The following is a 112967-nucleotide window of genomic DNA, read 5'->3' on the forward strand; positions in this document are numbered from 1 at the left end:
GCCCGGCGAGCCGGTTCGCGCTGGACGGCTGGCTTCGCGGCGGCGCGCCGCAGGCCGAGCTGGAAGAAGAGAGGATCTGAAGAACGTGGGTGGAGCGGAACGGTCCGCGCGCAAGCGCCGCCAGCAGCAGTCCGCGGCGGCCAGGGCGGTGACCCAGGCCCGCGGTGGTGGCGGCCCCAGCCGGAAGACGATCGTGTCGGTGGTCGCGGTGGTGGTGCTGGCCGCGGTGGTCATCGGCGGGGTGATCTGGACGAACGCGTCGAAGAACGAGACCGAGGGCACGACCATCACGCCCCAGACGGCGGCGGCCGCGCTGGACACCGCGGACGAGCGCCAGGGCGCCACGGTCGTCTCGGGCAAGGCCGACGCCAAGGTCAAGCTCGACATCTGGGCCGACTTCCTGTGCCCCTACTGCGCGCAGCTCCAGCAGAAGTACGGGACGCAGATCGAGGAGCAGATCCAGGCCGGGAACGTGCAGGTCACGTACCACATGATCCCGCTGCTGAACAACCAGTCGGACCCGGCGGGCTACTCGCTGGACTCGGCGAACGCCTCCCTGTGCGCGGCGGACCAGGGCAAGTTCACGCCCTTCCACGACAGCCTGTTCGCCTCCCAGCCGGAGGAGGGCAAGCGTGGCTACGACAAGGCCCAGCTGATCAAACTGGGGCAGGACCTGGGCATCACCGCGCCCGAGTTCGCGACGTGCGTGAACGGCGGCACCTACGACCAGCAGCTCAACGCTGCGCTGGCCGAGGTCTCGAAGGACCCGAACTTCCAGGGCACCCCCACGGTCCTGCACAACGGCCAGGTCATCAACTGGACGCAGGACGGCTGGCTGACGAACCTGGTCAACCAGGCGGGATGAACCGACGCGGGGGGTCGGTCTCGCACGACCGACCCCCCGCGAAACGGCCATCCCGGTGTCATGTAAAGTAGTCGCAGACGAGATGCGGAGTACAACTTCGCTCCGGGGCTATGGCGCAGCTGGTAGCGCACCACACTGGCAGTGTGGGGGTCAGGGGTTCGAGTCCCCTTAGCTCCACAGTCGTCAAGATCGCCCGATCTGCTCACGGTAGCAGGTCGGGCGATTTTCTTTTCGGTGTCCTGCATGGGGTTGGTGTAGGCATGCCACGGCGGGACCCGCGCGCGTGTGTGGGTGCCGTGCTGCTCAGCGCCTACCGCGGGCGGTTGAACCAGGCGCCGGCCTGGGCGGTGGCCATCAACGCCAGGATCATGCCGCTACAGGCGAACCCGATGACCGGGCCGCCCGTGAAGATGAGGCCGAAGCCGTCCCCCAGGCCCAGGCCGCCCACGCAGGCGACGATCATCAGCGATGCGTACACGATCGTGGTGACCCGGACACCGCCACCGCCGGTGGCGAACTTCGTTCCCAGGATGATCGACAGCGCACCCAGGCCCAGCAGCACACCGACGACGGCGACGGCATCGGCGATGCCCCCGCCGTCGTTGGCGACGATGCCGCCTAAGAGGCCGGCGACGAGCACGCCGACGGTGAGCTGCAGGCCACCCATGACGAACAGGAGTACCCGCGCCGCCCTCATCAGTCCGGGCATGTCCGTGCCCGTCGGATGGCCCGGGTAGCCGTAGGAGCTGTTCGGGGCACCGGATCTCATTGGTGGCGTCCTCCTTCGGACCGTCCCGAACGGCGCAGTGTACGACGGAGGCAGGGGGAGGGTGGTGCAGTCCTCAAACAGACCGTCCCTCCAGTACGGCCCGGGACGCACCGCCCGCCCACCTGGTCGGCATGACCCTTACGCCGTCAGGTTGTGGCGAGGAACAACTCGATCAAGGCAAGGAGCGCTTCCGGTGCGTCTTCGGGCGGGAAGTGGCCCACGTCGGCGAGTTCGATGACCGGGGCCTGTGGGTAGGCGGCGCGGAAGGCCGGGATGACGTACCGGGGCAGCAGCGCGGTGTCGCGCATTCCTTCGACCAGCATCGCGGGCTTGGCCCGCAGGGTGGCGACCGCACTCGGGTCCGGGGTGGGCGCCGGGTCGTCCGGGGCGGGGGCGACGAGCTGCTGCGGGAACCGGATCACCCCGCGGCATTCGGCGCGGCTGGTGAAGTGGCCGGAGTAGGCCCGGATCCACGTCGGCGTCACGTTCTCCGGACGGGTGATCGTCTGCAGCGCGAGCATCAGGTGGGTGACGGTGTGCCCGGCGTTGCCGAGCACCTCCTCGAGCCTGCCCTCGGCCTGCGCGGCGCCCGCCCACTGGAACCACGCGCTGTCGGCGAGGTTGCCCGCCATCAGCTCGTCGTAACCGGGCAGCCCGAGCGGCAGGACCGTGTTCGTGGCCACGATCCGCTCGATCCGCTCGGGGTGGCGCAACGCGAACCCGGTGCCGATGGGGCCGCCCCAGTAGTGCAGCACCAGCGTGATCCGGTCCAGGTCCAGCTCACCCACCAGCAGCGCCTCCAGGTTGGCGACGTGCTCGCCGGCGAGGTAGCCGCGGTCGGCGGGGGTGGCGCTCTTGCCGAAACCCATGTGGTCGGGCACCACGACGCGGTGCGTCCGCGACAACGGGTCGATCAGGTGCCGCCACAGGTAGCCCCACGTCGGTTCGCCGTGCAGCAGCACGATGGCCGGTCCCGTCCGGGGACCCTCGTCGACGAAGTGTTGGCGGAACCCGGCCGCCTCGGTGTAGCAGGCCCGGAAGGGCCAGGTGCCGTCGAAAGTCTCCTGCTCAGGGATCATCCGCCGTCCTCTCACTCGATCTCGGCGAGGAAGGTAGGCGCGCTCCACTGACACCCACTGTCAGTGGAGTTCAGTAGCCTGCATCACATGCGCGCGAGCCGGCTGGTTTCCACCATCCTGCTTCTGCAGAACCGGGGACGGATGACAGCGAAGGAGCTGGCGGAGGCGCTCGAGGTGTCGACGCGCACGGTGTACCGCGACATGGAATCGCTCAGCAACGCCGGCATCCCCTTCTACGCCGAGCCCGGCCACGACGGCGGATACGAACTGCTCGACGGCTACCGCACCCGGCTGACCGGGCTGACCGCGGGCGAGGCGGAGTCGCTGTGCCTGACCGGGATGCCCGGCGTCGCCGCCGACCTCGGGCTCGGCGCGGTGCTGACCGCCGCCCAGCTCAAACTCACCGCCGCGCTCCCGGCCGGGCTGCGCGACCGCGCCGGGCGGATTTCCGAACGGTTCCACCTCGACGCGCCGTCCTGGTACCAGGACGGTGACCACACTCCGCACCTGACGCTCGTCGCGGAGGCGGTGTGGAACCAGCGCGAGGTGCGCATGCGCTACGAACGCTGGGCCGCGCCGCACGAAGTGGCCAGAACCGTGCAACCGTACGGCTTGGTGCTCAAGGCGGGCCACTGGTACCTCGTCGCCCGCAGCGATGGCAGGCTGCGGACCTACCGGGTCTCGCGCATCCTCCACGCCGAGGTTCAGCCCGCGACCTTCGACCGCGAACCGGGTTTCGACCTCGCCGCTCACTGGCGGGACTACCTGAAGCAGTTCGACGCCCGCCGCTACCACGGCACCGCGACTCTCCGGCTGTCTCCCTATGCTGTCGCCCGCCTGCCGGACCTCCTGGAACCGGCGATCGTCGACGCCGCATGCCGGACCGCGACCGAGCCCGGCCCGGACGGGTGGATCGAAGTCACCGTTCCCGCCGAATCCGCCGAGCACACCCTGCCGCAACTCCTCAAACTCGGCGCCGGCGCGGAAATCGTCGCACCACGGGAACTTCGCGAGCGCATCGCGCGGATCGCCCGTGACATGGCACGGCTCTACCAGGACTAGGGAGTGTTCGCCTGGCGGTGCCGGGGGTTCCCCTCGCGTGAGGGAAACCCCCGGCACCGGGATCATGCTTCGTCGTCGTGGATGGTGGCGTAGGCGGTGTTCTTGCCGGTCACTGCGTTGGTGGGGTAGCCGAGCACGACTTCGTACCGGGTGTCGGCGCTGGCGTCCACCGTCGAGTTGTCCTTGATCGGGATGGTCACCGTGGCGGTGGTCTGCCCGGCGGGAATCGTGACCTGCTGCGCCGCCGCGGTGATCTGGGTACCCGGACCGGCCATGGCCTGCAGGTGCACGGTCACCGGCAGCCTGCTCGCCTTGGACAGCCGCACGGCGACCGTCGCGTTGCCGGCGTCCTCGTCGGCCGTCGTGTCGCTGACGGACAGCTGCGGCAGCTTGGTCGGCGCACCCGTGCCGACGGACGGCGTGGTGAACGCGAGGTCGGACAGGAGCACCCCGCCGGTGGCGGTCGCCGTCGTGATCCGGATCTGCCGGATGTCGGTCGTGTCCACCCCGGTCATCGCGGCGACCGGCCAGCGGACGGTGCGCAACCACGTCTTCGGCAGCAGGCCCTCGTTCCCCGCAGGCAGCGGCGAGAGCGCGCCGCTCAGGGCCGAGACGGTGGTGGACTGCGTCCGGCCGGCGCCGTCCACGACGGTGAGCCGCAGATCCGCGGCGGTGTTGCCCGCGTCCGGCGCCGCCCGAAGGGTCAGCGCGCCGTAGCCGCTGACGTCGTACCGGCCGGACGGCAGGGCGGCCGTCATCTGGCCACCGCCGGCCCAGGTCAGGTGCAGCATCGGAGTGGCCGGCACGTTCGCGGTGTGGGTCACCGGGGTGAACGACGGGAAGCGGCTGGTGGCGGTGGAGTCGGTGCACGAGGGCAGGCCGCTCTGCGGGGAGGCGCCGGCGATGCTCGCGCAGTACTGGCCGAGCACCTTGCCGGAGAACGCGACGTTGGCGGCCGGCGCCTGCAGCGGAGCGACGTCGAGCCGTTGCGCGGCGGGCGACTGCGTCGCCTGCAGCACCGTCGCCGCGCCGACCTGGACCGCGCTGCCGGAGTCGGACTGGAACATCGGCAGGAAAGCGCTTTCCCTGCCGAGAGTCATGCGGAAGAAGGCGGCGGTGTAGGCGACGCCTGCCGCCCGCTGCTCGTCCACGGTGAGCCGGGTGTTGCCCGCCGCGGTGCTGCCGCAGGCCGGGTCGGCCGGGTCGACGTAGAGGTCCCAGTCGTCGCCGTACAGCTTTGACCACACGTCGTTGAAGTAGTTGTGGTTCGCGCCCATCACGAGCAACGACGACTTCAGCGCGGAGTCCGTGCCGCTCGTGTACCGCGAGTCCTCGAAGAAGTGCTGGCCTTCCTGGTTCGAGACGTCGCCGTCGCAGTAGGGCAGCAGCACGGCCATCGGCACGTCGGTCAGTGCGGGGCGGGTCCGGTCGATCGGGGCGATCGGGAGCACGCCCCTGATCCCGTACGGGGTGGGGCGGGCGGCGTTGAGCAGTGCGGCGCGGACCACGCCGTCGCCGCCGCGGGAGTGGCCCATCAGGCCGACGTTGCCGAGATCGAGCTTGCCCTTGAGCACGGTGCTCATCCCGGCCGCGGTGCCTGCGTCGGCCTTGGCGAGCAGGTCGAGGTGTGCCATCACCAGCTGGCCGCGGGCCAGGCCACCGCGGTCGGGCGACGCCGTGCTCTGGTCGAAGGCGCCGATCGCGTTCGCGCTGATCGACACCACGACGTAACCCTGGCTGGCGAGGGTTTCCGCCGGCCGGGCGTAGCCGAGGTAGCTGGGCACCGGCTCGAGGCCGTTGACGCAGGGCCAGTTCGCGTTGTCGAACGCGCCGGAGTCCGGGTCGTAGCAGGCGTCCGCCCGGCCGTGCAGGAACACCACCACCGGCCGCTTGCCGGACGCGCCGACCGGCACCCACACCGCGGCCCGCTCCTCGACCGGCACGCCGGTCAACCCGGACAGCTGGAGTGCGGTGTCACCGAAGTCGTAGTCGGCGCGGGTGACTCCGTAGCGTCCCGTGGCCTCGGGCGCGGACGTGATCGGCGTCCCGGCGGGCACGTCGGTCGCGGTGGCGGCGCTGCGGGTGCTCGTGCCGGGCACCACGCCCTGCCACGCCACCCGCACCGACGACGGGTTCGCCGCGGCGGGATCGGTCGTCACCAGGGTGAGCGTCCGGCCGTCCCGGGACTCCTGCGCCTCACCGAGGGACCGGCCGTCGACCGCGAGTTCCGGCGACGCGTCCCGCGCCGGGAGCCGCTTGTCGAGCGTCAGAGTGATCCGGTAGCCGCCGTCCACCGGCGTCACCGACCAGGAACCGTCGGCCGAAGCCGCCGACGCCGACGGCGTCTGCAGCAAAGCCAGTCCCAGAGCCAGTACCGCGCCGGTGATCGCCGGTCTCCAATGCTTGCGCATCCACACCCTCCCGGGTTTTCGTTGCGACCAAAGGCAAACAGCGTTCAATCTAGGCCCGGGTGCTGGCGTGGTGGTGTCACGAAGATCGTCAGGGCGCGCAGGTCAAGGCGCCGGGTACGGGAGCGCAACCAGGAGAGGTACTGCCAGTCGAGGCGTCAGTTGCGCGCGGGTGGGGTGCCGCCTGCCGGCGGGGCGCCGGCACCCATGCCGCCGGCGGCTTCCTGCTGCGTGGCGCTGTTCGCGTAGTCGTTGGTGGGGTCGCGGTAGATGGTGTGGACGTGGCCCCAGCCGGAGGTGTTCACGCCGTCGACGTCGGCGCCCGCCGAACCCTGCTGACTGGCGAACTCGATGTAGGCGTTCGGCCCGGAGATCTGGAAGTAGATGCCGTCGCCCTGGGGCATGTCGTAGACGGTGGCGCCGGACCAGTTGATGTAGGTGGTGTCGAGGGTCGCTTCGATCTCGGCCAGCGCGGCGGCGGTGGTTTCCTCGTCGGCGAGGCCGACCCAGTTGGCGATCACGTTGAGGAGAAGCTGCTTCTGCTCGTCGGTGAGATCCGCGCCGGAGAGCCCGGTGCCGGTGGGGTAGTCGCAGGTGCTGCCGGGCGCGCAGACCATGGCCGCGACTTCCTCGCCCTGGTAGAGGGCGGCTTTCTGGCCGCGAAGGGCTGCACCTCTCCGCCGTCGGCGTTGGTGTAGACGGCGGGTCGCCCGCCCAGGTGGGTGGGGGCGAACGTGCTGGCGCCGGCCGTGCCGTCGAGGGTGGCGTTGATGCCGAGGTGGTGACCGCCGGAATTCGAGGACGGCCATGGCGGCGCTGCTCCGGCGGTGAGGTCGTGCAGGTTGAGACCGCCCGTTCGCGCCTTCGGGGAACTTCCCAGCGTGCACTGGGGAACTAGCCCACGTCGTCGGCCGGGGCGGTCCACGTGTCGCACTGGGCGGTGGCGTTGGTCCGGTGGCCGCGGTCCGCCCAGTCGGCTTGGTTCAATCGCGAGCCGTGCGTTTCGCTGCTGAGGGTGGTGTGGAAGGTGTCCATCATCTCTTCCGCGGCGGATTTCGTGATCGATCCGCCGCGTGCGGCGTCACCGAGGAACAGGCCGGCGAAGCACGTCGCCTGGAGTTCGACGCGGCGGGTCGTCTCCAGCGCGGCCGCGGAACCGTGGCCTGCGTCGTCCTGCGCCCGCTCGGCCGCCCGGAGCATGCCGCTGAGGTACTGGATGTGGTGCCCGTACTCGTGGGCGAGGATCGGCAGCACCACGGCCCGCTGGTACCGCGCGTCGCCGCCGGGGACCAGCACGCGGCTGCGCGGCATGTAGATCGTGGTGTTCGCGGAGCAGTACATCGCGGCCGCCTCGTCCGCGGACGGCCGCCCGCAGAGGTTGCGCGGGATGTCGTCCGCCCCGTTGATCGTGACGGGCCGGATCGGCACGCGGAGCGCGGCGAACACCGGCGCCCAGGCCGCTTCCATGCACCCGACCGCGGCCTCGTAGTAGGCCTGCAGCGGTTCGGGCGGGGTGTCGAACGGCGGGAGCTTGCAGGTGACGTCGGCGAGCTTGACGTCGTGGGCGAGCAGCGGGTGCCCGGCGAGCCGGGTCATCCGGGGCGGTGCGCCCACCTCCGGCTGCAGGAGCCGGCTGACCGATCGCGCCTTCGCCACCTCGCCCACGGGGTTCGCGCCGATGTTGATCCAGTCGAGGTCGGGCAGCCCCGCGGCGAGGACCGCGATGGCCGTCACGAGTGTCCACACGCGTCTTCTGGCGCGCGAGGGGAACCATGCGGACACGAGCACACCCCCTCGGTAGAGCGCCGGACACGATTCACCGCCTTCGTCGCCGACGGCCGCGTTCCGTTACGCCGGTATCGCCGAGATCACGTGCGAGACCGTGCTCTGCCCGCTCCCGCTCGCGCCGGTAGCCGACCCGCGTGGCGGTTTCCCGCGCCAGGCGGTAGCACTCGCGCGCGAGTGCTGTCTCGCCGAGCGCGTGGTGCGCGTCGCCCAGGCTGTTGGCCGCCATGGCGAGCAGGAGGGGGTGGTCGAGGTGCATCAGCAGGTCACGGGCGCGTCCGGCGTGCTCGCGGGCTTCGGCGGGCCGGTTCGCGGCGAGCAGCACGTCCGCGAGGTCCGTGCGCGCCCACGCTTCGCCGAACGGGTAGCCGAGCCGCACTGCCCTCGCGACGGCCTCGGACGCGGTTCCGACGGCGTCGCGCGTCCGTCCCAGCCGGGCGAGGACGTGGGCGTACTGCGCGTCGCTGAGCACCGAACCGTGCCGGTCGTCGGTGCGTTCGCGCAGGTCACGGGCCTGGGAGATCGAGGTGAGCGCATCGGCGAAGTCGCCGAGGATCTCCTGCGCGTGGCTGAGGTTGCCCAGCACCAGCGCGGTGAGGCGCTCGTCGGCCGGCACGTCGAGAGCCTGCCGGTAGTACGTGATCGCCGTCCGGTAGTCGCCCCGCATGCCGTGCAGCGTGCCGATCCGGGACAGCGCGCTCGCCTGGGCCGCCGGATCGTCGACGGCCAGCCGGAGACGTCGTCGCGTCGTGCTCATCGCCGCGTCGAGGTCACCGCTGTCCCACTGGGCGTTGGCGAGGTTGTCGAGACTGCGCAGCAACGCCTCGGTGTCCCCGAGACGTTCCGCGGCCGCGAACCCGGCGCGGGCCACGGCGGCGAAGTCGTCCCGGTGCCCCCGGACACGCAGGAACTGGGCGGCGTGGTCGGCGATCCGCCACGCGTGGACCTCACACCGCTGCGCGAGCGCGAACTCGGCCACCGCGCGCAGGTTCGGGCGTTCCCGGGCGTGCCACGCGGTGTCGCCGCCGTCGCGGTAGTAGCCGAGCAACCGGTCCCGCGCGGCCCTCGCTTCCCCGGGCCGGACGAGGTCGCGGGCGTACTCGGCCAGCAGGTCGTGGAACGTGTACCCGTCCGGGTGCGGGCGGCTCAGCAGGTGGGCGTCGCACAGGTCGTCCAGCAGGCGTTCGGTGTCCGGGAGCCCGGTCAGCGCCGCGGCGGCGTCCGGGGTGACGAGCGGGCCCGGGTGGATGCCGAGGACGCGGAACAGGTACCGCTGGGGTTCGCCGAGGTCGCGATAGGACAGTGCGAACGCCGCCGCGATGTCGCGGTCGGTGGTGCGCAGCTCGCGGAGCCTCGATCGCCGGCCGGCCAGGCGTTCGGCGGCCCGGCCGGGTTGGTGGCGCACGCGGGACGCGGCGATCCGGATCGCCAGGGGGAGCCCGCCGCACAGCCGGGCCACGCCGTGGTCGCGTCGTCCGGAGACCGCGGTGAACAGCGCGGCGGCGTCGGTTTCGGGCAGGACGTCGAGCGGCACCGGCACCGCGCCGTCGACCGCGGTGAGGCGGCGCCGGCTGGTGGCGAGGACCGCGACGGACGCCGACCCCGGGAGCAGCGGCAGGAGGTGGTGCGCCCCGGCGGCGTTGTCGAGCAGGACCAGCAGCGCCCGGCCGGAGGTGCGTGCCCGCCACAACGCGGCGCGGTCGTCGAGGCTGCCCGGGTGCTGCGGCGCCGGGACGCCGACCTGGAGCAGCAGGGACGACAACGCGGCCGCGGGATCCAGTGGGTCCCGGCCCGGCGAGTAGCCGTGGAGGTCGACGAACAACTGGCCGTCGGGGAAGCGGGAAGCGGCCCGGTGCGCGGCGTGCACCGAGAGAGCCGTTTTGCCCACGCCCGCCATCCCGTGGACGAGCACGACGTTCCCGCCGTGCAAGGCGCCGAGCACGAGGTCGAGCTCGCGCCTGCGGCCGGTGAAGTCGGGCGTCCGGTAGGGCAGGTAGCACGCGCTGCCGTCCCGCTGGATCCGCGCGTGCAGGGCGCGCAGGGCCGGTCCGGGTTCGACGCCGAGTTCGGCGGCCAGCCGGTCCCGGGTGCGCCGGTAGGTGAGCAGGGCGTCGGCGGTGCGTCCCTGCCGCCACAACGCCTGGATGAGCAACGCGGCGAGCCCTTCGCGCAGCGGGTGCTGGGCGACCGCGGCGGTCAGTTCCGCGATGTCGCCCGCACGGGCCAGGTGCGCTTCCAGGATCGTCAGCCGTTTTTCCTCCAGCCGGGCGACTTCGCCGGCGAGGGCGTGGCTGGTGACGCCCGCCAGTGCCGGGCCGCGCCAGCACGCCAGGGCCTCCCGGTACTCCTCGGCCGCGGCGTGCCGTTCGAAGCGCGCCAGGTCGCTGTCCGGCGGGTTCAGGACGAACCCCGGGCCGGTGGCGGTGAGGACGTCGTCGGGGAACCCGGCCGCGACGAGCGCGCGGCGCAGCGCCGAGGTGACGTTGCGGACCTGGCGCACCGCGGTCGCCGGGGGATCGCCGTCCCAGACCACCTCGACCAGCCGCGACACGGGGACGACGTGGCCGGCGTCGAGGACCAGCGCGGCGAGGACGCGTTCCTGCCGCGGCCCCGACACCCGCACCGGGCGGTCTCCGGCCAGCACCTGGACCGGCCCCAGTACCCGAAAATCCATGGCGCGGTCCAGACAACCACTCGCCGGCGGCGGCCGGGGCGCCCGTGATGCAGATGTGATGCACGGTGGCGGGACGCTGCGCGGGACAGTTACCTCGACTCGTCAGGGGGAAGGCATGCGCATCAAGGGCATCGTCACGGCGGTTCTGGCGGCGGCGGCTTTCGTCGCGGTCGCCGGGCACGACTGGAACGACTCCGTGGTGGCGGGGCACGACTGGAACAACTCGGTGGTCGCCGGGCACCCGTGGAGTAACTCGGTGGTCGCCGGGCACCCGTGGAGTGATTGACCTGGTCGCCGGGCTGGTGCTGCGCAGAGGGAGGCACCAGCCCGGCGCCCTACCCGGCTCGTCGCGGTCGTCGCGGCGAGCGGCGTCGTGCTCCGACGGACGCCTGAGCCGCTACGAGGAGCTCGTTGACGCAAGCTGCCGGGCTCGTCCGGGAAGCGCGAAGGCAACCGCGGCAGCCGCCGTCAGAATGGCCGCGATGAGCAGGAACGCGTGGCCGTACGCAGCGGCCAACTGCTCAGGCGTGGTGGCCGTCGTGCCGGTCGCCGCGACGAGCACGGCGAGACCGAGGGCGGCGCCGGCCTGTTTCGTGGTGTTCATCAATCCCGAGGCGGCACCCGCGTCGGCCGGGTCGATTCCGGCGGTGACGGTGGTGGTCAGCGGGGTGTTGAGCAGGCCGGAGCCGAGCGCGATCAGGATCGCCGGTCCGGCGATGCCGACGAGGTAGCCGCTGCCGGGAGTGAGCGCGCTCTGCCACCCGAAGCCGGCTGCGGCCAGGAGCGCGCCGCCGACGATGAGCAGCTGGTGCCGGACGAACCGCATGAGCCACGGCGTAAGCCACGTGCCGACGGCGATGCTCAGCAGCGTGTGCGGCAGGAAACCGAGTCCGGTCTGCACAGCGCTGTAGTGCAGCACGTTCTGCATGGACAGCGCGAGGAAGTACCACATCGGGTTCAGGCACGCCCCGGTTAGCAGCATCACGGCATTGCCGACCAGGATCGCGCGACTGGTGAACAGCCGCAGCGGAATCAACGGTGTCCCCGCGGCCCGCCACTCGATCAGGACGAACGCCGTCAATGCCGTGATACCGATTCCGACGGCGGCGATCGCGAGCCCGTGGCCGCCGCCGTCCGCGGACCGGCTGACGCCGTAGCTCAGCGCGCCCAGGCCGACGGTGACGGCGACGGCACCGGGAACGTCCAGGCGCGGCCGCGACGCCCGGCCGGTATCCGCGGGCAGCAGCTTCACCGCGGCGACCAGGGCCAGCGCCCCGACCGGGACGTTGATCAGCAACGTCGACCGCCACGTCAGGAACTCGGTCAGCGCGCCGCCGAGCAGATTGCCCGCCGTGCCGCCGGCTATCCCGACCGCCGTCCACACGGCCAGCGCCCGCGTCCGCCGGGCGCCCTCGGGGAACGCCGCCATCAGCACGGTCAGCGTCGCCGGGGCGAGCACCGCCGCGCCGAGTCCCTGCACCGCCCGCGCCGCCGTGAGCAGCCCCGCCGTGCCGGCGACGCCCCCGGCCAGGCTGGCCGCGGTGAACAGGGCGAGGCCGCCCAGGAAGGTCCGGCGCCGTCCCCAGACGTCGGCGAGTCGGCCGCCGAGCAGCAGAAACCCGGCGAAGACCACGGCATAGGCGTTGAACACCCACGGCAAGTCCGCAGCGTTGAACCCGAGTGCGGACTGGATGGACGGCAGCGCGACATTCACCACCGAGACGTCGAGCACCACCATGAACTGCGCCGCACACGACAACGCCAGCAGCGCTCTGCCCCGGGTTTTCGCCTCGTCGGACCCCACGTCGACCCCTTTACTGTACAAGCGTATTATATACATGCGTACTATAAAGACCGAGCGGAGGAAGTGGTGCCGAAGATCGTCGATCACGCCGAACGCCGCGCGCAGATCGCCGAGGCGCTGGTCCGGGTCGCGGCGCGCGAGGGGCTGCACGCGGTCACGATGCGCACGGTCGCCGCAGAAGCCGGGGTGTCGGTCAGCCTGGTGCAGTACTACTTCGACACCAAGGCCGAACTGTTGCACGGCACGCTTGAACACCTCGAACGGCGCAGCGTCGAACGCTGGCGAGAGAGGACGCGGGATGCCCAGTCGTCGACGCGGGCAATCGCAGAAGGCTTCCTCGCCGAGGCGCTGCCGACCGATGCCGAGAGCCGCGCGCACCACCTGGTATGGACCTCGTACGCGGTGCTGGCCATGACCGACCCGGACCTCGCCGCGCACCCGTTCGTCGACGGCCCCAACCGGCGCGAACGCGAACTCGCCGACATCCTGGCCGACGCCGCCACCCGGGGTGAACTACACCCCGGCAGGGACCACCGCGCGGAAGCCGCGAGACTGCTGGCGCTCAGCCACGGACTGGGGACCAGCGTGCTGGTCGGCCAGCGCAGCACCGACGACGCCCACGCGATCCTGGCCTACCACCTCGACCGCCTGTTCCTGCCCGCGACAGCAGGCGATCTGCACCCAGCAGCCCGGAAAGAGGACACCACCTGACCGCTTCCCCTGCGACCATGGGCACCGTGACCACTATGGACAGCAGGGCCCTCAACCGGGCGGCGTTGGCTCGCCAGTTGCTCCTCGAGCGGGCCGATCTGCCGGTCGTGGACGCGGTCTCCCACCTGTGCGGGTTGCAGGCCCAGGAGCCCCAGGAACCGTTCGTCGGGCTGTGGTCGCGGCTTCGGGGGTTCCAGCCGGCCGCCCTCGACGAGCTGCTGACCGGCAGGCGGGTCGTCCGCACGCACCTCATGCGCCGCACCATTCACCTCGTCACGGCGGACGACGTCGTGGCCTGGCGGAGCCGCCACGAGGCGATGCTGCGCCAGCGGGTGTTCGGCGTCTACCGGCGCGAGCTGGACGGCGTGGACCCCGGCGAAGTGGCCGCGGCGGCGCGGGCGGAGCTGGCCCGTGACGAGCCGTGCACCATGGCCGACATCGGGCGGGCGCTCGCCGGGCGCTGGCCGTCCGCGGGGCCACGCCCGCTGGGCGAACTCGCGATCGCCGCCCTCGTGCCGACGGTGCAGGTGCCACCCCGGGGGCTGTGGCGCGCCAAGGCGGGCGTCCAGAACGTCCGGCTGTCCTCGTGGCTGGGACGCGACGTCGAGCCGCTCCCCGAGGACGGCGCGGATCCCGCCGGGCAGGCGCTCGCGCGCCGCTACCTGGCCGCCTTCGGCCCGGCCACCGTGGCCGACCTGCGCGCCTGGAGCGGCCTCGCCGGGCTGCCCGCCGCGGTGGCCGCCATCCGCGACGAACTGGTCGCCTTCCGCGACGAACACGGCCGCGAACTCCTCGACCTGCCCGACGCACCGCGCCCCGACCCCGGCACATCCGCCCCGATCCGGTTCCTGCCCGCGTTCGACAACGCGATCCTCGGCTACCAGGACCGCGCCCGCATCATCGACGACGCCCACCGCAACCTCTCGGTGGCCGGTGAGCGCGTCGTGCTGGTCGACGGCCGCGTCGCCGCCACCTGGACCGTCGAAGCGGACACCGTGACCGTCACCCCGCTGCGCCGCTTCACCCGCGCCGAGCGGATCGCCGTCGACGACGAGGCCCGGCACCTCACCGCGTTCCTCGCCGGCGACGGCCGAACTCCCTGACCCACCGCGTCATGTCCGCGGCCCCTGCCCGGTCTGAGTGGTGCGGGGGGCCGCGAAGCTCGCCGGCGGACGCCGTCCGGCTCTGGGGTCGAAGGGGGTGGGACGGGCGGTGTTCCCGGCGAGCGTGTGCCACCCCGGCTCAGAGCAGGCCCAGCTCGTACGTGCGCATGATCGCCTCGTCCCGGTTCGAGGCGCCCAGCTTCCGGTAGACGCTCTGCAACTGGGAGCGGACCGTCGCCACGGAGACGACCAGGCTGCGGGCGATCTCCTGCGGCGAGTGGCCCTGCGCCAGCTCGGTCAGGACCCGGTGCTCGCGGTTGGTCAGCGCCACCAGGTCGATCCGCTCCGGAAAAACCGGGCGCGCGTGGTCCAGGCGCGCGGCGGCGGTCTCCGTCAGCTCGATCTCGCCGAGGAGTTCCGCGCGTTCGGCCGCGGGCAGCGTCGCCAGGGACGCCACCTCGTCCGGCTCGCGGACCGAGGACAGCATCCGGACGGCGCCGCGGGCGGCTTCCCGGTCACCCATCCGGAGCGCGGCCACGGCGTGCACGAGCAGCAGCTGCGCCTTGTCGCGGCGCGGCGTGCCCGCGTCCCACACGCTGCGCGCGGCGATCGCCCTGGCCTGCCGGTGGTCGCCCGCCAGCAGGTGCAGCCGGGCCGACGGGACCGCCAGCCAAGCCGGCACCGCGGCCGTTTCGCGCCGGAGCATCCGCAGCGCGCGGTTTCCCTGTCCGGCGGCGATCAGCAGGTCGGCCCTGGCGCGGTCCAGCACCTGCTGCGCGATGCCCGGCCCGGCGGTGGCCTGCCTGCTGATCCGAATCCGCTCGAGCTGGTCGAGCCCGTCCGCCGGATCACCGAAGTGCAGCGCGGCCGCGCCGACCATGGCCGCGACGAACGGCCACACCTCGATCGGTTTGGTGCCGTCGCCGGTCACCGCGAGCGCGGCCGCCACGCCGTCCCGGTCGTGCCGGTCGAGCGCGAGCCAGCCCTCGGCGATCGTCGCCCCGACGGTGCCGAGGAAGGCGACCGACGGCATCGGCGGCGGGTACGACCGCATCGTCTTGATCCAGCGGGCGGCCGCCTCCTGCTGGCCCTGGTGCGCGAACACCATGGCCAGGTTAGCCGCGGCGTTGATCCCGGCGAAGTGCGTGAGCGGCTCGGCCCGCGCCTGCTCGTGCGCCAGCTGGTAGAGGGCGGTGGCGCCGTCCAGGTCACCGGCCAGCGACCGGGTCAGACCTCGTTGCAGCGCAAGCCATCCGGGCCGCAAGGTCGACCGTTCCCGCGGCAGCGGGCGGAGTTCGTCCACCCGCCGCGCGAGCTGCTCGCCGAGCTCATCCGCCTCGTCCAGGCTGCCCTGCCCCCGCAACTGGACGAGCTTCGCGGTGCCCAGCGCGATCAGCGTGGCGGGCGGGACGTCCGCGGTCAGGTCGAACTCGTTGGCCATCCGCGCACCCACTTCCATGTAGCGCCGGAGGAACGCGCGCAGTTCCGCGTCCGCGGGGCCGGCCAGCGCGTGGGCGTTGGTGAGCCACGCGATCACCAGCCGCGGCCTGCCGTGCAGGACTTCGGGCGGGATCGACCCGAGCGCGGCGACGAGCGTCGCGGCCAGGTCCGCGGGCAACGCCAGCCAGTGCCGGTCGCAAAAGTCCTCCAGCTCGTCCCAGTCCTGCGCGCCGACGATCCGGCGCAGTTCTGCGGGGAACTCGTCGAGCGAGCTGCCGTCGTGCACTTCTCGGATAGTAACCACCGCGGAAGAGCGTTCGTCTGGAAGCGCTTACTGCTACTGACAGTGTCCTTGCGGTTCACCCGCTCGGTGCGCACAAGATCAACTAGTCTCGGGTCACCGGTTTGAAGACACACAGGAGTTGGTGGATGCCCGCGGCCGCCCTCGTCGCGATGTACGTCGGGGAGGACCCGGCTCGCGCGCGGGCGCTGCGGTCGGCCCAGCCGGGAGGCCCGGCGCCGCGGTGGGAGATCGCGAACACGAGTGTCGCGGGTCTCCGCGCGGTGCGACAGTCCGATCCGGACATCGTGATCGTCGACGGCGAAGTGGACGACGTGCCCGCGCTGTGCCGCGAGATCCGCGCGGCGGCGCCGTCCGCGGTCGTGCTGCTGCTGGCCGAGGACGCACCACCGCCGCCCGGCGTGGACGGCGTCATCAGCTGGGCGTTGCTCCGCAACGGTTTGCCGGGCAACGTGCTCGGCGCGCTCGCCGAGGTCGCCGCGGTGGCCCGGACGCCCGGCAACCGGGTGACCGGCCTGACGGCGCAGGAGATCGCGGTCCTGGAGTGCGCCGCGCGCGGGATGACGGCGGAGGAGACCGCGGCCGAACTCGGTCTCACCCCTGCCGCCGCCCGATCCGCCCTGCGCACGGCGAAGACGAAGTTGCGCGCGTCGTCGCGGGCGCACGCGGTGGCGCTCGCGATCCGGGCCGGTCTTTTCCCGCCCTGATCCGCCGCTGCGCGTCAGGTTCCGCCGCGCCGGCCGGTCTGTTCGGTGTGGTCAGGATGACGCTGCTGGTCGTGGTGTGGCTGACGGCCGTGCTCGGGGCCGCGCCGGCACTGGCCGCACCGGGACTCGACGTGGACAGTGCGTACCAGGAACTCCGGCGCGCCCAGGACGAACTCGCCGCCGTGCAGAGCGAAGTGAGCGGCAAGGAAGCCGAACTCGCCGCGGCTGAGCGGAACCTGTCGGCCGCACGGGCAGGCAGCGGGTCCACCGGCGAGGCGTTGCGCGCGGCGCGGTCCGCCGCCGTGGCGGCCCGGTCACGCGTGGCCGGTTTCTACTCCGGGGTCTCCGCGGAGTTCCGCCGCGGCCGGGAGTTCGCGGTGCTGGACAACCGCGCGCCACTGGACTACCGGGCCGCCCTGCCCCTGCTCGATTTCGTCGCCGCCGACCAGTTCGCCGAGGTGCGGGCGGCCGACGAATCCGTGCGCCAGGCCGAGTCCGCGGTCACCACGTCCGCGGATGCCCTGGCACAGGCCGAAGCTGCCCGCACCGCGGCCGCCGATGCGCTCGCGGCCGCCGGAGCACGGCGCGACGCCGCCCTTCGCGGCGTCCAGGACGCCCAGCGCCGGGTGGACGCGCCGCCGCCGGTCGCCGAGCGCGACGGCGGGAACGTGGTACCACCGGCTGGCGAGGGCGACGCCGGGAGCGTGGTGCGGTTCGCGTTGGCGCAGCTCGGCAAACCGTACGTGTGGGGCGCCGAGGGGCCCGGCAGCTACGACTGTTCGGGCCTCGTGCTGGCCGCGTTCCGGTCCGCCGGCCTGGCCGTGCCGCGCACGAGCGCAGCGCAGGCGGAGGTGGGTGTCCCCGTGCCGCGGGACCAGGTGCGCCCCGGCGATCTCGTCTTCTACTACCAGCCCGTCAGCCACGTCGCCGTCGCGATCGACGGGTCGCGTGCGGTGCACGCGTCCCGCCCCGGTGAGCCGGTCCGGATCGCGGACATCGACGCGATCGGCCCGGTCACCGGGATCCGGCGGCTGCTGCGCTGACAACCGCAACCAGAGGAGGAACAACCTTGTCCACGACTTCCGCCGTCCACGGCAGAGCCGGCATCCGGGTCGCGGTGGCGGACTCGCTTCCGCTCTTCCGCGAGGGGCTCTTCGCGCTGGTCCGGCGCAGCACCACGATGCGCTGGGCCGGGCACGCGGGCACCGCGCCGGACCTGCTCCGCCTGGTCGAGCACGCGCACCCCGACGTCGTCCTGCTCGGGGCGGGCGTGAACCGCCAGCCACAGCTCATCCCGCTGCTGACCGGGGTGCGGAACACGGTCGCGGTGGTGGTGCTGCTGGAACCCGGCCAGTTGAACCGCGCCCACCTCGGCGAGTTGCTGCGCGCGGGGGCGCGCGGGGTGGTCGCGCGCGCGGCCGACCCGTTGCGCATCACCGAGGCGATCTCCGCAGCGACCCGGCAGATCCACGTCGACGGGCAGCTGCGGGGATTGCTGTTGCCGCGGGAGATCGCGGGGGAGGAGCCACTTCCGGTCGCGCCGCGACCCGCCCTGAGCGGGCGCGAGTACCAGGTGCTGCAGCTCATCGCCGAAGGGCTCAGCACCACGCAGATCGCGGCGAGCCTGCTGCTGTCGGTGGAGACGATCCGGACCCACGTCCGCGGGGTGCTGCGCAAGCTCGCCGCGCGGGACCGCACCCACGCCGTCGCCCTGGCGTTCCGGGCGGGGTTGCTCGTCGTGCCCGGGCAGCCCGACGCCGAGCGGCGGCAGGCGTCCTAGCGCCGTCAGGCGTGCAGGACCCCGAGGTTGAAGTTGGTGTGCCCGAGGGACCTGCTCAGCCGCTGCCGCAGCGGGAACAGCATCTCCATCGACCGGGCGCCGGTGATGTCGCCGAGGTCGACGATCGCGTCCGCGGGCCAGCCGAACTCACGCAGCAGGCCGGTCACCATCGTCTTGGCCTGCCTGCTGTCGCCGGCGAGGAACGCGACGTGCCCGCCGGGCACGCGCTTGGGGTTCACCATCACCGACGGGCTCACCGTGTTCAGCGCCTTGACCACCCTGGTCTGCGGGAACAACGCCTGGATCTCCTCGCCGAGGCTGCGCTCGCCGGTCCGCATCGGGGGCGGGTCCGCCGCCGGGTCGCTGACCGGGTTCGCCACGTCGATCAGCACCTTGCCGGCGAGTTCGGCCTCGCCTGCCGCGCGCAGAGCGTCCACAGTGGCCGTTCCGGCGGTGGCGTTGACCACGATCGACGCTGATCGCGCCGCCTCCGCGTAGGTGCCGGCCCGTGCCAGTTCGCCCGCCGCGCGGACCCATCTGGTGATGTGCGGCTGCCCGGGGTCGCGGCTCCCGATCACGACGCGGTGCCGGAGCTCGACCAGCCGCGCGGCCAGGGTGCGACCGACGATCCCGCTGCCCAGCACCGAAATCCGCACCGGGTTGGTCCTCCGTGGCGTCGACGGGAATACGCTTTCTCTTCCGGTATACCTGCGCCGGGGAGTCCGGACAATGCGGACGGTTGATGAAACGCGTGATGAAATCCGGCGGTCACGAATCGCGGGACGCGAGGAGTTCGTATTGCCGCCGCAGCGCCGTCCGCGCCCGCCACAGCAGCGAGCACGCGGCGGCGGGCGCGATGCCGAGCTCGACGGCCACGTCCTGGGGGCGGTGCCCGAGCACCTCGACCATCCAGAGGACGCGGCGCCAGCGGGCGGGCAGGGCCGCGAACGCGTCCGCCAGGTTCCGGTCGCCCTCCAGTTGCTCGTCCAGGGGCGGCGTCCTCGGCTCGACGACGACCGGGGACAGGCCGGCCGCGACGGCGCGTCCGTTCCGCGCGCCGAGGTCGATGGCCAGGCGGCGGACCGTGGTCCGCAGGTAGGCGGGGAAGTTGGTCGCCGGGCCGCCGCCGCCCTCCAGCGCCAGCATCGTCCGCACCAGCGCGTCGGCGGTCAGGTCCTGCGCGTCCGCCGGACAGCGGGCGACCGAGCACGCGTATCTCAGGACCGCGGCCTGGTGTCTGTGCACCAGGACCGCGAACGCCTCGCGATCACCCCCACGAGCTTCGCCGAGCAGATCGTCGTCCGACATGCCGGCCAGCTCCCGCGTCGCGGTGTCACCCATCAGCCCCTCCTCCAATGCACTTCCAGGTGAAGAATGCAACTACAGGTTTGGCGAACCGATTGGGTGAACTCGGACTACTGAGAGCGGATCATTTCGCGTTCTGTCCGCTCAACGGGTGATTGGCGGGTTTTACGGATAACGGCTGTGCTGGGCGAGCCGATACGGCACGACCGCGTGCGCGCGCTTATCACGAAACGGTAACGCTACTCCATTTTTGCGCGCGGGACCTCGGCGAGTTGCTCAGATGAGCGGTTCGTCCACCAGGGACGGGAAGAGGTCGAGCAGCCATTCGGCCTGCCGCGCGGGATCGGCGCCCCGTGGCCACCCGGCGATCGACACCGTGAGCGTCGGCGTTCCCGGCAGGCCGCGGAGGAGTTCGCCCAGCTGCTCGGCCCGCTCCGGGCTCGTCACCAGCACCGCGATGTCGCACGGGCCGACGGATCCGGCGGATTCACTGGGGCCGAGGTGCGGCCGGAGGTGGTCGGCGATCGTGGTCCGCACCGACATCGCGGACCAGGGCGCCTTCGCCGGTTCCCACCGCGCCACCACGACGTGCGGGTCCACGTCGCCGTAGCCGGGCGAGGTCAGGTCGTGCACGAAGGCGGAGCGGGTCCGCAACCCGGTCACGGGATCGGTGCCGTGCGCGAGGAGTGCGTCGCGGGCGACGATCTCCCGCACCGCGCGGGCGGCGGCCGCCACCAGGTCCGCGGGGGCGGGCCCCAGCGTAGCCCCGGGCAGGCACGAAGCGAGTGCGTCGACGTCGCGCTCGAAGTCACTGTCCGTGGCGGCCGAGCCGAGGCGCTGGTCGGCGAGTTCGCGCAGCGCGGGGAGCAGGCCGCTGCCGGTCAGGCAGGCCTCGACGACGGCGGGCGCCGCGTCGGTCTCCCAGTCGAGGTCCGCGGGCCAGCCGAGTTCGTGTGAGCGCGCCCGCCAGCGGGTCAGGAGGGTCGTCACCGCCGCGGACACCGCGTCTCCCGCCGGTTGTGTGGTCCGTTCACGTTCCTCGTCGCCGTGACGGTGCGCCGGCGGGCTCTCCACTACCGAACCACCCCTCGCGCGATCCACCCCGCATCGAGGGTGATGCTACTCACGGTGTGCGTGGGCTGTCGAGGTGAGCCGGGACCGCGGTCAACGCTGGTTCCACAGGGAGCAGGCCCAGCGCGTGCGGCGCTGCACGCGGGCACCGCGATCGTCGGTGACACGATCAGTTGATCAACGTTTTGGGAAGGCCCTGCGGACGATCATCATCGGGTGGGTGGGAACGACGCGTTGCGCGCCTTCTTCGCGCGGTGCCGTGAGTACGGCATCGACGTGCAGGAAGCCCGGCGTGCGCTGGCCCGCGCCCGGACGGACGTGCGCGCCGGGCGGGTCCTCGAGGTCGACCCCTACAAGCTGGCGTGGCGGCGGCTGCGGCGCCGCCACACCTGACCGCGCCGGGCTGTGACCCCGATCGCATCCGAACGTGTCGGTCCGTTTGGCGACATGCCGAGCGAGGGTGCGCCGTCTCCACACCGGAGCGACGAACACGAGGGGGCACGGATGATCTGGCGCGGCAGGGTACGGGTGGCGAACGGATCCGCTGTGCTCCGGTGCTACCGCCGCACGGTGTGCGCGTGCGGGCGCAAGCAGCGCAGGCTCCAGGTGTTCGGCACGCCCCTGCGCGACGAGGCCGGCGCCGTCCGTTCGCCGCGCAGTCTCCGGCGTGCCCTGCGTGCCGCGGCGAAGGCGTGGCAACCGGATCGGACGTGCGACGCGTGCGCCCGCCGGTCACGAGCCGCTGTTCCGGACCGGAGCAACGTGACCGTGCGCTGACCCGCCCGGCGCGGCGGAACCGGGCGCGGTGGCGGCACGTCCATGCGAGGACAGCCCGCCCACGGAAGGACTTCCATGGCCCAGCCCTATCCCGCCCCGCCGCCGCGTCGCCGGTGGCCGCTCGTCGTGACCGCCCTCGTGGTGGGGCTCGTGGTCGGCGCGGGAGTCGTCGGGCTGGTCTGGATCGGCTCCGCGCCGGGCGCTGCCGCGTCGGACGCCAAGGCGGCCTGCGCGGCAGTGGAACGCACCACGTCGCTCGATCCCGGCACCCAGTACGCCGGTTTCCAGCGGTGGGGCGCGGCGTCGCAGCTCGCGGCGGCGGCAGCCGAGCAGGATCCGCGCTACCAGGCCCTCGCCGACGCGTTGAAGGCGCCGCTCGAGATCGTCACGCGGACCTTCGAGGCGTCCGGACCGGAGTTCGACGCGGCGATGAACCGAGCCAGGGCCGCCTGCGACGACCTCTAGGACGTGGTCAGCGGACGCCCGCCGGTGACCCGCAGCAGGTCCAGCTTGCCGGCGTCCGCGCTGCCCGCCGCCGTCGTGTAGGTGACCACTCGCAGGTCGGCGCCCGGCACCAGCAGCACGTCGCAGTCGAACAGGATGTCGCCGACCTCGGGGTGCGTGACCGTCTTGCGTTCGGACTCGTGCACGGCCGCCGTGGTCTGCGTGTCCCAGTACCGGGCGAAGGCGCCGGAGGTCCGGCGCAGCTCCCGCACCAGGCGGTCGAGCTGGGCGTCGGCCGGGTAGCGGGACACGGCGTCCTTCAGGTCGGCCACGAGCGACATCGCGAACGCCTCCGCGCCGCGCTCCGGCCGCACCGGCGGGGTGGCGCCGGTGAAGACCGCTCGCACCAGATTCCGGTCGGTGCCCGGTTCACCGAACAGGGCGGACCAGGTGGCGTTCCACCAGACCAGCGTCCAGTCCGCGGCGAACACGCCGATCGGCACGTCGCCGAGGCGCGCGACGAGACGCTGGACGCCCGCGGGCACGTGCACGTTCACCGTCCCGTCCTGCGGCGGCAGGAGGCCGGCCGCGCGGTAGAGCTGGTCGCGTTCGGGCCGGGACAGCTGCAGCGCCCGCGCCAGCGCGCCGACCACCTGCGCCGACGGGTTTTTCGCGCGGCCCTGCTCCAGGCGCAGCACGTAGTCCACCGACAGCCCGGCCAGCTGGGCGAGTTCCTCGCGGCGCAGGCCGGGAGCGCGGCGGCCGGTCGTGACGGGCAGGCCGGCGTCGGCCGGAGACAGGCGGTCGCGCCAGGCGCGCAGCAGCCTGCCGAAACCGGTGTCGGGGGTGGTCACGGGTCCATTCTGTCCGTTCCCCGCCGGATCAGCGTGGGTACTGCTGGTCCCTGGCTGATCTCCGCGGCGGGCGGGACGGTGGTCGCATGAGCCACACGATCGTCATGACCGGCGCCAGCCGCGGCATCGGGCGCGTCGCCCTGGAAGAGATCCGTCGGCGGGACCCCGATGCGCACGTGGTCGTCGTCGCGCGAACGGACCTCGGCGACGGCACGGTGACCGCGGATCTGAGTTCGCTGCGCAGTGTCCGGGACGCCGCCAGCGCGATCCGCGACCGGCTGGACCGCGGTGACCTGCCGCCGCTGCGCGCGTTCGTGGGGAACGCGGGCGTCCAGCACACGAACGCGCTCACGGTGGGGCCGGACGGGTACGAGTCGACCTTCACGGTCAACGTGCTCGCCAACCACGTGTTCGTCCGCGTGCTGCAGGACCGTTTCACCACCCCAGGGCGGGTCGTGATCACCACCAGCGACACCCACTTCGGCGACTTCCGCCACAACCTGGGGCTCGTGCCCGGCCCGGTCTGGCAGTCCCCGGACGTGCTCGCGCGGCCCGGCGCCTTCCCGGACCCGTCGAGCGCGGCCGCGGGGCGCACCGCGTACTCGACGAGCAAACTGGCCACCATCCACCTGGTGCACGAGTACGCGCGGCGCCTGCCGCCAGGGGTCGCTGCCGTGGCGTACAACCCGGCGTTCGTGCCCGGCACCGGACTCACCCGCGACGCCAATCCGGTCGTCCGGTTCGCGGTGCGCCGGATCCTGCCCGCGATGACCTGGACGCCGTGGGCGACCAGCCCCGCCACCGCGGGTCGATTCCTCGCCGACGTCGTCCTCGGTGCGATCGACGCGCCGAGCGGGTCCTATGTGGACCGAGGCGCGGTCGTCCCGTCGTCCCCGGAGTCCTACGACCCGCGGCGCGAGCGGGAGCTCTGGGATGCGGCCGAGCGGTTCGCCGCGGTCCGGGTGTAACCTATTTGACTGCTCGGAAAGCCTTGCGGCGCAAGCTAAACTGCGCGCATGGGAGTGAAGGCGAAGATCGGGACCGCCGGGGCGGCGCTGGTGGTGGCGGCGGGTGTGGCGTGGACGCTGGGCCCCGGGCTGAACGGGTTGAGCGACGACGCGCCGGCGATCGCGCTCGGGATCGGCGCCCGGCCGCCCGCGGTCGCGCCGCCGGCCGAGACTCCTGTCGTCCCGCCCGCTCCGGAGGTCACCCGGCCCGCGCCGGACCAGGTCGGCGGGGTCCTGCCGGTGAACCGGCCGGGCAGGGCGACCCCGCCGGTTCCGGTGCCGTCGGTGCCGGCGCCCGGGCTCCCGGTGCCGGGCGCGCCGACGCCCGAGGTGCCACCGGGTGCGCCGTCCTCGCCCGCGGAACCCACCTCGCCGGCGACCCCCACCCCGCCGTCCTCGTCGCCCGCACCGGACCCGACGCAGCCCCAGCCGGCGAGCGGCTGTGTGTCGGACACGCGGCTGGGTTCGCTGATCTGCGGGATCGCGGGCGCGCTCAGCTGATCGCCCTCCCGCGGGCGGCCGTTGATCGGTAGGTTGGCGAAAACACCTGGGCGACTCCCTCGCCCCCTGCTGCCGACGAATCAACGACTCAGGGCACTAGTCGCGACCACCAGGCGGTAGCCGACGTCCAGTGAATCCCGGTCCAGGAGGTCGTGGTGACGGCGCTGCCACTTGCCGGAGCTGAGGTCTTCGGCCAGTTTTCGCACCGCAGGTAGCACCACGTCCGACGGCAGCGCCGCCACGCCGGACATGCCCGCCCGCACGTCGTCGTCCAGGTAGCTGTGCGGGCGTCGCCAGTAGGCGGCCAGGAAACCGTCGCTGCAGTCCCACGGGACGGGCACCGGCTGGACCACCACCCGCCGGTCCGGGCCGCTCAGCCCGCGCACCACCGCGTCCAGATTCGCCAGGCCCCGCTCCCGCTCGGCGATCTCCGGCAGGTACTCGCCGACGAGCCAGTACCGCGCCATCACCTCGACGTCCCACGTGAACACCACCTGCCGCCGGGACACGCGGCGCAGCTCGGCGAGCCCGGCCGCCGGGTCGCGCCAGTGGTGCACGGTCAGCACGGCGAGCGCGGCGTCGAACCGGTGGTCGGCGCACGGCAGGTGCTCGGCGAGCGCGCACACGGCCGGGGCCGAACCGGGCGGCCGCTGGCGCAGCATCGTCGCCGACGGTTCGACCGCCAGCACGTCCCGGCGGTCCGGCTCGTACGATCCGGCGCCCGCGCCGACGTTCAGCACCGTCGCGGCCGCACCGAGCGCGGCGTGCACCTGGCGGGCGATCCGCGGATCCGGCCGCCGCACCGACGAGTAGCCGCGTCCGAACGAGCCGTAGGGGTCTGCCATTCCCGGCACCCTAGCTCGATGCGGTGATGAGCGCGTTGATCCGGGTGATGCGGGTATCGCGGAGCCATGCGTGCATCGGTGTTCCTCGCCGTACTGGCGATCGCGTTCGTGCCGGCCACCGCTGCGGCACAAGAGGTTTCCACGTTCGACGGCCGCGACTGCCCGCAGGGCAGCCTGTGCCTGTACCGGGACCACGGCTTCACCGGCGGCGGTCTGGCCCTGCGACCGGGGGACCGGGTCGGCGACCTCGCCACCTACGACCTCGCCGACCGGATCTCGTCCTGGACCAACGACACCGGCGTCACCTGCACCTGGTACGAGAGCCCCGACTTCTACGGCAGGGCGCACGAAATGCTCCACGGCTACCGCGTCGACCTGCCCGGGCCGGAGGACGACACCCCCTCGTCGGTCGAATGCGGCTGACGGCCGGGTGAACAACTGCCGAACAGCTCGGGGAGAAGTGATCTTCCGGCTCGCGCTCGCACAAGATGGATGTCTCGTCCTGTGTCCCCAGCGCGGAGGCCCGGTTGTCCAACTTTCCCTGGGAAATCGTCCTGGCGGTGCTGGCGCTCGTGGTGCCGGTGTTCGCGTTTCTGTGGGAGTTCGTGTTCGTCGGGCGCAAACGGCTCGGCTACCGCGTGCAGGTCGACACCACCGCGCGGCAGGAGGTCGCGGCTGAGAACGCGGGCGCGCTGCAACGCCTGGACGACAAGGACGGCAAGGCGCTGACCGACCCGTCGTTCGTGCTGGTGCGCATCGAGAACACCGGCACGACGAACATCGACAGCCAGGACTACGCCGTCCTCAGCAACGTCCAGGCGGGCGTGAAGATCAACTTCCCGGACCGCCGCGTCGCCGGCATGGTCGTGACCGAGCTGAGCGACGACTTCCTGCGTGAGAACTTCGGCGAGAACTCCGGTCTCGGCGTGGACAACATCGTCGACAGCGACGGCCGCAACGTCGGCGTCATCCAGCTGCCGAAGGTGCCGCTGAACCAGGGCCAGCACTACAAGGTCCTCGCGGTGCTCGACCGCGCCGGGCCGAAGGTGAAGAAGTGCCCGGACCCGGTGGTGATCGCCGGCATCAAGGGCGGCGTGCGCAACGGCGCGATCCGGGAGACCAAGAGCCGCACCGGAATCCCGCGCTGGCTGACCGTGCTGGTGTACCTGCTGGTGTCGGTCGCGCTGGCCGAACCGTTCGTGATCGGGCTGGCCACGCAGGACCCGCCGCCGCTGGACTGCGCTTCCGGATCGCTCACCGTCACCGGCTCCACCGCGTTCGCCCCCGTCGTGCGGGAAGCCACCGGCTCCTACAGCCGCACCTGCCCGGGCGCGAAGTTCACCATCGAGATGAGCGGCAGCACCGACGGCCTGGAACGGGTCAACGCGGCCAAGAGCGGTGACGTGCTGGCGTTTTCCGACGGGGTGAAGGGCGACCGGTCACCGCAGTTGCTGCCGCGGCCGATCGCGTTCCTGCTGTTCACGATCGTCATCCACCCGGACGCCGGGGTGCAGGACCTGACCGCGGCGCAGGTGCGTGACGTGTTCGCCGGGCGCGTCCGGAACTGGAAGGAGCTGGGCGGCGCGGACCAGGAGGTGCGGATCGTGGACCGGGAAGCGCTTTCCGGCACGCGCACGACGTTCGAGCAGCAGGTGCTCGACGCGATCGAGCCGGGGGAGAACTCCAACGACTGCGTCGAGCCGCGACGCCCGGGCACGGCCGCCGACGTGATCCGCTGCCGCCGCAACGACACCGAGTCGCTGCTCGACGCCGTGGCCGCCACCCCGGGCGCGATCGGTTACAGCGAACTCGGCGCCGCGGAGAAGCGGGCGGACGTGCGCACCGTCTGGATCGACGGCCAGAAGGCGAGTGTGCAGGGCGCCGACCACGGCGTGTACCCGTTCTGGCAGACCGAGTACGCCTACACCTACGGCGAACCGAAGGCCGACTCGCTCGCGGCGAGCTTCCTGCGGTACCTGACGAACCAGGTGGGCGCCGACATCGTCCGCTCGCACGGCGACCGGCCCTGCGCCGAGCTGGCGAACCCGGTGCTGTGCCGGCCGGAGACGTGACGGAGCGCCGGGCGGGATCGCTCGGCGCTCCGCTCAGAGTTCGGCAGCCTGCTTGAGCCAGTTGGCGAACAGTTCGTCGTCGATCTCGCCGGGCTCCCGCAGCTTCACGCTCGCCATCCCGCGCGCTCCCGGCTGCAGGCGGCCGGACGGGTCCGCGATCTCCTGGCCGCGCCAGAAGCCGAACGTGACGTGCTTGGGGTAGGCCTTGACCAGGCACACCGCCTGCTTGCCGGGCGCGGGGCCGAGGCTCCACACCGGGTGTCCGTGCCACACGGCGCCGGTTCCGGGCAGGGCGGTCTCGATCAGGCCGACCAGGCGTTCGGCGATCTCGCGCTGGGCGGCGGGCAGCTTCTCGACGTATTCGGTGACGGTCATGGCAGGACTTCCGTTCAGCGGAGACGGGCGGCGACGACGGAGATCCACAGCATGGCGGTGATGGCGCCGACGGCGAGGGTGAGCGAACCGGCCGGACCGCCGGCCATCGCCCAGCCGTCGCCGACGAGCAGGGCCGTGCCGGCGAGGTGCGACAACACCGCGTCGCGACCGGAGAACCGGCGTCCCAGCACGTGGCAGGCGGCGATCAGCGACGCGAAGGTCACGGTGCCGGCGATCATGTGCCCCACGCCGTGCCAGGACAACCCCACGGCGTCCATCGGGAAGACCCCGGCGGCGACCAGGCCCACGCCGGCCGTCAGCACGAGCCGGGGCGCCCACTTGCCGGGCAATCCGTTCGCGCCGGCGACGGTGAGGACGCCGGCCACCACGAAGTTGGCGATCTGCAGCCAGCCCAGCGAGCCGGTGCTCAACAAGCTGAGCGGTTGCCGGGTGAGGTCGAAGCCGTCGCGGGTGGCCGCCTGGGCGAGGGAGACGGTGGCCCACAGCGGGCCGGCGACGGCCAGCGCGGTCAGACGGGACGCGGCGGGCCGGAGGGCGGTGGTGGTCATTTCGGGGTTCCTTTCTCGGAGGGTCATCCACACGTCGTCCGGGCGATGTGACAGGGAATGCGCCGCTAAGCTGGGCCGATGCGATTTCTGATGATGCAGATGGGGACCGGCCAGGCCCCCGACGAGGAGTTGTTCGCCGAGATGGGCAAGTTCATCGAGGAGATGACGGCCTCCGGTGTGCTGCTGGCGACCGGTGGGCTCGACCCGGCCGGCATGCGGGTGGCCTCCGAGGGCGACGAGATCACCGTGACCGACGGCCCGTTCACCGAGGCCAAGGAGTCGGTGGGCGGCTTCGCGCTGGTCGAGGTGAGCTCCAAGGAGGAGGCCGTCGAGCTGGCCCGCCGCTTCCGCCGGATCGTGGGGGACGGTGAGAGCCGCATCCACCAGGTCTTCGGGTGACCGACGTCCGCGGCACGGTCGACGCGGTCTGGAAGCGGGAGTCGGCGAACCTCGTCGGCGGGCTGACGCGGCTGGTGCGGGACGTCGGTCTCGCCGAGGAGCTGGCCCAGGACGCGCTGGTCGCGGCGCTGGAGCAGTGGCCGTCGTCCGGCGTGCCGGACAACCCGGCCGCCTGGCTGATGACCACCGCGAAGCGTCGCGCGATCGACCACCTGCGGCGGATCGAGCGGCTGGAGCGCAGGCACGAGCAGCTCGCGCGCGAGTTGGCGCAGCCGCGGGACGTTCAGCACGACGACGTCCTGCGGTTGATGTTCCTGTCCTGCCACCCGGTGCTGCCGACCGAGCAGCGGGTCGCGCTCACGCTGCGGGTGGTCGGCGGTCTGTCGGCGGCGGAGATCGCGCGCGCGTTCCTGACCACCGAGCAGCAGGTCGCGCAGCGCATCGCGGCGGCGAAGCAAACGCTTGCGGGCGTGTCGATCGAGCTGCCCGAAGGCGCCGCGTTGGCCGAGCGGCTGTCGTCGGTGCTCGGGGTCGTGTACCTGATCTTCAACGAGGGCTACTCCGCCACCGCCGGGGACGACCTGATGCGGCCCGGCCTGTGCCAGGAGGCGCTGCGGCTGGGCCGTCTGCTGGCCGAGCTCGCGCCGGACGAGGCCGAGGTGCACGGGCTGGTCGCGTTGATGGAGATCCAGGCGTCCCGGTCGGCCGCGCGCACCGGGCCACGCGGGGAACCGGTGCAGCTGCACGAGCAGGACCGCGACCGCTGGGACCCGTTGCTGATCCGGCGCGGGTTCACCGCGATGCTGCGGGCGCGCGATCTCGGCGGGCCGCCGGGGCCGTACGTGCTGCAGGCGGCGATCGCGGTGTGCCACGCGCAGGCCCGAACCGCGGCGGACACCGACTGGCGGCAGATCGCGGTGCTCTACGACGCGCTGGTCCGGCTGCTGCCCACGCCGGTCGTGCGGCTGAACCGGGCGGTCGCGGTGGGTCGCGCCCACGGCCCGGCGGCCGGGCTCGCACTGGCCGACGAGCTGCTCGCCGATCGCACGCTGCGGGACTATCACCTGCTGCCCAGCGTGCGTGGCGATCTGCTGGCGGAGCTGGGCCGGAGCGCCGAGGCGCGGGTGGAGTTCGCACGGGCCGCGGCGCTGGCGAAGAACACGGCCGAGCGCGACTTCCTGTTGCGGCGCGCGGACGAGCTGGGGCCCGCGGAGCCGGTCGCGACGCTGGGGCGGGCGGCGGCGGACTTCCTGGCGCGGGACGACCTGGACGCCTCGACGCTGCGGTCCTACGGCCAGACCCTGCGCCGGTTGTGCCTGGCGCTGGGCGACCGGCGGCCGCTGGAGTCGCTGACCGGGGACGACGTCACCGGCGTCTTCGAGGTGGCGTGGGGCGACGCGGCGGCGAAGACGTGGAACCGGCACCGGTCGGCGGTCCGGTCGTTCGGGGCGTGGGTGGGGCGGCCGGAGCTGGCTGACGGCTTGGAGCGGCGCGCGGAGAGCCGGTCACGCGTGCCGGGTCTGGCGGACGACCTGCTGCGTCGCTTGTGGACGGTGGAAGCGCCCGTGCGGGAGCGGACGTTGTGGCGGTTGCTGCACGAGTCGGCCGCCGGGGTGCGACCGGTGCTGTCGCTGAACGTGGAGGACCTGGACCTGGCGGACCGGCGGGCGCGCGCGGGTTCGCGGTGGGTGACGTGGTGCTCGGGCACGGCGCGCCTGCTGCCCGAACTGCTCGGCGGGCGCACGCGCGGGCCGGTGTTCCTGGCGGACCGCCGCCCCGGCCCGGCCCACATGCGGCGCGCCGCGGACCTCTGCCCGGACACCGGCCGCGGGCGGCTGTCCTACGAGCGCGCGGAGTACCTGTTCAAGCAGGCGACGCGCCCCCTGGACCCCTCGGGACGCGGCTTCACGCTGCGGCAGCTGTGGTCGCGGCGGGGTGCGTAGCGGTGGTCCGTGGGGCCGCGGCAATTGAAATCACGCCAGGGCCAGCAGGCGCAACCAGTCCCGATCCGCGCCCTCGACCGTGAGCAGTGCGGCCAGCACTCCGGTGGCTCCCGTGAGCAGGCTCAGGTCCGTCATCACCAGCACGTCGGGCAGCCGCGTGTGCAAGAACCGGAGCAGGCGGTCCCGCAAGGGGCCGCCGACGGGGGAGTTCCTCGCGAACGCGTCGGCGATCAGCAGGACCCCCGCGGCGCCGTGGCAGAGGCTCAGTGGGTGGTCGCTCAGGTGGACCTCCTCGTCGTACGCCGCGCACAGTGTGTCCATCGCCCGCAGGCCGGCATCCGCGAACGCGCCGCCCGCCGTCCACAGTGCCCACGCGATCCCGGGCGTGCCATAGCACCACGCCTGCCGCCGCACCACCGCACGTCGCGGGCCGTCCGGGCGGGAGCGCCACGACACCACGCCCAGCTCGTCCGTCTCCTGGTGCTCGACCAGCCACGACGCCAGATCCGGCGACCCGCCCGGCCCCAGCACGGCCAGTGGGCGCGCCACCCCGTGCGCCAACCCGGTCACGACCCCGCCCCGCGCCCACGCCGGCGCGGCCCCGCCGATGCGGAACCCGCCGGGCACATCCAGCGCGGCCAGGTGCTCCCGCGCTGCCGCGGCCTCGGGCAGCACCGCCAGCAGCCCGGCCGGTCCGGAAACCAGGTCGTAGTCGGCGAAACCGACCTCGCGCGACCGCCAGCCGCCGCCCGGCGCCAGCCGCTCAGTGGTCCGGTCGGCGAGCGGCCCCAACGCGGGATCGACCCGCGCGGCCAGGCGCAGTCCGGCCAGGACCCCGGCGAACCCGCCGTGCAAACCAGTGTCCGAGCAGCGCGGGATCGCCCGCAACCAGGCCCGCAGCGCCGCCCGGCTCGCCGGGTGGTCGCCGAGCAGCGTGGCGAGCACGGCCGCCCCGGCATCGGGTGCGGCCGTGCTCGCTTCCTGCTGCTCGGCCCAGGTCGTGAGGACCGTGGCGGCGGCGCCGGTCAGCTCCCGCGCCATCCCGTACCGGTCAGCACACGAACCAGCTCGCATCTTCGTCGCCGCAATACCCGCTGCACAGCAGCAGGGAGGGCGGCTTACCGGTTTCCGGGTCCCCGGAACTGCTGATCCGCGCGTCCAGCCGCTCGACCAGACCGTCCAGTTCGGACAGCTCAAGCGTCGACTCCATGATGAACTCCTTCCGTTGGTTTCCTCTACCCACCGACTGCGGTGGTCTCTGGGGCGCGCCGCGCGCGCCGGGTGGTGATCCGCTGCCAGGCGGCGGTCACGTCGTCGGCCAGCCGGGACGGCGATGCGCCCAGCGGCAACCGCACCACGGCCTGCGCCGCTCGCCGCGATCCGTCCACATCGGACACCGTCAGGTCGTCGGGCGCGGGTAGCATCTCCTCCAGCACCAGGCCGCCGACCGCGGGGTCGGCCAGCATCCGGTCGAACACCCGCAGCGTGGCGACGCTGTCCAGGTCGACCGGCTGGGACCGGCGGCCGTCCCGGGCGAACACCCACCGCGGCGCGCCGGTCACCAGCCGCAGGTTCGCCAGCGCCCGCATCCGCGCGAACCGGTCGCCGCCCGGCTCCGGCAGCACGTCCCGGCCCGCGAACACCGTCGCCGGCGCGATCACCAGGTCCGGGTCGACCAGCAGCCGCGGTGTGCGGGCGCGGCCGGGGAAGGCGGCGCGCGGATCGCCGAACCCGTGCGACACCGCGAGCCGCCGGGCCGGGGACGCCGCGGTGAGCAGCGAAACCACCAGGTCCCACGGCGGCGGTGGCCGCCGGGTCGCGTGGTAGACCGGCCACAGCACCTGGCCGGCGCGGTCCTCCGCGATCACGCCACGCGCGTCGCGGCGGAGCGTGATCTCGTCCAGCGGCAGGTAGCGGCGCATCCCGGCCGGATCGTCCACATAGGTCGCCGGGTCGGCGTCACCGGTCCAGGTTCGCGTGTAGCGCGGGCGGCGCACGGTGTTGGCGCCCTGGCTGCCCTGCGGCGGCACGAGCACCTCGACGAGCTCCGCGCCGCACCGGGCCGCCGTCTCGGTCAGGAACGCGCGGTGCGCGCTGACCTGCGGGACCTCGCCGTGCAGGCTCTGCAGCGCGGCGGCGAACCGCGCGTCCGTCACGCCCGCCGGGGTGACGGCCTCCAGCACGGCCCGGCCTTCCGGCAGCGGGCGGAGCAGGCAGTCGACCGGCCACGGCGACGGCCGCGCGGGCGGCGCGCCCAGGTAGTCCAGCACCGCCGGGCCGAGTTCGATCTCGCTTTCGTCAGCGTGCCGGGCCATCCACTCGCACAACCGCTGGTAGGTGGTCCGCGGCCGTGGTTCTGGCCACGCCGAGCCGGGCAGGGCGGGCCGGGGCGGCTCGCCGGAGTCCAAGGCCTCCGCGACGATCTCCGACAGCGGCCGGGGGTCGGGGCCGACGAGGTCGAGCGCGGGGTGCGACCGACGGTCGGCGATCACCGCGGCGAGCCGTCCCGCGTGGGCGACCAGCTCGGGCAGCCGCGACGGCACCGGGACGCCGCCGTGCGCGCGCCGGTAGACGTCGGTGAACCCGTCGCCGGGCTCGGCGGCGACCCGCCAGCGGTGCAGCCGCCCGGTCGGCGCCGACGACACCTGCACGAGCCCCAGCTGCGCCAGGTGCCGCAGGAACTCGCGCAGCACCGGCTTGCGCCGCGCGTCCGGTGCGAGCAGCGTGACGACGTCCCGGGTGCGCATCGCCCGCGCGCCGAGAACCCGGCACAGCGCGTCCACCACCGGCGTGCGCCGGATGTCGCCGCGCCGCACCGCGTCCGGCCCGTCGTGGTCGGCGACGTGCCAGCACAGCCGGTCGCCCTCCGTCCACCGCAGCGCCGTCAGGCTCAGCCACGCGTCCGGCAGGACCGGGGCCGCGGTCAGCCTGCGGCGGTCCTCCTGGATGTTGGTGAGCCGGTGCACCGCGTGGTCGCCGACCGTCAGCGGCCCAGGGCCGGTCCCGGCCAGGGCGACGTGTGCGAGCCAGCCGCGCGGGGTGGTCTTGAACGCGGCCCGGAACAGCAGCCGCAGCAGGTAGTCGGCGCGTTTGCGCAGTGCTTTGCCGGTCCACGGCTCACCGGCGGCGAGCCGGGCGCGGATGTCCTCGACGACGCCGGGCGCGGTGGCGGCGACCATCCGGGCCGCGGCGGGATCGGCGGTGATCAGGTCCCACACCAGGCCGTGGTGCATCCGGGCGGTCTGCTCGACCGCGTCGTGCAGCGCGGCGGTCTCGGCGGCCAGCGCGGCGCCCCACTCGGCGATCCGCGCCAGCGGACGGTAGTCCAGGTCCCCGGGCTGGACGAACTCGCCGCGGTGCAGGCGGCGCCGGACGTCGAGCGCCTGCCGCCGCGCCTCGCGCGGCAGGGCCGGGACCAGCTCCGCGCCCATGCGCTCGGCCACGTCCGCGGCGCACGCGCGGTAGGCGGTCTCGGCGCGGACCAGGTGACGCATCCGTTCGGTCAGGTCGGGCGTGCCGAGCGCGGCGGGCAGCGCCGCGGGCAGGCCCGCCACCCTCACCAGTGCGGGATCAGTCATCGCCCGCCGCCAGCGACTCGGCGATCAGGACCTGCCTGCCGAAGCTCAGCGTCCCGCGGTTCCAGTGGAACACCACGTAGTAGCAGGCCGCCTCGCGAGGTCCGACCCGCGCGCCGTCCGCGGTGAAGTAGTGGTTCCACCACCCGTCGAGCAGCGGCCGGATCTCCTCGGCGTGCCGCTCGGCCAGCCGCCGGGCAGGCCCGGGCACGGTCGCGGCCAGCTCGTCCGGGTGGTGCCACCACCGGCGCAGGCCGGCCGCCGCGACCGCGGTGTCGACCGGCTCGGGGTGCCGCCGCCCGGTCTCGCGGACTCGCGCCCACACGTCCCGGTCCTCCCAGCCGGCGATCCGCAGCCCGTCGAAGACACCGCGCAGCATCAGCATCGACAGCGCCCACTGCGGGCAGCCGGACGGCCGGGTGTGGTGGTCGAGCCAGGTCAGCGAGTCCACGGTGAACAGCCGGTGCGCCCACGCCATCGAGCGGGGACCGCCGAACAGGTGCGCCTCCGGCTCGTACACCGACGGCACCGCCCTGGTCACCAGGCCGATGTCCTGCCACAGCCGGATCCGCTTGCGCAGCAACGCTTCCACGTGCTCGGCGTGCCCGGGCGCGGGAGCGAGGCGCAGGCGCAGCCCCGGTGGCTTGTGCATCACGAAGAAGTCGTCGATCGTCTGCTGCCACAACCAGTCCCGTGCCAGCGCGGCGATCGCGCCGTGCAGTTCCGGCAGATCCGGCGTTTCCAGGCCCCACTGCACCCACCGGTCCTCCTCGGCGGCGAGCGCGGCCGCGCCCGCGGTGAGGAACGTGGTGAACTCGCGGCTGGTCCGCCCCTCGGACAGCGCGCTGACGCAGTCGGCGAGGAAATCCCGCATGGGCACGGACTTCTCCCGCAGGCGCACGGTCGCAGGCACCGCCATCTCGCCTCCCGAAAGGAATTCTCGAAACGGTTTCCGGAAATGCGGAAATCCGTATTCAGTCTGTGCCGGGAGGCGGACGGCGGAAAGTGCGGGAACGGCTTTTCGCCGGGTCGAACGACCCCTGAACGTGGTGACCTGGCGAGCCGCGTCCGGCGCCGGGACACAGGGTCACGGCGGCCGGACGCGGCTACTCACACCGGTCAGCGCGGAACCGCTCGGGTCAGCGGTTTCGCCACACCGGTTTCCTTTTCTGCGCGAACGCCGCCGGTCCTTCGAACGCGTCCTGGCTGACGAGGAGTTCGTCGAGCGCGGGCGAGGGGTGCCGGACGGCTTCCACGGTGTTCGCGAACCCGTCCGCCTCCGCCATGATCCGCAGCGAGGTGCGCACCGACGTCGGGGAGCCCTCCAGGATCGCGGCGGCCAGCTCGCGTGCGACCGCCAGCGCCTGCCCGGCCGGCGCGACCCGGCTGACCAGGCCGTAGGACTCGGCCTCCGCGGCGGACAACCGCCTGCCGGTGAGGATCACGTCGTTCGCGACCTTCGGCGGGATCGCGCGCGGCAGCCGCACCAGGCCGCCCGCCGCGGCGACCAGGCCGACCCGGACCTCGGGCAGGCCGAACTGCGCGGTCTCGTCGGCGACCACGAGGTGGCAGGCGAGGGCGATTTCGCAGCCACCGCCCAGCGCGAACCCGTTGACCGCGGCGATCACCGGTTTCGGCAGGGATTCGCGGCTGGTGAGCCCGGCGAACCCGTTCTTGGGCACCCACATCGGTTTCCCGCTCGCGGAGTAGACGAGGTCGTTGCCCGCGGAGAACGCCTTGTCGCCGGCGCCGGTGAGGATCGCGACCCACAGGTCCGGGTCGGCGAAGTAGGCGTCGAACACCTCGTCCAGCTCGGCGTTGGCAGGCGGGTGCAGGCTGTTGCGTGAATCCGGGCGGTTGATGGTGACTTCGAGCAGGTGTCCGTCGCGGCGCACCAGGATGTGCTCGTAGTCGTCGCGGAAACCCGGCGCGCGCGGCGGGAACAGCTCGGCCATCCGCTCGGCCGTCATCGTGACCCGGTTGCCGAACCCGAACGAGCGCACGTGGATCTTGCTGCCGATCGGCTCGCCGTCCAGCAGCCTGCCGAGCGTCTCCTCGTCCTTGGTGGAGGCGAGGAAGCGGCGGCCGTCGTCGAGCCGTCCGATGACCACGGCGCTGCCCGCGGCGTGCTGGACGGTGTAGGTCTCCAGCGTGGCCCAGCCGTCCGGGTGCACCGTGGTCGGCACCGCGGGGCGCGCGTCCAGCTCGGCCTGCAGTTCGGCGCTGCGGCCGGGCCGCCACGGCGCCGGGGTCGTGGAGTACACACCGGCGGAGTACTTGGACAGCATGCCGCCGTTGGCGCCGACCAGGCCGAACGCGCCCGGCCGCGCGCGCAGGCGCACGACGGTCTCGGCGATCGCGTGTGTCGAGTAGTTGTTGCCGGGGCCGCCGAAGAACGGCAGGCCACCCGTGACGGTGAGGCCGCGCGGGTCGTCCGGGGCCAGGCCGAGCCCGTCGCAGACGGCGAACACGGCGACCGGGAAGCAGCTGTACAGGTCGATGGTGGCCAGGTCGCCGACCCCGATGCCGGCGAGGTCCAGCGCGTGCCGCACCGCCATCACCGCGGCGGGCGACCCGCTCAGGTCCTCGCGCTCCAGCAGCGGCTGTTCCTCCAGGTCGGCGTGGCCGTGCAGGAACACCCACTTGTCCTCGGGCACGCCGAGCCGCCGCGCGGCGCCCACCGACATCAGCAGCACCGCGGCGCCCTGGTTGACCTGCTCGCGGGCGATCAGGAACCGCGTGTACGGGTCGGCGATCGGGCGGTTGCGCTCGGTCGGCGTCGCCAGCTCGCGGGCGTCGCGCCGCACCGGCGCGGCCGCGTGCGGGTTGGCCGCGGCGACCGCGGTGAACGGCGCGAACAGTTCGCCCATCGCGAGCGCGTAGTCCTCGCGGGACAGGCCGAGCCGGGCGCGGCGGGCGTTCTCGAACAACGCGTACTGGCTGGTCGGTTCGAGCAGGCCGTGCGCCAGCATCTGCCTGTTGGCCAGGCCCTTCAGCCCGAACCCGCGGTCCTCCAGGTCGCCGTCGACGTGCTCGGTGAAGTCCGGCTTGTCGTCGGCCTGCTGCAGGTGCCGGACCGTGGAGATGGCCTCCGCGCCCACGACCAGTGCGACCTCGGCCCCGCCTGCGGCGATCGTCCCGGCCAGCTCGGTGACCAGGTGCTGGGGCGACTGGCCGCCGGTGACCTCCAGGATCGCGCGGGCGGGTGCCGCGCCGACACGGTTCGCGACCGAGCGCGGGAAGTTGTCCGACCGGCCCAGCGGTGAGTGCGAAATCGGCGTGGAGATCTCGAACTGGCGGATGCCCGCGACGGTGTCGACGGCGGACGCGACGTCACCCGGGTCCGCGCCGGTGTCGGCGAGGGCGTCCCGGGCCGCCGCGGCCGCGAGTTCGACCGCGGACAGCCCGCGGTAGCCGGGATCGTCGATGCGCTCGGACGCCTGGCCGACGCCGACGAGGACCGGCGTCCGGTGATCGAGAGAGGTCATACCGAACGGTAACCCGGCGGCGCGCTCTCGATCACCGGTCCCGCATCACGAACTCTGCGCGATGTTGACCATCCACGAGACACCGAACCGGTCCAGGCACGCGCCGAACTCGTCGCCCCACATCTGCTTCTCCAGCGGGACGGTGACCGTGCCGCCGTCGGACAGCTTGTCCCAGTAGCCGCGCAGCTCGTCGGCGTCCTCGCCGCTGAGGCTGATCGACATGTTGTTGCCGGGCTGGTGCTCCATGCCGGGCGGGGTGTCCGAGGCCATCAGCGTGAAGCCGCGCTCGGTTTCGAGCTGGGCGTGCATGACCTTGTCCGCGTCGGCGCCTTCCATGCCGCCGAAGTCGCCGAAGGTGTTGAGGTTGAGCTCGCCGCCGAAGACCTGCCGGTAGAACTCCATCGCCTGCCGCGCGTCGCCGGCGAAACTGATGTACGGGTTGAGCCGCGAAGCCATTTCCGGGTCTCCCTCCATCGCGAAGGGGGCCAATCCTCGCAGACCGCCCTGCCTGCGACAACACCCTGCGGGGTAGGAAAAACTCCGCCAGAATCGGCCCGTGACCGGGTCGGTTTGGTACGTGGGTTACGGGTCCAACCTGCACGCCGCGCGGCTGCGGTACTACCTGGAGGGCGGCACGCCGCCGGGCGGGCGGCGGTCGTGCCCCGGGTGCCGTGACCCGCGTCCGCCGGAGCGGATCGTCGCCCACTCGATGCCCGGCGCGGTGTACTTCGCGACCGAGTCCGCGACGTGGGGCGGCGGCCGCGCGTTCTACGACCCGTCGTTGCCGGGAACCGCGGCCGGCCGGGCGTACCTGCTGACGGTCGGGCAGTTTTCGGACCTGGCGGCGCAGGAGATGTACCGCGCGCCGGACGGCGACCTGGACCTGACGACGGTGCTGTCGGCGGGCCGGGACGTGCTGGGGCCGGGGCGCTACGAGACGTTGCTGCACGTGGGCGACCTGGACGGGTTCCCGGTGCTGACGTTCACCGCTCCGTGGGCCGCCGACGAGGTGCCGTGGAACCCGCCGTCGGCGGTGTACCTGCGGATGCTCGGCGACGGGTTGCGGGAGTCGCACGGCTGGCCGCCGCCCCGCGTGGCCGAGTACCTGTGCGGCCTGCGCGGGGCGGCGGGCTTCTGGTCCGTGGACGAGGTGGCAGACCTGCTGGCTCAGTAGGCCAGCTCGGCCAGGCGCTCGGGGTCGGAGATGATGTCGATCGCCGCGATGAGGTCGTTCACCACCGTGAACGCGAAGAGCGTCTGCGGGCGGCCGTCGCGCAGGATGAGGCGGCCCGCGACGCCGTTGACCAGCACCGGGACCGGCTGCCCGCCCTGGCCGGACTGCCGGAAGGTGAGCGCCTGCCCGGCCACCGCCTCGGCCCCGCGCACCAGCCGGGCCGCGCCCGCGGGCAGGGTGGCGGCCTCGGCCCGCAGCACCACGTCCGGGTCCAACACGCTGACCAGCGCGGCGAAGTTCCCGTCCCGCGCGGCGGCGAAGAACGCGTCCACCACCTCGCGCTGCCGGGTCACGTCCCCGTCCGGCACCGTCGGGCTGCCCTGGATCCGCCGCCGCGCGCGGCTCGCCAGCTGGCGGGCCGCGGCCGGGGTCCGGTCCACGATCGGGGCGATCTCGTCGAACGGCAGCGCGAACATGTCGTGCAGCACGAACGCCAGCCGCTCCGCCGGGTCGAGCGTGTCCAGCACGACGAGCAGCGCCAGCCCGACCGAGTCGGCGATCAGCGCCTGCTGCTCGGGGTGCGAGCCGTCCTCCGGGACGATGATCGGGTCCGGCAGGCGCTCCGGGTACTCCTCGCGGCGCGACGACCGCGACCGCAGCATGTCCAGGCACACCCGGCCGACCACGGTCGTCAGCCAGCCGCCGAGGTTGCGCACCTCGCCGGCGTCGCTGCGGCTGAGCTTCAGCCACGCCTCCTGCACCGCGTCCTCGGCCTCGGTCAGCGAACCCAGCATCCGGTACGCCACCGCTCGCAGGTGCGCCCGGTGCGACTCGAACCGCTCGGCCAGCCACTCGTTCTCGGTCATACCGCTCTGACGGATCCCGTCACGCCGATGTGACCGGCTGGGAGACCCGGATCACGATCAGGCACGAGTCGTCCTCGGTGTCGGACGTCGCCTCGGCCAGCAGCTGGTCGCTGATCCGCTCCACGTCCGCGCCCGCGTGGCAGGCCGCGGCGGCCAGCCGGTCCAGGCTGTCGTCGAGCAGCACGCCACGCCGTTCGATCAGCCCGTCGGTGAACAGGACCAGCGTGTCCGCGGGCCGCAGCTCCAGCGTGGTCTCCTCGAACCGGGCGTTCGGCCGCGCGCCGAGCAGGATCCCGCGCGGCAGGGACAGCTGCTCGGCCACGCCGTCGCGCACCAGCATCGGCGGCAGGTGCCCGGCGCGCGCCCAGGTCAGCGTCCGGCTGTCCGGGTCGTACAGCCCGCACAACGCGGTGCCGGTGACACCGCGGTTGACCGTGAACGTCGTGGTGTTCAGCCATTCCAGCAGCCGTCCGGGGCTCGCCCCGGTCACGGCCAGCCCGCGCAGCGCGTTGCGCAACGCGATCATGCCGGTGGCCGCGCCGATCCCGTGCCCGGCGACGTCGCCGATCACGAGCAGGATCCGCCCGCTCGGCAGCACCGTCGCGTCGTACCAGTCGCCGCCGACCTTGTGCTCCTGCGCCGCGGGCCGGTACCGGACCGCGACGTCGAGCCCGTCCATCTCCACCGGCCGCGCCGCCGACGGCAGGATCGCCTGCTGCAGCTCCCGCGCGATCCGGTTCTGCTGCTGGGCTTCGTGTTCGGTGTCGGCCAGCCGGTCGCGCGTGGCGTTCAACGCGACTTGGCTCTGGTACTGCGCCGACAGGTCCTGGTAGATCCCGCGCACCGCGACCAGCTGCCCGCTCTCCGACAGCACCGGCTCGCCGTGCGCGCGGATCTGCCGGTGCGTGCCGTCCGGCCGGATCAGCCGGAACACCGTCGCGGCCTCCTGACCCGCCAGCAGCGTGGTCTGGAACGCCTCGGCGATCGGCAGGTCCTCGGGGTGGACGTAGGTGCACAGCTCGTCCCACGCGACCGGGCCCGCCGACAGCGGCAGCCCGAACAGCTCGAAGGTCTGCTCGGTCCAGGTCATCTCGCCGGTGAGGACGCTGTGCTCCCAGCTGCCCAGCCGCGCGATGTGCTGCAGGTTGTGCAGCAGCTGCGCGAGCCGGTGGTCGTCGTGCCCGACGGTCAGCACGATCCGCACGCCGTCCAGGAACCGGGTGATCCGCACGTCCACCGTCGCGGGGGTGGCCGCGCCGCCGGTCCGGGCGACCAGCGGGACCGGCCCGAGCCGCGCGCTCGCGCCGGTGGTGAGCACCTCCACCGCGCGGTCGGTGAGCCCGTACGCGCACAGCAGCGGGTACGCCCTGGTCAGCCCGCGGCCGACCAGTTCCGCGGGCTGCCGCCCGTGCGGGTCCTCGAAGTCCTCGCCGGCCTGGGCGATCTCGAAGTCGGTCACCTGGCCGGACTCGTCCGAACGCGGCCGGGCGAACAGGCCGGAGTCCAGCAGGCCCACCATCGACGGCAGCGCCCCGACCGGCTGCGTGCCGAGCACGATCTCCCGGCCGCACAACGCGGCGAGCGCGGTGAGCCGTCGTTTCTGCTCCGGCGGGAACAGCGGCAGCGGCGCGGCCCAGACGAATTCCACCACGCCGGCGATGCTGCGCGAGGTGGTCACCGGGATCACCGCCCGCGCCCCGCGCCGGTCGTCCGCCGGCAGCGGCACGGCGGGGGCGAATCCCACCTCCGGGATCCAGTGCGGACGCCGTTCCCGCGCCGCCCGCTGCGGCAGGCAGTCCATCAGCACCGGGATGTGCCGCCAGCGGCTGGCCTCCAGCAGGCCGAGCCCGCTGTGCCCGGCGAGGGCCAGCGCGCCGTCCGGCCGCACCTGCCACACCACGACCGCGGCCGCGCCCGCGGTGCGCCGGACTTCCTCCAGCAGAGCCGAATTCTCCGCGGAGGCGTCGGGCAGCCGGGCGAAGTCGGGAGCGCTGTCGGGCTCGCACGGCGCCCGTGGCGGCCGGACCGCGCCCGCGACCAGGTCCGCGGCCAGCTCCGCGACGGTGATCCCGGTGCGCGCGGCCAGTTCGGCGAGGTGCGTGGCGGCCTCGGCGGGGGAGTAGCCGAGCCGTTCCACGAGGATGCCTTCGGCGACCGGGACGAGCAGCCCGCCGTCCCGTTCGGCGCGCAGCCGTTCGATCTCCTGCTGCTGGCACTCCACGACGGCGGCGAGCCCGGCGACGCGCGGATCGAGGTCGCTGGTCTGCGGCGGGTACTGGGCCGTCACTCGAGCCCCTCGGTCGCGGTGGGCGGACGAAACAAGTCTAGTGAAGTGGCGCTGGGATACGTGTCGCGCTACCAGTAGATTCCTCTTCTGCGGGGATTGTTCGCAAGAGCGGTTCCCAGAGCCTCACGGAATCGGAGTGCGCTGATGGCTGAGAGCCGGACCGCCCAGGCCAAGCGGGACCCGGGCCGGGGCGGGGAACGGGAGCTGGCCGATCCCCGGCTGCAGCAGCTGCTGGCCGGGCTGACCGCGGTGCGCGACGGCGATTTCGGAACCCGGCTGCCGCAGGTGGGCGACGAGCTGCTGGACGAGATCGCGGCGGTCTTCAACGGCATGGTCGACCAGCTGTCGGTGTTCACGTCCGAGGTGACGCGGGTGGCGACCGAGGTGGGCACCGAGGGCAAGCTCGGGGGCCAGGCGCGGGTGCCCGGGGTGTCCGGGACCTGGGCGGACCTCACCGATTCGGTGAACGCGATGGCCGGGAACCTGACGGCTCAGATGCGCGACATCGCGCAGGTCGCGACGGCGGTGGCGAAGGGCGACCTGTCGCAGAAGATCACGGTGGACGTCCAGGGCGAGATCCGGGAGCTGAAGGAAACCATCAACACGATGGTGGACCAGTTGTCCTCGTTCGCCGACGAGGTCACGAGAGTGGCCCGTGAAGTCGGCACCGAAGGAATTCTCGGCGGCCAGGCGGAAGTCCCCGGCGTTTCCGGAACCTGGAAGAACCTCACCACTTCGGTGAATTTCATGGCCGGAAACCTCACCGATCAGGTGCGCAACATCGCTCAGGTGACCACCGCCGTGGCGCGCGGCGATCTGTCGCAGAAGATCATGGTCGACGCGCGCGGGGAAATCCTGGAACTGAAGAACACCATCAACACGATGGTGGACCAGCTCTCGTCGTTCGCCGACGAGGTGACCAGAGTGGCGCGCGAGGTCGGCACGGACGGCAGGCTGGGCGGGCAGGCGCAAGTACCAGGTGTCGGCGGAACGTGGCGGGCGCTCACCGATTCGGTGAACTTCATGGCGGGCAACCTCACCGATCAGGTGCGCTCGATCGCCTCGGTGGCCACCGCGGTCGCCGACGGTGACCTCTCCCAGAAGATCACCGTCGACGCGCGCGGCGAGATCCTGGAACTGAAGAACACCATCAACACGATGGTCGACCAGCTGTCGGCGTTCGCCGACGAGGTCACGCGCGTGGCCCGCGAGGTGGGCACCGAGGGCCGCCTCGGCGGTCAGGCCGACGTCAAGGGTGTGTCGGGCACCTGGAAGGCGCTCACCGAATCGGTGAACGTCATGGCCGCCAACCTGACCGACCAGGTGCGGTCGATCGCCGACGTGACCACTTCCGTCGCCAAGGGCGACCTGACGCAGAAGATCCGCGTCGACGCGCGCGGCGAGATCCTGGAGCTCAAGGAAACCATCAACACGATGGTCGACCAGCTGTCGGCGTTCGCCGACGAGGTCACGAGAGTGGCCCGCGAGGTGGGCACGCACGGCAACCTGGGCGGCCAGGCCAACGTCCGCGGGGTGTCCGGCACCTGGAAGGACCTGACCGACAACGTCAACGTGATGGCGTCCAACCTGACCAGCCAGGTGCGCTCGATCGCGCAGGTGGCCAGCTCGGTGGCGCAGGGCGACCTGTCGAAGAAGATCACCGTCGAGGCCAAGGGCGAGGTCGCCGCGCTGGCCGACACGATCAACACGATGGTCGACACGCTCGGCGCGTTCGCCGACGAGGTGACGAGAGTGGCCCGCGAGGTCGGCACCGAAGGCATCCTCGGCGGCCAGGCCCGCGTGCCCAACGTCGCGGGCACCTGGAAGGACCTCACCGACAACGTCAACTCGATGGCGAACAACCTGACCAACCAGGTGCGCAACATCGCCCAGGTGACGACCGCCGTCGCGGACGGTGACCTGACCAAGAAGATCGACGTCGACGCGCGCGGCGAGATCCTCGAACTGAAGACGACGATCAACACCATGGTGGACACGCTGGGCTCGTTCGCTGCCGAGGTGACCCGCGTGGCGCGCGAGGTGGGCAGCGAGGGACGGCTGGGCGGCCAGGCCGAGGTCGAGGGCGTGTCCGGCACCTGGAAGCGGCTCACCGAGAACGTGAACGAGCTGGCGGGCAACCTGACCCGTCAGGTGCGCGCGATCGCCGAGGTGGCCAGCGCCGTGGCCACCGGCGACCTGACCCGCTCGATCTCGGTCGAGGCGCAGGGCGAGGTCGCCGAGCTCAAGGACAACATCAACTCGATGGTGCGGTCGCTGCGCGAGACCACGCACGCCAACCAGGAACAGGACTGGCTCAAGACCAACCTGGCGCGCATCGCCGGGCTGATGCAGGGCCACCGGGACCTGGCCACCGTCGCCGAGCTGGTGCTGGACGAGCTGGTGCCGCTGGTGAACGCGCAGCAGGGCACGTTCTTCCTGAGCAGCGGGCAGAACGGCAGCGGGCGGCTGCGGCTGATCGCCACCTACGGCGCGCACTCCACCGAGGAGCTGGTACGGGAGGTGGAGGTCGGTCAGACGCTCATCGGGCAGGCGGCCCGCACCCGGCGGCCGATCATCGTCGACAAGACCCCGCCCGGGTACGTGCGGATCTCCTCCAGCCTCGGCGAGGCGCCGCCGGTGAACCTCGTCGTGCTGCCGGTGACCTTCGAGGACCGCACCCTCGGCGTGATCGAGCTGGCCTCGTTCGAGCGGTTCACCCAGGCGCAGCGCGACCTGCTGGACCAGCTGGGCGAGACGATCGGCGTCAACGTCAACACGATCGTGGCGAGTTCGCGCACGGACTCGCTGCTGGAGGAGTCGCAGCGGCTCGCCGCCGAACTGCGGGTCCAGCAGGAGGAACTGCAGCGCTCGAACGCCGAGCTGGCCGAGAAGGCGACGCTGCTGGCCCGCCAGAACCGCGACATCGAGGTCAAGAACACCGAGATCGAGCAGGCCAGGCGGGAGATCGAGGAGCGCGCCGAGCAGCTCGCGCTGGCCTCGAAGTACAAGTCCGAGTTCCTCGCGAACATGTCGCACGAGCTGCGCACGCCGCTCAACAGCCTGTTGATCCTGGCGAAGCTGCTCGCGCAGAACCCCAGCCGCAACCTCACCGCCAAGCAGGTGGAGTACGCCGAGGTGATCCACTCGGCCGGTTCGGACCTGCTGCAGATGATCAACGACATCCTCGACCTGTCCAAGGTGGAGGCCGGGCGGATGGACATCCACCCGGAGCCGTTCGCGCTGAACCAGCTGCTGGACTACGTCGAGGCCACGTTCCAGCCGCTGACCGCCGAGAAGGGGCTGACCTTCGCGGTCACCGCCGACCAGGACGTGCCGCGCGAGCTGGTGACCGACCAGCAGCGGTTGCGGCAGGTGCTGCGCAACCTGCTGTCCAACGCGGTCAAGTTCACCGACCACGGCCGGGTCGAGCTGCACGTGCGGATGGCCCGCGAGGAGGAGCTGCCGGCGGGCACCAGCGGCCCGGTGGTGGCGTTCGCGGTCACCGACACCGGCATCGGCATCGCGAAGGAGAACCTGAGCGCCATCTTCGCCGCGTTCCAGCAGGCCGACGGCACCACCAGCCGCCGCTACGGCGGCACCGGGCTGGGGTTGTCCATCAGCAACGAGGTGGTCTACCGGCTTGGCGGCGAGATCCGCGCGGAGAGCGAGCTCGGCGAGGGCAGCACGTTCACGTTGTTCCTGCCGCTGGGCAAGTCCCCGGACGGCCTGCCCGCGCCTGCGGCCGCCGAGGTCGAGGTGCCCGAGCCGGCGTCGGAGGCCGCGCGCGAGACGCACGGCAAGCGGCAGGTGCTCGTCGTCGAGTCGGCGGGCACCGGGCTGCTGTCGCTGCTGGCGAGCAGCGCGGCCGCCGACCTCGCCGACACCCACGGCACGGTCACGGTCGCCACGGTGAGCACAGCGGAGCAGGCGACGAACGTCCTGCTCAGCCGCCCGCACCACTGCGTCGTGCTGGACGTCAGCCTGCCCGAGGGCGGCGCGTTCGCCGTGCTGGACGCGTTGGCCGACCACCCGGACCTGTGTTCGGTCCCGGTGCTCGCGCACCCGTCCCGCAAGCTGACCCCGGACCAGGAGAGCCTGGTGCAGACCCGCGCGGCGATGCAGCCGCTGGAGCTGCTGCCCTCGCTCGACGAGCTGCGCGAGCGGATCGCGCTGCACCTGTCCGCCGACCAGCCGGACGACGTCATCCCGCTGACCCAGCCGCGCACCCCGCTGCCGTCGCTGACCCGGCCCGTCGACGACCGTCCGGTGGACGAGCCGTTGCGCGGGCACAAGGTGCTGATCGTGGAGGACGACCCGCGCAACGTGTTCGCGCTGCGTGGCGCGCTGGAGAGCTACGGGCTGGAGGTGCGGCACGCGGTGAACGGGCGCAAGGGCATCGACGTGCTGCTCGCCGAGGACGGCATCGAGCTGGTGCTGATGGACGTGATGATGCCGGAGATGGACGGCTACGCGGCCACGGCGGCGATCCGGGAGATCCCGCGGTTCGCTGACATGCCGATCATCGCCGTCACCGCGAAGGCCATGCAGGGCGACCGGGAGAAGGCGCTCGCGTCCGGGGCCAGCGACTACCTGACGAAACCGGTCGACGCGGAGGAGCTGCTCCAGTGCCTGCGGCGGTGGCTGCCGGAGGTGCGGGCCTGACCCGGGCGGCGGATCCGGCGAAGGAGGTGTTCCGCCAGGGCGCGCGGAAGTGGAGGATGGGTGCGTGCAGGCACCCGATCCACTGAACCCGCGCGATCCGGCCGTCGACCCCGTCGACGGTGTCGCGGTCGCCGTCGAACGCCGCGGCAAGGCCGTGGTGGTCCAGGTCAGCGGCGAACTCGACCTCCTGACGACGCCGCGGCTGGACGACGCGGCGAGCCGGGCGCTGCGCGAGCAGCCGTCGCTGCTGGTGCTCGACCTGACGGGGGTCACGTTCCTGGGTTCGGCCGGCATGGCCTCGCTGGTCGCCGTGCGGCAGGCCGCGGGGGACGACCTGCCGATCCGGCTCGCCGCCGCGGACCCGGTCGTGGTGCGCGCGATGGAGGTCGTCGGCCTCGACGAGGAGTTCCCCCTCTACCCGACGTGCGAGGACGCGCTGGCCGGCTGACCGGCGAGCAGCCTGCGCAGCCCGGCGTGCAGGGCCGGGGCGGCGGCCAGGAACGAGGCCGCGCCCGGCCGCCACACTGCGCCGCCGGTGTCGGTGACGGTGGCACCCGCTTCGCTCGCGACGAGCGCGGCTCCGGCCAGGTTCGCGTCGTCGTGACCGAACTGCCAGAACGCGTCGATCCGGCCGGAGGCGACCTCTGCCACCTGCCACGAGGTGGGGCCGAGGTTGCGCACCGCGCCGACGGCGGGCAGGACGTCGCCCAGTGAACGGCCGGCCAGCGCCGCCGCTCCGGCTCCCGGGAACGGCGGCTGGGACGTAGTGACCAGGGCGGCGGCCAGGTCGGTCTGCGCGGACGGGGTGACGGGTCTGCCGTCGAGAGTGGCGCCGCGGCCCCGCTCGGCGCGGTAGGTCTCGCCGCGGACGGGGTGGTGCAGCACGGTGGCGACCGGTTCGCGGTGGCGCACGAGCGTGATGCTGACGCACCAGTACGGCAGCCCGCGCAGGTACTGCACGGCGCCGTCGGCGATGTCGACCACCCACGAGGTCGTCCCGGCGGGCAGGCCGGTGCCGAACTCGTCGGCCCACGGGATGCCGGGCATAAGGGTGCCGAGCCGTTGCCGGAGAAGGGGTTCGGCGGCGCGTTCGACCTCGGCGAAGGTGGTGCGGAACTCGTCGAGCGTGCGGGCCGGAGGCGGGGGTGGGCAGGCCGCGGAGGATCTCGCCGGTTTCTTCGGCGGCGGCGGTGATGCCATCGAGGAGGTTCACGGGTCCGAGTGTCGGAGCTCGCGGCGGATCGGTGGGCTCGTCAGCCGGTTTCCGAGCGAGATCGTGCGAAACTCGGCTCGTGGTGGCTGATCCGGCTTTTGACGGGGATGATCTGCGGCTGATCGAGGCGCTGCAGTGTGACGGCCGGGTGACGGTCGAGCAGGCGGCGCGGGTGCTGGGGTTGCCGGTGCGGGCGGTGCAGCGGCGGATGCGCGTGCTGCTCGGCGACGGTGTGGTGCGCGTGGTCGCGGTGCCGCCGGGCGCGCTGGCGCGGGGCGTGGTGGTGCTGCGGATCCGGGTGCTGCGCGGGAAACTCGACCCGATCACGGCGGCCCTGGCGGCCAGGGAGGACATCCCGCTGGTGGACGTGTCGGCCGCCGGGGACGAGATCCTGGCGCTGTTGCTGGCCGGTCCGGATACGCGTCATCGTCTGGTGTTCCGCCAGCTCCCCGCGACCAGCGCCGTGACCTCCGTCGAAGCGCAGACGGTGATGCACGTGTTCAGCGACGCGACCGACTGGCGTCTCGGCGTGCTGTCGGACGCCGAGCGAGCCGCGCTGGGTTGCGGTGGGCAGGCGGCGGAGCGCCCCCTGGACGACCTCGACCGGGCCGTGCTGCGCCTGCTCGGGGAAGATCTGCGGCTGCCTGCCGCCACGATCGCCGCCCGGCTGGGGCACCCGGAGTCCACCGTGCGGCGCCGCCTGAGCGTCCTGCGCGCCGACGGCCGGTTCGTGACGCAGGCGTTCGTCGACCCCGCGCGGCTCGGGCTGGCCATCGACGCGAACCTGCTCATGCGGGTGCCCCCGGACCTCCTCGACCGGGCGGGCCGCGCGCTGGCCCGCCACCCGGCCGTCCACGGCGCGATGGCGACGACGGGCGCGTCGAACCTCCACGCCGCCGTGTGGTTGCGGGACCTGGAGCACCTGTACGCCTTCATCACGCAGGACCTGGCCGCGCTGGGGGTCACCGAGGTGGAGACGGTGCTGATCGGTGCGTCGGTCAAGCGGCCCGGGAAAGCCCTTTCACGGTAGTGGCGCCGCCGCGCCCAGGCCCCGCTCCGCGGCCGCCGCGCGGACCGCGTCGATGACCAGTTGCAGCGACGGCCGCGCGGAGGCCGTTCGATGCGCGATCGACACCGTTCGCATCGGCGGTTCCGTCAGGGCCACGATGTCCACCCCGGGCGGCCGCAGCGACAAGCCCAGGTCCGACACCAGCGTGACCCCGAGCCCGGCGGCGACCATCGCCAGTGCAGTCGCCTGCTCGCCGACCTCGTGGTTGATCTTCGGCTCGAACCCGTGCCGCTGGCACGCCAGCCGCACCGCCCGGCCGAAGTGCGAGCGCGGCCCGGCGAGGATCCACGGGTGCTCGGCCAGCTCGGTCAGGCTCACCGTGGTGGCGGGCACCGCGCCGCGCGGGACCGCCGCGTGCAGCCGTTCGACCGCGATCACCACCCGCGTCAGCGCCGGGTCCCACGGCATCGGGTAGTCCGAGTAGTCGATGACGAACGAGAAGTCGAGCGCGCCGTCCCGCACCGCGCCCGCGGTTTCCTCCGGCGCCAGTTCCTTCGTGCGCACCTCGATCCCCGGGTGTTCCCGCGCCAGCGCGGACAACGCGAACGGCAGCAACCCGGACGCCACCGACGCCCACACCCCCGCGGTCAGCCGCGCCGTGACGCCTTCCTGCGCCTCCTCCAGCGCCATGGTCGCCCGTTCGACGGACTTGAGGATCTCCTCGGCGTGCTCGGTCAGCACCACGCCCAGCTCGGTCAGCTGGACCCGCCTGCCGAGCCGCTCGAACAGCTTGGCCCCGACGTCCCGTTCCAGCTGCGCGAGCTGCTGCGACACGGCCGATGCGGTGTAGTGCAGGGCGGCCGCGGCCGCGGTGACGGTGCCGCGGCGGTGCAGCTCCCGAAGCATCCGCAACCGGTGCAGCGAAAGCTCCATGCCGCCCAGGGTAGGTAAGGATCACCTGCTGTGCAGGGAACGTGAACGGAACCGTGCATGATCCCTAACTGGACGTCTCCGCCGACCCTGCCGCACCCTGGTGTCAGCGGGAATGGATCTCCCGATTCCACCCAGACCGGCGACCGAAGCCACCGCGCGTGGCGGAGGCGGGCTGTGCTGCGCCCGGAATCGGCGACAGGCTTGGAGGGGACAGTTGACCACGATGCAGGATCCGCGGGGGCTCGCCGGCGAGCGGACCAGCCCGCGCACGCAAGAGCCGATGCTGCGGCTGACCTGGACCGACCCGGTCACCGGCACCCACGGCTACCTCGTGGTGCACACGCTGGTTTCCGGCCTGGCGACCGGCGGCACCCGGATGCGCGCCGGCTGCACGCTGTCCGAGGTCGAGGACCTGGCGCGCGGCATGGCGGCCAAGACCGCGACGTTCGACCTGCCGGTGGGCGGGGCGAAGGGCGGGATCGACTTCGACCCGAAGGACCCGGGGGCCGTCGGGGTGCTGGAGCGGTTCTGCCAGGCGATGCGCCCGTGGCTGGACGCGCACTGGGTGACCGCCGAGGACCTCGGGGTGCCGCAGCACCTCATCGACGACGTCTTCGAGCGGCTCGGGCTGGAGCAGTCGTACCACGCCGCCATCCGCCGTTCGCCCGACCCGGCGCGGACCCTGCGGCGCGTGCACGCCGGGCTGAACGCGCCGGTGCCGGGCGGGCTGCTGCTCGGTGACGTGGTCGGTGGTTACGGCGTCGCGCAGGCCTGTCTGGGCGCGGCGAGCGCGTGGGGCTGGGAGCCGGCCGCCACGACCGTGGCGATCCAGGGCATCGGCACGATGGGCGGCGGCGCGGCCTGGTACCTGCACGAGGCCGGGATGCGGGTCGTCGCGGTCGCCGATGCGGCCGGGACGCTGTACGACCCGGCGGGGCTGGACGTGCCCGCGCTGCTGGAGCTGCGGGACGCCTACGGCGAGGTGGACCGCTCGCGGCTGCCCGGCTCGGTCCGGCAGCTGCCGCGCGACGCGGTGGTCGGGGTGTCGGCCGACATCCTGGTGCCGGCGGCGATTTCCTACGCGCTGACGCCGGACAACGTCCCGGACGTGTCGGCGAAGGTCGTGGTGGAAGCGGCCAACGCGGCGACCACACCCGAGGCCGAGGCGATGCTCGCCGCGCGGGGGATCCCGGTGGTCCCGGACTTCGTGGCGAACGCGGGCGCCGCGGCGTGGGCATGGTGGCTGTTGCTGGGGCAGGTGGGCGCCGACCCGGTCGACTCGTTCCATCGGCTGCAGACCGAGATGCGGTCGAAGGTGGCGCTGCTGCTGGCCGCCTGGTTCGCCGACGGAGTCCCCCCGCGCACGACGGCGGAGGAACTGGCGGCGGCGAACCGCGCGGCGCGCCTGGCTGCGGGGGATGCCGGGGTCACGATCCCCTGAACGCGCTGAAGGGGGTTCGCCGTGCACGACGGCGCAGGAATTGGCCGCGGCGAACCACGCGGCGTGCCCGGCCGCAGGGGACCTGGGGGTCACGATCCCTTCGCCGCGCCCACGGCGTTCGGCCGCGCACGACGGCGGAGGAACCGGCCGCGGCGAACCTCGCCGCGTTCGCCGCTTGGGGTCACGATCCCCTGAACGCGCTGAAGGGCCCTTCGCGACGGTGCGAAGGGCCCTTCACTGCGTGTCGACACGTTAGTTCCGGCCTGGTTCGCCGACGGGGAGGTGAACCAGGTCCGGTATCCAATCGGCGTAGCGGCCTTCGGAGCCGCCGTCGGGCGGGACCGTAGGGCCTCGACCTCGTAGTGCCCGGGCACCTCGGGGTCTGCCACATACAGTGCCCGATCGCCAGGGGCCGATCCAGGGCCGAAGGTCCCTTTTCACTCGTCCGGCATGCTCTGGGCCATGGACCACCCGCTGCGCGCCATCCGCGCCACCCGTGTGTTCGCCGACCGGCCGGTGCCAAGGGACCTCGTCGTGGACCTGGTCGAGACGGCGCGCTGGACCGGTTCCGCGCGCAACCGCCAGCCGTGGCGGCTCGTCTCGGTGACCGACCCCGCGGTGCGCCACGCGCTGGCCCGCCTCGGGCAGTACGCGCTGCCACTGGCGGCGGCCCCGGTCGCGCTCGTGCTGCTGTCCGACTCGGAAGCCGGTGCGGACACCGAGTTCGACCTCGGGCGGCTGTGCCAGACACTCGTCGTCGCGGCGCACCTCGCCGGCCTCGGCAGCTGCCCGGTCTCGTTGTACCCCAACGCCAATGCGGTGGAAGCCGCCGCGCTCACCGGCCACGGGCACCCGTGGCGCGCGCACCACGCGCTCGCGCTCGACTGGCCGGGGGAGCGTCTGCGTGGCCGGTCCGCCGTGCCGGTCGGGCGCAAGGCCTTGGCGGACGTGTTCGTCGAGCTGTAGCCCCGTCAGACGAGCGGCTCGGCGCGGGCGGTCCAGCGGCCCTCGGTGCGGGTGATGCGCACCGGGTGGTCGAAGCACTTGCTGATGTGGTCCGTGGTCACCACGTCGTCCGCCGTCCCGGACGCCAGGCACTGGCCCTCGCGCAGCAGGAGCGCGTGCGTGGTGCTCGCCGGCAGCTCCTCCAGGTGGTGGGTGACCAGCACGGTCGCCAGCTCCGGGTGGTCGCGCCGCAGAACGTCCACACTGGACAGCAGCTGCTCGCGGGCCGCGACGTCCAGGCCGGTCGCCGGTTCGTCGAGCAGCAACAGGCGCGGCGACGGCATCAGGGCGCGGGCGATCAGCGCCCGTCCGCGTTCGCCCTGGGACAGGGTCGGCCAGCGGGCGTCGCGTTGCCCGGCGAGGCCCAGCATCCGGATCAGGCGCTCGGCGCGTTCCCGCTCTGCGGCGGTCGGCTGCCAGCGCGGCACCAGTTCGGTCGTGTTCGTCAGCCCGGTCAGCACCACCTCGAACACCGACAGCGGCGAGGTCAGCGGGTGCCGCGGGTTGATGTGCCCGAGGAACGACCGCAGCTTGCGCATGTCGACCCGGCCCAGCCGGTGCCCGAGCACGTCGACCGTCCCGCGCGTCGGGTGGGTGAGCGCCCCCAGCAGCCCGAGCAGCGTGCTCTTGCCCGCGCCGTTCGCGCCGAGCAGCGCCCAGTGCTCGCCCTCGTGCACCGTCAGCGAGATCGACCGGAGCAGGTACCGGCCGTCGCGGACGAGATCGACATCGCTCACCTGCAGCACGGGCGTCATGCCCGCACCGTATCAAGTCCTCAGACGTCTGATGAAAACGGACATCCGATAACCTCCCGGAATGGATCGGGTGGAGACGCGAGAACTCGCCTACTTCGTCGCCGTGGCGGAGACCCTGCACTTCGGTCGCGCCGCGGAAGGGCTGGGACTGGCCCAGCCGGCGCTGTCGAAGGCCGTGCGGTCGCTGGAACGGCGGCTGGAGGTCACGTTGTTCGACCGCACGAGCAGGCGGGTCGAACTCACCCCGGCCGGCGAGGTCCTGCTCGACGAGGCGCGGAAGGCGCTGGCGGCCGTCGCCGCCGCGGCCCGGCGCACGCAGCGGGCCGGTCGCGGCGTGCCGTACCTCGCCCTGGCCGCCAAGCCCGGCGGCGACGCGGGGCTGCTGCCGGCGATCCTGCGCCGGTACGAGAGCGACCCCGCCGCGGTGCCGGTCGAACTCGTCACCGCGCACGAGGACAGGGTGTCCCTGCTGCGCGACGGGCGCGCCGACGTCGCCCTGCTGCACACCCCTTTCGACGACGCGGGTGGCCTGGAGGCGGAGGAGTTGCGCGCCGAGCCGAGGTCGGCGCTGCTGCCGCCGGAACACCGCCTGGCGCGGCGGTCGATCCTGCAGCTGAGCGACCTGCGCGGCGAGCCGGTCGGGCGGTGGGCCGGCTACCCGGACGACGGTGGCGTCGAGGTGACGGACCTGGCGAAGCTGCTGCGGGTGACCTCGCGCGGGCGGGCCGTCGCGCTGCTGCCGCAGTCGGTGCTGGACGCGCTGGACCACAACCTGGTGACGGTGCCGGTCGTGGACGCCGCTCCGGCACGACTGCTGCTGGCCTGGCCGCAGGGCACACGCTCACCTGCGATCTCGGCACTGGCCAGGGCGGCGCGCGAGGTGGCGGCGGAACACCGAACGGCGGCCAGGCCGGGTCCGGTGCGGGCTTCGCGCCCGAGGATGGCTCAGCGGGCGAGCGGACGCTGATCCGGCTCGTCGCGCAGGCCCTCCCGCTCGTAAGTGGCGGCGGCACGCGTCCGGGCCGGTGCTGCGTCGTGGCCAGGGCTATGTGCGGCTGGGCACCCGTCCGACGGCGCCCAGCAGCACGGCGCTCGCCTGGTCGTCCGGGTTCGGGAGGCGAGCGGACGCTGATCCGGCTCGTCGCGCAGGGCCTACATGCACCTGCTCGCGCGTGAGCGGCGGCGGCACGCGCCCGGGCGGAAGCTGCGTCGTGGCCTGGGCCTACGTCCCGCTGGGCACCCTTCCGACGGCGCCGAGCAGCACGGCGCTCGCCCGGTCGTCCGGGTCCGGGAGGTAGCCCCGCGGCCGGGCCGGTGCCGGCTTCGCGCTCGAGGATGGCTGAGCGGACGCTGATCCGGCTCGTCGCACATGCCCTCCCGTGCGTGAGCGGCGGCGGCAAGCGCCCGGGCGGGCGGTGCGTCGCGCCCAGGGCTATGTGCGGCTGAGCACCCGTCCGACGGCGCCCAGCAGGACGGCGCTCGCCTGGTCGTCCGGGTCCGGGAGGTAGCCCCGCGGCGGGTTCCAATGCGTGGCGAGCACCAGGCCGGGCGGCACGAGCTCCGTGCCGTCGAACAGCGCCGCCACCTCGGCCCGCCCGCGCACCTGCGCGGACTGCCGCACCTTGGCGTTGTAGGTGTCGCGCACGTCCTCCTGCTTGCGCTGCTGGCGTTCGTCCTCCGGGGTCGTGATGTGCGTGAGCGCCAGGTAGCTTCCCGGCGCAAGCCGGTCGACATAATGACGCACCAGGGGGCGCACGTCGCCCGGCACGAAGGGCAGCACGGACACCATCAGCAGCCCCACGGGCTCGCCGAAGTCCAGCAGCCCGGCCCGCTCGAAGATGTCCTCCGGCTCCCGCGCGTCGGCCAGCAGGCAGGTCGCGTCCGGCTCCCCGGCGAGCAGGTCGTTGCTCACCTCGACCGTGCGCGGGTCCAGGTCGACGTAGACCACGCGCGAACCCGGCGCGTACCGCTGGGCGATCTCGTGCACGTTGCCCGCCACCGGGTAGCCGGAGCCGATGTCGAGGAACTGCCGGATCCCGTGCCCGGTCATCCAGCGGACCACCCGCTGCAGGAAGTCCCGGTTGTAGCGCGCGACCTGTCCGGCGAGCGGGAAGACCTTCTGTGCCGCGATCGCCACCTCCGCGTCGCACGGCAGGTGGTGGTGCCCGTTCAGGTACCAGTCGTACACGCCCGCGGCCGTCGCTGTGGTGCGTTCCTGCTGGGTCATCGGCGATCACCACCAGTCCGGCTGCTGCGAACCCGCTCAGTCTGACACGGCGGTCAACGGCGCGGGAGGGGTCCAGCGGGCGGCGGCGGTGGCCGCGCGGACCGACAGCCCGGCAGGCATGAGCCGGAGCACCGCGTTGCGTGCCGCGACGGCCAGTGGGTTCTTCAGCTGGGCGCCCAGCCGCCCGGCCTGGTCGGACCGGCGCGCGATCGCCTGGCTGCGCGGACGACGTTCGCGGTCGTAGGCGCTCAGCGCGTCCGCGACCGACGTGTGCCGGACGGTCGCGGCGGCGAGCACGACCGCGTCTTCGATGGCTTGGCAGCCGCCCTGGCCCAGGTACGGCGACATGGCGTGGGCGGCGTCGCCGAGCAACGCGACGCGGCCGCGCACGTACGTCGGCAGCGGGGTGCGCAGCGCGAGCAGGTCGTGCTGCAGGAACCGGTCGCCCGGCGTCGCCTCGATCAGGCTCGGCAGTGGTTCCGGCCAGTCACCGAAATGACGGCGCAGGAAGGCTTTCGGGTCCGCGTGCCGGACATCGCGGGGCGACTCGCACGCCAGGTACCAGTACAGCCGGCCACCGGTCAGCGGCACCGCGCCGACCTCGGTGCCCGGTCCGAGGAGACCGGACAGCTCGAGCGGCCCCGGATCGTCGAGGATCGCCCGGAACGCGGTGTGGCCCGTGTAGACCGGGCCGGGGTGGCCGGGCCAGAGCGCCGAGCGGACCGCGCTGTGCACGCCGTCGGCCGCGACGACCAGATCGGCGGTGAGCTCGCCGCCGTCCCAGCGCACCCGGCCGTCCCCGGTGACTTCGGTGATGGTGGTGCCCGCCCGCAGATCCGCGGCCGGGATGGCGTCGCGCAGCAGGTCGAGGAGCTGGGCGCGGGCGATGCCGAGGAGCGGTTTGCCCAGTGCGCGTTCGAACCGGGCGCCGTCGACCTCGGTCAGCAGGCGGCCGTGGTGGTCCCGCAGCCGCCCGCTGACCTGCGGCACGGCGAGCGGCGCGAGGTCGAGGCCGAGCGATTCCAGTGCGCGCAAAGCGTTGGGCCACAACGTGATTCCCGCGCCGACCTCGGCGAACCGCGGCGCGCGTTCGAAGACGGCGACCTCCCAGCCCACCCGGCGCAGCCCGATCGCCGCGCTCAACCCGCCGATGCCGCCGCCGATGACCGCCGCTGTTCGCACGCACGCGACTCTACGCCTGTAGAGTCACCGGCGTGCGTCTGACGGCGATCGCGGACGCGGCCATCGAGGTGGTCGCCGCGGAGGGGATGCGCGGCCTGACCCACCGCGCCGTCGACCGGGCCGCGGGCCTGCCGCCCGGGTCGACCTCCTACTACGCCCGCACGCGGGCGGCGTTGCTGGAGTTGGCGGTCAGGCGGATCGCCGAACTCGACGACGCGTCGCTGACGGAGGCGGATGACGAGTTGGCGCCGGCGCTCGCGCGGTTCCTGCACACGGCGATGACGACCGGCCGGACGCGCTTGGTGGCGCGCTACGAGTTCGCACTGGAGGCCACGCGACGCCCCGAGCTGCGGGCGATCTACGACCGGGTGGGGCAGCGGTTCCGCGACAGCTGCGCCGAACTGCTGGCGCACGCGGGCTCCCCGGACCCGGCGCGGCACACGCGGATGCTGATCGCCTGGTGCGACGGGGTGCTGTTCGATTCGGTGGCCGGAGCCGGGGCGGCTCGTGCGCCGGGGCCGGCGGAGCTGGAGCGCAGCACGGCTGAGTTCGTTGCGGCGCTGCTGCCTGGGGGTGGTGCTCAGCGCCCGCCCGCCAGTGAGGCGGGGGCCTCCGCCTGCTGATCGCCTGATGTGGTGGGGTGGCCTGGGCGCTGGAGCAGGCAAGTAGGGCGGCCGAGTTCCTGGCGGCGATGCTGCCCGGGGGCGTGCTCGCGGCGCGGCGGCCGGTGGGCGGGGCCTCCGCCTGCTGATCGCCTGGTGTGGCGAGGTGCCCTTCGATTGGGCGGCGCTGCTGAGCCGGGCGGTGGCCGTGGTGTTGCGCCTCAGCGCTTCGACCGCTTGCCGAACGACTCCATCTCGGCCACCTGCCTCCGCGCCTCGTCGGCGGTCTTGTCCGCCACGGTCGCGGCCTTGCGGGCGGCCGTGAGTTCCTTGCGCACCGCGCGTTCTTCGCGGGTCGCGTCGTCCAGTTGTGAGCGCAGCTCGGCCACCCGCGCGGCGGCCTTTTCGGCCCGGGCGGTGACCTCGTCGAGCGCCTGCTGAGCCTCGTCGCGGGCGGCCTCCGCCTCGTCGGCCTTCGTGTGGGCCTCTTCGAGCGCGGCCTGCCGCCGCTCGGCTTCCGGGTCCTGTTTCGCCGGTTTCGGGGCCGGTTTGGGCGCCGCCTTGCGCTTCGGCGAAGCGGCCAGTGCGGCCGCCAGCCAATCCTCCGAAGAGGACGGTTCCAGCGCCGCGGAAAGCCGTCCCGCGGCCACTTCCGCCGCCGCGTCCGGATCGGACACCGCCGCCTCGAACGTGTCCTCCACCTGGCGCATCGCGACGTCGCTGTAGGGGACGCCCGCCTCGCCGGCGACGCCACCCGCCCGTCCGCTCAACCGCCGGATCAGCTCGTTGCGCTGCCGCGACAACGTGCGCAGCTCGTCGCCGGCCAGCTTCTGGTGCGCGGTGCGCAACCGGGCGCCGAGGTCCGCGAGCTGCCCGATCTCGTCCGCGTGCCGCCGGCTCACCTGGTTCACCAGCCACGCGGCGACGGTCGGTTTGCGCAGCTGCGTGATGCGCTTGGCGAGCTCGGGGTCGCGGCCCTTCGCCTCCTTGGCCCGCTCCGTGCGGGCGGGTGTGAACTCGTCCCGGCGCAGCGCGTACAGCTCGTCGGCTACCGCGTCGAACCCCCGGGACGTCATGCCTCCATCATCGGCTCGCCGGCGACCACCGGCAAACCGTCATTCGGCCTGCTGCTGCTTCGCGATCTCCTCGCGCACCTGGTCCATGTCGACCTCGCGCAGCTTGCCGATCAGCTCCTCCAGGCTCTGCTCGGGCAGCGCGCCCGGCTGGGCGTAGAGCACGACGCCGTCCCGCACCGCCATCAGCGTCGGGATCGACTGGATGCCGAAGGCCTGCGCCAGCTCGGTCTGGTCCTCGGTGTCGACCTTGCCGAACACGATGTCGTCGTGCCGGTCGGCCGCACCCTCGAACACGGGCGCGAACATCCGGCACGGCCCGCACCAGGCCGCCCAGAAGTCGACGAGCACCATGCCGTCGGAGTTGACGACCTCTTCGAAGTTGTCCTTGGTCAGCGTTACCGTCGCCATACGCGGTGCAACACGCCCCGGACGTCACCTATTCCGAGTGGCACCGGCCACCACAAAACCCCGGGAACTTGTGGCGATCGAACACATAGGCAACCCGCTCCGGGCCGCTTACCGTCTGTCGCCATGAGTGGCTATTGGGACGGGCGCGTCGCGCTGGTGACCGGCGCAGGCAGCGGGATCGGGCGCGCCTGCGCGCACGCCCTGGCCGAGGCCGGGGCGAAGGTGCACGTGGTGGACATCAACGCGGACGCGGCCGCGCGCGTCGCCGACGAGACCGGCGGCTGGGCGCACACCGCTGACCTCGCGGACCCCGCCGCCGTCGACACCCTGCCCGCCGACGCCGACATCCTCGTCAACAACGCCGGCTTCCAGCACGTCGCGCCGCTGACCGAGTTCCCGCCGGACGTGTTCACCCGCATGCACCAGGTCATGGTGACCGCGCCGTTCCTGCTGATCCGCCGGGTCCTGCCGCACATGTACGCGCAGGGCTGGGGCCGGATCGTGAACGTCTCCAGCGTGCACGGCCTGCGCGCAAGCGCTTTCAAGTCCGCCTACGTCTCCGCGAAGCACGCGCTCGAAGGACTGTCCAAAGTGGCCGCGCTGGAGGGCGCGCCGCACGGGGTGACCAGCAACTGCGTCAGCCCGGGTTACGTGGACACCCCGCTGGTGCGCGACCAGATCGCCGACCAGGCCGCCGCGCACGGACGCCCCGAAGACGAGATCCTCGGCGAGGTCCTGCTGGGGCGCGCCGCCATCAAGCGGCTGATCGGCCCGGCCGAGGTCGCCGACGCCGTGCGCTGGCTGTGCGGCCCCTCGTCCGGCCACATCACCGGGATTTCCCTGCCCCTCGACGGCGGCTGGACCGCCGCCTGAGTTTCCGCCACGGCACAAAGGAGTGTTGCCCCATGCCCCGCAGCGAGAACCGCTCGATCGCGAAAGTGGTCGGTGCGAGCCTCATCGGCACCACCATCGAGTGGTACGACTTCTTCCTCTACGGATCGGCCGCGGCACTGGTCTTCAACAAGCTCTTCTTCCCCGGCAGCGATCCGCTGACCGGGACCCTGCTCTCGTTCGCCACCTACGCGATCGGCTTCCTCGCCCGGCCGCTCGGCGGCCTGGTGTTCGGCCACTTCGGCGACCGCGTCGGCCGCAAGAAGCTGCTGGTGTTCAGCCTGCTGCTGATGGGCGGCTCGACCTGCGCGATGGGCCTGCTGCCGACCTACGCGGCGGTCGGCGTGGCCGCGCCGCTGCTGCTCACGGCGCTGCGGCTGGTGCAGGGCTTCGCGCTCGGCGGCGAGTGGGGCGGCGCGGTGCTCATCGTGTCCGAGCACGGTGACGACCGCCGCCGCGGGTTCTGGGCCTCCTGGCCGCAGTGCGGCGCGCCGGGCGGGAACCTGCTGGCCACCGCGGTGCTCGCGATCCTCGCCGCGGTGCAGTCGGACGCCGCGTTCACCTCGTGGGGCTGGCGCATCCCGTTCCTGCTCTCCGGCGTGCTGGTGATCATCGGCCTGTGGATCCGGCTCACCGTCACCGAGTCGCCGGTGTTCCTGGCCGCGCAGGAGAAGGCCCGTCAGCGCGGCGAGCAGCACCGCGCCCCGGCGGTGGAGGTCTTCCGCGGCGCGTGGCGCCGGGTGCTCATCACGATCGGCGCCCGCATGGCCGAGAACGTGTCCTACTACGTGCTGACCGCGTTCATCCTGGTCTACGTCACCGGTCCGCTGGGGCTCAGCAAGTCGGCCGGGCTCAACGCGGTGCTCATCGGGTCGGCGATCCACTTCGTGACGATCCCGCTGTGGGGCGCGCTGTCCGACCGGATCGGCCGCCGCCCGGTGTACCTGTTCGGCGCCGTCGCCATGGCAGGCTGGGCGTTCGCGTTCTTCGCGCTGATGGACACCCGCTCGTCCGGGATGATCATCCTCGCCGCGACGATCGGCCTGGTGCTGCACGGCGCGATGTACGGCCCGCAGGCGGCGTTCTTCGCCGAGCAGTTCCCGACGCGCGTCCGCTACACCGGCCTGTCGATCGGCGGGCAGCTGTCCTCGATCGCCGCCGGCGCGCTGGCGCCGATCGTCGCGGTCGCGTTGTTCAAGGAGTTCGGCGGCACGCTGGCGGTTTCGCTGTACGTGGTGGCGATGTGCGTGCTCACCGTGATCGCGGTGACCAGCGCGAAGGAGACCGCGGGCAGCTCGCTGCACGACGAGGAGCCCGCGGCCGCCCCGCAGCCGGCGACGCGATGAGACGATGATCGGCGTGGACGACGACGTGCTCCGGCTGCTCGACCTGCTCGCCGGCGGGGCGAGCAGCGAGCAGCTGGCGCACGCCGGCGCCGCGCACCCCAAGGCCACCGAGCTGGCGCTGCGCATCCACGCCACCCTGACCGCGCACCGCCGCCGCGAGGCCGAGCTGACCGCGTTGTTCGACACGGCCAGCGATTTGGCCCGCCTGCGCGACCCGGACGCCGTGCTGCGGTCGATCGTGCGGCGGGCCCGGACGCTGCTCGGCGCGGACGTCTCCTACCTCAGCCTCAACGACGAAACCGCCGGGCGCACCTACATGCGCGTCACCGACGGGTGCGTGTCGCCCCTGTTCAAGGAAGTCATCCTGGGCATGGGCGAGGGGCTGGGCGGCCTGGTCGCGCAGAGCGCGCGCCCGTACGCGACCCCGGACTACTTCCGGGACGAGCGGTTCCTGCACACCAAACCGATCGACGACGCGGTGCGCGACGAGGGCCTGGCCGGCATCCTCGGCGTCCCGCTGTCACTGGGCGGCACGGTGATCGGCGTGCTCTACGCGTCCGACCGCACGCCCCGCGAGTTCACCCCGGACGAGGTCGCGCTGTTGTCCTCGCTGGCCGACCACGCGGTCATCGCGCTGGACAACGCCCGGCTGCTGGACGAGATCAGCTCGCACTCCGCGGCGATGCACCGCGCCGAGGAGGCGCACGACCGGCTCATGGACCTGGTGCTGCGCGGCGGGGACGTGCCGGAGGTGGCCGCCGCGGTGGCCGACGTCCTGCGCGGCTCGATCGGCCTGTTCGACGCGGCGGGTGAGGAACTGGCGCACGCCGGGATCGCCCCACCCGCGCCGGACCCGGAGGTGGTGGCGCTGTCGCGGAGCACCGGGCGGTCGGTCTCGGGCGACGGGTCGCTGGTGTGCGCCGTGCAGGCGGGGCCGGAGCTGCTCGGCAGCATGGTGCTCGCCGGGCGGGACGCGTTGCTCGACGCCGACCGGCGGCTGTTCGAGCGGGCGGCCGTGGTGACCGCGTTGCTGCTGCTGTTGCGCCGGTCGGTGGCGAAGGCGGAGGACGAGGTCCGCGGCGAGCTGCTGACCGACCTGCTCACCGCGCCGGACCGCAACCCGGGCGCGTTGCTCGCGCGCGCCGAACGGCTGGGCGTTGACCTGGCGGAACCGCACGCGGTTCTGGTCGCGCACGCCGAGTCGGTGTCCCGGGCGCGGCTGGCGGTGGCCGCGGCCCGGCACGCGGCGCTCGCCGGCATCCACGCGGAGGAGGTCGTGCTGCTGGTCCGCGGCGACCCGGACGCGGTGGCCGCGCGGATCGCGGAGGCGCTGACCGCGGCGACGGACACGCCGGTGACGGTCGGCGCGGCCGGCCCGGCGCGTGGCCCGGCGGCGATCGCCGCGGCGCACGCGGAGGCGGTCCGGTGCCTGCGGGCATTGCTGGCGCTGGGCCGGTCCGGCGAGGGCGCGTCCGCGGGCGGGCTCGGGTTCCTCGGAGTGCTGCTCGGCGAGCGCGGCGACCTGACCGGCTTCGTGCGGCGCACGCTCGGACCGGTGCTCGACTACGACGAGCGGCGCGGCACCGACTTGACCGGCACGCTGCACGCGTACTTCGCGGCGGGCGGCAACCTGACGCGGGCGAAGGAGGCGCTGCACGTGCACGTCAACACGGTGGTGCAGCGGCTGGACCGGATAGCGACCCTGCTCGGCGACGACTGGCAGGAGCCGGGGCGGGCGCTGGAGATCCAGCTCGCGCTGCGGGTGCAACGCTTGACGGGGCGGCGGAGCGGGTAGCCGGGGGCCGACGAAGGGAGGCCCGATGAACGTGACCGCGGGTGATCTGAAGGCGCTGCTGGACGCCGGGAACGGCGCGCAGCTGGTCCTGCAGGAGGGCAGCCTCGCGGTGCTGCCTGCTGAGGAGCTGCCCCGCCACGAGGGCGCGATGACGGTCATCGAGCGCGAGACGCTGCGGCAGCGGGTGGGGGAGCAGCCGGAGGACCGTGAGCTGGATGAGCAGGCCGCGATCCTGTCGACCCAGATCGACACGCTCGGCGCCTGACTCGGCCTGACTCGGGCGAGAAATCGTCAGCGCGATCCGGCGGCCACCAGCCTCGCGGTGATCGGTTCGAGCTCGGCGATCAGCTCATCGAGCTCGGCGGGGGAAATGCCACAGCCGGGCGACCGGATCACCCGGCACCGCGCGGCGCAACCCGGCGTACATCACCCGCCCCGCGGTGGGCGCGCTCGTCGCGGCCTTGGTGGTCAGGTCGGCGGCGCGCACCAGGCCCGGGGAGCCGGCCAGCTCGTCGCCGAGGATTCGCCGCAGGAGGCCGCGCTGCCCCGTTCCCGCGCAGCCGCGGACGCTTCGCGATGTGCCGCGCGGCCTCCCCGTGGGCGAAGCCAGATCCGCTCCAGGAGCTCGAACATGCGACGGGCGATGAGCCGGCTCAGCGGGCGTAGCCGGCCAGTTCGGGTTCCGCCGGCACGTGCGGGTACAGCGCGACCTGCGTCGCCACCACTGTGGCCATCTGGGCCTCGTCCACGGCGAGGTGCAGCGGGTCCACGCCGGGCATCAGCAGGCGCGTGCAGACGTCCGCGGGCAGCCGCGCGGGGTCGGCTGGGCCGTCGTGCGTGAGGGCGTCCACCACCAGCGCGAACGCGACCCCGTCGGCGGTGCCGGTGGTCAGGTGGTCGGCCACGTGCGCGGGACACACCTCCTGCAGGCCGACGTTGCTGATCCGCCCCTGCCCGGTGTGCAGCGAGCTGCTGCCGTAGTCGTTCAGGTTGGGCGCGACCACCTCGTCCAGCACCGTGTAGACGTTCGTGTAGTCGATGCCCGCCCAGGTTTCCGCGTCGCTGTTCAGCGCGGTCAGGAACGCCGATCCGGTGCGCTGCTGCCAGAACGCGGGCGCGCAGCCCGGCAGGCAGACGGCCGAAGCGACGACCGTGCCGTGGTTCGACGGCGCCAGCCCGACCACGTCGCCCACCCGCGAACGCGTGTCCGGCCAGTACTTGAGCGCCCAGCGAGGGACCATGCCGCCCTGGCTGTGCCCGACGATGTCCACGTCGCGCCCGGCCGCGGCGCTGACCGCGCGGATCGCGTGCACGACGTACTCGGCGGCGACCTGGATGTCGGCCATCCCGTTGTCCGGCAGGGCGACCGTGCAGAACGGACGGCCCAGCGCGGTCAGGGCGGGCCCGTAGTTCCAGGCGAAGACCTCCGGCGTCAGCGTCGTCCCGGCGATCAGCAGGATCGGGTTGTGCCCGGACCCGCGGACGTCCCCGGAACACACCAGCGCCGCGTCGAGCGCGGACTCGGGGACCCGCAGCGCGGGGCCGTCCGCGGCGGTGGCGGACGCGGGCGCCAGCACCGCGCCCACGAGGACCAGCAGGGCGAGCAGCGATCGCTTCATGACCGTCCTTCCGGCACACTCCGTCGTGTGGACCGAGGGGATCTTGTCACGCCGGCGGACGAGGAAGCGACTTCACGGTGGTGAACGCCTTCGTGATCCGCGCCGCTCAGGTCTTCGACGGCGAACGCACCCACCGCGACCTGCCGGTTCTCGTCCAGGACGGCGCCATCGCGCGGCTCGGCGGCCCGGTGCCGGACTGGCCGGTCGTCGACTCGCCGGGCACGTTGCTGCCCGGCCTGATCGACATGCACACCCACCTCTGCGGCGACGGCGGGTTCGGCGCGCTGGACCGGCTCGCGGACTACTCCGAGGACGAGCTGGACGACGTGATCGAGCGGGCGTTGCGCACGCAGCTGGCCGCCGGGGTCACCAGCGTGCGCGACCTCGGCGATCGCCGGTACGCCACGCTGCGCTGGCGCGGCCGTCCCGGCCTGCCGTCGATCCTCGCCGCGGGGCCGCCGATCACCAGTCCCCGCGGGCACTGCTGGAACATGGGCGGCGAGGCGAGCGGCGCCGACGGCCTGCGCGCGGCCGTCGCCGAGCGGGCCGAGCGTGGCGTGGACGTCGTGAAGGTGATGGCCAGCGGCGGCGGCATGACGCCGGGCACCGACATCATGGCCTGCCAGTTCACCCTCGACGAGCTGCGGCTGATCGTCGAGGAGGCCCACGCGGCCGGGCTGCCGGTGACCGCGCACGCGCACGGCACGCCGTCGGTGGAGCAGGCGGTGGCCGCGGGCGTGGACGGGATCGAGCACTGCAGCTGCTTCACGCCCGAGGGCATCCGGATGAGCGACGAGCTGGCCGCCGCGATCGCCGCGCGCGGGATCACGGTGTGCCCGACGCTCGGGGCGGTCGGCGAGATGACGCCGCCGCCCGCGTTGCGTGAGTTCCTGGAACGGACGGGATCCACGATCCGCGACCGGATCGGCCAAGTCGTGCGGATGGCGGACGCCGGAGTGCGAATCGTCTCCGGCGGCGACTCGGGTATTTCGCCGGGCAAGCCGCACGGCATGCTGGCGACGTCGGTGGAGTGGCTGGTGGACGGCGGAATCCCGGCCGAGGAGGCACTGGCTTCGGCGACGTCGGTGGCGGCGGACGTGGCGGGTCTGGGTCGCAAGGGCCGCATCCGGCCGGGTTTTGACGCGGATCTGCTGTTGGTGGATGGCGATCCGTTGAGGGACATCACGGCGCTGGCGCGTCCGGTGGGGGTGTGGTTGGCGGGTGCGCGGGTGCGGTGACCGCCGCGGCAGGTCGGTCGCACCGGCGCTCCACGCACGCAGCTTCTCCGGGTTGCGCACCGCCCAGATGCGCTGGATCTTCCCGCCTGCGGTCTCGAACGCGTACACCGAAACGGTGACACCGTCCTCCTGCGCGATCAGGCCCGGCTGGCCGTTGACGGTGCGCTCCAGGAGCGTGTGCCCGCGGAACCGGTGCTCGAGGCGGCCCAGCGCGCTCAGAATCCGTTCGGCGCCCTCGACCGGGTGGAGCACCGTGCTCACCAGGCCGCCGCCGTCGCTGATTGCCGTGGCGTCGGGGGCGAGCAGGCCGAGGAGGGCCTCGATGTCACGTGCTTCCCAGGCCCGTTTGAAGTCCCGGACGACCCGACTCGATGACGCCGGCCGAGCGCGTCGCGTTCATCCTGCATGACGTCTTCCGGTATCCGTTCGCCGAAATCGCCGAGATCGTCGGCCGCACCCCGGCGGCGTGCCGCCAGCTGGCCTCGTCGGCGCGCCGCCATGCTGACCGACTCGTCGAGCGTCACCCGGTCGGCCGGGCGCCACTCCGAACTGTCCGGCACCGGCTCGGGAATCCATTCCCCCACATAGGTTTCCCGCCGTGCACGGGCCGAGGACAGCACGTTGAGGCACAGGCGGCCGGCGACCTTCGTCAGCCAGGCGCCGGGTGCGGCGATGGCGGCCTGCTCGTCGCGGGACATGGCGTACCAGCAGGCGTAGGTCTCCTGGACCACGTCCTCGGCCAGCGAACCGAGCAGCCGGTACGCCGGCGCCCTCGCGGCCAACCGCCTGCGCATGCGCGACGACGTGGACGTCACGCTGGTCAACCCCCGTCCGGCGTTCGTCGACCGCGTCCGGCTGCACCAGTTCGTCGCGGGCACCGGAGAGACCACAGTGGACTACGGCACGATGCTCGACGACGGCGTCCACCTGGTCGTCGACACCGCCACGCGCATCGACACCACCGCCCGCGCCGTGCGGCTGGCCTCGGGCCGCGAGCTGGGCTACGACTACCTGGTCTACGCGGTCGGCAGCACCGCGGCGGCGCCCCCGGTGCCCGGGGCGGCCGAATTCGCCGTCCCGATCGCCGAACTGGAGTCCGCGCGGCGGCTGCGTGACGAACTGGCGGCCCTGCCCCCGGAAGCGCCGGTCACGGTGGTCGGCGGCGGGCCGACCGGCATCGAGACCGCCGCCGAGCTGGCCGAACGGGGACGCCGGGTCACCCTGGTGTGCGGCGGGACGCTGGCGCCTTCGTTGAGCGCGGGCGGCCGCCGGTACATCGCCAAGTGGCTGTCCCGGCACGGGGTCGCGGTGGCCGAGACCGTCAAGGTCGCCGAAGTCCGGCCGGACGCGGTCGTCTTCGCCGACGGCACGACGCGGCCGAGCGCGCTGACGATCTGGAGCGCGGGCTTCGCCGCGCCGGAGCTCGCGGCCGCGAGTGGGCTGCGCACCGACGACCTCGGCCGTCTGCTCACCGACGAGACGCTGACCAGCGTCGACGACCACCGGATCGTCGCGGCGGGCGACTCCGCCGCGCCGTCGGGCCAGTCGCTGCGGATGAGCTACCAGGTCGCCGCTCGGTGCGCAGGCCGCCGACACCCTGTTGAGCCGCATCCCCGGCACCGAACCGCCGGTGCTCGACGTGGGTCTGGTCGGGTCGTGCGTCAGCCTCGGCAGGCACGCCGCCGTGCGGCAGTTCGCCCGCAAGGACGACACCGCGCAGAACTTCCACGTCGGCGGCCGCCTCGGCGCGGCCTACAAGGAGCTGACCCGCAAGCCCGGTTCCCTGCGGTGGGTGAAGGGCGGACGGCGGGTCACAGGCCCAGTGACCGCAGCAGCGCCCGCAACTCCGACTCGTACAGCTTCGCCGGGTCGGTGACCTGCGGGCCGAGGTGCCCGTAGACCTCCAGCGAGATCAGGCCGTGCATCCGGCCCCACGTGCGCAGCGACAGGGCCAGCACGGCGGGCGGCAGCCCGGGGAACTCCTCGCGCATGTGCTGGACCAGGGAGGGGCCGAAGTCCTCCCAGGTGAACTCGTCCGGGGCCTGGACCGTCGGCCAGGCCCCGGCGATCAGCTCGGTCAGCAGGGCGCACGCCCGGCGCTCGGCGTCCGCCGCGGCGCCGCCTTCGGGGGCGCGGTAGCCGGGCACCGGATCGCCGTAGATGAGCCGGAAGCCCTCCGGGTTGGCGAGCGACCACGCCCGCAACGCGCGGCCCCACGCCAGGATCCGCCCGGCCGGGTCGTCCGCGGGCACGGCGTCCCGCGCGGCCTCGACGGTGTCGACGAGCGAGGTGTAGACGTCCGAGATCAGCGTGGTGATCAGGTCGTCGCGGGTGGGGTAGTAGCCGTAGATCGCGCCGGCCGTCATGCCCATCTCACGCGCGATCGCCCGCAGCGAGATCGCGTCCGGCCCGCCCTTGGCCATCAGCTCCAGCGCGATCGTCTTGATCTCGCGTGCCGTCTCCGCCCGCAGCCGTTCCCGGCGGCTCGTCGTCCCTTCACCCACCTTGACACTGTACGGCGTTGGTCTACTATTCGCCGTGTTGAAACTACACGCCGTGTAGTGAACGAACGCCGTTGAGGAGACGTGATGGCGAGAGCAGTCCTGTTCGACCGGCTCGGCGGGCCCGAGGTGCTGCGGGTCGAGGACCGGCCGGTGCCCGAGCCCGGCCCCGGCGAGGTCCGGATCCGGGTGGACGCGATCGGGCTCAACCGGGCGGAGGCGCTGTTCCGCGCGGGCACCTACTACGAGCAGCCGGTCCTGCCGGGGTCCCGGATCGGCTACGAGGCGGCCGGGGTGGTCGAAACCGGTGCCGAGGGCTTCCCCGAGGGCACCGAGATCAGCACCCTCGCCTCGTTCTCGATGCGGGACTACGGGGTGTACGGCGACCGGGTCGTGGTGCCGGTGTCGAGCCTGGTCCGCCGCACGGTCGACGAGGTCACCGGCGCGTCGGTCTGGCTGACGCACCAGACCGCCTACGGCGCGCTGGTCGAGCGCGGCGGCCTGCGGCCCGGCGACACCGTGCTGATCACCGCCGCCTCGAGCGGGGTCGGCATCGCCGCGATCCAGATCGCCAACCACCTGGGCGCTGTGCCGATCGCGGTGACCCGCACCGCCGCGAAGCGGGACCAGCTGCTCGCGGCCGGCGCCGCGCACGTCGTCACGCTGGACTCGCAGGACCTGGTCAAGGAGGTCCGCGCGCTGACCGGCGGCGACGGCGCCACGATGACGTTCGACCCGGTCGGCGGCCCCGGCGTGGTGGACCTGGTCGAGGCCACCGCCGTCGGCGGGCTGCTCGTCCTCTACGGCTGGATGGCCGGTGAACCCACCCCGCTGCCGATGAACTGGGACCGCCAGGTCACGCTGTTCGGCTACGGCAACGGCAGCTACGTCGCGCGGAACCCGGAGCGCCGGCGCCGGTCGGAGCACTTCATCAACGCCGGCCTGCGCATCGGCACCCTGCGCCCGGCCGTGGACCGCGTGTTCGACGACCTGGCCGACATCGTCGAGGCGCACGCGCACCTGGAGTCGAACGCCCAGGTGGGCAAGGTCGTGGTTCGCGTTCGTCACTGAGCGAGTGAACCCCCGCCGGCGCGGGTAGCCCTCTCGGCGAAGCGAAGGAGGTCACCGTGTCGACGGACAAGAAGGACGTCATCGCGTTGCTGGAGGACCAGCACCAGGAGATCCGCCGCCTGTTCGGCGTGGTCGAACGCGCGAAGGGGGATGAGCGCAAGGACGCCTTCCGCGACCTCGTGCGGCTGCTGTCGGTCCACGAGACCGCGGAGGAGGAACTGGTCCACCCCGAGGTGCGGCGCCAGGAGGGCGGCGAGCCGATCGTCGAGGCCCGCATCGGCGAGGAGCACCGCGCCAAGGAACTGCTGTCCACATTGGACGACATGGGCCCGGACGCGGAGGGCTTCGACACCCTGCTGATCCAGCTGCGGGACGACGTGCTCGCCCACGCCGAGCACGAGGAGCGGTCGGAGTTCCCGCTGCTGCGCCAGGCCTACGACAGCAAGCGGCTGGAGGCGATGGCCGACACGGTGCGGGCGGCCGAGGCCGTGGCCCCGACGCGCCCGCACCCGGGAACGGAAAGCGCCGCGAAGAACATGCTGCTCGGCCCGCCGGCCGCCTTGATGGACCGAGCCCGCGACGCCATCCGGAGCGTGCTCAAGCGCTGACGCCCCGGAATCCGGCCGCCCGCCGCGAGGCGGGCGGCCGGTTCCGCGTCACAGACCGACCCGCACCACGCTGCCGCTGCCCGGCGCGCCGGGCGGGTTCGGGCACGCGCCGCAGTTCGACACGTACGCCTTGCCGTCACGCAGCGCCAGCCCGCCGGGCATGGTGAGCTGCTGCGTCACGATGTGCTGCGCGCCGTTCTTGCCGACCTGGATCAACGCGCCCGACGGGTCGCCGCTGAGCAGGCCGTTGTGCGCGATTTCCAGCACGTACAGCTTCCCGTGCGCGAAGCCGATGTCGATGATGTTGGTGAAGCCCTGCGCGTACACCTGCGGCGCCTTGCCCGGCACCACCCGGTACACCCGCGCCGCGCCCTTCGGGAACGGGAAGCCGGTCAGCTCGCCGACGTACAGCGCGCCGTCCGGGCCGAGCGCGACCGAGGTCGGCACGGACTGCATCGGGATCTGCGAGCCGTCCGGCGCGGTCGCCATCCTGGTCGGGAACGTGGCGATCGTGTGGATGCGGCCCTTGTCCGGGACCCACAGCAGCGAGTTGCCGCCCGCGTCGACCACGACACGGCCGCCGGGCAGGGCGAGGACCGAGTTGGGGTTGCTGTCCGGCTCGCCACCGTCGGGGTTGGCGGTTGCCTCGTAACCGGCGATGTCCGCGACCGGTTTTCCGTTGCGCAGCAACCACCCCATGAACTGCTGCCCCTTCGGCGGCAGGTTCGTGCGCACCGCGGGGTTCGCCCCCAGGCCGACGGTGACGTACATGTTGCCCTTGCCGAGGAACGAGACGTCCGACGGGCCGATCGCGCCGGAACCGTCGCGCGCGGCGAGCGACGGCACGCCGCTCAGCACGCGTTTCTGCTGCCCGCGGTCGATCCGCGTGACGCCGCCGGATTCGCCGTAGCAAACTTCGCCCTCGGGACCCGCCATGCACGGGCCGGCGCCCCCGCGTCCGGACTCCGCGACGTACAGGGCCCCGTCAGGCGAGAACGACAGCCCGCGCGGGCTGTCCAGGCCGCCGGCCACTGTGGACACCTTGCCGCCGGCCTCCGCGCTCAGCGGAACCAGCGTCACCGCGAGCGCGGTGGCGGCCGTCAGCAGGATTCGGGATGTTTTCATACGCCCGTCCTTTCACGACGATGTGCCCCCCTTCCGGAGACGGAATCGCGCGGACGAACGTTACGAGGAGATTTCGGTTGAGGGCGCAAGTAAACACGCAGCCGTTGCGTCGGGATTTCCACCAGCTGCCAGGACAGCAGCCCGCACGCGTAGGCCAGCGGCAACGCCAGCGCCATCAGCAGATACGAGTTGCGCACCCCGGCGAACACGATGAGTTGCTGCACCGGCATCGCCCAGATGTACATGCCGTAACTGCCGTAGACCCACTTGTCGTAGCGCGCCAGCCGCCGCGGCCAGTGGTGCGCCCACACGATCGCGCCGTACCCGGCGGCGAACGGCAGCACGATCCGCGCACAGGGCTGCAGGACAGGCACGAAGTTGACCACCAGGTACACGGCCACGCCCGCGTACGCGGCGGCTCGCGACAGCGGAATCGTTCCGTGGTAACGGTGCATCACCATGCCGATGACGAACGCGACACCGAACGCGACCATCGCGCCGACGGGCACGGACAGCAACGACCCGCCGCGGCCCTGGAAGGTGTAGGTGGCGCCGAGGAAACCGTCGAGCACGACGATCCCGGCCAGCAGCGCGAACAACCCGGCCCGGGCGCGGCCGAGCAGACCGGTCAGTCCCGCGACGAGAACCAGCGCGTACCCGGTGGTCTCCATCGGCAGCGTCCACAGAGAGCCATTCGCCGACCACGGGTACGGGTTCTCCGCGAACACGCCGGGAAGCAGGTGCTGCAACGGGTACAGCGCCGCGTTGTGCACCACGTAACCCCAGGTCGCCGTGTCCGTCCAGTACTCGGACGCGTCGAGCACGGTGACCAGTGGACCGATCACGAACGCGGTGAACATGACGACGACGAGCAGCGGCGGCCAGATGCGCAGCACCCGTTTGGCGGCGTACCGCCACCACGACGCGTCGCGCGCCCAGCTGTCGGTGATCTGAAAGCCGCTCATCGCGAAGAAACCCATGAGCGCGAAGTAACCGGGGGACAGGTCCCAGCTCGCCGGCAGGATCGTCAGCCGCTGCGGGTCGACGAGCGGGAACGAGTGCTCGACGACGACCATGCTCGCGCCGATGAGCCGCAGCCACGCGAACCCGGTCTCGGCCTTGGCGTACTTGACGGGGCGGATCTCCTGCGTGCGCTCCGCCGAGTTGTCCACCGGCACCGCTCAGCCCAGCAGTTCGGTCAGCGCGGCGCGCGCGACGTCCGGCCCGAACTGCGCGGCCACCGCGGCCTGCCCCGCCTGGGAGAGCCGGAGCCAGAGCGCGTCGTCGGTCAGCAGCGACACGATTCCGGCGGCGATCTCCTCGGCCTTGTCCCCGGCGAGCACCTCCGCGCCGTGCCGCAACCGCATGCCTTCGAACGCCAGCGTCGTGCCGACCACCGGGACACCCGCCGCCAGGCTCTCGCCGACCTTGCCCTTGACGCCGGCGCCGAACCGCAGCGGCGCGACCGACAACCGGGCCGTCTCGTAGAGCGCGTCGAGGGCGGGCACCCAGCCGCGGAACTTCACGCCGTGACCGTCGAGCGTGCGCAGCTCGTTCGTCGGGTCGTGGCCGACCAGGTCGAGCACCGCGTCCGGCACCTGCCTGCGCACCAGCGGCCAGATCTCCCCGGCCAGCCAGTACGCCGCGTCGCGGTTGGGCGGGTGCTCGAAACTGCCCACGAACAACACGCCGGGCCGCCCGTCCGGGCTCGCCTCCGGCCCCGGGGTGTGCACATTGGACAGCACGCTGACCGGCGCGCCCGGCGCGAGGTCGGCCAGCAGGTCGCGTTCGGCGTCGGACACCACCAGCGTGCGGTCGCAGGCGCGCACCAGCGCCAGCTCCAGCTCGCGGTAGAGCTTCGCGCGCTGGTGCAGCATCGTCGACGTCTCCGGCGCGCCGCCCAGCCGCTCCACCAGCTCGGCTTCCCGGGACAGGCGCACGAAGTGCAGGTCGACGGTGTCGAACACGATCCGCGCCTGTGGCGCGCAGATCCGCAGGCGGTCGGCGAGGTGCCAGGCCACGGTCGGCCGGGACAGCAGCGCCAGCCGGATGTGCTTGCCCGCCTCGTGCAGGAACTGCTCGCGCAGGCCGTTGTCGGTGAGCACGGTGATCCCGGCGCGGTGCAGCTGGTCCAGGTACGCCGGGTCGGCGGGCGGCCCCATCGGGCAGAACACCACGCGGTGACCGAGCGCGACCAGCTCGTCCAGCAGGCACCGCAACCGCACCGATCCGGAGTCGCGGTCCGGGGTGGGCACGGTGACGTCGGCGACCAGCACCAGGTCGCCGTCGCGCTGGGTCCGGCCGGGCACGCGCTGGCGGGCGATCCACAGCGGCATGCCCGGGTCGGCCTGCTCCGCGAGGGCACCGGTCCACTTCTCGGTGAAGACCTCGCGGTTGACCTCCTGGTACCGCTTGACGCCCTGCGTGACGTCGGTGCCGTGCGAGACGCCCTCGTGGTGGACGACGACCGCGTCCGGGACCACGACGACGCGCCTGCCCGCGGCGCGGACCGCGAACGCCAGATCGGTGTCCTCGTAGTAGGCGGGGGAGTAGCGCTCGTCGAACCCGCCCAGCCGCTCCCACAGGTCCCGGCGCACGAGGATCGCCGCGCCCGAGCAGTAGTCGACGTCGCGAACGGCCTGGTAGCGCGGGTCTTCCGGGTTGTCGCCGTGGCCGTAGTTGGCGGCGCTGCCGTCGGCGAACACGATGCCGCCGCACTCCTGCAGCCTGCCGTCCGGGTAGACCAGCTTCGCCCCGGCCAGGCCGATGCTCTCGTCGCCGCGGACGACCTCGGTGAGCGCGTCCAGCCAGCCGGGTCGGACCTCGGTGTCGTTGTTCAGCAGCACCAGCAGTTCACCGCGGGCCTGCGCGGCGCCGAGGTTCACGGCGCGCAGGAACCCCAGGTTCTCCGGGGCACGCACGAGCCGGACACCGGGGCACGCGGCGAGCTGCTCGGCCGAATCGTCCGGCGAGGCGTCGTCGACCACCACGACCTCGAACGGCACGCGCGTGCCGCTGTCCTCGATCGCCTGCAGGCAGCGGCGCGTGTAGCTCCACTGCCCGTGCACCGGGACGATGATGCTGACGAGCGGGTCGTCGCTGGTCGAGACCGCGACCGGGCCTTCGGTGGCGCGGCGCCGCGGCCGGTAGCGCTCGATGACCTTGCGGTACTTCGGGCCGCCGTCGTCGCTGGTGAGCCGTTCGATCTCGGCGCGCAGGGGCGCGGCGGCGCGTTCGGCGGCCGCGCCGAGCAACGTGAGCTGCGGGTCCAGCATCGTCGCCGCGGCGGGCACCTCCACCGGGTTGTCGGAGGCGACGCCGACGAGGTAGGTGTGCGGCGCGCCGGTGCCGACCGACCAGCTGTCCTCGCCCGTGCGGCGCAGCTGCTGCGACAGCACCGGGCCGTGCTCGCGGTCGCTGGTGAGCACCGAGCCGACCGCCACGTTCTGCCGCAGCACCGTCACGTGCCGGAACGACGCGCCGAGCAGCGCGCGGAACTGCGGCTCGGTCAACTCCTTGACGTGGAAGGGGTTTTCGTTGCCGTGCTCGTGCGTGTAGACGAGGACGTCCGGCGTGCTGGTGAAGAAGACGCCGCCGGGCGCGAGGCGGGCGCGCACCAGCGCCATCAGCTCGTCCTGCTCGGCGACGTGCTCGAGCGCTTCGAAACAGGTGATGACGTCGAACTTCCCGGCGTCGGCGAGCAGGTCCGGGTCGGTCATGGAACCGGTGGTGAACCGCAGGTTCGGCTGCCCGCCGTAGCGCGCGCGGGCGTGCTCGACGCTGGCCTCGTCGATGTCGACGCCGATCACCTCGGACGCGTGGGCGGCCAGCAGCGCGCTGCCGTAGCCCTCGCCGCTGGCGAGGTCGAGGACGCGGCGGCCGAAGGCGTAGCGGGCGGCGAGCGCGTAGCGGTGGTAGTGCTCGTAGATCACCTGGATGTCGTCCGTCCAGGGCACGCAGCGCTCGCCCGTCCAGTCGATCCCCCGAGGTCCCACCATGAGCCGGAAGGCTACCGGTACTGGGGCCGCGGGTGATACTGATGCCCGGTAATCTGCGGCGGGGAGGGAATTACTGACGGTGTCCAGTGACGTCCGCCGGCAGCGCCGGGAACTGACCGTCGGGATCGCGATCATCGTGGTGCTGGCGCTGGGTCTCGCCGTGTCCGCGACTGGGTACCTGCTCACCCGCAACGCCGGCCTTGCCGATCCGCCGGACGCGAAGCCGGCGCCCGAGCACAGCGCGCTGGCCCTCGTCGAACCGCCCGGCGCGCCCGGCCCGAGTGGGCCGTTCACCCTCGCCGCGCTGCGCAGCACGGTGTCGCTGCCGCAGCCGATGGTCGACGTGCTGACCACGGCCGGGATGAGCGACGGGGTGCGCAAGACCGCGGTGCGGGCCGGGGTGACGATCGGCCTGTACGCGCTGGCGACGGGCGATCCGCGCGGGGCGGTGCGGGCGTACGGTGCGGGGGTGGAGCTGCAGGGGCTGGCCGCGGACCGGGACCTGTCGCTGGAGGGTGTGATCGTGTACGGCACCCCGGTGGGCGCCCCGCTGGCCCGCTTCGCCGCGGCGTACGTGCTCTACGACCGCGTGGTGGTGGTCGAAACGGCCGGCCACGGCGACGCGGCGCACGACGTGTTCCGGACGACGCTGCAGCGGCAGATCGAGCTGGCCCCGCCGAGCGACCGCTCCTGACGGCGCGCGGCGGTCTGCGCCGCCGGTGAGGACGTCGTGCTGCCTGAGGTTTGCCACGGTGTCGGATCCGCGGCGGCGGAGGCGCCGCAGGGCGGTTCGCGCACCGGCCGGGACCGGGTGCTCGGCGGATGTTCGGCGGTAGCCGGGAGTGCGACCGCGATCCGGTGTGGACGGTCCTACCAGTCCTGCGAATCCCACGCGCCCAGGCGAAGTCCGCTCTCGAACCGGTGCTGCCGCCCCGTCAGCGGATCGGTGAACGCGAGCACCTTCGCCAGCAGCTGCAGCGGACGGCGGAAGTCGCCGGGCGGAACCTCCCGGACCTCCGGGTACAGCGGATCGCCCAGGATCGGGATTCCCAGCGAGTTCAGGTGCACCCGCAGCTGGTGCGTGCGGCCGGTTTCGGGCACCAGCCGGTAGCGGCCCAGCCCGCCGCGGTGCTCGATCAGCTCCACGTGCGTCCGCGCGTTCACCGGCCCCGGCAGCTCCCGCGCGGTCAGCACGCCGCGCTTCTTCACGATCCGGCTCTCCACCACACGCGGCAGCGCCAGCTCCGGCGAGTAGGGCGCGATCGCCTCGTACTCCTTGTGCACCAGGCGATCCCGGAACAGGTTCTGGTACGCGCTGCGGTGCGCCGCGGTCTTGACGAACATCAGCACACCCGCCGTCAAGCGGTCGAGGCGGTGGGCGGGGGAGAGCTCGGGCAGGTCCCGCGTGTGCCGCAGCCGCACCAGCGCGGTCTCCCGGACGTGCCCGCCACGCGGCGTGGTGGCCAGGAAGTGCGGCTTGTCGACCACCAGCAGGACGTCGTCCTCGTGCAGCACGGTCAGCTCGAACGGCACCGGCACCTCGTCGCCGCGGTCCCGGTGGAACCACAGGAAAGTGCTGGGCGTGAACGGCGTCGCGGCGTCGATCGGCCCGTCCACCCCGACGATCGCGCCCTCGGCCAGCATCGAGTCGATCACCGCCGGGTCTAGCTTGGTCAGCTTGCGCACCAGGTAGTCGCGGATGGTGTCCCACGGGCCGTCCGGCGGGGTCCGGATGCGCGCCGCGTTGACCCCGTCACGCGGCGGCAGCGGGGACGGGGGCGGCTTGCGTCTCATCGGTCAGCACTGTAGCGAGGGGCCACCGCGCCCGCCGCGACCACCGCCACCGCCGCGACCAGCGCGAACTCCGCCGAGTAGGCCAGCGCCGCGGCTCCACCGCGTCCACCACCAGGTTGCCCAGCGCCCCGAGGCACAGCCCGTAGCCCGCGCCGACCAGCGCGTTCGCAGCGTACGCGGGCCGTGCCCGCAGGCCAGCAGTGCGAACCGGGCAGGCTCCGCGACCTGTTCGGGCTCGGGCGGGTGCTGCTGGCCTGCCTCGGGCTGTTCGCGGTGGGCACGGTTGCCTGCGCGCCGCCACGCTGCCGGGAGTGACCGGTCCGCCACCCTGCGCCGGTCAACTCGCTGCCCCGAGCAGCCGCCTCCTGGTCTTCCTGGACGTTCGTGCTGGGCCGCGCCCATCGCGAGGTGCACTGCGACCCCGCCACGCCGGAACGCAACGCCGGGATCTTCGAAGCCGCACGGGCGGGCTCGGCAGCGCCTACACTGAAAGCACTGGTACCGCACCTGCGCGCCGCCACCGCCGACGAGATCTTCGACGCGGAGTTCGACATGCTCGTCGGCGCGATCCACGCCGCACGGCGGCAGTAGGCCGCAATCCCCGGGGTTGTCGGTGCCCTCCGTTACCCTGCATACGCGCGGCGCCCTGGTGCCGCACCACCCCAATCGCTACTGGGAGAGAAGATCCTGTGACTGCTTCTGCTGAGCCTCTCTACGGGGCCGACGACCTTACCCACCTGGAAGGCCTGGAAGCGGTCCGGAAGCGCCCCGGCATGTACATCGGGTCGACCGACAGCCGCGGCGTGAACCACCTGTTCACCGAGATCGTCGACAACTCGACGGACGAGGGTGTCGCAGGTCACGCCACGAAGGTGGTCGTCACGTTGCACGCGGACGGCAGCGTCCAGGTCGACGACGACGGCCGCGGCATCCCGACCGGTGTGCACGCCAAGTCCGGTCTGTCCGGCGTCGAGCTGGTGCTCACCCGGCTGCACGCGGGCGGCAAGTTCGGCGGCTCCGGCTACAAGACCTCGGGTGGCCTGCACGGCGTCGGCGCGTCCGCGGTCAACGCGTTGTCGCACCGCTTCGACGTCACCGTCCGCAACGGCGGCAAGGTGCACGAGATGTCCTTCGCGCACGGCACGCCGGGCGTGTTCGACGGCCCCGGCCCGAAGGCGAAGTTCACGCCGCAGCCCGGGCTGCGCGTCCGGGGCAAGATGAAGCGCGGCGAGCGCACCGGCACGTCCATCCGCTACTGGCACGACTCGCGGTACTTCGAGAAGGGCGCGGAGCTCGACGTCGAGCAGGTGCGCACCAAGCTGCGCAACACCGCGTTCCTCGTGCCGGGCGTCACGTACGTGCTGCGCACCGCCACCGAGGGGTCGATCAGCGAGGAGACCTTCCACTTCCCCAACGGCCTCGCGGACATGGTGGAGTACCTCGCGCCGTCGGACGAGAAGCCGGTGTCCGGCACGCTGATCATCCGCGGCGAGGGCTCGTACAAGGAGAACGCGGCCGACGCCAACGGGGTCATGCGGTCCAATGTGGAGCGTCACGCCGAGGTCGAGATCGCGCTGCGCTGGGGCACCGGGTACGAGCGCACGGTCGAGTGCTTCACCAACACCATCCGCAACGTGCACGGCGGCACCCACCGCCGCGGCTTCGACCGCGGGGCGACGAAGGCGTTGCAGGAAGCCATTTCCCGCACCCGCGGCCTGCTGAAGGCCAAGGAGGACCTGCCGACGCTCGACGACGTGCTCGAGGGCATGACGGCGGTCGTCCACGTGCGCATCCCGGAGCCGCAGTTCACCTCGCAGACCAAGGACGAGCTGTCCACCTCCGGCATCACCCGCGTGGTGCAGGGCATCGTGGAGCGGCACCTCAAGGAGTGGACGGAGAACCGCAAGACCAAGGCCGAGGCCAAGGTCGTGCTGCAGAAGATCGTGGACGCCGCACGCGTGCGGCTGACGCAGAAGCAGCAGAAGGACGCGGCGCGCCGCAAGACCGCGCTGGAGGGCGCGGCGATGCCGCCGAAGCTCGTCGACTGCCGCACCACCGGCATCTCGCGCAGCGAGCTGTTCCTCGTCGAGGGCGACAGCGCGCTCGGGTCGGCCCGCATGGCGCGGGTGTCGGAGTACCAGGCGCTGCTGCCGTTGCGCGGCAAGATCCTGAACGTGCAGAAGGCCTCGCTCGGCGACACGCTGAAGAACGCGGAGATCGCCTCGATCGTGCAGGTGCTCGGCGCGGGCACCGGCCGCACCTTCGACCTGTCCGCGATGCGCTACGGCCGCGTCATCCTGATGGCCGACGCCGACGTCGACGGCTCGCACATCCGGACGCTGCTGATCACCCTGTTCGCGAAGTACATGCGGCCGGTGATCGAGGACGGCAGGCTGTTCGCCGCGATGCCGCCGCTGCACAAGATCGTCACGAAGGGCCGCAACCCCGAGACCATCTTCACCTTCACGCAGCGCGAGATGGAGCAGAAGGTCGCCGAGCTGGAGGCCGCAGGCAAGCAGATCGTCAAGCCGGTCCCGCGGTTCAAGGGTCTCGGCGAGATGGACGCCGACGAGCTGTGGGAGACCACGATGAACCCGGCGACCCGCTCGGTCCGCCGCATCACGCTGGACGACGCCGAGGCCGCGGAGGCCGCGCTGGAGCTGCTGATGGGGGAGAAGGTCGAACCCCGGCGCAACTGGCTCGTCGAATCCGCCGCACGCGTGGACCGCGAAGCGATCGACGTCTGAGTTCCCCTAGGAGACAACAGCAATGGCACGCCGATCCAAGACAGCCGTCACCCGGGTCGATCCGGCAGCGTTCGACCAGGCCGGCGCGCAGGTCTTCGAGAACCCGGTCAAGACCGAGATCGAGGACTCCTACCTGGAGTACGCCTACTCGGTCATCCACTCCCGCGCGCTGCCCGACGCGCGCGACGGCCTCAAGCCGGTGCACCGCCGGATCCTGTTCTCGATGAACGAGGCCGGCTACCGGCCCAACCACGCGTACGTGAAGTCCTCGCGCGTGGTCGGCGACGTGATGGGCCGCTACCACCCGCACGGTGACACGGCGATCTACGACGCGATGGTCCGCCTGGCGCAGGACTTCTCGATGAACGCGCCGCTCATCGACGGCCACGGCAACTTCGGCAGCCCGGACGACGGCCCGGCCGCGTCCCGGTACACCGAGGCGCGCATGTCGCCGGAGGCGATGCTGCTCGTCGGCGAGCTGGGCGAGGAGACCGTCGACTTCCGGCCGAACTACGACGGTTCCCTCATGGAGCCGTCGGTGCTGCCCGCCGCGTACCCGAACCTGCTGGTCAACGGCACGTCCGGCATCGCGGTCGGCATGGCGACCAACATGATCCCGCACAACATGGGCGAGGTCATCGCGGCCGCGAGGTGGCTGATCAACCACCCCGGCGCCACCCTGGACAAGCTGATGGAGTTCGTGCCGGGCCCCGACCTGCCGACCGGCGGGATGCTGCTGGGCCTGGACGAGGTGCGCAAGGCGTACGAGACCGGCCGCGGCGTGGTCCGGATGCGGGCGAAGGTCGAGATCGGCCCGCTGCCCGGCAGCCGCGGCCGCCAGGCGATCACGGTCACCGAGCTGCCCTACGGCGTCGGGCCGGAGAAGGTGATCGAGAAAATCACCGAGGAGGTCAACAAGTCCAAGCGGCTGACCGGGATCGCCGACGTCAAGGACCTCACCGACCGCGAGAACGGCACGCGCCTGGTCATCGAGTGCAAGGTGGGGGTCAACCCGAACCCGCTGCTGGCCGACCTCTACCGGCTCACGCCGCTGGAGCAGTCGTTCGGCATCAACAACCTGGTGCTGGTCGACGGCCAGCCGCAGACGCTGGGTCTCAAGCAGCTGCTCGAGGTGTTCCTTGAGCACCGCTACGACGTGGTCACGCGGCGCACGAAGTACCGGCGCCGCAAGCGCGAGGAGCGGCTGCACCTGGTCGAGGGCCTGCTGATCGCGCTGCTGGACATCGACAAGGTGATCCGGCTGATCCGCAACAGCGACGACGCCGCGCAGGCCAAGGACGGCCTGATGAAGCGGTTCAAGCTGTCCGAGATCCAGGCCACCTACATCCTGGACACGCCGCTGCGCCGGCTCACCAAGTACGACAAGCTCGAACTCGAGGACGAGCAGGAGAAGCTGCGCGCCGAGATCGCCGAGCTGACCAAGATCCTCGACGACGACCGCGAGCTGAAGAAGGTCGTCTCCAACGAGCTGGCCAAGATCGCCAAGGACTTCAAGACCGAGCGGCGCACGGCGCTGATCGACGGCGACCTCAAGGAGGTGCTGGCCGCGTCGAAGCCGGCCGGGCCGCTGGAGGTCGCCGACGACCCGTGCCAGGTGATCCTGTCCGCCACCGGCCTGGTCGCCCGCACGGCGGCCGAGTCGGAGGAGGCGCCGGAGGGCCGCCGCCGCAACGGCCGGGTGAAGCACGACGCGGTGGCGGCGATGGTGCACTCGACCGCGCGCGGCCAGGTGCTGCTGGTGACCAGCCGCGGGCGGGCGTTCAAGACGGACGTGCTGCCGCTGCCCGTGCTGCCGGAGCAGTCCGGGACGGTGTCGCTGCGTGGCGGGATGGCCGCGCGGGAGCTGGTGCCGCTGGACAAGGGCGAGAAGGTCATCGGCATCGCGCCGCTGGGCGAGCAGGCGGCCGGGTCGCCCGGTCTCGCGCTGGGCACCCGGCAGGGCGTGGTGAAGGTGGTGGCGCCGGACTGGCCGGTGCGGTCCGACGAGTTCGAGATCATCGGTTTGAAGGACGGTGACGAGGTCGTCGGCGCGGCGTGGCTGGCCGATGGTGAGGAGACGTTCGCGTTCGTCACGTCGGACGCCTCGCTGCTGCGGTTCCCGGCTTCGCTGGTGCGGCCGCAGGGCCTCAAGGGCGGCGGCATGGCGGGCATCAAGCTCGCCGCGGACGCCGAGGTGGTGTTCTTCGGGGCGATCCGCACGGACGACGCAGAGCACGGCGAGCCGATGGTGGTGACGGCCACGGGGGCGAGCGTAAAGATGACGCCCTTCGCCGAGTACCCGGCGAAGGGCCGCGCGACCGGCGGGGTGCGAGCGCAGCGCTTCCTGAAGGGGGAGACGCGCCTGACGGTCGGCTGGGTGGGCCCCCGGCCCGCCGGAGCGTCGAAGAACGGCGACCCGGTGGAGCTCCCGGAGCCCACCGTCCGCCGCGACGCCTCGGGAGCCCCCCACCCCGGCCCGGACGTCATCGGACACCTCATCGAACGAGGGTGATTCCGGTGCGGGGCCCGCGCTTCCGGGTGCGGGGTCCGCATGGTCGGGCGGCGGGGCCGGGCCGCGGGGCCGGGCCGCAAGGCCGGGGCGCAAGGCCGGGGCGCGGGGTCGGGCCGCAACACTGGGCCAACACCGGCCCGGCTGCGAGGCCGGGCCGCAACGCCAGGTAGCAGGACTGGGCCGCAACACTCGGCCGTAAGGCCGGGCCGCAACACTGGGCGCATCGTCGGCCGCAAGGCCGAGCCGCAACACCAGCACCGGGCCGGCAGACCGGCCCACAACACGAGGCCCGCAGCGCCAGACCGCAGGACCGGCCCGCGGCAGCCGCAACCTCGGCCCGCCAACGCGGGCCCACAACACCGCCCGGCAACACCGAGCCCATGGCGCGGGCGCGCCCCGCGCCACCCGAACGAGTGATTTTGTGGAGGCAGCCGGCCGATGACGGAAGATCGTTCGGTCCTCACCCGCCCGGCGCCGGAGCCGGACGGGCAGCTCCGCTACGGCCCGGAGCCCGACCACGTCGCCGACCACTGGCAGGGCCGCCCGGACGCGCCCTTGATCGTCGTCGTCCACGGGGGCTTCTGGCGGCCCGCCTACGACCGGCTGCACACCCGGCCGATGGCGTCGGCCCTGGCACGGACGGGCGCGAACGTCCTCTCGATCGAGTACCGCCGCGTCCCCGGCGAGCCCCGCCTCGCCGCCGCCGACGTCGCCGCCGCGCTGCGTGACCTGCCGGTGAAACTCGCCGGGCAGTTCGAGGGCCGGGTGGTCCTGACCGGGCATTCCGCGGGCGGCCACCTCGCCCTGCTGGCCGCGGCGACCGCGCCCCCACCAGGCCTCACCGCCACCGTCGCGCTGGCGCCGGTCGCCGACCTCGCCCTGGCCACGCGGCTCGGCCTCGGCGACGGCGCCGTCCGCGCGTTCCTCGGCGACGTCCCGCCGGACGGACTCGACCCGGCGCGGTTGTCGTCGCCGGCCGGGCTCGTCGTGCTCGTGCACGGCGACGCGGACGAGGTGGTTCCCCCGGAGCTCTCCCGCGCCTACCGGGAGGTCAACCCCGGTGCGCGTCTGATCGTCCTCCCCAATGCGGGCCATTTCGCGTTGATCGACCCGGACAGCACCGCCTGGCCTGCGGTATCGTCGACCCTGCTCGCCCCGGCAACTCAGGCGGAACCGTGGCGGGAATGACCCGAATCCTCGGAAACCACAGGTTTCTACGACCTGGGCAGGGGCTAGTCTCGCATCATGTCCACATCGGCCAGCGCGCGACTGGAAGCTGAACACAAGCTCCAGCGCATCGGTCTCGTCAGCGACAGCGCGCTCGCCCACCTCACCACCGAGGACCTGCTTCCCGAGCTCCTGGACCGCGTCCGCCAGGTCCTGCATTCCGACACCGCCGCTGTCCTGCTGCTCGAACCGGGCGGTCGGGAGCTGGTGGCGGTCGCCGCGCGCGGCATCGAGACCGAGGTGGCGCAGGGCGTCCGCGTGCCGGTCGGCAAGGGCTTCGCCGGGCAGGTCGTCGCCCGCCGCGAGCCGGTGCAGCTGCAGCGGGTCGACTCGACGACGGTGGTCAACCGGCTGCTCTGGGAGAAGGGCCTGCAGACCCTGCTGGGCGTCCCGTTGCTGGTCGGCGGCGAGGCCCTGGGCGTGCTGCACGTCGGGTCGCTCTCGCCGCGGGAGTTCACGCCGGAGGACGTCGAGCTGCTCCAGCTGGCCGCCGACCGGATAGCGCTCGCCGCCCACGCCCAGCGCTCCAAGGCCGAGCGCGCGGCGGCCGCCGAGCTGCAGCGCAGCCTCCTGCCGACCCAGCTGCCGGTCGTGCCCGGTCTCGAACTCGCCGCGCGGTACGTGCCCGGTGACGAGGGCGCCATCGCCGGCGACTGGTACGACGTGTTCCTCCTGCCCAACGGCTGGCTCGGCGTGGTGATCGGCGACGTGGTCGGGCACGGCCTGCCCGCGGCGATCGTCATGGGCCGGATGCGCAGTGCGTTGCGGGCCTTCGCGCTGGAGGGCGGCGACCCCGCCGAAGTGCTCGCCAACCTTGACCGCAAGATGCAGCACTTCGAGCCGGGGATGATGGCCACCGTGCTGTACGCGCTGATCGAGCCGAACTTCGAGCGCCTGCACGTGTCCTCGGCCGGGCACCTGGTGCCCGTGCAGGGCCGCGAGGGCGAACGGGCCAGGCTGCTCGACGTCGCCGTCGACCCGCCGATCGGCGCCCTGCGAGACGTGCGCCGCCGTGTCACGGTGACGGAGATGCCGCCGGGCTCGGTGGTCTGCTTCTACACCGACGGCCTGGTCGAGCGGCGTGGCGTCGCCCTCGACGACGGGCTCGACCGCCTGCGCGCCGCCGTGCACCCGGGTCAGGCCCAGACCGTCTGCGCCGACGTGATGGCCGAGCTGATCGGCGAGGACACCCCGGACGACGATGTGGCGCTGCTGACCGTGCGCCGCCAGAACGGCGCGGACGTCGGCCCGCTGGAGATGACCGTGCCGGCGGTGCCGGAGTCGTTGAAGGAGGTCCGGTCCGCGATGCGGCGGTGGCTGACCGTCGTCGGCGCGAGCGCGGACGCCACGGCCGACCTGCTGGTCGCGGTCGGCGAGGCCACCTCGAACGCCGTGGAGCACGCCTACGGGCCCGCCGGCGGCGTGATCAAGGTGCGGATTGAACTGCGGGGGCAGGACGTGATCGCGACCGTGTGTGACGAGGGCCGCTGGCGACCGCCGCGTGGCGAGAACCGTGGCCGGGGAACGCTGCTGATGCACCGCTGCGGGGACGAGGTCCGCATCGACCACCACGCGCACGGGACGGAAGTCATGATCCGCCGCACGATCGGGATCGCGGAATGACGTCGGCCACCGTCGACGCCGAAAACGACGGCGGTCACGTCCTGCTGCGGGTCAGCGGCGAGATCGACCTCGCGAACGCGTCCACCGTCCAGGACCAGATCTTCACCGCGATCGACAACGACGCCATGCGCGTCTCGATCGACCTCACGGACGTAACCTATTTGGACAGTTCGGGCCTGCGTGTGCTGTTCACCCTCGCCGGGCGGCTCAAGGTGCTGCAGATGGAGCTGGACCTGGTCGTCGCGCCCGTGTCACCCGTGCGGCGGGTGCTGGAGATGTCCGGGTTCGAACCGCTCGCCGCGGTGCGTGAGGGTTGATTTCCGCGGGTAGCCCCGGCACATGGTGAGCGTCGGATACTTCCTGTCCAGCGAAGAGCACGGGCCTCGCGAGCTGGTGGAACAGGCGAAGAAGGCGGAACAGGCCGGGTTCGAGCGGTTGTGGATCTCCGACCACTTCCACCCGTGGACCGGTGAGCAGGGCAACAGCCCGTTCGTGTGGTCGGTGATCGGCGCGCTGTCCCAGGCGGTCTCGTTGCCGATCACGACGGCGGTGACCTGCCCGACGGTGCGCATCCACCCGGCGATCATCGCGCAGGCCGCGGCGACGGCGGCCGTGCAGTGCGAGGGCCGGTTCGTGCTCGGGGTCGGCTCGGGTGAGGCGCTCAACGAGCACATCTTCGGCGATCCGTGGCCGCCGGGCTCGCGGCGGCTGGAGATGCTGGAGGAGGCCGTCGAGGTGATCCGCAAGCTGCACACCGGCGAGCAGGTCACCCACTACGGCAAGCACTACACGGTCGAGCAGGCGCGCATCTACACGCTGCCGGAGCAGCCGGTGCCGATCTACGTGTCGGCGTTCGGGCCGAAGACGGCGCGCCGGATCGCGAAGATCGCGGACGGTTTCGCCACGGTGATGCCCGACGGCGAGCTCGTCCACTCCTACCGCGAAGCCGGCGGGCGGGGGCCGATCCAGGGCGGGTTCAAGGTGTGCTGGGCCGATTCGGCGGAGGAGGCGCGGGAGACCGCGCACCGGCTGTGGGCGAGCGACCTGCTGCCCGGCAGCCTCGGCCGGATCCTGCCGACGCCGCGGGACTTCGAACAGGCCGTGCCGGTGGTGACCGAGGAGCAGGTCGCGGGCCAGATCCCGTGCGGCCCGGACGCCGACGCGCACGCGCAGGCGGTGCGCCAGTTCGCCGACGCCGGGTTCGACGAGGTGTACGTGTCGCAGATCGGCCCGGAGCAGGACAAGTTCTTCGACGCCTGGTCGTCGAAGGTGCTGCCTCAGCTCAAGGGCTGAGGGGCGGGCGGACCGCCGGGCGTCCTGCCGACCCCGGCGGTCTGCTGACGCCCGGGTCCCTCAGCTGGGCGTGGGCGAGGAACAACCCCGGCACGGTGATGTTGCCAAACCCCGGGCGCGCACGCGCGATGAGCGCCGCGGTGAAGAACAATGCCGGCCCCGCCGCCGCGGCGATCCCGATCCACCGCACCCCGAGCAGTGCGCACGTGGGCGACCAGTGCCCCGGTGAAGAACACACCAGCCGGAGGTCGCGGCGAGTCTGATCCAGCGCAGTCCGATCAGCGGCCCGGGGCATCGGCGGCTTTCAGTGCGGGCCGGCCCGACCCCACCGCTGCGGCTCACGGGCTGAGCGCGAGGCTCGTCGCGGCGAGGGTCAGGAACAGTCCCGGCACCGCGATGTTGCCGAACACCCTGGCACGCACATGCGCGACCAGCGCGCCCGTGAAGAACAACACCAGCCCGGCCGCCGCGGCGATCCCTATCCACCGCACCCCCAGCAGCCCGATCAGCAGCCCCGCGGCGCCGGCGGCCTTCAGCGCCCCCAGCAGCGGCAGCCACGACTCCGGCACGTCCACCGCCGCGGAGTTCGCCAGCACGAACCGCGCTCTGGCGAAGTCCGCGATCGCGATCGCGGCGTTCAGCACGATCGTCAGCACAGTCACCGTCACGTACATGACCACCAGGTTCGGCGCGGCGGCGGCAGCGCGTCCAATACCTGCTCTCATAACCTGAAGGCATGGACGTGGACACGCGCCTGCTCCGCTACTTCGCCGCCGTCGCCGAGGAGGGGCACCTCACGCGCGCGGCGGAGCGGCTCTTCGTGTCCCAGCCCGCGCTCACCAAGCAGATCAAACAGCTCGAAGCGCAGCTCGGCACGACGCTGTTCACCCGCTCCCGCCACGGGATGGCCCTCACCGACGCCGGCCGGGTGCTGGCGGATCGGGTGCCCGCCCTGCTCGACGGGTGGGACCGCGCCTGCCGCGAGACCCGCGCGGCCGGCAAGCGCGTGCTGCGCGTCGGCTTCCTGGCCAGCGCCGCCAACGAGGCGACGCCGGCCATCATCGCCGCGTTCGGCCGCCGCCGTCCGGGGTGGCGGGTCGACATGCGGCAGGCCGCCTGGTCGGACCCGACCGCCGGGCTCGCCGCGGCCGACGTCGACGTCGCGCTGCTGCGCCTCCCGTTCCCCGGCCAGGACGAACTCCGCGTGCGGGAGCTGCTCAGCGAACCCCGCTGGGTCGCGCTGCCCGCCTCCCACCCGCTCGCCCGCCGCGACGAGATCGACTTTCGCGAGCTGTGGGACGAGCCGTACGTCGCCGCCCCGGCCGAGACCGGCTGGTGGCGCGACCACTGGCTCGGCGCGGACGAACGCGAGGGCGAGCCGCGCATCGGCGCGGTGACCGACCAGCCGGACGAGTGGCTGAGCGCGATCGCCAACGGCTACGGCATCGCACTCGCCCCCGAGTCGGCCGCCCGCTTCTACGCCCGGCCGGGCATCGTCTACCGCCCGGTGCGCGGCCTCAGCCCCACCCGCGTCGGCATCGCCTGGCACCCGGCCGACGACGACAACCCGGTCGTCGCCGACTTCGTCGCCTGCTGCCTCGACGCGACCTAGTGCGAATCGCGCGGGACCGAGTGGCCCCGGGATCCGCGCAGGAAGTCGAAGTCCGCGCCCTGGTCGGCCTGCAGCACGTGCTCCGTGTACAGCCACGTGTACCCGCTGGTGTAGGGCGATTCCGGCGCCTGCCAGGACGCCCGCCGCGCGGCCAGCTCCTCGTCGGACACCTCGACGTTCAGCGTCCGCGCCGCCACGTCCAGCGTGATCAGGTCGCCGGTGCGCACCAGCGCGAGCGGCCCGCCCGCCGCGGACTCCGGTGTCACGTGCAGCACGACCGTGCCGTACCCGGTGCCGCTCATCCGCCCGTCGCAGATCCGGATCATGTCCGTCACGCCCGCCTTCAGCAGCTTGGCGGGCAGCGCGACGTTCGAGACCTCCGGCATGCCCGGGTAGCCCTTCGGCCCGGCGCCGCGGATCACCAGGATGCTCGTCTCGTCCACGTCGAGGTCAGGGTCGTCGGCGACGGCGTGGTAGTCCTCGACCGTGTCGAACACCAGTGCCCGCCCCTGGTGCTTGAGCAGGTGCGGGGACGCGGCCGACTGCTTGATCACCGCGCCACCCGGACACAGGTTGCCGCGCAGCACCGCGGTGCCGTTGCCGGCCGGCTGGAACGGCTCCTCGACGGTCGTGATCACGTCCGTGTTGAAGTTCTCCGCCCCGGCCACGTTCTCGCCGACCGGCTTGCCGGTCACCGAAACGCTGCCGGTGTGCAGCAGACCGGCTTCGGCGAGCTGCCGCATCACCACCGGCAGGCCGCCGGCGTAGCAGAAGTCCTCCATCAGGTACTTCCCCGACGGCATCAGGTTCACCAGCGTCGGGACCTCGCGGATGAGCGTGTCGAAGTCGTCGAGCGTGAGGTCGACCTCGGCGCGCCCGGCGATCGCGAGCAGGTGGATGATCGCGTTCGTCGACCCGCCGATCGCGGCGTTGACCCGGATCGCGTTCTCGAACGCCTCGCGCGTGAGGATGTGCGACGGGCGCAGGTCCTCCTCGACCATCTCCACGATCCGCTGCCCGGCGGCCTGCCCGATCTCGAACCGCCGCGCGTCGACCGCGGGCCAGGTCGCCGAGCCGGGCAGCTGCATGCCCAGCGCCTCGGCCATGCACGCCATCGTCGACGCGGTGCCCATCGTCATGCAGTGCCCGTTCGAGCGCGCCATGCAGCCCTCGGCGAAGAAGCACTCCTCCTGGGTCATGCGCCCGGCCTTGAGCTCCTCCTCGAACTTCCAGACGTGCGTGCCGGAGCCGACGTCCGTGCCGCGGTACTTGCCGTTGAGCATCGGGCCGCCGGTGACCATCACGGCGGGCAGGTCGACGCTCGCGGCGGCCATCAGCATCGCGGGGGTCGTCTTGTCGCAGCCGGAGAGCAGCACCACGCCGTCGAGCGGGTTGGCGCGGATCAGCTCCTCGACCTCCATCGCCATCAGGTTGCGGTAGAGCATCGCGGTCGGGCGCATCAGCGTCTCGCCGGTGGCCATCGTCGGGAACTCCAGCGGGAACCCGCCCGCCTGCCACACCCCGCGCTTGACCGCCTCCGCCACGCGGGTCAGGTGCGCGTTGCACGGCGCCAGTTCCGACGCGCTGGTCGCGATGCCGATGACCGGCCTGCCGTCGAACACCTCGGCCCCGAAGCCCTGGTTGCGCATCCAGGACCGGTAGATCATCCCCGCGCGGCCGGTCGCCCCGAACCACGCCGCGCTGCGCCTCTGCCCCGTCACGAGCCTGTTCCTCTCCGTCGAGTACGTGCGCTCCGAACGTTAAATCATTCGATGATTCAAGTCCAGTGGCGTCGGAAGTCACAGTGGTTCCGCTGGCCAGAAAGTTGTACAGTCAAAACTGTTATAGAAGTACAACGTTTGGGGTGCGTGTGCCGGAACTGTCCCAGCGACGTCGGCTCCTGGTGCTGGCGATCTGCTGCCTGAGCCTGTTCGTCGTCTCGATGGACACCACGATCGTCAACCTCGCGCTGCCGTCCATCGAGCGCGACTTCTCCGCCGGCGTGTCGAGTCTGCAGTGGACGATCGACGCCTACACGCTCGTGCTGGCCAGCCTGCTGATGCTGTCCGGCTCGACCGCCGACCGGATCGGGCGGCGGCGCACGTTCCAGGCCGGGCTGGTGCTGTTCACGCTCGGCTCTCTGCTGTGCAGCGTCGCGCCGAACATCGGGCTGCTCATCGCCTTCCGGATGGTGCAGGCGGTCGGCGGCAGCATGCTGAACCCGGTCGCGATGTCGATCATCACCAACACCTTCACCGACGCGCGGGAACGGGCGCGCGCGATCGGGATCTGGGGCGCGGTCGTCGGGCTGAGCATGGCGCTGGGCCCGGTGGTCGGCGGCCTGCTGGTGGACGCCGTCGGGTGGCGGTCGATCTTCTGGATCAACATCCCGGTCGGGGTCGCCGCGCTCGTGCTGACCGCGTTGTTCGTGCCGGAGTCGAAGGCGCCACGGGCGCGGCGGCTGGACCCGGTCGGGCAGCTGCTGGTCGTGGTGGCGCTGGCGAGCTTGACGTACGGGATCATCGAAGCGCCGCACCACGGCTGGCTGTCCGGGCTGACCGTGGCGTGCTTCGTGGTGGCGGTCGCCGCCGCGGCCGGGCTCGTCGTCTACGAGCGGCGGCGGGCGGAGCCGTTGCTGGACCCGCGGTTCTTCGCGAGCGCGCCGTTCTCCGGGGCGACGGTGATCGCGGTGTGCGGGTTCGCCGGGCTGAGCGGGTTCCTGTTCCTCAACGCGCTGTACCTGCAGAGCGTCCGCGGGTTCACGCCGCTGCACGCCGGGTTGCTGACGCTGCCCAGCGCGCTGGCGATCTTCGCGCTCGCGCCGCTGTCCGGGCGGCTGGTCGCCGCGCGCGGCTCGCGGATCCCGCTGGTGGCCGGGGGACTGGGGCTCGCGGTGAGCGGCGTGCTGCTGACCCGGCTGGGCGCGGAGACCGGGATCGGGTGGCTGGTGGTGGCCTACGTCGTGTTCGGCGCCGGGTTCGGGATGCTCAACCCGCCGATCACCAACACCGCGGTGTCCGGCATGCCGCGCGCGCAGGCCGGGGTGGCGGCGGCGGTCGCGTCGACGAGCAGGCAGGTCGGGGCGTCACTCGGGGTCGCGGTGCTCGGCGCGGTGGTCACGACGCACATCTCCGGCGCGTTCACGACGGGCTTTCCCGCGGCGAGCCACATCGCGTGGTGGATCATGGCGGGATGCGGCGTGGTGGTGATGGCACTGGGCGTGCTGACGACGTCCCCGTGGGCGATGGGGACGGCCCGGCGGGCGACGGTGCTGTTCGACGAGCCGGCCGGGGCGCGGACGTGACCGCCGCGGAGCGGGTCTGGGAACGGATGCAGGACCTGGTGCTGCACCGGCACGACCGGCGCAGGCTGGTCGCCGACACGCTCGGGCTGAGCTTCTTCAAGGCCAAGGCCCTGCGGCGGCTCGTGCCCGGCCCGCTGACCCTGGGTGAGCTCGCCGAGCTCCTGGACACCGACCGTCCCTACACGACGGTCGTGGTGGACGACCTGGAGCAGCGCGGGCTGGTGTCGCGGACGGTGCACCCGGAGGACCGCCGCCGCAAGCTGGTGACGGTGACGCCCGCGGGCGCCGAGATGGCGGCCGCGGCGAACCGCATCCTGAGCGAGCCGCCCCCGTTCTTCGCCGCGCTCGACGCCGACGAACTGACGCAGCTGGACCGCCTGCTGGCCAAACTCGACCCGGACGGCTGACCGGTCCCGCTCAGTCGGCCAGGGTGATGGCCCGGGAGGCCAGGTGCAGCGCCAGCCGGTCGTCCGGGCGGGACAGGTCCACCCCCAGCAGCTGTTCGATCCGGGCGACGCGCGCGGTGACCGTGTTGCGGTGCACGCCGAGCACCGCCGCGGTTTCCGCGATCGAGGACTCCGCGTCCAGGTACACCGCCAGCGTGCGCACCAGGTCACCGGGCGCGTTGCGCAACGGGGCGACCAGTGCGCGGGCCGCCGGCTCGAAGGTGTCCGTCCGCGTCCACTCCAGGAGCAGTTGCGCCATGCCCAGCTGGTCGACGTGCAGGAAGTGCCCCGACTCCGGCCGGGTCGCGGCCAGGCGCGCGGCGTCGGTGGCCTCGGCGATCGTCGCGGCCAGGCCGTCCGGCCGCGGGTGCGGGCGGCCGACCCCGAGGTGCGCGCCGAGCGTCCGCCGCAGCGCCTTGTGCGCCGCCCGCAGGCCGGCGGCCAGCGTGCGGACGCGCTCGGCCGTCGGTTCCTGGTCGAACGTCACCCACCCGGTCCAGCCGTCGCCGTGCTCGACCACCACCGCGGCGATCTGCTCGGCCCGCAGCGCGCGCACCACCTCGGTCGTCCGCGCCACGGTGTCCACACTGGACGCGACGCCGATGCGCAGCCCGACGTGCCAGCCGCCCAGCCGCCACCCGGCGTCGGCCGCCCGGCGGCGCAGGTCCGCGCCCGGCTCGGCGTCCAGCCGCAGCAGGTCGCCGAGCAGCGCGGTGCGCGACCGGGCGTCCCGTTCCAGCTCCAGCCGGTTCGCCAGCAGCCACCGCTGCACCGCGCCGGCCGCGACCGCCAGCGCCGGCGGCACCACGTCCGCCCGCGCCGCCTCCGCGCCGGTCAGCTCGGCCGCCACCCACAACACCGGGCCGGCCAGCAGCGCGGGGTGCGCCAGCAGCACGCCGTCGTCGAGGTCCACCCGCTGCGGCACCGGCTCGCCGACGCGGATCCGCCCGGCCGACGCCAGTTCCCCGGCCACCGGCTCGCCCCGGTCGTCGAGCAACGCGACCGGCGACCGCAGCAGCCCGCGCAGCGCGGTGACCACCTCTTCCGGCGAGCGCAGCCGTTCGCCGAGCGCCCGGTGCGTCGCCAGCACGAGGTTCGCGCGGTCCAGTTCCGGCGCGGCGAGCATCAGGCGGGCGTCGACGAGCAGGTCCAGCGGCCGGGCCGCCGTCACCAGCAGCGGCATCGCGAGCCGGTCGGCCAGCAGCCGGGTCGCGGTCAGCGGTTCGACCTCCGGCAGGAGCAGGCCCGCCGCGCCGCTGTCCGCCCCGCGCCGCAGCAAGGCGTCGATCTGCCAGTCCGTGCCACGCAGTTCCCGGGCCAGCACCAGCAGCTCGCCCTGGCCGGGGCTGTCCCCGGCGTCGAGGGTGGCCCGCACCGTCTCCAGTGGACGGTCCAACCCGGATTCGCCCGCGGCGACCCGGACACCGGCCCACGACGGCAGGGCCAGCAGGCGGCGCAGGATCATGCGAGCACCGGGTCCGAGTCGATGCCGTACGCGCGTGGCTGCAGCACCGGCAGCCGCCGCGGGTCGGTCCAGAACGGCGCCGCGGCGAGCTGCAGCACGTCGACCTCGATCCCGGCGCGGATCCCGTCGCACGGCACCGGAACGCCGGTGCGGTGGTCGACCACGGCCAGCACGTCCGGGGTGGACGCCACCGGATGGCCGTCCCGCAGCGCCAGCAGGTACTCGTTCTCCATCTCCAGCCGGAGCAGTGCGCCGGTGCGGTGGTCGGTCAGCGTCGCGCTGCCGCGGCCGAAGCCGGCGCGGCCGTGCGCTCCGGGACCGGGGTGCCGGGACACCTCGAGCACGCGGCCCATCGCGAGCACCCGCCCGCCGCAGGCCTCGGCGAGCCGGTCCGGCTCCGGGCCCTCCCCGGCCGCGAGCACCCGCCTGCCCAGTTCGAGCGCGCCGGTGACGCTGCCCATCACCGCGCACTGCGGCAGTTCGCCCGCCGGCACCGGGGCGAACGCCATCGCCGCCCAGCCGCCGGAACTGGCCAGGAACGCGCGGGCGCCGCGCTCGACCGATTCGTCCGAGCCGGCCGCCAGCACCAGCACCTGACCACCGGGCTCGGCGAGCGCGGCAGGCGCCAGCCCGCGGCCGGTCGCCGCGATGGAGAGCTGGTCCAGCCTCGGCAGCCCGCGCCCGGACAGGTCCGCGTCGGCGCACGGCAGGCCCAGCTCGACCGCGGCGACCAGCGGCATCAGCCCGTTGAGCCCGCCGATCTCGATCGACACCAGCGCGCCGGCGCGGGCCCCGGTCCAGCGTTCGATCGCCGACACCGCGGTCGTGAACTCCAAGCCGCTGGGCAGTTTCTCGGTGAAGGCGGCGGTCGCGCCCACGATTCCCACCGGCATCACGAGTGTGGACGGGTCCAGCGCGCCGGAGATGTCCGGTTCACGCCCGTGCGTGACGAGCTGGCGCAGCAGCGCCGCGGCCGTCATCGTGTCGCCGCCACCGCCCGACCCGAGCAGCGCGACGCCCCGTTCGAGTGCGGGCACGTCCGCCGCGGTGATGCGCATGCTTGCCTTCATGTGCTGAGCTGGAGGTATGACCAGGGTAGACGATCCAGCCACCATGACCCCGGAACAGGCGCGCGCGGCGTTCCGCGCCGGAACCGTGGCGCCGACGTCGGGGTGGGCGACCGGTTTCACGCAGACCAACCTGATCGCGGTGCCGCGCGACTGGGCCTACGACGTGCTGTTGTTCTGCCAGCGCAACCCGCAGCCGTGCCCGGTCCTGGACGTCACCGACCCGGGCAGCACCGCGACCACGCTCGCCCCCGGCGCCGACCTGAGCCGCGACCTGCCGCGCTACCGCGTGTGGCGGCACGGCGAGCTGGCCGAGGAGGTCGACGACGTCAGCGGCCTGTGGCAGGAGAACCTGGTCGCGTTTTCGATCGGGTGCAGCTTCACGTTCGAGACCGGGCTGCTCGCGGCCGGGATCCCGCTGCGGCACCTGGAGCAGGGCCGCAACGTGTCGATGTACGTGACGAACCGCGAATGCCGGCCTGCCGGGCGGCTGCACGGCCCGATGGTCGTGTCGATGCGCCCGATCCCGGCAGGCCGGGTCGACGAGGCGATCGCGATCAGCGGCGCGATGCCCGCGGTGCACGGCGCGCCGGTGCACGTCGGCGACCCCGCCGGGCTCGGGATCGCCGACCTGTCCCGCCCCGACTTCGGCGACCCGGTCGAGGCGGAACCCGGTGACGTGCCGGTGTTCTGGGCGTGCGGGGTCACCCCGCAGGCGGCGCTGATGGCGTCGAAGCCGCCGTTCGCGATCACCCACTCGCCGGGGCACATGTTCATCACCGACCGGCGGGACAGCGAGTACCGGGTGCCTACGGCAGCGCGGTGAACGGCGCCAGGAACGTGCGCGCGGACGGGGTGTCCAGGCGGTAGGTCACGTTGGTGGCGTAGCAGGGCGCGTCACCGGTGATCGTCGTGGACACCAGGGTCCGCGTGCCGCCGATCGTGGCGAAGTTCGGCCCGCCGGAGTCGCCGTAGCAGGCGCCGCCGTTGCCCTGCGGCGCGGTCATCGCCAGGCGCACCCACGTCTTGTTGAGCGCGTCGAAGGTGACCGGCGCCTTCATCCGGACGCCGCCGCCCGGGTGGGTCTGCCCGCCGGGGCCGTTGACCGCCTCCTGCGTCCCGTAGCCGGCGACGACGAACGGCGTGCTGTTCAGGCCGCGCGGACCGAGCTGGTCCAGCTGCCCGGCGGTGGGCAACCGCGCGGGAGTGAACGACCACCGGGCGGCGACCTGCTGCGCGGGCAGCTGGATGACCGCGATGTCGTGCGCGTCCGCCGAGTTGCCCGGGTAGGCCGGGTCGGAGTGCGCCACGCCTTCCACCGCGACCGCCCGTGCCACCGCCGCGGGATCGCCCGGGTACTGCTGGGCGGCGGCGTCGAGGCCGGACTGCACGTCCTGGTCGAGCGACACGAAGAACCGCACGCCGGCGGGCCAGTCGCTGGTGCAGTGCGCCGCGGTGAGGAAGGTGTCGCGGTCGACCATGGTGCCCGAGCACACCCAGTCCACCCGGTCCGGCGTGGCTGGGTTCGCGTCGTTGTCCCAGGTCGCGACGAGCGCGCCGACCTCGGTGCGCTCGGGCGCCGGGGTCGCGTTGTAGGAGTTGATGGCCGAGGCCGGGGCCGCCGTCGCCAGGATCGCGGCGACGGCGGCGGCCGATGCGAGTGCTGCTCTCATCCGGGAGAGTCAACCTCACGGACGGCCGAAAAACACCCGACCAACGGCCCTACCGGAACGAGTAGCCGCCGTCCGGGTAGAGCGTCGAGCCCGTCGTGAAGGTGGCGCCGAACAGGTAGAGCACCGCGTCGGCCACTTCGGACTCGGTGCCGACGCGGTGCAGCACCGTGTCCGAGCGGTACTGCGCGAAGCTCGCCTCGCGGACGTCGGCGGGCCGCTGCGACCACAGGTTCCCGTCGATCGTGCCGGGCGCGACCACGTTGACCCGCACCGGCGCCAGCTCCACCGCCAGCCCGCGGCCGAGCCCCTCGATCGCCGCGTTGCACGCGACGTAGGCGGGCGCGGGCCCGGGTGGCCGCACGCTCGCCGCGCCGGACATCAGCACCACCGAACCGTCGCGCGACAGCTTCGGCGCCGCGTGCTTGACCGCGTGGTACTGGCCCCAGAACTTCGTCACGAACGGGCTCGCCGCGTCCTCGTCGGACAACTCGCGCATCGGCCCGGTCCGGTACGACGCGCCGGGCGTGAACAGGTGGTCCACGCGTGGCACGGCGCCGAAGAACTCGGCCAGCGAGTCGGAGTCCGTGTTGTCCACGACGTGCCACCGCGCGCCGATCTTCGCCGCCGCGGCCGCCAGCGTGGACGCGGTGCGGCCGCCCAGGAACACCTGAGCTCCCGCGTCGGCCGCCCGCCGCGCCACCTCGAACCCGATGCCCGAACCGCCGCCGATGATCACCACGACCCGATCCGCCAGGCTCATACCAACTCCTCCACCGGCGTGAACTCGTAGGACAACCCGAACGCGGCCGGCCCGAACGTGGCCAGCGCCTCCGGCGTGCGCATCAGCTCCGGCGTCGAGATGCCGACCACCACGACCCGCTGGCCGTAGCGCAGCGTCTCGGTCGTGATCGGCTCGGCCGACTCGGACTCCAGCACGCAGATCAGGTCCGGCACCAGGCACCGCACCTCGTCGTCGACCAGCGCCAGCAGGTGCTCGTTCTGGAACAGCAGCTCCAGCTTGTGCTCGCCGTCGAACGACACCGCCTGCGCCCGCCCGCGCGCGAACCCCGCCTCGGTGCGGCGCTCCACATCGGACACCTTGCCGCGGAACAGCACCCGCAGGTTCCGGTACAGCGTGTCGCGCAACGCCTCGGACAGGGCCGCGATCGGGTCCAGGTTGCGTTCCCGCGCCTCGCGGATCGTGCGGCCCACCGTCAGCGCCAGCGACAACGTGCGCGGCACCGCGGTGCGCTTGACCTCCGCGCCGCTCATCGCGTACTCGGCGATGTGCGCGACCCCGCCGAGCCGGATCGTGACGCCGCGTGCCAGCCACTCCATCCGCTTGTTGTCGGTCCCGGTGTCGATCACCGTCGTCTCGCCGCGCTCACCGCCGATCGCCATCGGCGACCCGGGCACGCCGTAGACGCCGAAGGTCTCCATCTGCAGCTCGGGGAACGCGCGGCCCATCCCGTCCGCGTCCACCACCGGCAGGCCCAGCCGCGCGCCGACGACCAGCGGGATCATCGAGTTGATACCGCCGCACTCGATCGGCATCGTCGCGCTCGCCCGCTTGCCCAGGTGCTTTTCCAGCGTGCGCAGTGCCAGTACGGGTTCCGCACCGCTGGGCAGCTTCTCGTGCACGACGGTCGGGGCGCCCATCTGCGCGGTCGGCACGACCAGTTCGTGGTCGCCGACCTCGGACGGGTCGAGGATCGTGATCGGCCCGTGCTCGCGGATGGCCTGCCGCACCAGCAGCCTGCCCACGTACGGGTCGCCGCCGCCCCCGGTGCCGAGCACGGCCGCGCCGCGCGCGAGATCTTCGAGGTGCTCCTCGGTCAGTGTCCAGCTCACGCGGGCACCCCGACCGGGTCGAGGTCGTAGCCGAAGTACCGCGGCCCCGCCAGCTCGATGCCCTCCGGCGTGTGCCAGCGCGGGTCCGCGGGCGCGGCGATGACCGTGACGCGCTGGCCGTACCGCAGGCCCTCGGTCGTCACGGCTTCGCCCGATTCGCGGTCGAGGCAGCAGATCAGGTCCGGCACGGACGCCTGCGCGACGCCGTCCCGCTCGGCGACCAGGTGCTCGTTCTGGAACTTCAGCACCATCTCGCTGCCCGCGTCACCGTCCATTCCGGACAGCCTCGCCTCGCCGCGGGCGAAGCCGGTGACGGTCCGCCGGGCGACGTCGACGACCTTGCCGGTGAACAACTTCCGGCCGCCCAGCCGCTCGACCACACGGGCGACGGGATCGGCGTGCTCGGCTCGCGCCTGCCGCACCGCGACGCCCAGCTCGGCGCACAGGCTGAGGGTGCCGGGCACCAGCGATTCGCGGGCCTGCGCACCGGACATCGCGTAGTTGCTGATCATCGCCGAGCAGCCCATGTCGATCGTCGCCGACCGCGCCAGCCGCTCCGCCCAGTGGTTGTCCACCGTGTCCAGGACGCCGCGGTTGCCCTTCTCGTCGGCGATGGACATCGGGGTCGCGCGGATGCCGTACAGCGTGGGCAGCACCATCTGCAGCTCGGGGAACGCCCGGCCCATGCCGTCGGCGTCCACCAGGGGCAGGCCCAGCTGCGCCGCCGCGACCACCGGGATCAGCGAGTTGACCCCGCCGGCCTCGGCGCACGCGATGTGGGTCAGCTCCTTGCCCAGGTAGGTGGCCAGGGTGCGGGCGGCCAGCCCGACCTGCTCGGCCGAGGGCAGCTTCTCGACCATCACCGTGGGCGCGCCCATCATCGCGACGGGCAGGACCACGGCGTCGTCGCCGACCTCCTCCAGCGGCACCAGCTCGACCGGGCCGTGGTCGCGGACCGCGGAGGACGCCAGCAGGCGCCCGATGTAGGGGTCGCCACCGCCGCCGGTGCCGAGGATCGCGGCGCCGCGGGCGATGTCGTCGAGGTGGTCGATCGTGATCTCGCGCATCGTCACGCTCCCAGCTGCAGGTCGCCGACGGCCTTGACCCGGATGCGGGTGGCGTTGCCGGGCAGGTAGGGGATGGGCACCTCGTCGAAGTCGACGATCCCGACCGAGGCCGGGCTGGCCCCCGCGGCGATGGCGCGGTCCACGGCTTCCTGCTTCGCCTCCTCCACCACGGCTTCGCGGCGGCCGGGCTCGATCGCGTACACCCGGTCGACCTCGCCGCCGATCTGCGCGATGGCCGCGCCGATCGCGTTCGCGACCGCGTAGTTCTCCGGCCGGTGCACCTTGCCCGCGTCGGCCAGCTCGTCCGGCAGCAGCACCGACCCACCGCCGACCGCGACCACCGGCAGCGGCTCGGCCGAGGTGCGCATCCGCTCGACGACGTCGGAGACGTCCGCCGCGATCTTCTCCAGCGCGGCCCGCACCAGGTCGCGGTCGAGGTGGGCGACCAGGCTCGGATCGCCGATCTCGGCGCGGCCCGCGGCCACCGCGATGTCGGTCGCGGTGAGCGTGTCCCCGCCGAAGACCAGGGCCTTCGAGGTCAGCTCGTAGCCCACCGAGTCCGGCCCGACCGTGACGTCACCCGCGCCGCCGCGGACCCGGCTGCCGCCGCCGATGCCGATCGACAGCACGTCCGGCATGCGGAAGTTGGTGCGGATCCCGGCGACGCTGACGTCCGTGGTCGCCTCGCGCGGGAAGCCCTGCCGCAGCACGCCGACATCGCTGGTCGTGCCGCCGACGTCGACCACCGCGCAGGTGTCCAAACCGGACAGCACGGCGGCGCCGCGCATCGAGTTGGTCGGGCCGGACGCGAACGTCGCCACCGGGTAGCGGCGGGCGAAGTCGACGTCCATCAGCGTGCCGTCGTTCTGGCTCAGGTACAGCGGCGCGGTGATGCCCGCGCCGGACACCGACGCGGCCAGGCCGTCCACGATGTGCGCGGCGAGTTCCCGCAGCGCGGCGTTGATGACGGTCGCGTTCTCCCGCTCCAGCAGCCCGATGCGGCCGATCTCGTGGGACAGCGAGATCGCCACCTCCGGCAGCTGGGCGGCGATGATCTCCGCCGCGCGCGCCTCGAACTCGGCGTTCACGGGGGAGAAGACCGAGGTGATCGCGACGCTGCGCACCCCGTTGGCGCCCATGTCCTCGGCCGCCTTGCGCAGCTCGGACTCGTCGAGCTCGGCGATGTGGCGGCCGTCGAACTCGTGCCCGCCGTGCACCAGGTAGCTGCGCCCGGACACCGCGTCGACCAGCCGCTGCGGCCAGTCCACCATCGGCGGCAGCGACGCGCCGGCGGGCAGGCTGAGCCGCACCGCGGCGGTCGGCGCGAGCCGGTGCGCCTCGACGAGCGCGTTGATGAAGTGCGTGGTGCCGATCATCACCGCCTGCACCGCGGCCGGGTCGAACGCGCGCTGCTGCTGCAGGCCGTTGATCGCGGCGACGATGCCGGAGGTGACGTCCTCGGTGGTGCTGGTCTTGATCGAGGCGAGCACCTGCCGCCCGTCCAGCAGGACCGCGTCGGTGTTGGTGCCGCCGACGTCGATGCCGATGCGCACTGGGAAATTCCTTTCTTAGACGGCGGGAACGGGGTCGGCGTCGGCGGTGCGGCTGCGGCCGACACTCCGGATGAGACCGAGCTTCCCGGCGATCACGTAGAGCAGGAAGGCCACGACGAGCGAGTTGATGCTGGGCAGGCCCCACTCGACGAACTTGCCGATCAACGCGGAGGCGACCCAGACCACGATCGTGGCCGGCACCCACACGGGGGCGTCCTCGGGCACGGTTCCCTTGGCGCGCGCGGCTTCCAGCTCGCCGCGCCACTTCTTGACCACGAAGTACTCGGCCACCATGATCCCGGCGATCGGCGGGAACGCGACGCCGAGCAGGGTGAGGAAGTCGCTGAACGCCCCGAGGATCCCGGCCGCCGCGAGGACGCTGCCGACGATGCCGAGCACCGCGGTGATCAGGCCGCGGTGGGCCTTGCGGCCGGACACGGTGCCGATGAAGTTCACGACGCCGAGCCCGGACGAGTACAGGTTCCAGTCGTTGATCTTGATGGTCCCGGCGATCACGATCAGCAGGCCGACCCAGCCGACCGACGACGTGACGATGGTGGTGATCTCGGCCGACTTCACCGCGTGCGCCAGGAGCACACCGGCCATGCCGATCACGTACTCGCCGAGCGTGATGCCGACCAGGGTCTGCTTGACCACGTCGCCGGTGGTGCGGTTGAACCGCGTCATGTCCGGCGTGATCACCGCGCCGACGATGAACCCGCCTGCGACGAGCGTCGTGCCCTCCAACAGGCTGAGCTGCGGACCTGGCGGCGCCGACGACACCAGCGCGCCGACGTCGTGGCTGGACAGCTCGGAGATGATCGACCAGCCGACCAGGATCAGGAACGCGGGCACGGTCAGGTACGCCGTCCACGCCATCGAGTGGAAGCCGCGCACCACGATCGCGGTCACGACCAGGCCGAACACCAGCGCCCACGCCCACTCCGGCAGGCCGCCGATGAGCGAGACGAGGCCCTGCGCCGACACCGCGGACTGGATGCCGAACCAGCCGATGAGGCTGATCCCGATCGCGAGCCCGATCAGCGCCGACCCGCCGCGGCCGAAGCCGGTCCAGCGGGCGATCATCGAGGTCGACAGGCCTTCGCGCATGCCGATCACGCCGACGAGGATCGTGATGAGCTCGAGGATGACCGAGCCCAGGGTGAACGCGAGGAACGCCTGCCAGAAGCCCATCCCGAAGCCGACGGTCGCGCCGAGCAGGAACTGCGACAGCGCGGACACCTGGCCGAACCGTTGGATCGCGACGGACCACCACGAGTAGCGGGCGCTGTCCGGGACTCTGGTGAGGGCGTAGTCGTCGACACCGACTGACGAGGCCATGCCGACCTCCTTATCCGGAGAGGAAACGGTTCCCAGCACCGTAAACAGCGCCAACGCCCCGGTCACTGTGCGAGGTGCACAGGCTCGCCGTCACGCCTGTGCACCTCGCCCGGTCAGGGGCTCCGGACCCCGTCGAGAAGCCGGTCGACCTCGGCGGCCGTCGTGTAGGGCGCGATGCCGGCCCGGACCGCTCCGGTGTCGCCGAGCCCCAGGTGGCGAGAGCATTCCAGCGCGTAGAAGCTGCCCGCGGGCGCGTTCACGCCCTGCGCGCCGAGCCGCTCGTAGACCACCTGCGACGGCACACCCTCGACCGAGAACAGGACGGTGGGCGTGCGGCGCCGGGTGGGGGAGCCGTACCGGGTCACGCCGGGGATGTCCGCGAGGCCCGCGTCGAGCCGGTCGAGCAGGGCCTGCTCGTGCTCCTCCAGCTCGGTCAGCGACCGCAGCAGCCGCTGCCGCCGGGTGCCGTCGCCGGGCACCAGGTCCGCCAGGAAGTCGATCGCCGCGGTGGTCCCGGCGAGCAGTTCGTACGGCAGCGTGCCCAGCTCGAACCGCTCCGGCACGGCGTTCGTGGACGGCGCCAGCTTGTCCGGGTGCAGGGTCTCCAGCAGCTCGGGCGCGGCCGCGACCAGCCCCAGGTGCGGGCCGAGGAACTTGTACGGCGAGCAGCCGTAGAAGTCCGCGCCCAGCGCCGTGACGTCGACCGGCGCGTGCGGCGTGAGGTGCACACCGTCGACGTAGAGCAGCGCCGCGGTTTCGTGCACCGCCGCGGCGATCGCCGGGATGTCCGGGCGCGTGCCGAGCAGGTTGGACGCCGCGGTCACCGCCACCAGCCGGGTGCGGTCCGACAGCAACCCGGTCACGGCCTCGACCGGCAGCTCACCGGTCGCCGGGTCGAAGTCCGCCCACCGCACCGCGACCCCGCGCGCCTCCGCCGCCTGCACCCACGGCCGGATGTTCGCGTCGTGGTCGAGGCGGGTCACCACGACCTCGTCGCCAGGCTGCCAGGTCTTCGCCAGCGCGCGGGAGAAGTCGTAGGTCAGCTGGGTCATGCTGCGCCCGAACACGACACCGCCGGGCTGGGCGCCGAGCAGGTCGGCGGCGGCCTGGCGCGCCTCGGCGACGACCGCCTCGGCGCGGCGCTCGGCCGCGGTGACCGAGCCGCGGTTGGCGATCGCGGCGCACAACGTCCTGGCGACGGCCTCGCCGACCACGTCCGGCACCTGCGAGCCGCCGGGGCCGTCGAAGTGCGCGGCGCCCTCGTCGAGCGCCGGGAAGTGCTTGCGTACTGCGGTTACGTCATAGGCCACGCGGCCCAGCATGCCTCACGAACCGGCGAACGTGCGCCGGTAGTCGTGCGGGGACACCCCGATCACCCGGTGGAAGTGGTGCCGGAGCAGGGCTCCCGTGCTGAACCCGCACTCGCGCGCGATCTCCTCGACGCTCAGCCGGGTGGTCTCCAGCAGCGTGCGGGCGTGCAGGACGCGTTGCGTGGTCAGCCACTTCACCGGCGTGGTACCGGTTTCCGCGGCGAACCGGCGGGCGAAGGTCCGCTCCGACATCTGGGCGCGCCGGGCCAGCGCCGGGACCGTGTGCTCCTCGGCGAGGTTCTCGACCATCCACGTCAGCACCGGTTCCAGACTGTCCGCGGTGGACTCCGGCATGGGCAGTTCGACGAACTGCCGCTGACCGCCGTCGCGCTGCGGGGGCACGACCATGCGGCGCGCGATCGCGGTGGCCACCGCCGAGCCCAGCTCGCGGCGCACGAAGTGCAGGCTCGCGTCGATCCCGGCCGCGGTGCCCGCGCTGGTGATGATGTCGCCGTCGTCCACGAACAGCACGTCCGGATCGAGGATGGCCTCGGGGAACCGCTGCTTGAACTCGTCGATGTGCTTCCAGTGCGTGGTGCACGGGCGGCCGTTCAGCAAGCCCGTGGCGGCGAGCAGGAACGCGCCGCTGCAGACGGTCAGGAGCGTGGCACCGTTCGCGTGGGCCCGCCGGATGGCGTCGAGCACCGCGGGCGGGTAGTCGTCGCGAACGGCGGCCGCCGGGATGGCGACCAGGTCGGCGCCGTCGAGCCCGTCGAGGCCGTGCTCGGGGATGAACTGCACGCCGACGCCGGACTGGAGGGGTTCGCCTGGCCGTTCGCCGCACACGCGGAACTCGATGGGCGGCACGCCGTCCTCGGTCCGGTCGATGCCGAAGACCTCGCAGACGACGCCGAACTCGAAGACGGCGGCACGATCGACCAGCACGGCGGCCACGGTGCGGAGCATGCCGTCAGAGTAACTGGCAGAATTTTGCCGGACAAGGACCGTTCTGCCACTCGTGGCAGGTTCTGGCGGAGCGAATAATTTCTGCCATGACCGAATTGCTGATGTTCCTCCTGCTCATCGCCCTGATCGTGTGGGGCCTCAACCGCAACCACCGCCGCCAGACGCCGTCCCGGATGTCCGGCAGCTTCGACATCGAGGACCGCGACGCGCTCCGGATCCGCGGCGAGGTGGCCGCCCGCCGGCTGGAGGCCGCCCGCCCGGAGATCCGGACCGCTCCGGCTCCGCGGACTCGTCACCACCTTTCGCGCGCCTGACGGCGACCTAGACTGGGCACGACCTCGACGCCGAGGAGGACGCGTGCCCGAGCTGAGCCTGGCCGACACCAACGGCATCCTGCGCCAGCCGTGGATCCACCCGGCCCGCTCCAGCGCGGGCCTCGGGTGGGACCGGCTCTACGTCTCGACGCAGGCCGAAGCGCCCTACCGCGCGAGCTTCGACGCGGCGGGCACCCACCTGGTGATCCTGCACCTCGACGGCCCGGTGACCGTGCGCCGCGGGCGGCACCAGGTGGCGCACATCCCCGCCGGCGGGCTGTTCCTCCACCCGGCCGGCCGCGATCTCACCGTGGAACTCGGCGGGAAGCTGCGGACCGTGCACGCCTACCTGCCCGACTCGGTGCTGCGCGACGCCGCCGGTGGCCCGGTCGGCCTCGGCGAGGAGGTCGTGGTCGCCGATCCGCTGGCCGAGCAGGTGATGCTGGGCCTGGACGGCGTGCTGCGGCAGTGGACGCCGACGGCCCGGACCTACGTCGACCACCTCGCCGGGCTGCTCGCGGCGCACCTCGCGCACCGCTACGGGACGGCCGTGGAGCCGGAGTCGGCCGCGCTGTCCCGGACGCAGCTCGCCGCGGTGCGGGAGCTCATGGAGCAGCGGCTCGCGGAACCGCTGCCGCTGGCGGAGCTCGCGGCCGTCGCGGCGCTGAGCGTCAGCCAGTTCACCCGCCGGTTCAAGGCCGCGACCGGCGAAACCCCGCACCGGTACCTGATGCGCCTGCGCGTCGAGCACGCCTGCCGGCTGCTGCGTGGCAGCACGCTGCCGATCCCCGAAGTCGCCGTGCGGTGCGGGTTCTCCCACCAGGAGCACCTGACCCGGGTGATGCGCGGCCGGCTGGGCACCACCCCCGCCGCGTACCGAAGGGATCACCCCTAGGACGAAGATCGTTCACGTCCTGGACAGCACCAGCGGGTGAGATCCTCGTGTGATCCGCACCCTCCTGGCCGCCGCGATGGCCGGCTCCCTCCTCGTCGCGCCGCCCGCTGACGCGGCGCCCGCCAAGGTCACCGACCCCGCCCGCTACGTCGACCCGCTCATCGGTTCCGCGGGCGGCGGCAACACCTATCCCGGGGCGGTGCGGCCCTTCGGGATGATCTCGTGGAGCCCGACCACCACGGCAGGCGACCAGACGAACGCCGCGGGCGCCAACGGTTACGCCTACAACACGCCGCGCGTGCGAGGTTTCGCGCTGACCCACGTCAACGGCGCGGGCTGCCACCCCGGCGCCGCCGGTGACGTGCCGATCATGCCGTTCGCCGGTGACGTCACGTCCTCGCCGACCGCCGACACCCGCGACGAGATCTACGCGAGCAACTTCAGCCACGACAACGAGCTCGCCGAACCCGGGCACTACCGCGTCGGCCTGGACTCGGGCGCCACCGCCGATCTGGCCGTCACCACCCGGGCCGGTGTCGGCGAGTTCACCTTCCCCGCGGGCAAGACCGCGAACCTGCTGTTCCGGGTGTCCAACTCGCTCAACGGCAGCGAGGACGCCGAGATCACCATCGACCCGGCGACCCGCACGGTCACCGGTTCCGTGCTGACCGGCGCGTTCTGCGGCCGCCGCGCCAACGGCGGGATCAACAACCGCAAGAGCTACTACCGCCTGTACTTCGTGGCGTCGTTCGACAAAGCGTTTTCCGGCACCGGCACGTGGGTGAACGACCAGCTGCGGCCGGGCACGACGACCGCGAGCGGCGGCGAGGGCTACGCGACCGGCGCCGACCGCGCGGGCCGGGGATCGGGCGGTTACGTCAGTTTCACGGACACCGACGTCACGATGAAGGTCGGCATCTCGTACACGAGCCTCGACGCGGCGCGCAAGAACCTGTCCGCCGAGGTCAAGCCGAAGGACGACGTCGAGTCGGTGGCCGCGGACGCGCGGGAGGCGTGGTCGAAGCAGCTGCGCTCGATCGAGATCGCCGGCGGCACCGAGGACCAGCGCACCACGTTCTACACCGCGCTCTACCACTCGTTCCTGCAGCCGAACATCGCCAGCGACGTCGACGGCACCTACCTGGGCAGCGACTTCGCGGTGCACCGGCTCGCGCGCGGGCAGCGGGCGCAGTACGGCAACTTCTCCGGCTGGGACCAGTACCGGGCGCACACGCAGCTGCTCGCGCTGCTGGAACCCGGGGTGGCGGGGGATTTCGCGCAGTCGCTGTACAACCTGGCGCAGCAGAACGGCGGCGTGTGGGACCGGTGGGTGCACGTCAACGGCCCCACGCACGTCATGACCGGTGACCCGTCGGCGCCGACGCTGGCCGGGTTCTACGCGATGGGTGTGCGGAACTTCGACGTGCGTGGCGCGTTCGACTCGCTGGTGCGCCAGGCGACGGTGCCGCACCCGTCCGGCTTGTCGGACGCGGGTTGCCCCGGGCAGTGCGAGGGGCAGCGGCCGAACCTGGCGGAGTACGAGCGGCTCGGGTACGCGCCGCAGGACACGTGCCACTGCTGGGGCGGCGCAGCGGAGACGCTGGAGGACGCGACCGCCGATTTCGCGTTGGCGGACTGGGCGTCGCGGTTGGGGCGCGGCGCCGAGTACCGCGAGCTGATGCCGCGGGCGAGCTGGTGGCGCAACACGTTCAACCCGGCGGCCACCCCCGAGGGCGGTTACCAGCAGGCCCGGCTCGCGAACGGCAGCTGGGTGCAGCCGTTCTCGGCGACGTCCGATGTGGGTTTCGCGCAGGGCACCAGCGCGACGTACACGTGGATGGTGCAGCACGATGTGTCCGGCCTGGCGGCGGCGATGGGCGGCCCGTCGGTGGCGGCGGCGCGGCTCGACGCGTTCTTCCACCGCCCCGACGGTTCATGGGCCACGGGCGGCGACGGTTTCCGCTACGACCCGACGAACGAGCCCGGCATCCACACGCCGTGGTTGTACAACGGGCTGGGGCAGCCGTGGAAGACGCAGGAGACGGTCCGGGCGATGGCGTCGTTGGTGTACCGGACGGGCCCGAGCGGCCTGCCCGGGAACGATGACCTGGGCACCATGTCGGCCTGGTACGTGTTCGCCGCGCTGGGCATGTACCCGCAGACCCCGAGCCGCGCGGAGATGCTGTTGTCCAGCCCGATGTTCGAAAAGGCGTGGATCAAGCGCGACGGTGGTCCGACGATCACGATGAGCGCCCCACGAGCGTCGGCGGCGAACATCTACGTGCAGTCGGTGTCGGTGAACGGCAGGACGACCGACAGGTCCTGGCTACCCGAGCAGGTGATCAACCACGGCGGCTCGATCACCGTGACGGTCGGCGCAACACCGAACACCACGTGGGGCAAAGACCTCCCAGTGGACCACGCCCAGCACTAACAAACCGCCACCCGGCAACGCAAGAAGACCGACTACCCCAACCAGACCTCCCCCGCCCCCGATCCACAGCCTGCTTTTAGTCGCCGATCAGGCGTGTCAAGGTACTCTTTCCCGCCTTGACACGGCTGCTCGGCGACTGAAACACAATCAGGCATCGGGGGCGGGGGTGGTCGTAAGGTGACCTTTCGAGCGCCGTGAGGCGCTGTTTCCGCGCGCAGGCGCGGCTCTAAAGATCAAAAGAGTCCTCGCCGGACGGGCAGGCTCCGGGATGACCAGGGGTTGGGTGCCTCGTCTCGCCTCGGGTGGCTGGTCGCTGGGTGGTCATCCCGTCGCCTTCCGGTTTGTGCATATCACCTTGAGCCAGGGCCGCAAGGTTGGCATGTTCGGCTGCCGGTTGGCGGCCTGGGTTGCGGCCCTGGCTCAAGGTGATCGTCCAGTGTCAGGCGACGGGATGACCACCCAGCTCGGGTTTTGTTCAAAGCCCAAGGCCGCTTCGCGCCTCTTTTGTGCCGAAGAACGCGCATTCCGTGCAGGCGCCGCTCCCCACCACCGCCGATACTGGTCGACACGTCGGTGTCAAGGGAGTGGAGCGCGATGCGGGGCTTCGTCTACTCGGCTCATCCGGCTCGGGTCGTTTTCGGCTCGGGGACGGTTGCTCAGGTGCGCGAGGAGGTGGCGCGGCTCGGTGGCACTCGGGTGCTGCTGCTGTCCAGCCCGCCACTCCACGATGCCGCGCAGCCGGTGCGCGACGCGTTGGGACCGCTGCTCGCCGCGGAGTTCGACGGCGCCGCCATGCACACGCCCGTCGAGGTCACCGAGCAGGCCCTCGCGGTCCTGACCGAACACCAAGCGGACTGCCTGGTCGCGATCGGCGGCGGCTCCACCACCGGGCTGGCCAAGGCGCTCGCCGTGCGCACCGACCTGCCGCAGGTCATCCTGCCGACCACCTACGCGGGCTCCGAGGTCACGCCGGTCCTGGGCGAGACCGAGAACGGCCGCAAGACCACCCGGTCCTCACCTGCCATCCTGCCCGAAACGGTCATCTACGACGTCGACCTGACCCTCGGGTTGCCCGTCGCCGTCTCGGTCACCAGCGGCATCAACGCGATGGCCCACGCGGTCGAGGCGCTGTACGCACCGCAGGCGAACCCGATCGTCGACGGCATGGCCCTGGACGCGATCACCCGCATCGCCCGGTCGCTGCCCGTCCTCGTCGACGAACCGTCCGATGTGGACGCGCGGGCGGATCTGCTGCAGGCCGCGTGGCTCGCCGGCACCTGCCTGGCCACCGTCGGCATGAGCCTGCACCACAAACTCTGCCACACCCTCGGCGGCTCGTTCGACCTGCCGCACGCCGAGACCCACACGGTGATCCTCCCGCACGCCATGGCCTACAACGCCCCGGCCGCGACCGAGGTCATGACCCGCATCGCGGCGGCGCTCGGCACCACCGACGCGCCCAGCGGCGTGCACGACCTCGTCGTCCGCTGCGGCGGGCCGACGTCGCTGCGGGAGCTGGGCATGAGCCTCGACGACCTTCCGCGCGCAGCCGAACTCGCCACCGCCAAGCCGTACCCCAACCCGCGCGAGCTGACCCGCGAGGGCATCGAGGAGCTGCTGCGGCAGGCGTGGCACGGCACCCGCCCGGGCGGCGGACGCGCCGTGCCGGACCTGGGCTGGCTCACCCGGCAGGTCGTCGCGAGCTTCGACCAGACGCCGGACCCGCGCGCGAAACAGCTGGTCACGGACCTCGTCCGGCACCTGCACCACTACGTCACCGCCAACGACGTCACCCAGGACGAATGGCAGTACGCCATCGACTTCCTGACCCGCGCCGGCCACATCACCACCGACACGCGGCAGGAGTTCGTGCTGCTCTCCGACGTGCTGGGGGTGTCCAGCGCGGTCGACGTCCTGACCAACTCCCGCACCCCGGACACCACACCCTCGGCGGTGCTCGGCCCGTTCTACGTCGAGGGCCCGCCGGCCGCCGAGCAGGGCACCGACATCGCCCGGGGACTGCCCGGCACGCCGATGTGGGCGGACATCCGCGTCACCGACCCGGACGGCGAGCCCGTCCCCGACGCGGTCGTCGACGTCTGGCAGGCCAACGAGGACGGCTACTACGACGTCCAGCTGCCCGACCTCGACGGGCCGGTGCTGCGGGCGCGCTTCCGCAGCGACGCCGACGGCCGCGTGCGGTTCTGGTCGATCCTGCCCAACGAGTACCCGATCCCGGAGGACGGCCCGGTCGGGCAGATGCTCACGGCCACCGGGCGGCACCCGTGGCGGGCGCCGCACGTGCACTTCATGATCAACGCGCCGGGCCACCAGCAGCTGATCACGCAGCTGTTCGTCAAGGGCGGGCCGTACCTGGACGCCTCGTCGGGGCGCGGCGACACCGTCTTCGGCGTGAAGGACTCCCTCGTCGTGGACTTCGTCCCGCGGCACGGCCCCACCCCGGACGGACGGGCCGTCGACGGCGAGTGGCGGTTGCTCGAGTTCACCTTCCGCATCGCGCGCTAGGAGTTTCCATGCAGACCTACGACACCGACGTCCTGGTCGTCGGCAGCGGACCCGCAGGCGGATCGGCGGCACTGCTGCTGGCCGGCTACGGCGTGGACACGCTGCTCGTCAGCAAGTACGGCTGGGTCGCGAACACCCCGCGCGCCCACATCACCAACCAGCGCACGCTGGAGGTGCTGCGGGACGCCGGCGTCGAGAAGGAGGCGCTCGCCGCGGGCACCCCGCAGGAACTGATGGGCGACACCGTGCTGTGCACGTCGCTCGCCGGTGACGAGATCGGCCGCATCCGCACGTGGGGCACCGGGCCGCGGTCGCTCAGCGAATACGCGGCGGCCAGTCCGTGCGGCATGATCGACCTGCCGCAGACCTACCTGGAACCCATCCTGATCGGCAACGCCGCGGCCCGCGGCGCGAAGGTGCGGTTCGACACCGAATTCCTGTCCCTGGAACAGGACGCGGACGGCGTGACCGCGCGGCTGCGCGACCGGGTGCGGGGCGACGAGTTCACCGTGCGCGCGCGATACCTGATCGGCGCGGACGGCGGGCGCAGCCTGGTGGCCGAGCAGATCGGGCTGCCGATCGCCGGGCAGAGCGGCAAGGCCGGGAGCATGAACATCGTGTTCCGAGCCGACCTGTCGCGGCACGTCGCGCACCGGCCGAGTGTGCTGTACTGGGTGATGCGGCCCGGCGCGCACCTCGGCGGCATCGGGATGGGGCTGGTGCGGATGGTACGGCCGTGGGACGAGTGGCTGCTGACCTGGGGTTACGACATCGAGCAGCCGCCGCCGGAGGTCGACGAGGCGACCGCGCGGCAGATCGTGCACGACCTGGTCGGCGACGCCTCGGTCGACGTCGAGATCACCTTGACTTCACTGTGGACGGTCAACCACTCCTACGCCACCGAGTATTCGCGTGGCCGGGTGTTCTGCGCGGGCGACGCGGTGCACCGGCACCCGCCGTCGAACGGGCTCGGGTCCAACACGTCCATCCAGGACTCCTACAACCTGGCGTGGAAGCTGGCGATGGTGCTGCGCGGCGAGGCGGGGCCGGGGCTGCTCGACACCTACACGGCGGAGCGGGCGCCGGTGGGCAGGCAGATCGTGGACCGGGCGAACCTGAGCCGCGACCAGTTCGGGCCGATCTTCGCCGCGCTGGGCATCGCCGGTGGTGGTGACGACGAGGGCATCGTGGCCGGGCTGGCGGCGTGCCGGGCGGACGATCCGGAGGGCGTAAAGCGGCGGCAGGCGCTGCACGAGGCGATCGAGCTGAAGAACTACGAGTTCAACGCGCACGGTGTCGAGCTGAACCAGCGGTACGCGTCGGGGGCGGTGATCCCGGACGACGCCCCGCCGGAGGTATGGGAGCGGGATCCGGAGCTGTTCCACCAGCCCTCGACCAGGCCCGGGGCGAAGCTGCCGCACGCGTGGCTGGTGGACGAGCACGGCGAGCGTCTGTCTACTTTGGATGTAGTTGGCCGTGGCGAGTTCACCGTGGTGACCGGTCTCGCCGGGGGTGGCTGGGTTTCCGCGGCCGAGGAGCTGTCGCTGCGGGCAGTGCGGATCGGTGATGCCGGTGCTCGGGATGCCTACGGTGACTGGCGCCGGGTGTCGGACCTCGACGAGGCCGGTTGTCTCCTGGTTCGTCCGGATGGCTACGTGGCCTGGCGATCCGTGTCCGATGTGCCGTCCGGGCACGTTGGGGTTCTCCGTGATGTGCTGAACCAGGTGCTGCACCGTCAATTTTCCCCCAATTAGCCACGATCGGGTGAATGCGCCGGGGGCGGGACTGTCTTTTTGTCGGTGCCGCCCTGCATAGTCGATCGCACAGCGACCCGAACTCCGAGGGGGAGACGATGTGCGGTAAGTGCGACCGGCCGGGCGGGCACCTGCGACACCTGTGCGAGATCATCGCCGAGCACGGCTGGGCGGTGATCTCGTTCGAGGGCAACGGATATCGGCCGCCGTGGGCCTACACGGCGGGACTGACGGGCCGGGGCAGACCGGAGCTGGTGGTGACAGCCATGGAGCCCCACCGGGCGCGCGACGTGCTCAACGAGGTCGCCGCGCACCTGCTCCGAACGGGCGAGCCGGACCTGGCGCCGGGGGAGCGCCTACCGGGCCCGGGAAACCTGCTGCTGGAAGCCGTGGCGGTCGAGGTGCCGTCGGTGCACCTGCGCACCGCGGTCGACCTGTACGGCCCCGAGGTGCGCGCAACACAACTCGTCCACGCCGACGCACAAGGCCGCTGGCCATGGCGCGCAGGCTGGCAAGGCCCCGGCGGACGCCAACCAGTACTAGGCCCCCGCGCCGGCGCCGTCCTCATGCAGACGGCCACCCCACCGTGGCCTTAGCCCGCGCGGCGCCCACACGCCCGCCTGCAACGGCGCGCGCGTAACGCACTTGCCCCGCCCGTAGGGTGCGCGCCTAACGCACTCGCCCCGCCCGCAGTGGCGCGCGCCTCGCGCGCTCGCCCCGCCCGCAGTGGCGCACTTAGCCGACTCGCCCCGCGTGTAGTGCCAGCCAGGCGCTCGGGCCGCGGCGGCGGCCCGCAAGCAGCCAAAATGCCCTCGCCCATGGCGCCGTGCCTGCAGCCACTCGCTCTGGCGGTGGTGGCGCGCTCAGTCCACTCGCCGGGGCCACAGTGGCAGGCGGTCGCGTCGCGCCCGCCCGCGGACAGCCACCTAGCACCAGAGGCTGCTCGGCCCACTCGCCCTGGCCGCAACGCTTGACCCATTGCCGCCCGCTTCGTAAACCCTGAAACCCGCCCCAGCACACGCCGGGCGCCGGCCACGAACAATCACCGCGGCTTGCGGCGGTGCACAGCCATCCAGCTGAGGTCGCGCACGCGGAAGTCCACACCCTGCGCCGCGTGCAGGTCGCGGCGGTGCTCGACCAGCTCGTCCGTCGTCCAGGGCTTCACCGGGCGCTTCCGGCGGGTGCGCAGGTCGTGCACCCCCGCGGCGACCAGCAGCAAACCGATGATGCCGACGAAAACCACCAGGAGCACCATGAGCGACCTCCCCAGTCCGGTCAGCTCCCATTCTGCCACCGATCGTGCCAAGAAGGAGGAAGTCACGTGTGAGAATCACGCGCCTGGGACACCATCTGGGGTAACGCCGCCGCGACGACGGGAGGACCCGCATGGCCACCATGCTGGCCGGGAGGCTGGAGATCGGCTCGCGCAAGTTCGACGTCCGCGAGGT

General features: G+C 72.7%; 101 protein-coding genes, 1 tRNA gene and 4 pseudogenes (2 of these 106 running past the window's edge). 56 read left to right on the forward strand and 50 right to left on the reverse strand.

The window, feature by feature from the left end; genetic code table 11:
- From AMY39116_RS0310570 to AMY39116_RS0310580, 3 genes are all read left to right on the forward strand, one after another.
- Positions 1-80, forward strand: the end of a protein-coding gene (locus tag AMY39116_RS0310570) for a MauE/DoxX family redox-associated membrane protein (RefSeq protein WP_020417629.1). It extends 427 nt beyond the left edge of the window; the window shows 80 of its 507 coding nt (coding positions 428-507); its start codon lies off the left edge, out of view; the stop codon is at positions 78-80.
- A gap of 5 nt (positions 81-85) precedes the next feature.
- Entirely contained in the window at positions 86-865 is a 780-nt protein-coding gene (locus AMY39116_RS0310575; RefSeq protein WP_020417630.1) for a thioredoxin domain-containing protein, read from the forward strand.
- Positions 866-969: 104 nt separating this feature from the next.
- Positions 970-1042: transfer RNA gene (locus tag AMY39116_RS0310580), tRNA-Ala, on the forward strand.
- A gap of 133 nt (positions 1043-1175) precedes the next feature.
- Here the strand turns inward: AMY39116_RS0310580 and AMY39116_RS42620 are convergent.
- Together AMY39116_RS42620 and AMY39116_RS0310590 are read right to left on the reverse strand one after the other, a co-directional pair.
- Positions 1176-1634, reverse strand: a complete 459-nt coding sequence (locus AMY39116_RS42620; protein WP_020417631.1) for a hypothetical protein — start codon at positions 1632-1634, stop codon at positions 1176-1178.
- Between the two features lie 146 nt (positions 1635-1780).
- Entirely contained in the window at positions 1781-2713 is a 933-nt protein-coding gene (locus tag AMY39116_RS0310590; protein ID WP_020417632.1) for an alpha/beta fold hydrolase, read from the reverse strand.
- A gap of 87 nt (positions 2714-2800) precedes the next feature.
- Between AMY39116_RS0310590 and AMY39116_RS0310595 the strand changes: the two genes are divergently transcribed.
- Entirely contained in the window at positions 2801-3775 is a 975-nt protein-coding gene (locus tag AMY39116_RS0310595; RefSeq protein WP_020417633.1) for a YafY family protein, read from the forward strand.
- Between the two features lie 62 nt (positions 3776-3837).
- Here AMY39116_RS0310595 and AMY39116_RS42625 read toward each other — a convergent pair whose 3' ends face one another.
- The 4 genes from AMY39116_RS42625 to AMY39116_RS0310615 all read right to left on the reverse strand — a co-directional run bounded on the left by AMY39116_RS42625 (position 3838) and on the right by AMY39116_RS0310615 (position 10642).
- Positions 3838-6186 carry a hypothetical protein gene (locus tag AMY39116_RS42625; protein ID WP_157358508.1) on the reverse strand — a complete coding sequence of 783 codons (2349 nt, stop codon included), beginning with the start codon at positions 6184-6186 and terminating at the stop codon, positions 3838-3840.
- 155 nt (positions 6187-6341) lie between these two features.
- Positions 6342-6992, reverse strand: a complete 651-nt coding sequence (locus AMY39116_RS47105; RefSeq protein ID WP_255346841.1) for a DUF3500 domain-containing protein — start codon at positions 6990-6992, stop codon at positions 6342-6344.
- 85 nt (positions 6993-7077) lie between these two features.
- Positions 7078-7929, reverse strand: a complete 852-nt coding sequence (locus AMY39116_RS0310610) for a neutral zinc metallopeptidase (RefSeq protein ID WP_027935806.1) — start codon at positions 7927-7929, stop codon at positions 7078-7080.
- Positions 7930-7999: 70 nt separating this feature from the next.
- Positions 8000-10642 (reverse strand): BTAD domain-containing putative transcriptional regulator, encoded by a 2643-nt coding sequence (locus tag AMY39116_RS0310615; RefSeq protein ID WP_039791396.1) that lies wholly within the window; start codon positions 10640-10642, stop codon positions 8000-8002.
- Between the two features lie 115 nt (positions 10643-10757).
- Here AMY39116_RS0310615 and AMY39116_RS46025 point away from each other — a divergent pair, with 115 nt between their 5' ends.
- Positions 10758-10928 (forward strand): hypothetical protein, encoded by a 171-nt coding sequence (locus AMY39116_RS46025; protein WP_020417638.1) that lies wholly within the window; start codon positions 10758-10760, stop codon positions 10926-10928.
- A gap of 111 nt (positions 10929-11039) precedes the next feature.
- On the opposite strand, the gene AMY39116_RS0310625 is transcribed toward AMY39116_RS46025, so the two are convergent.
- Positions 11040-12533 (reverse strand): MFS transporter, encoded by a 1494-nt coding sequence (locus tag AMY39116_RS0310625; protein ID WP_235716100.1) that lies wholly within the window; start codon positions 12531-12533, stop codon positions 11040-11042.
- Between AMY39116_RS0310625 and AMY39116_RS0310630 the strand changes: the two genes are divergently transcribed.
- Both AMY39116_RS0310630 and AMY39116_RS0310635 read left to right on the forward strand, forming a co-directional pair.
- Positions 12513-13157: a TetR/AcrR family transcriptional regulator gene (locus AMY39116_RS0310630; RefSeq protein ID WP_027935807.1), complete on the forward strand. Its 645-nt coding sequence runs from the start codon at positions 12513-12515 to the stop codon at positions 13155-13157. The genes AMY39116_RS0310625 and AMY39116_RS0310630 overlap by 21 nt on opposite strands.
- A 35-nt stretch (positions 13158-13192) precedes the next feature.
- Positions 13193-14260: a winged helix DNA-binding domain-containing protein gene (locus tag AMY39116_RS0310635; protein WP_235716101.1), complete on the forward strand. Its 1068-nt coding sequence runs from the start codon at positions 13193-13195 to the stop codon at positions 14258-14260.
- A 139-nt stretch (positions 14261-14399) separates the two neighbouring features.
- On the opposite strand, the gene AMY39116_RS0310640 is transcribed toward AMY39116_RS0310635, so the two are convergent.
- Positions 14400-15986, reverse strand: a complete 1587-nt coding sequence (locus tag AMY39116_RS0310640) for a LuxR C-terminal-related transcriptional regulator (RefSeq protein ID WP_020417642.1) — start codon at positions 15984-15986, stop codon at positions 14400-14402.
- Positions 15987-16129: 143 nt separating this feature from the next.
- On the opposite strand from AMY39116_RS0310640, the gene AMY39116_RS0310645 reads away from it, so the two are divergent.
- The 3 genes from AMY39116_RS0310645 to AMY39116_RS42640 are packed head-to-tail and all read left to right on the forward strand — an operon-like array spanning position 16130 to position 18488.
- A complete protein-coding gene (locus AMY39116_RS0310645) occupies positions 16130-16708 on the forward strand; it encodes a response regulator transcription factor (RefSeq protein WP_020417643.1) in 579 nt (192 codons plus the stop codon).
- A 56-nt stretch (positions 16709-16764) separates the two neighbouring features.
- Positions 16765-17751, forward strand: a complete 987-nt coding sequence (locus AMY39116_RS44660; protein WP_157358509.1) for a C40 family peptidase — start codon at positions 16765-16767, stop codon at positions 17749-17751.
- A gap of 26 nt (positions 17752-17777) precedes the next feature.
- The gene (locus AMY39116_RS42640) at positions 17778-18488 is read left to right on the forward strand and encodes a response regulator transcription factor (protein WP_020417645.1); all 711 of its coding nucleotides are present in this window, start codon (positions 17778-17780) and stop codon (positions 18486-18488) included.
- Positions 18489-18493: 5 nt separating this feature from the next.
- On the opposite strand, the gene AMY39116_RS0310660 is transcribed toward AMY39116_RS42640, so the two are convergent.
- From AMY39116_RS0310660 to AMY39116_RS0310670, 3 genes are all read right to left on the reverse strand, one after another.
- Entirely contained in the window at positions 18494-19144 is a 651-nt protein-coding gene (locus AMY39116_RS0310660; RefSeq protein WP_020417646.1) for an NADPH-dependent F420 reductase, read from the reverse strand.
- A gap of 112 nt (positions 19145-19256) precedes the next feature.
- Positions 19257-19829, reverse strand: a complete 573-nt coding sequence (locus AMY39116_RS42645; RefSeq protein ID WP_020417647.1) for an RNA polymerase sigma factor — start codon at positions 19827-19829, stop codon at positions 19257-19259.
- A gap of 240 nt (positions 19830-20069) precedes the next feature.
- Positions 20070-20795 (reverse strand): hypothetical protein, encoded by a 726-nt coding sequence (locus AMY39116_RS0310670; RefSeq protein ID WP_020417648.1) that lies wholly within the window; start codon positions 20793-20795, stop codon positions 20070-20072.
- 285 nt (positions 20796-21080) lie between these two features.
- Here AMY39116_RS0310670 and AMY39116_RS46030 point away from each other — a divergent pair, with 285 nt between their 5' ends.
- Positions 21081-21257, forward strand: a complete 177-nt coding sequence (locus AMY39116_RS46030; protein WP_020417649.1) for a hypothetical protein — start codon at positions 21081-21083, stop codon at positions 21255-21257.
- A 459-nt stretch (positions 21258-21716) separates the two neighbouring features.
- Positions 21717-22106: a hypothetical protein gene (locus tag AMY39116_RS42650; protein ID WP_020417651.1), complete on the forward strand. Its 390-nt coding sequence runs from the start codon at positions 21717-21719 to the stop codon at positions 22104-22106.
- On the opposite strand, the gene AMY39116_RS0310685 is transcribed toward AMY39116_RS42650, so the two are convergent.
- Positions 22103-22939, reverse strand: a complete 837-nt coding sequence (locus AMY39116_RS0310685; RefSeq protein WP_020417652.1) for a helix-turn-helix domain-containing protein — start codon at positions 22937-22939, stop codon at positions 22103-22105. The two genes, AMY39116_RS42650 and AMY39116_RS0310685, sit on opposite strands and share 4 nt — an antisense overlap.
- Positions 22940-23025: 86 nt before the next feature.
- Here AMY39116_RS0310685 and AMY39116_RS0310690 point away from each other — a divergent pair, with 86 nt between their 5' ends.
- Together AMY39116_RS0310690 and AMY39116_RS46035 are read left to right on the forward strand one after the other, a co-directional pair.
- Positions 23026-23907, forward strand: coding sequence for an SDR family NAD(P)-dependent oxidoreductase (locus AMY39116_RS0310690; RefSeq protein WP_020417653.1), 882 nt, complete (start codon positions 23026-23028; stop codon positions 23905-23907).
- Between the two features lie 48 nt (positions 23908-23955).
- Positions 23956-24447 (forward strand): hypothetical protein, encoded by a 492-nt coding sequence (locus tag AMY39116_RS46035; RefSeq protein WP_020417654.1) that lies wholly within the window; start codon positions 23956-23958, stop codon positions 24445-24447.
- 80 nt (positions 24448-24527) lie between these two features.
- Here AMY39116_RS46035 and AMY39116_RS0310700 read toward each other — a convergent pair whose 3' ends face one another.
- On the reverse strand, positions 24528-25292 hold the full coding sequence (locus tag AMY39116_RS0310700) for a class I SAM-dependent methyltransferase (protein ID WP_020417655.1): 765 nt from the start codon (positions 25290-25292) through the stop codon (positions 24528-24530).
- A 66-nt stretch (positions 25293-25358) separates the two neighbouring features.
- On the opposite strand from AMY39116_RS0310700, the gene AMY39116_RS0310705 reads away from it, so the two are divergent.
- Positions 25359-25715 carry a peptidase inhibitor family I36 protein gene (locus AMY39116_RS0310705; RefSeq protein WP_020417656.1) on the forward strand — a complete coding sequence of 119 codons (357 nt, stop codon included), beginning with the start codon at positions 25359-25361 and terminating at the stop codon, positions 25713-25715.
- Between the two features lie 104 nt (positions 25716-25819).
- Positions 25820-27364 carry a substrate-binding domain-containing protein gene (locus AMY39116_RS0310710; protein ID WP_020417657.1) on the forward strand — a complete coding sequence of 515 codons (1545 nt, stop codon included), beginning with the start codon at positions 25820-25822 and terminating at the stop codon, positions 27362-27364.
- A 33-nt stretch (positions 27365-27397) separates the two neighbouring features.
- Here the strand turns inward: AMY39116_RS0310710 and AMY39116_RS0310715 are convergent, their stop codons facing one another.
- Together AMY39116_RS0310715 and AMY39116_RS0310720 are read right to left on the reverse strand one after the other, a co-directional pair.
- On the reverse strand, positions 27398-27739 hold the full coding sequence (locus AMY39116_RS0310715) for a DUF1801 domain-containing protein (RefSeq protein WP_020417658.1): 342 nt from the start codon (positions 27737-27739) through the stop codon (positions 27398-27400).
- Between the two features lie 14 nt (positions 27740-27753).
- On the reverse strand, positions 27754-28308 hold the full coding sequence (locus AMY39116_RS0310720) for a DUF998 domain-containing protein (protein WP_020417659.1): 555 nt from the start codon (positions 28306-28308) through the stop codon (positions 27754-27756).
- A gap of 78 nt (positions 28309-28386) precedes the next feature.
- Between AMY39116_RS0310720 and AMY39116_RS0310725 the strand changes: the two genes are divergently transcribed.
- From AMY39116_RS0310725 to AMY39116_RS48100, 3 genes and pseudogenes are all read left to right on the forward strand, one after another.
- Positions 28387-28707 carry a YciI family protein gene (locus AMY39116_RS0310725; protein WP_027935811.1) on the forward strand — a complete coding sequence of 107 codons (321 nt, stop codon included), beginning with the start codon at positions 28387-28389 and terminating at the stop codon, positions 28705-28707.
- Positions 28704-29915: pseudogene (locus AMY39116_RS48095) on the forward strand (RNA polymerase sigma factor); the annotation flags it as partial. The gene AMY39116_RS0310725 and the pseudogene AMY39116_RS48095, both read left to right, overlap by 4 nt.
- 75 nt (positions 29916-29990) lie before the next feature.
- A pseudogene (locus AMY39116_RS48100) lies at positions 29991-30650 on the forward strand (RNA polymerase subunit sigma); the annotation flags it as partial.
- A 30-nt stretch (positions 30651-30680) separates the two neighbouring features.
- Here the strand turns inward: AMY39116_RS48100 and AMY39116_RS0310735 are convergent.
- The 6 genes from AMY39116_RS0310735 to AMY39116_RS0310760 form a co-directional block, all read right to left on the reverse strand.
- Positions 30681-31691, reverse strand: a complete 1011-nt coding sequence (locus AMY39116_RS0310735; RefSeq protein WP_020417662.1) for a lanthionine synthetase LanC family protein — start codon at positions 31689-31691, stop codon at positions 30681-30683.
- A gap of 10 nt (positions 31692-31701) precedes the next feature.
- Positions 31702-31860, reverse strand: a complete 159-nt coding sequence (locus tag AMY39116_RS46795) for a hypothetical protein (RefSeq protein WP_020417663.1) — start codon at positions 31858-31860, stop codon at positions 31702-31704.
- 25 nt (positions 31861-31885) lie between these two features.
- On the reverse strand, positions 31886-34228 hold the full coding sequence (locus AMY39116_RS0310745; protein WP_039791399.1) for a hypothetical protein: 2343 nt from the start codon (positions 34226-34228) through the stop codon (positions 31886-31888).
- Positions 34221-35144 (reverse strand): thiopeptide-type bacteriocin biosynthesis protein, encoded by a 924-nt coding sequence (locus AMY39116_RS0310750; RefSeq protein ID WP_020417665.1) that lies wholly within the window; start codon positions 35142-35144, stop codon positions 34221-34223. Before AMY39116_RS0310750 ends, AMY39116_RS0310745 begins: the two co-directional genes overlap by 8 nt.
- 220 nt (positions 35145-35364) lie before the next feature.
- Positions 35365-37713 carry an acetyl-CoA acetyltransferase gene (locus AMY39116_RS0310755; RefSeq protein ID WP_020417666.1) on the reverse strand — a complete coding sequence of 783 codons (2349 nt, stop codon included), beginning with the start codon at positions 37711-37713 and terminating at the stop codon, positions 35365-35367.
- A 45-nt stretch (positions 37714-37758) separates the two neighbouring features.
- The gene (locus AMY39116_RS0310760; protein ID WP_020417667.1) at positions 37759-38169 is read right to left on the reverse strand and encodes a VOC family protein; all 411 of its coding nucleotides are present in this window, start codon (positions 38167-38169) and stop codon (positions 37759-37761) included.
- A gap of 100 nt (positions 38170-38269) precedes the next feature.
- Between AMY39116_RS0310760 and AMY39116_RS0310765 the strand changes: the two genes are divergently transcribed.
- Positions 38270-38887 (forward strand): hypothetical protein, encoded by a 618-nt coding sequence (locus AMY39116_RS0310765; RefSeq protein WP_020417668.1) that lies wholly within the window; start codon positions 38270-38272, stop codon positions 38885-38887.
- Here AMY39116_RS0310765 and AMY39116_RS0310770 read toward each other — a convergent pair.
- Both AMY39116_RS0310770 and AMY39116_RS0310775 read right to left on the reverse strand, forming a co-directional pair.
- The gene (locus AMY39116_RS0310770; protein ID WP_020417669.1) at positions 38881-39753 is read right to left on the reverse strand and encodes a sigma-70 family RNA polymerase sigma factor; all 873 of its coding nucleotides are present in this window, start codon (positions 39751-39753) and stop codon (positions 38881-38883) included. The genes AMY39116_RS0310765 and AMY39116_RS0310770 overlap by 7 nt on opposite strands.
- Positions 39754-39772: 19 nt before the next feature.
- Positions 39773-42040: a SpoIIE family protein phosphatase gene (locus tag AMY39116_RS0310775; protein WP_020417670.1), complete on the reverse strand. Its 2268-nt coding sequence runs from the start codon at positions 42038-42040 to the stop codon at positions 39773-39775.
- 144 nt (positions 42041-42184) lie between these two features.
- Between AMY39116_RS0310775 and AMY39116_RS0310780 the strand changes: the two genes are divergently transcribed.
- Positions 42185-46702 (forward strand): HAMP domain-containing protein, encoded by a 4518-nt coding sequence (locus AMY39116_RS0310780; RefSeq protein ID WP_020417671.1) that lies wholly within the window; start codon positions 42185-42187, stop codon positions 46700-46702.
- A gap of 64 nt (positions 46703-46766) precedes the next feature.
- Positions 46767-47150: an STAS domain-containing protein gene (locus tag AMY39116_RS0310785; RefSeq protein ID WP_020417672.1), complete on the forward strand. Its 384-nt coding sequence runs from the start codon at positions 46767-46769 to the stop codon at positions 47148-47150.
- On the opposite strand, the gene AMY39116_RS0310790 is transcribed toward AMY39116_RS0310785, so the two are convergent.
- Positions 47117-47902: an inositol monophosphatase family protein gene (locus tag AMY39116_RS0310790; protein WP_084506072.1), complete on the reverse strand. Its 786-nt coding sequence runs from the start codon at positions 47900-47902 to the stop codon at positions 47117-47119. The two genes, AMY39116_RS0310785 and AMY39116_RS0310790, sit on opposite strands and share 34 nt — an antisense overlap.
- A gap of 92 nt (positions 47903-47994) precedes the next feature.
- Here AMY39116_RS0310790 and AMY39116_RS0310795 point away from each other — a divergent pair, with 92 nt between their 5' ends.
- Positions 47995-48945 carry an Lrp/AsnC family transcriptional regulator gene (locus AMY39116_RS0310795; RefSeq protein ID WP_020417674.1) on the forward strand — a complete coding sequence of 317 codons (951 nt, stop codon included), beginning with the start codon at positions 47995-47997 and terminating at the stop codon, positions 48943-48945.
- Here the strand turns inward: AMY39116_RS0310795 and AMY39116_RS0310800 are convergent.
- On the reverse strand, positions 48937-49857 hold the full coding sequence (locus AMY39116_RS0310800) for a LysR family transcriptional regulator (protein WP_020417675.1): 921 nt from the start codon (positions 49855-49857) through the stop codon (positions 48937-48939). The two genes, AMY39116_RS0310795 and AMY39116_RS0310800, sit on opposite strands and share 9 nt — an antisense overlap.
- Positions 49858-50080: 223 nt before the next feature.
- On the opposite strand from AMY39116_RS0310800, the gene AMY39116_RS0310805 reads away from it, so the two are divergent.
- Positions 50081-51298, forward strand: a complete 1218-nt coding sequence (locus tag AMY39116_RS0310805) for a Glu/Leu/Phe/Val dehydrogenase (protein WP_051123514.1) — start codon at positions 50081-50083, stop codon at positions 51296-51298.
- Between the two features lie 462 nt (positions 51299-51760).
- Positions 51761-52264: a nitroreductase family protein gene (locus tag AMY39116_RS0310810; protein WP_039791425.1), complete on the forward strand. Its 504-nt coding sequence runs from the start codon at positions 51761-51763 to the stop codon at positions 52262-52264.
- Positions 52265-52269: 5 nt separating this feature from the next.
- Here the strand turns inward: AMY39116_RS0310810 and AMY39116_RS0310815 are convergent, their stop codons facing one another.
- Complete coding sequence (locus tag AMY39116_RS0310815) at positions 52270-53058, reverse strand: ABC transporter ATP-binding protein (RefSeq protein ID WP_020417678.1); 789 nt, start codon at positions 53056-53058, stop codon at positions 52270-52272.
- Positions 53059-53119: 61 nt separating this feature from the next.
- Between AMY39116_RS0310815 and AMY39116_RS0310820 the strand changes: the two genes are divergently transcribed.
- Complete coding sequence (locus AMY39116_RS0310820; protein WP_020417679.1) at positions 53120-54025, forward strand: LysR family transcriptional regulator; 906 nt, start codon at positions 53120-53122, stop codon at positions 54023-54025.
- Between the two features lie 465 nt (positions 54026-54490).
- Here the strand turns inward: AMY39116_RS0310820 and AMY39116_RS0310825 are convergent, their stop codons facing one another.
- On the reverse strand, positions 54491-55285 hold the full coding sequence (locus AMY39116_RS0310825) for an SAM-dependent methyltransferase (RefSeq protein ID WP_020417680.1): 795 nt from the start codon (positions 55283-55285) through the stop codon (positions 54491-54493).
- Positions 55286-55321: 36 nt separating this feature from the next.
- Positions 55322-56467 carry an FAD-dependent monooxygenase gene (locus AMY39116_RS0310830; RefSeq protein ID WP_020417681.1) on the reverse strand — a complete coding sequence of 382 codons (1146 nt, stop codon included), beginning with the start codon at positions 56465-56467 and terminating at the stop codon, positions 55322-55324.
- 32 nt (positions 56468-56499) lie between these two features.
- Between AMY39116_RS0310830 and AMY39116_RS0310835 the strand changes: the two genes are divergently transcribed.
- Positions 56500-57090 (forward strand): TetR/AcrR family transcriptional regulator, encoded by a 591-nt coding sequence (locus tag AMY39116_RS0310835; RefSeq protein WP_020417682.1) that lies wholly within the window; start codon positions 56500-56502, stop codon positions 57088-57090.
- Positions 57091-57290: 200 nt separating this feature from the next.
- Here the strand turns inward: AMY39116_RS0310835 and AMY39116_RS0310845 are convergent, their stop codons facing one another.
- On the reverse strand, positions 57291-58145 hold the full coding sequence (locus AMY39116_RS0310845) for a hypothetical protein (RefSeq protein ID WP_020417684.1): 855 nt from the start codon (positions 58143-58145) through the stop codon (positions 57291-57293).
- A 39-nt stretch (positions 58146-58184) separates the two neighbouring features.
- Positions 58185-58553: a thioredoxin gene (gene trxA / locus AMY39116_RS0310850; RefSeq protein WP_020417685.1), complete on the reverse strand. Its 369-nt coding sequence runs from the start codon at positions 58551-58553 to the stop codon at positions 58185-58187.
- 123 nt (positions 58554-58676) lie between these two features.
- Here trxA and AMY39116_RS0310855 point away from each other — a divergent pair, with 123 nt between their 5' ends.
- From AMY39116_RS0310855 to AMY39116_RS0310870, 4 genes are read left to right on the forward strand one after another with little or no spacing between them, the layout of a single operon-like run.
- Positions 58677-59426, forward strand: coding sequence for a 3-hydroxybutyrate dehydrogenase (locus AMY39116_RS0310855; RefSeq protein WP_027935813.1), 750 nt, complete (start codon positions 58677-58679; stop codon positions 59424-59426).
- A 32-nt stretch (positions 59427-59458) separates the two neighbouring features.
- Positions 59459-60790 (forward strand): MFS transporter, encoded by a 1332-nt coding sequence (locus AMY39116_RS0310860; protein ID WP_020417687.1) that lies wholly within the window; start codon positions 59459-59461, stop codon positions 60788-60790.
- Between the two features lie 4 nt (positions 60791-60794).
- Entirely contained in the window at positions 60795-62585 is a 1791-nt protein-coding gene (locus AMY39116_RS0310865; RefSeq protein ID WP_020417688.1) for a GAF domain-containing protein, read from the forward strand.
- A 25-nt stretch (positions 62586-62610) separates the two neighbouring features.
- Positions 62611-62850: a hypothetical protein gene (locus tag AMY39116_RS0310870; protein ID WP_020417689.1), complete on the forward strand. Its 240-nt coding sequence runs from the start codon at positions 62611-62613 to the stop codon at positions 62848-62850.
- A 388-nt stretch (positions 62851-63238) separates the two neighbouring features.
- Here AMY39116_RS0310870 and AMY39116_RS0310880 read toward each other — a convergent pair whose 3' ends face one another.
- A complete protein-coding gene (locus AMY39116_RS0310880; protein WP_020417691.1) occupies positions 63239-64204 on the reverse strand; it encodes a lipase in 966 nt (321 codons plus the stop codon).
- A gap of 77 nt (positions 64205-64281) precedes the next feature.
- On the opposite strand from AMY39116_RS0310880, the gene AMY39116_RS0310885 reads away from it, so the two are divergent.
- Together AMY39116_RS0310885 and AMY39116_RS45370 are read left to right on the forward strand one after the other, a co-directional pair.
- A complete protein-coding gene (locus AMY39116_RS0310885) occupies positions 64282-65442 on the forward strand; it encodes an amidohydrolase family protein (RefSeq protein ID WP_020417692.1) in 1161 nt (386 codons plus the stop codon).
- Positions 65443-65807: 365 nt separating this feature from the next.
- Positions 65808-65939: pseudogene (locus tag AMY39116_RS45370) on the forward strand (sigma factor-like helix-turn-helix DNA-binding protein); the annotation flags it as partial.
- Positions 65940-66104: 165 nt separating this feature from the next.
- Here AMY39116_RS45370 and AMY39116_RS47410 read toward each other — a convergent pair.
- Positions 66105-66236: pseudogene (locus tag AMY39116_RS47410) on the reverse strand (hypothetical protein); the annotation flags it as partial.
- On the opposite strand from AMY39116_RS47410, the gene AMY39116_RS42660 reads away from it, so the two are divergent.
- Entirely contained in the window at positions 66235-67341 is a 1107-nt protein-coding gene (locus AMY39116_RS42660; protein ID WP_235716102.1) for an NAD(P)/FAD-dependent oxidoreductase, read from the forward strand. The pseudogene AMY39116_RS47410 and the gene AMY39116_RS42660 sit on opposite strands and share 2 nt — an antisense overlap.
- On the opposite strand, the gene AMY39116_RS0310900 is transcribed toward AMY39116_RS42660, so the two are convergent.
- Positions 67254-67946 carry a TetR/AcrR family transcriptional regulator gene (locus AMY39116_RS0310900; RefSeq protein ID WP_020417693.1) on the reverse strand — a complete coding sequence of 231 codons (693 nt, stop codon included), beginning with the start codon at positions 67944-67946 and terminating at the stop codon, positions 67254-67256. The genes AMY39116_RS42660 and AMY39116_RS0310900 overlap by 88 nt on opposite strands.
- Before the next feature lie 84 nt (positions 67947-68030).
- Between AMY39116_RS0310900 and AMY39116_RS0310905 the strand changes: the two genes are divergently transcribed.
- Positions 68031-69014: a zinc-dependent alcohol dehydrogenase family protein gene (locus AMY39116_RS0310905; RefSeq protein WP_020417694.1), complete on the forward strand. Its 984-nt coding sequence runs from the start codon at positions 68031-68033 to the stop codon at positions 69012-69014.
- A gap of 56 nt (positions 69015-69070) precedes the next feature.
- Positions 69071-69622 (forward strand): hemerythrin domain-containing protein, encoded by a 552-nt coding sequence (locus tag AMY39116_RS0310910; protein ID WP_020417695.1) that lies wholly within the window; start codon positions 69071-69073, stop codon positions 69620-69622.
- A 48-nt stretch (positions 69623-69670) separates the two neighbouring features.
- On the opposite strand, the gene AMY39116_RS0310915 is transcribed toward AMY39116_RS0310910, so the two are convergent.
- From AMY39116_RS0310915 to AMY39116_RS0310925, 3 genes are read right to left on the reverse strand one after another with little or no spacing between them, the layout of a single operon-like run.
- On the reverse strand, positions 69671-70747 hold the full coding sequence (locus AMY39116_RS0310915) for a ScyD/ScyE family protein (protein ID WP_020417696.1): 1077 nt from the start codon (positions 70745-70747) through the stop codon (positions 69671-69673).
- Complete coding sequence (locus AMY39116_RS0310920) at positions 70744-71919, reverse strand: acyltransferase (protein ID WP_235716103.1); 1176 nt, start codon at positions 71917-71919, stop codon at positions 70744-70746. Before AMY39116_RS0310920 ends, AMY39116_RS0310915 begins: the two co-directional genes overlap by 4 nt.
- 9 nt (positions 71920-71928) lie before the next feature.
- Entirely contained in the window at positions 71929-74745 is a 2817-nt protein-coding gene (locus AMY39116_RS0310925; protein ID WP_027935815.1) for a glycosyltransferase, read from the reverse strand.
- Positions 74746-74824: 79 nt separating this feature from the next.
- Between AMY39116_RS0310925 and AMY39116_RS0310930 the strand changes: the two genes are divergently transcribed.
- Positions 74825-75439, forward strand: a complete 615-nt coding sequence (locus AMY39116_RS0310930) for a hypothetical protein (RefSeq protein WP_020417699.1) — start codon at positions 74825-74827, stop codon at positions 75437-75439.
- A gap of 176 nt (positions 75440-75615) precedes the next feature.
- Here the strand turns inward: AMY39116_RS0310930 and AMY39116_RS0310935 are convergent, their stop codons facing one another.
- Entirely contained in the window at positions 75616-76539 is a 924-nt protein-coding gene (locus AMY39116_RS0310935; RefSeq protein WP_020417700.1) for a pseudouridine synthase, read from the reverse strand.
- A gap of 183 nt (positions 76540-76722) precedes the next feature.
- On the opposite strand from AMY39116_RS0310935, the gene AMY39116_RS47800 reads away from it, so the two are divergent.
- From AMY39116_RS47800 to AMY39116_RS0310970, 8 genes are all read left to right on the forward strand, one after another.
- Positions 76723-76854, forward strand: a complete 132-nt coding sequence (locus AMY39116_RS47800) for an MFS transporter (protein ID WP_162146036.1) — start codon at positions 76723-76725, stop codon at positions 76852-76854.
- Between the two features lie 93 nt (positions 76855-76947).
- Positions 76948-77130: a hypothetical protein gene (locus tag AMY39116_RS0310940; RefSeq protein WP_157358512.1), complete on the forward strand. Its 183-nt coding sequence runs from the start codon at positions 76948-76950 to the stop codon at positions 77128-77130.
- Positions 77131-77228: 98 nt separating this feature from the next.
- On the forward strand, positions 77229-79286 hold the full coding sequence (locus AMY39116_RS0310945; protein WP_027935816.1) for a type IIA DNA topoisomerase subunit B: 2058 nt from the start codon (positions 77229-77231) through the stop codon (positions 79284-79286).
- 22 nt (positions 79287-79308) lie between these two features.
- Positions 79309-81798: a DNA topoisomerase (ATP-hydrolyzing) subunit A gene (locus tag AMY39116_RS0310950; protein WP_020417703.1), complete on the forward strand. Its 2490-nt coding sequence runs from the start codon at positions 79309-79311 to the stop codon at positions 81796-81798.
- Positions 81799-82236: 438 nt separating this feature from the next.
- Positions 82237-82986: an alpha/beta fold hydrolase gene (locus AMY39116_RS0310955; protein WP_020417704.1), complete on the forward strand. Its 750-nt coding sequence runs from the start codon at positions 82237-82239 to the stop codon at positions 82984-82986.
- A 57-nt stretch (positions 82987-83043) separates the two neighbouring features.
- The gene (locus tag AMY39116_RS0310960) at positions 83044-84648 is read left to right on the forward strand and encodes a SpoIIE family protein phosphatase (protein WP_020417705.1); all 1605 of its coding nucleotides are present in this window, start codon (positions 83044-83046) and stop codon (positions 84646-84648) included.
- Positions 84645-84965, forward strand: coding sequence for an STAS domain-containing protein (locus tag AMY39116_RS0310965; protein WP_020417706.1), 321 nt, complete (start codon positions 84645-84647; stop codon positions 84963-84965). The genes AMY39116_RS0310960 and AMY39116_RS0310965 overlap by 4 nt, the downstream gene beginning before the upstream one ends.
- A gap of 22 nt (positions 84966-84987) precedes the next feature.
- On the forward strand, positions 84988-85941 hold the full coding sequence (locus AMY39116_RS0310970; RefSeq protein WP_020417707.1) for a TIGR03557 family F420-dependent LLM class oxidoreductase: 954 nt from the start codon (positions 84988-84990) through the stop codon (positions 85939-85941).
- 338 nt (positions 85942-86279) lie between these two features.
- Here AMY39116_RS0310970 and AMY39116_RS0310975 read toward each other — a convergent pair whose 3' ends face one another.
- Complete coding sequence (locus AMY39116_RS0310975) at positions 86280-86615, reverse strand: DoxX family protein (RefSeq protein WP_020417708.1); 336 nt, start codon at positions 86613-86615, stop codon at positions 86280-86282.
- 62 nt (positions 86616-86677) lie between these two features.
- Here AMY39116_RS0310975 and AMY39116_RS0310980 point away from each other — a divergent pair, with 62 nt between their 5' ends.
- Positions 86678-87553, forward strand: a complete 876-nt coding sequence (locus tag AMY39116_RS0310980; RefSeq protein WP_020417709.1) for a LysR family transcriptional regulator — start codon at positions 86678-86680, stop codon at positions 87551-87553.
- Here the strand turns inward: AMY39116_RS0310980 and AMY39116_RS0310985 are convergent.
- Complete coding sequence (locus AMY39116_RS0310985; RefSeq protein ID WP_020417710.1) at positions 87550-89274, reverse strand: IlvD/Edd family dehydratase; 1725 nt, start codon at positions 89272-89274, stop codon at positions 87550-87552. The two genes, AMY39116_RS0310980 and AMY39116_RS0310985, sit on opposite strands and share 4 nt — an antisense overlap.
- Positions 89275-89423: 149 nt before the next feature.
- On the opposite strand from AMY39116_RS0310985, the gene AMY39116_RS0310990 reads away from it, so the two are divergent.
- Positions 89424-90857, forward strand: coding sequence for an MFS transporter (locus tag AMY39116_RS0310990; protein WP_020417711.1), 1434 nt, complete (start codon positions 89424-89426; stop codon positions 90855-90857).
- Positions 90854-91264 (forward strand): MarR family winged helix-turn-helix transcriptional regulator, encoded by a 411-nt coding sequence (locus AMY39116_RS0310995; RefSeq protein ID WP_020417712.1) that lies wholly within the window; start codon positions 90854-90856, stop codon positions 91262-91264. The genes AMY39116_RS0310990 and AMY39116_RS0310995 overlap by 4 nt, the downstream gene beginning before the upstream one ends.
- A gap of 10 nt (positions 91265-91274) precedes the next feature.
- On the opposite strand, the gene AMY39116_RS0311000 is transcribed toward AMY39116_RS0310995, so the two are convergent.
- Both AMY39116_RS0311000 and AMY39116_RS0311005 read right to left on the reverse strand, forming a co-directional pair.
- Positions 91275-92768: a helix-turn-helix domain-containing protein gene (locus tag AMY39116_RS0311000; protein WP_020417713.1), complete on the reverse strand. Its 1494-nt coding sequence runs from the start codon at positions 92766-92768 to the stop codon at positions 91275-91277.
- Positions 92765-93826: a DUF917 domain-containing protein gene (locus tag AMY39116_RS0311005; protein WP_020417714.1), complete on the reverse strand. Its 1062-nt coding sequence runs from the start codon at positions 93824-93826 to the stop codon at positions 92765-92767. The genes AMY39116_RS0311000 and AMY39116_RS0311005 overlap by 4 nt, the downstream gene beginning before the upstream one ends.
- A gap of 55 nt (positions 93827-93881) precedes the next feature.
- Between AMY39116_RS0311005 and AMY39116_RS0311010 the strand changes: the two genes are divergently transcribed.
- Entirely contained in the window at positions 93882-94661 is a 780-nt protein-coding gene (locus tag AMY39116_RS0311010; RefSeq protein WP_020417715.1) for a putative hydro-lyase, read from the forward strand.
- Here the strand turns inward: AMY39116_RS0311010 and AMY39116_RS0311015 are convergent.
- From AMY39116_RS0311015 to AMY39116_RS0311050, 8 genes are all read right to left on the reverse strand, one after another.
- Positions 94645-95508, reverse strand: a complete 864-nt coding sequence (locus AMY39116_RS0311015; protein WP_020417716.1) for a trypsin-like serine protease — start codon at positions 95506-95508, stop codon at positions 94645-94647. The genes AMY39116_RS0311010 and AMY39116_RS0311015 overlap by 17 nt on opposite strands.
- 49 nt (positions 95509-95557) lie before the next feature.
- Entirely contained in the window at positions 95558-96268 is a 711-nt protein-coding gene (locus tag AMY39116_RS0311020; RefSeq protein WP_020417717.1) for an SDR family oxidoreductase, read from the reverse strand.
- Entirely contained in the window at positions 96265-97359 is a 1095-nt protein-coding gene (locus AMY39116_RS0311025) for a DUF917 domain-containing protein (protein ID WP_020417718.1), read from the reverse strand. The genes AMY39116_RS0311020 and AMY39116_RS0311025 overlap by 4 nt, the downstream gene beginning before the upstream one ends.
- The gene (locus AMY39116_RS0311030; RefSeq protein ID WP_193354345.1) at positions 97356-98426 is read right to left on the reverse strand and encodes a DUF917 domain-containing protein; all 1071 of its coding nucleotides are present in this window, start codon (positions 98424-98426) and stop codon (positions 97356-97358) included. Before AMY39116_RS0311030 ends, AMY39116_RS0311025 begins: the two co-directional genes overlap by 4 nt.
- A gap of 2 nt (positions 98427-98428) precedes the next feature.
- Positions 98429-99979 carry a hydantoinase/oxoprolinase N-terminal domain-containing protein gene (locus tag AMY39116_RS0311035; RefSeq protein WP_020417720.1) on the reverse strand — a complete coding sequence of 517 codons (1551 nt, stop codon included), beginning with the start codon at positions 99977-99979 and terminating at the stop codon, positions 98429-98431.
- 15 nt (positions 99980-99994) lie between these two features.
- Positions 99995-101320, reverse strand: coding sequence for a cytosine permease (locus AMY39116_RS0311040; RefSeq protein WP_020417721.1), 1326 nt, complete (start codon positions 101318-101320; stop codon positions 99995-99997).
- A gap of 113 nt (positions 101321-101433) precedes the next feature.
- A complete protein-coding gene (locus AMY39116_RS0311045) occupies positions 101434-102630 on the reverse strand; it encodes a cysteine desulfurase-like protein (RefSeq protein WP_027935818.1) in 1197 nt (398 codons plus the stop codon).
- Positions 102631-102645: 15 nt separating this feature from the next.
- Positions 102646-103596, reverse strand: a complete 951-nt coding sequence (locus AMY39116_RS0311050) for a GlxA family transcriptional regulator (protein WP_020417723.1) — start codon at positions 103594-103596, stop codon at positions 102646-102648.
- An 86-nt stretch (positions 103597-103682) separates the two neighbouring features.
- Here AMY39116_RS0311050 and AMY39116_RS0311055 point away from each other — a divergent pair, with 86 nt between their 5' ends.
- From AMY39116_RS0311055 to AMY39116_RS42665, 6 genes are all read left to right on the forward strand, one after another.
- On the forward strand, positions 103683-103910 hold the full coding sequence (locus AMY39116_RS0311055; RefSeq protein WP_020417724.1) for a hypothetical protein: 228 nt from the start codon (positions 103683-103685) through the stop codon (positions 103908-103910).
- A gap of 43 nt (positions 103911-103953) precedes the next feature.
- On the forward strand, positions 103954-104805 hold the full coding sequence (locus tag AMY39116_RS0311060; RefSeq protein ID WP_020417725.1) for an AraC family transcriptional regulator: 852 nt from the start codon (positions 103954-103956) through the stop codon (positions 104803-104805).
- A gap of 49 nt (positions 104806-104854) precedes the next feature.
- Positions 104855-107239: a GH92 family glycosyl hydrolase gene (locus tag AMY39116_RS0311065; protein WP_020417726.1), complete on the forward strand. Its 2385-nt coding sequence runs from the start codon at positions 104855-104857 to the stop codon at positions 107237-107239.
- A gap of 594 nt (positions 107240-107833) precedes the next feature.
- Positions 107834-109765: a maleylacetate reductase and hydroxyquinol 1,2-dioxygenase domain-containing protein gene (locus tag AMY39116_RS0311070; protein WP_027935819.1), complete on the forward strand. Its 1932-nt coding sequence runs from the start codon at positions 107834-107836 to the stop codon at positions 109763-109765.
- Positions 109766-109773: 8 nt separating this feature from the next.
- The gene (locus AMY39116_RS0311075) at positions 109774-111519 is read left to right on the forward strand and encodes an FAD-dependent monooxygenase (RefSeq protein ID WP_020417728.1); all 1746 of its coding nucleotides are present in this window, start codon (positions 109774-109776) and stop codon (positions 111517-111519) included.
- Between the two features lie 98 nt (positions 111520-111617).
- Positions 111618-112115 carry a DUF4262 domain-containing protein gene (locus AMY39116_RS42665; protein WP_039791402.1) on the forward strand — a complete coding sequence of 166 codons (498 nt, stop codon included), beginning with the start codon at positions 111618-111620 and terminating at the stop codon, positions 112113-112115.
- Positions 112116-112561: 446 nt separating this feature from the next.
- Here the strand turns inward: AMY39116_RS42665 and AMY39116_RS0311085 are convergent, their stop codons facing one another.
- The gene (locus AMY39116_RS0311085; protein ID WP_020417730.1) at positions 112562-112774 is read right to left on the reverse strand and encodes a hypothetical protein; all 213 of its coding nucleotides are present in this window, start codon (positions 112772-112774) and stop codon (positions 112562-112564) included.
- Positions 112775-112905: 131 nt separating this feature from the next.
- Between AMY39116_RS0311085 and AMY39116_RS0311090 the strand changes: the two genes are divergently transcribed.
- A protein-coding gene (locus AMY39116_RS0311090; RefSeq protein ID WP_020417731.1) for a zinc-binding dehydrogenase crosses the window boundary here: on the forward strand, positions 112906-112967 show its start. The gene runs 988 nt beyond the window's last position; only the first 62 of its 1050 coding nucleotides appear in the window; it begins with the start codon at positions 112906-112908; its stop codon lies off the right edge, out of view.

The organism is Amycolatopsis sp. ATCC 39116, assembly GCF_000231075.2.
In the GTDB taxonomy this organism is placed as follows: domain Bacteria; phylum Actinomycetota; class Actinomycetes; order Mycobacteriales; family Pseudonocardiaceae; genus Amycolatopsis_E; species Amycolatopsis_E tucumanensis.

What these genes read in the sequence shown, in the direction of transcription:
- AMY39116_RS42620 (WP_020417631.1), bottom strand. Translation starts at nt 1,634, where the DNA reads ATGAGATCCGGTGCCCCGAACAGCTCCTACGGCTACCCGGGCCATCCG.
- AMY39116_RS0310590 (WP_020417632.1), bottom strand. Translation starts at nt 2,713, where the DNA reads ATGATCCCTGAGCAGGAGACTTTCGACGGCACCTGGCCCTTCCGGGCC.
- AMY39116_RS0310595 (WP_020417633.1), top strand. Translation starts at nt 2,801, where the DNA reads ATGCGCGCGAGCCGGCTGGTTTCCACCATCCTGCTTCTGCAGAACCGG.
- AMY39116_RS42625 (WP_157358508.1), bottom strand. Translation starts at nt 6,186, where the DNA reads ATGCGCAAGCATTGGAGACCGGCGATCACCGGCGCGGTACTGGCTCTG.
- AMY39116_RS47105 (WP_255346841.1), bottom strand. Translation starts at nt 6,992, where the DNA reads ATGGCCGTCCTCGAATTCCGGCGGTCACCACCTCGGCATCAACGCCAC.
- AMY39116_RS0310615 (WP_039791396.1), bottom strand. Translation starts at nt 10,642, where the DNA reads ATGGATTTTCGGGTACTGGGGCCGGTCCAGGTGCTGGCCGGAGACCGC.
- AMY39116_RS46025 (WP_020417638.1), top strand. Translation starts at nt 10,758, where the DNA reads ATGCGCATCAAGGGCATCGTCACGGCGGTTCTGGCGGCGGCGGCTTTC.
- AMY39116_RS0310635 (WP_235716101.1), top strand. Translation starts at nt 13,193, where the DNA reads ATGGACAGCAGGGCCCTCAACCGGGCGGCGTTGGCTCGCCAGTTGCTC.
- AMY39116_RS0310645 (WP_020417643.1), top strand. Translation starts at nt 16,130, where the DNA reads ATGCCCGCGGCCGCCCTCGTCGCGATGTACGTCGGGGAGGACCCGGCT.
- AMY39116_RS44660 (WP_157358509.1), top strand. Translation starts at nt 16,765, where the DNA reads ATGACGCTGCTGGTCGTGGTGTGGCTGACGGCCGTGCTCGGGGCCGCG.
- AMY39116_RS42645 (WP_020417647.1), bottom strand. Translation starts at nt 19,829, where the DNA reads ATGGGTGACACCGCGACGCGGGAGCTGGCCGGCATGTCGGACGACGAT.
- AMY39116_RS42650 (WP_020417651.1), top strand. Translation starts at nt 21,717, where the DNA reads ATGGCCCAGCCCTATCCCGCCCCGCCGCCGCGTCGCCGGTGGCCGCTC.
- AMY39116_RS0310690 (WP_020417653.1), top strand. Translation starts at nt 23,026, where the DNA reads ATGAGCCACACGATCGTCATGACCGGCGCCAGCCGCGGCATCGGGCGC.
- AMY39116_RS46035 (WP_020417654.1), top strand. Translation starts at nt 23,956, where the DNA reads ATGGGAGTGAAGGCGAAGATCGGGACCGCCGGGGCGGCGCTGGTGGTG.
- AMY39116_RS0310700 (WP_020417655.1), bottom strand. Translation starts at nt 25,292, where the DNA reads ATGGCAGACCCCTACGGCTCGTTCGGACGCGGCTACTCGTCGGTGCGG.
- AMY39116_RS0310705 (WP_020417656.1), top strand. Translation starts at nt 25,359, where the DNA reads ATGCGTGCATCGGTGTTCCTCGCCGTACTGGCGATCGCGTTCGTGCCG.
- AMY39116_RS0310715 (WP_020417658.1), bottom strand. Translation starts at nt 27,739, where the DNA reads ATGACCGTCACCGAATACGTCGAGAAGCTGCCCGCCGCCCAGCGCGAG.
- AMY39116_RS0310720 (WP_020417659.1), bottom strand. Translation starts at nt 28,308, where the DNA reads ATGACCACCACCGCCCTCCGGCCCGCCGCGTCCCGTCTGACCGCGCTG.
- AMY39116_RS0310725 (WP_027935811.1), top strand. Translation starts at nt 28,387, where the DNA reads ATGCGATTTCTGATGATGCAGATGGGGACCGGCCAGGCCCCCGACGAG.
- AMY39116_RS0310735 (WP_020417662.1), bottom strand. Translation starts at nt 31,691, where the DNA reads ATGGCGCGGGAGCTGACCGGCGCCGCCGCCACGGTCCTCACGACCTGG.
- AMY39116_RS46795 (WP_020417663.1), bottom strand. Translation starts at nt 31,860, where the DNA reads ATGGAGTCGACGCTTGAGCTGTCCGAACTGGACGGTCTGGTCGAGCGG.
- AMY39116_RS0310745 (WP_039791399.1), bottom strand. Translation starts at nt 34,228, where the DNA reads ATGACTGATCCCGCACTGGTGAGGGTGGCGGGCCTGCCCGCGGCGCTG.
- AMY39116_RS0310750 (WP_020417665.1), bottom strand. Translation starts at nt 35,144, where the DNA reads ATGGCGGTGCCTGCGACCGTGCGCCTGCGGGAGAAGTCCGTGCCCATG.
- AMY39116_RS0310755 (WP_020417666.1), bottom strand. Translation starts at nt 37,713, where the DNA reads ATGACCTCTCTCGATCACCGGACGCCGGTCCTCGTCGGCGTCGGCCAG.
- AMY39116_RS0310760 (WP_020417667.1), bottom strand. Translation starts at nt 38,169, where the DNA reads ATGGCTTCGCGGCTCAACCCGTACATCAGTTTCGCCGGCGACGCGCGG.
- AMY39116_RS0310770 (WP_020417669.1), bottom strand. Translation starts at nt 39,753, where the DNA reads ATGACCGAGAACGAGTGGCTGGCCGAGCGGTTCGAGTCGCACCGGGCG.
- AMY39116_RS0310780 (WP_020417671.1), top strand. Translation starts at nt 42,185, where the DNA reads ATGGCTGAGAGCCGGACCGCCCAGGCCAAGCGGGACCCGGGCCGGGGC.
- AMY39116_RS0310790 (WP_084506072.1), bottom strand. Translation starts at nt 47,902, where the DNA reads ATGGCATCACCGCCGCCGCCGAAGAAACCGGCGAGATCCTCCGCGGCC.
- AMY39116_RS0310800 (WP_020417675.1), bottom strand. Translation starts at nt 49,857, where the DNA reads ATGGAGCTTTCGCTGCACCGGTTGCGGATGCTTCGGGAGCTGCACCGC.
- AMY39116_RS0310805 (WP_051123514.1), top strand. Translation starts at nt 50,081, where the DNA reads ATGCAGGATCCGCGGGGGCTCGCCGGCGAGCGGACCAGCCCGCGCACG.
- AMY39116_RS0310810 (WP_039791425.1), top strand. Translation starts at nt 51,761, where the DNA reads ATGGACCACCCGCTGCGCGCCATCCGCGCCACCCGTGTGTTCGCCGAC.
- AMY39116_RS0310815 (WP_020417678.1), bottom strand. Translation starts at nt 53,058, where the DNA reads ATGACGCCCGTGCTGCAGGTGAGCGATGTCGATCTCGTCCGCGACGGC.
- AMY39116_RS0310820 (WP_020417679.1), top strand. Translation starts at nt 53,120, where the DNA reads ATGGATCGGGTGGAGACGCGAGAACTCGCCTACTTCGTCGCCGTGGCG.
- AMY39116_RS0310825 (WP_020417680.1), bottom strand. Translation starts at nt 55,285, where the DNA reads ATGACCCAGCAGGAACGCACCACAGCGACGGCCGCGGGCGTGTACGAC.
- AMY39116_RS0310845 (WP_020417684.1), bottom strand. Translation starts at nt 58,145, where the DNA reads ATGACGTCCCGGGGGTTCGACGCGGTAGCCGACGAGCTGTACGCGCTG.
- trxA (WP_020417685.1), bottom strand. Translation starts at nt 58,553, where the DNA reads ATGGCGACGGTAACGCTGACCAAGGACAACTTCGAAGAGGTCGTCAAC.
- AMY39116_RS0310855 (WP_027935813.1), top strand. Translation starts at nt 58,677, where the DNA reads ATGAGTGGCTATTGGGACGGGCGCGTCGCGCTGGTGACCGGCGCAGGC.
- AMY39116_RS0310860 (WP_020417687.1), top strand. Translation starts at nt 59,459, where the DNA reads ATGCCCCGCAGCGAGAACCGCTCGATCGCGAAAGTGGTCGGTGCGAGC.
- AMY39116_RS0310865 (WP_020417688.1), top strand. Translation starts at nt 60,795, where the DNA reads ATGATCGGCGTGGACGACGACGTGCTCCGGCTGCTCGACCTGCTCGCC.
- AMY39116_RS0310870 (WP_020417689.1), top strand. Translation starts at nt 62,611, where the DNA reads ATGAACGTGACCGCGGGTGATCTGAAGGCGCTGCTGGACGCCGGGAAC.
- AMY39116_RS0310880 (WP_020417691.1), bottom strand. Translation starts at nt 64,204, where the DNA reads ATGAAGCGATCGCTGCTCGCCCTGCTGGTCCTCGTGGGCGCGGTGCTG.
- AMY39116_RS42660 (WP_235716102.1), top strand. Translation starts at nt 66,235, where the DNA reads ATGCGCGACGACGTGGACGTCACGCTGGTCAACCCCCGTCCGGCGTTC.
- AMY39116_RS0310905 (WP_020417694.1), top strand. Translation starts at nt 68,031, where the DNA reads ATGGCGAGAGCAGTCCTGTTCGACCGGCTCGGCGGGCCCGAGGTGCTG.
- AMY39116_RS0310915 (WP_020417696.1), bottom strand. Translation starts at nt 70,747, where the DNA reads ATGAAAACATCCCGAATCCTGCTGACGGCCGCCACCGCGCTCGCGGTG.
- AMY39116_RS0310925 (WP_027935815.1), bottom strand. Translation starts at nt 74,745, where the DNA reads ATGGTGGGACCTCGGGGGATCGACTGGACGGGCGAGCGCTGCGTGCCC.
- AMY39116_RS0310935 (WP_020417700.1), bottom strand. Translation starts at nt 76,539, where the DNA reads ATGAGACGCAAGCCGCCCCCGTCCCCGCTGCCGCCGCGTGACGGGGTC.
- AMY39116_RS0310950 (WP_020417703.1), top strand. Translation starts at nt 79,309, where the DNA reads ATGGCACGCCGATCCAAGACAGCCGTCACCCGGGTCGATCCGGCAGCG.
- AMY39116_RS0310955 (WP_020417704.1), top strand. Translation starts at nt 82,237, where the DNA reads ATGACGGAAGATCGTTCGGTCCTCACCCGCCCGGCGCCGGAGCCGGAC.
- AMY39116_RS0310960 (WP_020417705.1), top strand. Translation starts at nt 83,044, where the DNA reads ATGTCCACATCGGCCAGCGCGCGACTGGAAGCTGAACACAAGCTCCAG.
- AMY39116_RS0310965 (WP_020417706.1), top strand. Translation starts at nt 84,645, where the DNA reads ATGACGTCGGCCACCGTCGACGCCGAAAACGACGGCGGTCACGTCCTG.
- AMY39116_RS0310970 (WP_020417707.1), top strand. Translation starts at nt 84,988, where the DNA reads ATGGTGAGCGTCGGATACTTCCTGTCCAGCGAAGAGCACGGGCCTCGC.
- AMY39116_RS0310975 (WP_020417708.1), bottom strand. Translation starts at nt 86,615, where the DNA reads ATGTACGTGACGGTGACTGTGCTGACGATCGTGCTGAACGCCGCGATC.
- AMY39116_RS0310980 (WP_020417709.1), top strand. Translation starts at nt 86,678, where the DNA reads ATGGACGTGGACACGCGCCTGCTCCGCTACTTCGCCGCCGTCGCCGAG.
- AMY39116_RS0311000 (WP_020417713.1), bottom strand. Translation starts at nt 92,768, where the DNA reads ATGATCCTGCGCCGCCTGCTGGCCCTGCCGTCGTGGGCCGGTGTCCGG.
- AMY39116_RS0311005 (WP_020417714.1), bottom strand. Translation starts at nt 93,826, where the DNA reads ATGCGCATCACCGCGGCGGACGTGCCCGCACTCGAACGGGGCGTCGCG.
- AMY39116_RS0311010 (WP_020417715.1), top strand. Translation starts at nt 93,882, where the DNA reads ATGACCCCGGAACAGGCGCGCGCGGCGTTCCGCGCCGGAACCGTGGCG.
- AMY39116_RS0311015 (WP_020417716.1), bottom strand. Translation starts at nt 95,508, where the DNA reads ATGAGAGCAGCACTCGCATCGGCCGCCGCCGTCGCCGCGATCCTGGCG.
- AMY39116_RS0311020 (WP_020417717.1), bottom strand. Translation starts at nt 96,268, where the DNA reads ATGAGCCTGGCGGATCGGGTCGTGGTGATCATCGGCGGCGGTTCGGGC.
- AMY39116_RS0311030 (WP_193354345.1), bottom strand. Translation starts at nt 98,426, where the DNA reads ATGCGCGAGATCACGATCGACCACCTCGACGACATCGCCCGCGGCGCC.
- AMY39116_RS0311040 (WP_020417721.1), bottom strand. Translation starts at nt 101,320, where the DNA reads ATGGCCTCGTCAGTCGGTGTCGACGACTACGCCCTCACCAGAGTCCCG.
- AMY39116_RS0311050 (WP_020417723.1), bottom strand. Translation starts at nt 103,596, where the DNA reads ATGCTCCGCACCGTGGCCGCCGTGCTGGTCGATCGTGCCGCCGTCTTC.
- AMY39116_RS0311055 (WP_020417724.1), top strand. Translation starts at nt 103,683, where the DNA reads ATGACCGAATTGCTGATGTTCCTCCTGCTCATCGCCCTGATCGTGTGG.
- AMY39116_RS0311070 (WP_027935819.1), top strand. Translation starts at nt 107,834, where the DNA reads ATGCGGGGCTTCGTCTACTCGGCTCATCCGGCTCGGGTCGTTTTCGGC.
- AMY39116_RS0311075 (WP_020417728.1), top strand. Translation starts at nt 109,774, where the DNA reads ATGCAGACCTACGACACCGACGTCCTGGTCGTCGGCAGCGGACCCGCA.
- AMY39116_RS42665 (WP_039791402.1), top strand. Translation starts at nt 111,618, where the DNA reads ATGTGCGGTAAGTGCGACCGGCCGGGCGGGCACCTGCGACACCTGTGC.
- AMY39116_RS0311085 (WP_020417730.1), bottom strand. Translation starts at nt 112,774, where the DNA reads ATGGTGCTCCTGGTGGTTTTCGTCGGCATCATCGGTTTGCTGCTGGTC.